Raw genomic sequence first — 111695 nt, 5'->3', positions numbered from 1 at the left:
CTGCCTGATTTCCGGGGTCATCTCGTTCGGAAAAATGATCTCGTAACAGATCAGCGGATAGAATTTCAGGCCATCCGGCATGCTCAGCAATTCCCGTTTGGCGGCCGCTGAAAACCCTCCCGGCAGTTCGATGACATTTTCGATGCCGAGATAGCCGAGGATATGTTCGAAGGGGACGTATTCTCCGAAAGGAACCAGATGGGTCTTGTCGGAGGCCCCGATGATCTGACCTCGCCCATCGATGACGTAAATGGAGTTGTAATAGCGCGGATCCACGCCGGGTCCCATATCTTCGATGCGGACGGCGCCGGTAATCAGGATCTGGTCGTCATCGAGCTGATCGGCGATGCGGGCGAGCGCGTCGCGATTGTCGGTGAGGATGAAGGGCACGGCCGTTTCCGGCCAGACGATGATGTCAGGCCGCTTGCCGCCATTGGCAGGCGGCTGCACCGAAAGTGCCAGGTGCCTGTCGAAGATGGCGGCACGATCGGCGGCGGTGTCCATCTTGGTTTCCTGGTCGATGGAGGGTTGGACGATGCGCACGACAGGCGCCGTCTTCACACCTGCCAATGGCGCCTCCGGCTGGCTCAGTGCATAATAGCCATAGCCGAAATGGGCTGAAACGATGAGAACGGCAAGCCCAAGTCCCGGCACCCGGCCCTGGCGCGTGCCGAGCAATGCCGGTGCCGCGAAGACGAAGACGGCAAGCACGGTGACCCCGAGCACCCCGATCACATGCGCCGACTGCATCATCAGCGGAATGGGCATGGCGCCATAGCCAATGGCATTCCAGGGAAAGCCGGTGAAAAGAAAGCTGCGCAGCCATTCGAGAATGCCGAAGCTGAAGGCAAGCGCGGCGATGCGTCCCATGCCATCGGACCACAGGATGCGGGCAAGCATGGTCGCGACACCGTAGAAGACCGCCAGGAAGGCGGGAAGACCGAGGATCGCGAGCGGCAAGGCCCAGGCGAACTCGTCGGCATCGATCAGCAGCGCGTGGCCGAGCCACCAGAGGCCGGCGACAAAATAACCGAAGCCGAACAGCCAACCGGTGAAGAAAGCCGGCCATAGACGCCCGAGCAGACCGCTATCCGGGCCGGCGGCAACGCCATCCAGCAGCCAGACCAGCAGCGTGAAAGAAATGAACATCGCCGCGAAGAAGCCGAAGGGCGGCAGCGCCAGCACCCCGATGGCTCCAGCAAGGATTGCAAGCAACGCACGTTTGAAACCCCAGACGAGGATCACCTTGCCCGAAAGCCATTCCATGCGCCAGCTCCGTCCAATCGCGAATCAACTGGCGGCAGTCTTTCAAAAAAGCAGCGATTTGTCCCGCTGAAGCGCCATTTATTGGCTGGCGGCATTGCGTTCGGTTGGCATTTCCTCGGCGATCGCTTCGTGGGCCAGCAAGCCGCGTTCAGACGTTCCCGCTTCGCCCTCGAGCTTTGCTGGACGACGCCGGACGGCATGACGCTTGCGTGTGATGCGCACCCGTTTGATGCGGCGCGGATCGGCATCGAGAATATGAAACTCGAAGCCCGGAAGCGCCTGCACCACCTCACCGCGCACCGGAATGCGTCCGAGCGCGGAGAAGATCAGACCACCAAGCGTATCCACCTCGTCCACCTGCTCGGCGATATCGAAATCAGGACCGATCGCAGCGGCGATCTCCTCCAGCTCGACACGGGCGTCGGCGACGAAGACGTCCTCGGAGACGCGCTTGAACATGACTTCTTCATCATCATGCTCGTCGTCGATATCGCCAACGACCATCTCGACGATGTCCTCATGCGAGGCCAGACCGTCCGTGCCGCCATATTCGTCGATGACGAGGGCCATCTGCGTGCGGTTGACCTGCATGCGGCGCAGCAAGTCGGAGGCGAGCATCGAGGGCGGCACGAAGAGGATCTTGCGGATGATGCCGGCCTCAGCCAGCGTCTTCTGCAGATCGACGCGCGAAAGATCGAAATTTGGCTTGGCGGACCGCACCGGCTTTTCGGCCGCAGGTGCTGCCGTTGCGGCGGCCGCCGTCTTAGCACTGCCACTGCGGCGCTTGTTGCGAGCCTGCTTGGCAACATAGGACAGCAGGTCGCGGATATGCACCATGCCACGCGGATCATCCAGCGTATCGGCATAGACGGGCATGCGTGAACGGCCGCTTTCCTCGAAGAGGATCATCAGCTCGCCGATGGTGATATTCTGGTCCACGGCCTCGATATCGGCGCGCGGCACCATGACATCCTCGACGCGCACCTCGCGGAAGCGCAGGATATTGTGCAGCATCGCCCGCTCGTCCGCGGAGAAGGCGTCGTCGCCGGCCGCGTTGGTCATCAGCGCGTCGGCAAGATCCTCGCGCAACCGGGCGGAATCCTGTGCCGGGCGCAAAATGCGCGCGGCACGTGCCCAAAAGGAAGAGTGGGATCGCTTGCCGTTGCTACTACTGCCTACCTCGTCGGAGGAGGCCGCATCGGCTCCGTCTTTGGCCTCGGGGGCCGATCTCGTCGTAAAGTCGCTCATTGTTCCTGGTCAGACAGGGTTCAGATCAAATGGGGTCTTGTCCCGCATAGGGATCAGATAGGCCAAGACTAGCCAAAATGCGAGTCTCCAGCCCCTCCATTCTTTCGGCTTCGCTATTATTCATATGGTCGTAGCCGAAGAGATGCAAGAAACCATGCACCATCAAATGCGTGAGATGGTCGTCAAAACTCTTTTCGAGCTCCACCGCCTCACGCTCCACCGTTTCCCTGGCGATGATGATATCGCCCAGCATGGGGCCGGGCGTGCCACCGGGTTCAAGCGGAAAAGCTGGAAAGGAAAGAACGTTCGTCGCCTTGTCCTGAGAGCGCCATTCCGCATTGATCTCGCGGATCGAGGCATCGTCGGTGAAAACCAGCGACAATTCGGGCGCCATTTTTGGAAATGGCTGCTTCTCGTTTTTCTTGAGATAATTTGCAGCTTCGCCCAGCACGCGCTCGGCAAGCGACTGCAATATTTCTTCGGAGGGCCAATCGCCCTCCTCCACGCTGATCTGTATGTCGAGTTCGGCCATGAGCTTTCGGGCCGCAGATCAAATCTGCGGATCGCTTTCCTCTGCCTTTGCAGCATAGGTGGAATCGTAGGCCCTAACGATGCGCGCCACCAGCGGATGACGGACAACGTCCGTATCCTTGAAGCGGACGATGGTGATGCCCTCGACGCCATTCAGCAGCTCTAGCGCCTCCACCAGGCCGGACTTGACGCCGCGCGGCAAGTCGATCTGGCTTGGGTCGCCCGTCACGATCATCCGCGAATTTTCGCCGAGACGCGTCAGGAACATTTTCATCTGCATGGATGTCGTGTTCTGCGCTTCGTCGAGGATGACGGCGGCATTGGCAAGCGTGCGGCCACGCATGAAAGCGAGCGGCGCGATCTCGATGACGCCTGCCGTTATGGCACGTTCGACCTTGTCGCCAGGCATCATGTCGTAAAGCGCGTCATAGAGCGGGCGTAGATAGGGATCGACCTTTTCCTTCATGTCGCCGGGCAGGAAGCCGAGACGCTCGCCGGCTTCGACGGCCGGGCGCGACAGGATGATCTTTTCCACCGCACCGCGCTCCAGGAGCTGGGCAGCATGCGCGACGGCGAGATAGGTCTTGCCGGTACCGGCAGGGCCGACACCGAGGACGAGCTCGGAGCGCTCCAGTGCCCGCATATAGGCATCCTGCGTCGGCGTGCGCGCAATGATCGTCTTCTTGCGCGTCGAAATCTGCGCCATCGTCAACTTGGCTTTTCTCTCCATGGTCGGCAGCGTCAATTGATCGTCGGCGGCAACCGCCATGCGGATTGCCCCTTCCACATCGGAACGCTCTACATTGCCGCCTTTTTGCAGCTTGTCATAGAGGTAATCGAGCGTGCGGCGCGCCTGATTGGTGGCCAGCACATCGCCTGTTATGACGACGGAATTGCCGCGAGCGCGCGCGTCTATGCCGAGGCGCTCCTCCAGAAGCTTCAGATTCTGATCGAACTGCCCGAAAAGTTCGCTGGCGAACCGATTGTTTTCGAACGTCAGGGTGAAGTGATTGGCGTCGCTCGCGATGCGGGGCTGGCGCGATGAAGAAGAAACCAATTCCTGTCCGTTCAAGCGGTGCGGCTCCTTTGGTCCGTCCGGAACCTAGAGCAATTCAGCGAAAAGGCTGTTGGTGCTGGTTCCGGTGATTCGTACGTTTATAATGTCACCGATTTGCGATGCTTTTGCATCAACATTCACAGATTGCAGCCAAGGGGAGCGTCCAATCAACTGGCCCGGCATCCGGCCCGGCTTTTCCAGAAGGATATCCACTGTTTTGCCGACGCAAGCCTCCGCAAACGCATGCTGCTGCCGCAGGAGCAACGCCTGCAATCGCTCCAGCCGCTCGGTCTTGACCTCTTCGGGCACCTGATCCTTCAGCTCCGCACCGGGCGTGCCCGGCCGCGTCGAATATTTGAACGAGAAGGCCTGGGCATAATTCACCTCCTCGATGAGCTTCAGTGTATCCTCAAAATCCTGGTCTGTCTCCCCCGGGAAGCCGACGATAAAGTCACCAGAAAGGGCGATATCCGGGCGTGCAGTACGGATCTTCTCGATAAGCGTCAGATATTCAGCCGCCGTATGTCGCCGGTTCATCGCCTTCAGGATGCGATCCGAGCCGGCCTGAACCGGAAGATGCAGATAGGGCATCAGCGTCCGCAGGTCGCGATGTGCGCCGATCAGGCGATCGTCCATGTCGCGCGGGTGGCTGGTCGTGTAGCGCAGGCGCGCGAGACCAGGGATTTCCGCCAGGCGATAGAGGAGGTCGCCGAGGCTCCAAGCTTCGCCTTTCGGGCCGATGCCGTGCCATGCATTGACGTTCTGGCCGAGCAGCGTGATCTCGCGAACGCCGCCATCCACCAGCTTCTCGGCCTCCTCGACGACTTGGGAGACCGGGCGGGAGACTTCGGAGCCGCGCGTATAGGGCACGACGCAGAAGGTGCAGAACTTGTCGCAGCCTTCCTGCACCGTCAGGAAGGCAGTGACGCCGCGGGCACGGATCTTCGCCTTCTCTGCGATCGGCAGGTGTTCGAACTTGTCCTCGATCGCATATTCCGTGTCGACGACGCGCTGGCCTTCCTTGGCGCGACGCAGCGCGTCCGGCAGGCGATGATAGGTCTGCGGGCCGATGACGACATCGACGGCAGGCGCGCGGCGAAGAATCTCCTCGCCTTCCGCCTGGGCAACGCAGCCGGTAACGCCAATCATCATCTCACGGCCGTCGGCGGCTTTGCGCTTCTTCATCTCACGCAGGCGGCCAAGCGCGGAATAGACCTTTTCGGCCGCCTTCTCACGGATATGGCAGGTATTCAAAAGGACGAGATCGGCCTCTTCCATGTCCTCGGTCGGCTCGTAGCCGTCACGGGCAAGCGCATCGCTCATCCGCATGGAATCATACACGTTCATCTGGCAGCCGTAGGTCTTGATGAAGACCTTGCGGCTGTTGGAGCCATCGCGGGGGCCGAGCTGCAGAGCGTCGGTCGCCGGGGCGTCGAGGGTCAGGCTGTCCTTGGTCATGGGCCGCTATGTAGTGGCTTTTGCCTTCGGAGAAAATGGAAAAGTTGGAATCACCTGGAAATCAGACGATCTCGCGCCCGAGCAGGCGGCTGGCAAGCATATTGCGGATCCGCTTGGCGATAGTGGCGCTGACTTCCTTGCGATTGGTACCGGCGCGATAATCCACAGCCTCGCCGAAACAGACGTCAACATCGATGGCGCCGCACTGGATAATGCCCTTCAGGTGCGGCACAAGCTCGATATCACCAGGCCATGCCGTTAGCGGGCGATAATAGCGGCCCATCGGCGTTCCATGGACGCGGGTATAGGCGACCGCGACCGGCTGGACATGCACGACAGCATCCGGCGCCTTCGGCAGGGCGGCGGCGGCAGCGCCGAACAGCGATGACTTGACTTGAAGCAGCCGATTGCCATCCGAAGTCGTACCTTCGGGGAAAAGCACCATGATCTCGCCATCGGCCATGCGGTCTGCAATCTCGTTCACTTGATCGCCCGTCTTGCGCTTCTGTTCGCGCTCGACGAAGACGCTCTTCTGCCACCGGGCGAATTGACCAAAGATCGGCCAGTCCCGCACTTCCGACTTGGCGATGAAAGAGACATCGGCGATTGCCGAAAGTACGAGAATATCGAGCCAGGACGAGTGGTTGGACGCCAGCATCAGAGGCCGGCTCGTCTCCATCTTGCCGACCACGTGGATGCGCACGCCAAGCCAATAGCAGACGATGCGATGCCAATAGCGCGGCAGATAGCGCCGAAGCTTCCAGTCAAAGCGCAGGCAGAGGATCTGCAGCGGCAGCATCACCGCGCTGACGACGCCAATGACCACGGCGGCACAGCCGATGCGCAGCCAGGTCATCAAATCGTTCGCTCCTGCATGAAAGCCTTCACGTCAACCTTCGTCCTTCTTCAGCGGGATGCCGTAAAGCTCCAGCCGGTGGTCGACGAGTTTGAAGCCATGTTCACGGGCAATGCGTTCCTGCAAAGCCTCGATCTCCGGCGAATGGAATTCGATTACCGCGCCGCTTTTCAGGTCGATCAGGTGATCGTGATGTTCCTCCGGCACGGTCTCGTAGCGGGAGCGGCCATCGCGAAAATCGTGGCGGGCAAGAAGGCCGGCATCCTCGAACAACTTTACCGTGCGATAGACCGTGGAAATCGAGATTTTCGCATCCACCTCCACCGAGCGTCGATAGAGCTCCTCGACATCCGGGTGATCCTCGGAACTCTCGATGATGCGCGCAATGACCCGGCGTTGGTCCGTCATGCGCATGCCACGCTCGGCGCAAAGCTCCTCCAGGGATTTTACGGCATCATCCATCGATTGCTGTCTTCGGTCTGTTGGGACTGCGACAAGGGACTAGCGAAGAACGCGGCGCATGACAAGCGCCGTCGACCTCTGGCCGTTTTCGCCGACATAGTAAGCCTTGCGCTCACCGACGGTTTCGAAACCGAGTTTGCGATAAAGGCCGAGGGCCGGCAGATTGCTGCCGTCGACTTCGAGAAACATGGTTTCGCCGCCGCGATTGCGGGTTTCACGCAAAGCCGCTTGCATGAGGCGCCAGCCAAGGCCGGAGCGTCCGAGTTTGGCGTTGACGGCGATTGTCAGGATTTCGCCCTCGCCCGCCACATGCCGAGCCAGCACGAAGCCTGGAAGCGCCTTTTTGAGGATGGCGTTGGTCTGGCGGGCAACGAAGCCGAAGGTGGCCTCCTGCGAAAGGAGACCCTGAAATTCAGTCTCGTCCCAAACCCGCGGGAAGCGTTCGCCATGCAGGAGCGCCACTTCGGCGCAATCCTTCAGTTCCATCGGGACGATTTCGTATTCGGCTTTCAAGGTCAGATAAGATTCGAGCATGTCTATTGCCTGGCAACTGCGTATCCGGCCTGCGGTCTGGCATCGGGTCCGCGAAGATAAAGCGGCTTCGGCTTTTCGCCGGCAGGCTTGCCAGCGCCCAGCCGGGCGATGATGGCAATCGGAAATGCGTCTGGCCGCTCCGCAGGCGGCGCGTCGCTCAACCGGGCGACAGCCGTTCCGGTGACGACCCCGTCGAATGCGCCGGCGATTGCCCGCGCTTCGTCGATCGTCACGGCCCGAGCCTCGTCCAGCGGGTTGCCATCGGCACCGAAGCTCTGGAGATAGATCTCCTCGCGCTTGGCATCGATGGCAGCCAGAACCGACTTGCCCGGATTCTGTGCCCTGGCGGTCGCGGCCATGACCTCGAGGGTCGTGATGCCGACTGCTGGAACATTGAGGGAAAGCGCAAATCCACGTGCGGCTGCAACGCCGATGCGGATGCCGGTAAAGGAACCGGGGCCGACGGTCACCACGACACGTTCGATCGCCGAAAGCGCTACGCCGGCTTTCGCCAGCGCTCCGTCGACAACGTGCATCAAATGCTCGGCATGCCCCCGTCCGATCGTTTCCGTGACCTCCCCCATCACAGAATCACTGCCGCTATCATACACAGCGGCAGCGCAATCCACACCTGCCGTGTCGAGCGCCAGTACGATCATGTCAAATTTTCCGAAAAGCCTGAATATTAAACGGCTTCGACTTCCTGAACTTCGGGCACGAAATGGCGCAGCAGGTTCTGCACGCCGTGCTTCAGCGTCGCCGTCGAGGACGGGCAGCCGGCGCAGGAACCCTTCATGTTGAGATAGACCTTGCCGTCACGGAAGCCGCGGAAGGTGATGTCGCCGCCATCCTGGGCAACGGCAGGACGAACACGCGTCTCCAGCAGCTCCTTGATGGTCAGCACGATCGATTCATCGCCTTCATCGAAGAATTCGCCGCCGGCATCCTGCACTTCGGAGAGAACCGACGCCGAGCCCATGACCGGCTTGCCGGACATGAAATGCTCCAGGATCGAACCGAGGATAGCCGGCTTCAGATGTTGCCACTCTTGATTTTCCTTGGAAACGGAAATGAAGTCGTAGCCGAAGTAAACGCCGATGACGCCCGGGATTTCGAAGAGGCGGGCAGCCAGCGGCGAAGCTTCGGCTTCCTCGGCGCTACGGAACTCGGCCGTGCCGCTTTCCATCACCACTTTGCCCGGCAGGAACTTGAGGGTCGCGGGGTTCGGCGTCGCTTCGGTCTGAATGAACATCTTGATCTCCATGCGGCGGGCGAAAACCCTGTCCCGACTTTAGAATATTTCAAAAGAAGATAGGCCTTTTGGCCATTCTATTCAAGAGAATGTTTCTCAAGAAATGGCGTCGATCCATCAGCTCAGCGCGTCGATTTCCTCGTTACTCAGCGTGTCTGGAAGCACCGTCACCGGGATCGGAAAGGCAGCTGCGCGACCGGCGATCGACGACACCAGCGGGCCGGGACCTTCCTTGGCGGAACCGGCGGCAAGCACGAGAAGAGCGATATCCCGGTCATCCTCGATGACGGCATTGATCTGCTCGGCGGCAGCGCCCTCGCGGATGACGATTTCCGCATCGATGCCGATGTTTTCGCGCACGGCCTGCGCCGCCTTTGCGGTTGCTGCCTCAGCCTCCTCGCGCGCTTCCGCCCGCATGATCTCCTCGACGCCAAGCCATTGCTGGAAGTCGCCCTCGGGAATTACATAGAGCAGAACGAGGCCGCCATTGGAGTTCTTGGCGCGCCGGCCGGCATAATGGACGGCACGCTGGCATTCTGGGGTGCCGTCGATGACCGCCATGAACTTGCGGCGATGACCTTCGAGCCGTGAGAGACGTTTTGAAACCATGCGGCGATTCTGACACCCGAAGACGACGTTTTGCAAGCCCCCGATTCAGGCGGCGGCCTGCATGCCGATATCAATAGAGAAAGCCGATAATATCGCGAACCTGCTTCATGGTCACATCAGCGCGAGCGCGGGCGCGGGCGCCGCCATCGCGCAGCACGGCGTCGATATGGCCGGGATCGGCCATCAGGCGGCGCATTTCCGTCGTGATCGGCGAGAGCACATGTACGGCGAGATCGACCAGCGCCGGCTTGAAGACGGAGAACTGCTGGCCGCCGAATTCGGAGAGAACCTCCGCCTTCGACTTGTCGGCAAGGGCTGCGTAGATGCCCACCAGATTGTCGGCTTCCGGACGACCGGCGAGACCGGCGATTTCGCTCGGCAAGCCATCCGGATCTGTCTTGGCCTTGCGGATTTTCTTGGAGATGTTTTCCTCATCATCGAGCAGGTTGATGCGTGAGAGGTCCGAGGCGTCGGATTTCGACATCTTCTTCGTGCCGTCACGTAGCGACATGACGCGCGGCGCCGGGCCATCGATCAGGGGCTCGACCATAGGAAAATAGGCATGCACCGGCTCGTCGCCGACTGATATGTCAATGCCGTATCCCGTACGGCGAATATGCTCCATGTAGTCCAGATTGAACTTCATCGCGATGTCGCGGGTCAGCTCCAGATGCTGCTTCTGGTCGTCGCCGACCGGAACATGAGTGGCGCGATAGAGCAGAATGTCGGCGGCCATCAGGCTCGGATAGGCATAAAGACCGAGCGAGGCCTGCTCGCGATCCTTGCCGGCCTTGTCCTTGAACTGCGTCATGCGGTTCATCCAGCCGATACGGGCGACGCAGTTGAAGATCCAGGCAAGCTCGGCATGGCCGGGCACGGCCGACTGATTGAAGACGATATGCTTTTCCGGGTCGATGCCGGCGGCAAGGAAGGCCGCGGTGATCGAGCGCGTCTGGTTCGGCATGTCCTCATGCACGAGCTGAGCGGTCAGCGCATGCATGTCGACGACGCAATAGATGCAGTCGTTGTTGGCCTGCAGGGCCACGAACTTGCGGATCGCGCCAAGATAGTTACCGAGGTGGAGGTTGCCGGTCGGCTGAACGCCGGAGAATACGAGCGGCTTGAATTCGGTCATGTCGTCCTCAAAAGGCTTGTGGAGGGCCTGGGCGAGCTCACACTCGACCCCTGGTTTCGAGCGGCTTATGCACGCGGGATCGGCGGGGATCAAGAGGCCATGTGACAGAGTTTCACGAAGAATGCTGGATCAGGTCCCAGGTGTTGCCATAGGGATCGGCGAAGACGGCCACCGTGCCATAGACCTCATGGCGCGGCTCCTCCAGAAAACGCACGCCCTTTGCCTTCATCGCGGCATGATCGCGGGCGAAATCATCGGTCTTGAGAAAGAAGCCGACGCGGCCACCGGTCTGATTGCCGATCGCTGCGCGCTGGCTGTCGCTGGCGGCTTGAGCGAGCAATAGCGCGGCGCCCTCGGTGCCTTTCGGCCTGACGACAACCCAGCGCTTACCTTCCGGCTGCACCTCGTCAGCCAAGCACTCGAAGCCAAGGGCATCGCAATAGAAGGCTTTGGCACAGTCGTAATCATCGATGACGAGGGCGACGAGAAAGAGGGATTGGGACATGAGAAAGCTCCTTTCCGGCAAAATCGTTCTCTCACCCCAATTGCTGGAAGGATCGGGGTAAAGGAGTTTGATTACTCGCCATTCACGACTTCCGCGTCCGAAGTGGGCTTCGCCCGCTTGCGCTTCAAATTGCGGCGTACCATGCCCAAATCCACGCCGCCGATCAGGAAGGCCACAATGAAATAAACGGCCATCGCAATCAATATGAGCAGGCCCAGGACGCCGGTCTTGGTGAGCAGCGTCGCGCCGGACCCCAGAAGCGGCTCCCACCGATGAGACAAATATACGATGACGCCGCCCATGACGGCGGAGGAGACGAGCAGCATGACGGTGCGGCGCACCAGCGACCATTCCCAGACAAGATGCCCGCGGCGATAGAGCGTAACGAAGAGCTGCACAGCGTTCAGCCATCCGGCAACCGCCTCGGCGAGCGCAATGCCGCGTTCGGCCAGCACCGGGAAAAGCAGGATGGACAGCGCCGAATTGACGGCGACGGCGACCGCCGTGTAGCGCATCGGCGATTTCGTATCTTCGCGGGCATAAAAGCCGGGCTGCAAGGCCTTGATCAGAACGAAAGCCGGCAGGCCCAGGCCGAAGATGGCAAGGATGGAGCCGACCAGCGTTGTATTGTTCGCGTTAAAGGCGCCGCGCTCGTAAAGCACGCGGATGATGTCGTCGGAGAGCAGCCATAGGGCGACAGCGGCCGGCAGCGTCAGGAACAGCACGAATTCGATCGAGCGGTTCTGGATATTGGCGGCTTCCTTGATATGGCCCGACTTCAGCGAACGCGCCAATTCCGGCAGAAGCACGATTCCGACCGCGACGCCGACGACGCCGAGCGGAAGCTGGTAGATGCGGTCTGCATATTGCAGGGCGGCGATCGCGCCTTCCTTGCCCGAGGCAATTGCCTGGCCGATCACAAGATTGATCTGAGTGACGCCGCCGGTGATGGCCGCTGGAATCGCAAGCAGCAGGAGCCGCTTGACATTGGGCGTGAAGCGCGGAAAGCGCAGGCCGATACTGATGCCCGCATGACGCACGCCGATATAGACGACGGCCAGCTGCAGCACGCCTGCCACCAGTACCGACCAGGACAGGTACCAGGCGGTGGTCAGCGGGTCGGCGCCGAAATAGATCGCGTAGAACAGCGCGCTGATCATCACCAGGTTGAGGAAGATCGGAGCCACGGCCGCGGCGAAGAAATGATGCAGCGAATTCAGCATGCCGCTCATCATCGCCGTCAGCGACATCGACATGAGATAGGGGAACATCACGGCCGCCAACCGGACCGTCAGGTCGAATTTCTCAGCATCGTCGGCAAAACCAGGCGCGATGACCCAGCGCACCAGAAGCGGCATGGCCAGTTCCATGACGATGGTGATCATCAGGAGGACCGAGAAGAGAACGCCGAAGACTTCTTCCGAGAAGCGCTTGGCGCCCTCGATGCCGTGCGCCTCGATCTCCTTTGCAAAGAGCGGCACGAAGGCGGCGTTGAAGGCACCTTCGGCAAATAGCCGGCGGAAGAGGTTCGGAAAGCGGAAGGCGGCGTAGAAGACGTCTGCCATCGGCCCCGTGCCGAGGGCGGCTGCCATCAAGGTTTCGCGGGCGAAGCCGAAGATGCGGCTGCCGAGCGTCGCGCCACCGACGGTGATGAATTTCTTGACTAGGCTCATGCGGCTGAACCGGCTTTCTTCTCGGTGTCTGACTTTTCGACGGCGACGCCGCGCGTGGCGGCGGGCGCGATGATGCCGGAGGGCATGCGCTCGCGCATTTCATCCTCCTCGCCGGCCATGACGGCTTTCAGGCGGGCGGTGATATAGGCCCGCCTGTTCTCGTTGGAAATCTTCTGGCCCACCAGGTCGGCGACATAGAAGGTATCGATGACCTTCTCGCCGAAAGTGGTGATGCGGGCAGACTGGATATCGAGCGACAGGTCCGAAAGAACGGCCGTGATTTCCGACAGCAGGCCGGGGCGGTCGAGGCATTCGACCTCGATGACCGTGAATTTGTTGGAGAGGCTATTGGTGATGATGACAGACGGTGGGATGACGAAAGCCTTGTTCTTGCGGCGGTTCTTCGTCCGCGTTGCGATGACCTCCGGCAGCCGTTTGCGGCCGGCCAGCACATCCTCGATCATCTTGCCGATGGTGGCGGCACGACGCAGTTCGTCGGCGTCGTCGGGAAATTCGCGGCTGACATGGATGGTGTCGAGCGCGCGGCCATCCGATGTCGTGAAGATTTGCGCATCGGCAATATTGGCCCCGGCCGCGGCACAGGCGCCGGCGATCACGGTCAAAAGACGCGGATGGTCGGGCGAGAGCACGGTGATCTCGGTGATCGCGTGGAAGCTGTCGGTGCGCACCATGGTGGCGAGGACCTTGCCCGCCTTGTCGGATTCACGCATGAACTGCGTATGGCGGATCTGATCTTCCAGCGGCACGGACAGCAGATAGGGCTGATAGTGCAGCTTGACGTAGGCCTTGCGCTCCTTCTGGCTCCAATCGGCAAGTGCGTGTTCCAGCGCTTCGGCGGCAGCCTCCGCCCGTTCCTTGCGCGACACTTCGGAGAACCCGCCTGACAGCAGCAGCTCGGTTTCATAATAAAGCGTGCGCAGCAGCTGACCCTTCCAGCCGTTCCAGACGCCAGGGCCGACGGCGCGGATGTCGCAGACGGTCAGGATCAGCAGCATCTTCAGCCGGTCGAGCGACTGCACCCGGTCGGCAAAATCGATGATGGTCTTGCGGTCGGTCAAGTCGCGCGTCTGGGCGACCATCGACATGGTCAGGTGTTCCGCGATCAGCCAGACCACCAGCTCCGTCTGCTTCGGCGAAAGGCCGAAGCGCGGGCAGAGCTTGCGAGCAACTGCGGCACCGGCTTCCGAGTGGTCTTCCTCGCGGCCCTTGGCGATATCGTGCAACAGGACGGCGACGTAGAGCGCATCGCGATCCTCGATATTGGGCATCAGCTTGTTGGTGAGCGGATGAATATCCTCGGCCTTGCCCTTGTCGATCTCCGACAGCACCTCGACGGCGCGGATCAGATGCTCGTCCACCGTATAGTGGTGATACATGTTGAACTGCATCATCGAGACGATCTTGCCGAATTCCGGAATGAAGCGGCCAAGCACGCCGGCCTCGTTCATGCGGCGCAGGATCAGCGCTGGATCGCGCTTCGAGGTAAGGATGGAAAGGAAAAGCCGGTTCGCCTCCTCGTTTTCGCGCAGATCGTTGTCGATCAGGCTCAGCGAGCGGGTGACACGCTTCAACGCATCCGGATGGAATTCGAGGCCGTTGATGTCGGCCACGAAGAAGAGCCGGATGAGACTGACCGGATCGCGCTTGAAGACATCGGGATTGGCAAGCGCGATGCGGCCGCGATCCTCGACGAACTCGACAGTGCCGGGGATCTTGCGCGAACGGTTGGCAAAGCGGCTGATGACGCCGGTGAGGCCCGGAGTTGCCTTCGCCTGCTGGTCCTCCAATGCGGCGCAGAGGATGCGGGTGAGATCGCCGACATCCTTGGCGACAAGGAAATAGTGCTTCATGAACCGCTCGACGGCCGAAAGGCCCGGGCGGGCGTTATAGTCGAGGGCTGCGGCGATATCGCGCTGGATATCGAAGGAAAGCCGCTCCTCCGCCTTGCCGGTCAGGAAATGCATGTGGCAGCGCACGGCCCAGAGGAAATCCTCGGCCTTCTCGAAGAGACGATATTCCTGCTTCGAGAGCACGCCGAGCTTCACCAGCTCGGCGGGATCTCGTACGTGATAATAATATTTCGAGATCCAGAACAGCGTGTGCAGGTCGCGCAGGCCACCCTTGCCTTCCTTGACGTTCGGCTCGACCAGATAGCGGGTGTCGCCGGCCTTGCGGTGGCGCTCGTCGCGTTCGGCGAGCTTGGCGGCGATGAATTCCGGGCCGGTATTGGTGACGATTTCCTTGTCGAAGCGCGCCTGCAGCTCGCGCTCCAGCGCGACATTGCCGCAGATATAGCGGGTTTCGAGGATGGCGGTGCGCACCGTCATGTCGGACTTGGCCTCGCGGATGCACTCCTCGACCGTGCGCGTGGCGTGGCCAACTTTGAAGCCCATGTCCCAAAGCATATAGAGAATGAATTCGACCGCCTTGTGCGTCTCGCTCGCCGGCTTTGGCTGGAAAAGGAAGAGAAGGTCGATATCGGAGCCCGGCGCCAGCGTATCGCGGCCATAACCGCCGACGGCGGTGACGGAAAATGCGCCTGCCTGCTTCGGATAGACGTGGCGGACGGTGAAATCGTAGATGACGGTGATGACCTGGTCCTGCAGCCAGGAAATCCGGTGCGCGCAATTGAGCCCGCTGCCGTCGGCCATCAGCAATCGCCGTGCCTCTTCCCGTCCATCCTGGCTTGCCTTTTTCAACAGCGCCAGCAGCGCGGAGCGCTCATCGTTCTTATCCAGGCCGCGTTTGGCGAGGGCCTCGCACTCCGCCTTCAGCGCGGATACATCGAGAATGGTCGAAAAATCAATATGATGCGTTTCCATGCTCTGCCGATCGGCTTTCTCTTCGCTGACCGCGGCCCGTTGCCGGCGCGCCTGTCTTTTCGTCTGCATGCGCTATAGCCTCTTTGACCCGCGATTAACACAGGCATTCTGGGCCTGGTCTTTCCATGATTTCTACCGGGCCAAAGTTGACGAAGCGTGACGGCGATCGACGCAGAAGCCGGCGGTTTTAGGGCCTTGCCGGCTCGATCGCCCGTCTGAGCTCGTTCAAGCTATATAATATGTTTCGCGACTGGGCGCCGATCTGCGTCACCATTTCGCGCTCGCATTCCCAATAACCGGCCTTGGCGATCTTCGAGCAAATATCGGAAATGCGGCTGCAGGACAGCGTAATATCGAGCAGGCCTCGATCGGAGTCACAATCCGGGGGCTCTCCCTCGCCGCAAATCTTGCCGCGCGCAGCGATCGGAGAGAAGCGCTCACCCAGAATGCGGACTTCGGCGAGAAGAACTTCGAGATACATCATATTGCCCTTGGAATATCGCCTGTGGTCAGCTGCTTCTAGTAAGCGTTTTCTTCAGTTCATAGAGCACGTCCAGAGCGGCGCGCGGCGTCAGATCGTCAAGATCCAGCGCTTTAAGCCTCTCCTCGACCTTGGACGGCTCGCGCCGGCCAACTGCCTCCTCCCGGCGGACGGCCACTTGGAAGAGAGGCAGATCATCGATGAGCTGGCTTGCCGGATTCTTGCGGTCGGCGTCTTCGAGGCGCGTCAGGACATCGCGCGCACGCGCCACCACGGAGGCCGGAAGGCCGGCGAGGCGCGCCACCTGAATGCCATAGGAGCGATCGGCAGCCCCCGGCCCGACCTCATGCAGGAAAATGACGTCGCCATCCCATTCCTTGACGCGCATGGTGGCGTTGGAGAGCCGACCGAGCTTTTCCGACAGCACCGTCAACTCGTGGAAATGCGTGGCGAAAAGGCCGCGGCATCGATTGGCCTCGTGCAGATGCTCGACGGCTGCCCAGGCGATCGAAAGGCCGTCGAAGGTCGCGGTACCACGGCCGATTTCGTCGAGGATGACGAGCGAACGTTCCGTCGCCTGATTGAGGATTGCCGCCGTCTCGACCATCTCGACCATGAAGGTCGAACGGCCGCGGGCCAGATCGTCGGAAGCGCCGACGCGCGAGAACAGCCGATCGACGATGCCGATATGGGCGGAAGCGGCCGGCACGAAAGAGCCCATCTGCGCGAGAATGGCGATCAAAGCATTCTGACGCAGGAAAGTGGACTTACCGCCCATGTTGGGGCCGGTCAGGAGCCAGATGGCGCCATCCTTGCCATCGGCCTTCGGTGAGAGATCGCAATTGTTGGCGACGAACGGACCGCCGGCTTGACGGCGGAGCGCCTGCTCCACCACCGGATGGCGGCCGCCCTCGATGGCGAACATGCGGCTGCCATCGACGATGGGTCGGCAATAGGCCTGCTCCTCGGCAAGGAGCGCGAGGCCGGCTGCGACATCGATCACCGACAGCGCGCGGGCGCCGGCCTTGATCGCCTCGGCAGCAGCCACCACGGCCGCGACCATACGGTCGAAGGCCTCGAGCTCTATGGCGAGTGCCTTGTCGGCGGCATTGGCAATGCGGCTTTCGAGATCGGCAAGTTCGGTCGTGGTGAAACGCATGGCATTCGCCATGGTCTGGCGATGGATGAAGCGCGCCTTGGCTTCGCTTGTATCCGTCATCGGACCAGCATTGCCGGCCGTGACCTCGATGAAATAGCCGAGCACATTGTTATGCTTGATCTTCAGCGACTTGATGCCGGTCTCCTCGGCGTATTGCAGCTGCAGGCCGGCGATGACGCGGCGCGACTGATCGCGGAGTGCCCGCACTTCGTCGAGCTCGGCATTCGCCCCTTCACGCAGGAAACCGCCATCACGCTTCAGCAGGGGCAGCTCGTCGGCAAGTGTCGCGGCGAGCATCGCTTCAAGGTCGGCGGGCAAGGCAACGAGCCCGGCCAATGCAGCCTTCAGCTCTTCCGGCAGAAGTGCAGTTCCGAGCATGCGGGCAACGTCGGTTGCGGCTGCCAAGCCCTGGCGGATCGCCCAGAGATCGCGGGGGCCGCCGCGATCGAGTGCCAGGCGCGACAGGGCGCGCGGCATGTCAGGCACATGCTTCAATGCCGAACGCAAATCGCTGCAGAGCGACGGCTCCTCGGTCAGAAAGCCGATCGAATCCAGACGCTCATTGATACGGACAGGGTCAGTCAGCGGCGACATCAGCCGCTCGGCGAGGAGGCGAGCACCGCCGCCGGTCACGGTGCGATCGATCGCCTTCAGCAGCGAGCCATTGCGGTCGCCGGAAAGCGTGCGCACCAGTTCCAGATTGGCGCGGGTGGCGGGATCGATGAAAAGCGTGGAGGCGCCGCTTTCACGCTCCGGCAATCCCAGCGGCGGCCGCTCGGCAAGCTGGGTCTTTTCGACATAGGCGATCGCGGCGGCGGCGGCTGCCAGTTCGGCGCGGGTGAACGTGCCGAAACCATCGAGCGTCGACACGCCGAAGTAACGGGTGATTCGCCCCTCAGCGCTGGCGCTGTCGAACAGCACGGCCGGCTGCGGGACTGCCGTACGGCCAAGGATGTCGAAAACAGGCTTCAATTCCGGATCGTGGAACATGGTATCCGGCAGGATCAGCTCTCTCGGATCGATGCGCAGGATATCGGCGAGCAGCCTTGACGCCTCCGTCTCGGCAAGGCGGAAAACGCCAGTCGAAATGTCGATCCAGGCGAGCGCCAGCTGCGGCTCGGCACCGCCGCGAATGCGTGTCAGAGCCATCAGATAATTGGATTCCGAAGGCGAAAGCAGCTTCTCTTCGGTGATCGTGCCGGGCGTCACCAGACGCACGACATCGCGCCGAACCACCGACTTGCCGCCGCGCTTCTTGGCTTCCGCCGGATCTTCCACCTGCTCGCAGACGGCGACGCGGAAGCCAAGGGCGATCAGCTTTTGCAGATAATCATCGGCGGCGTGAACAGGCACGCCACACATCGGGATATCCTGTCCCATGTGCTGACCGCGCTTCGTCAGCGTGATCCCAAGCGCACGCGAGGCATCGATGGCGTCTTCGAAGAACAGCTCGTAGAAGTCGCCCATGCGGTAGAACAGCAGCGAACCGGGATTGTTCGCCTTGATCTCGATATATTGCTCCATCATCGGAGTAGCCGAGGCGCGGCTTTCCTCCGAGGCAAGCTCGGCGGCCGAGAAAGCATCGATGCTGGCGTTAATACGTTCGTTCACGGAGGTGCAGTTTTTCCAAAAAAATGAGGTGTCACCCTATCCGCGCGCCGCTATAGAAGACAACAGCTATCGGGCAAGAGGGACCGGTCGCCCACAGGAGGTTTGGAGGAACAATGGCTGAGAGCAAGAGCAAGTCGCGTCCGGGAACGGGGATCACCGATCAGGAAGCATTGGACTTCCACAGGAACGGCCGCCCCGGCAAGCTTGAGATCAACCCGACCAAGCCGATGGCGACACAACGCGATCTTTCCCTTGCCTATTCGCCCGGCGTTGCCGTTCCCGTGAAGGCGATCGCTGCCGATCCGGCCACCGCCTACGACTATACTACGCGCGGCAATATGGTCGCCGTCATCTCCAACGGAACGGCCATTCTCGGCCTCGGCAATCTCGGCGCGCTCGCGTCCAAGCCGGTCATGGAAGGCAAGTCGGTCCTCTTCAAGCGCTTCGCCGACGTCGATTCGATCGATCTCGAGATCGACACCGAGAATGTCGACGAATTCATCAATTGCGTGCGCTATCTCGGCCCCTCCTTCGGCGGCATCAATCTGGAAGACATCAAGGCACCCGACTGCTTCATCATCGAGCAGCGGCTGCGCGAGCTCATGGATATCCCCGTGTTCCATGACGACCAGCACGGCACCGCCATCATCGCCGCCGCCGGCCTCATCAACGCACTGGAGCTGACGGGGCGCGACCTCAAGACCACCAAGCTCGTCTGCAACGGCGCGGGCGCTGCCGCCATCGCCTGCATCGAGCTGATCAAGTCGATGGGCTTCAATCCGGAGAACGTCACCCTTTGCGACACGAAGGGCGTGATCTATCAGGGCCGCAGCGAGGGCATGAACCAGTGGAAGTCGGCTCACGCGGTCAAGACCGACAAGCGCACGCTGGCGGAAGCGATGAAAGGCGCCGACGTCGTGTTCGGCCTGTCGCAGAAGGATGCCTTCTCCGAAGACATGATCCGCTCCATGGCCGACCGGCCGATCATCTTCGCCATGGCCAATCCCGATCCGGAAATCACGCCGGAGGAAGTCGCCCGCATCCGCGACGACGCCATCATGGCGACGGGGCGCTCGGACTATCCGAACCAGGTCAACAACGTCCTCGGCTTCCCCTATATCTTCCGCGGTGCGCTCGACGTGCGCGCCACCACTATCAATGACGAGATGAAGATCGCCGCCGTGAGAGCCTTGGCCAGTCTTGCGCGCGAAGACGTGCCGGACGATGTCGTCGCCGCCTATCAGGGCGCAAGGCCGCGCTTCGGCGCGCAATATATCATCCCCGTGCCCTTCGACCCGCGCCTTATCTCGGCTATCCCGGTCGCCGTCGCAAAAGCCGCGATCGAGAGCGGCGTCGCGCGCCGCGAAATAGCAGACATGGCCGCCTATGCGCGCGAACTTTCGGCCCGGCGCGATCCGATCGCCTCGACGCTGGCGCAGCTCTACGAGCGCGTCCGCCGACATCAGAAGCGCATCGTCTTTGCCGAAGCGGAAGAAGAGCAGGTCATGCGCGCCGCCCTCTCCTACGCCAATCAGGGGCTCGGCACGGCGATCCTTCTCGGCCGCGAGGATCTGATCCAGGCGACCGCCGAACGCGCCGGTATCGATCTCAAACGCCCCGGCCTCGAGATCGTCAATGCTCGCATCTCGAAGCGGGGCGATGCCTATATCGATTATCTCTATGCCCGGCTGCAGCGCCAGGGCTACCTGCATCGTGACGTGACCCGCCTGATCCATAACGACCGCAATCACTTTGCCGCCTGCATGGTCGCATTGGGCGATGCCGACGGCATGGTGACGGGCGTGACCCGCAACTATTCGACCGCGCTCGGCGACGTGCGCCGCTGCATCGACGCCAAGCCGGGCCACCGGGTCATCGGCATATCAATCGTGCTTGCGCGCGGCCGAACCGTCTTCGTCGCCGATACCGCCGTGCATGACATGCCGACCTCGGAAGAACTGGCCGATATCGCCGAGGAAGCTGCCGGCTTCGCACGGCGCATGGGCTATGAGCCGCGCGTCGCCATGCTCGCTTACTCCACCTTCGGACATCCCCCGGGCGAACGCTCCGAGCGGGTGCGCGAAGCGGTGAACATTCTTGACAAGCGCTACGTCAATTTTGAGTTCGACGGCGAAATGGCCGCCGATGTGGCGCTGGACCGCAAGCTCATGGAAAGCCTCTATCCCTTCTCGCGGCTATCCGGACCGGCAAACGTGCTTGTCATGCCCGCTTTCCACTCTGCGGCGATCTCCACCAAGATGCTGCAGGAGCTCGGCGGCTCCACCGTCATCGGCCCGCTGCTCGTCGGCCTCGACAAGCCGGTGCAGATCACATCGATGGGGGCCAAGGATTCCGATATCGTCAATATGGCCGCTATCGCGGCCTATGGTGCAGGGTCGTAGACGCTACCTTATGAAATTGAGCCGGCGACCCAACAAAGGTGATGGGCTCCGGCGTCAATTCGGTGTAAAATAGCGAGATGAGTGAGGCTCAGGTCCTGTTCGGAGTGCTGCGCCATTCAGCGCAGCCTGACATTGTCGATGCTATCGAGCGGCTCGTCCTTGAGGCACCCGACCGCAAGCTTAACCGTGTGAATGCGCTCGCCTTCGCTGCCGACCATAGCTTCGATGAAGAGCAGACTATCAATGCCTTCCTGCATGCGTCGCGCCTTGGCCTGTTCGAGATGTCGTGGAATGTTCTTTGCCCCGGCTGCGGCGGGGTATTGGATGCCAATACCTCGCTGAAAACCGTGCAAAGCGACACCTACAACTGTACGCTTTGCGCAGCCGGCTACGAGCCGACGCTTGATGAGATGGTGGAAGTCACCTTCACCGTCAGTCCGCGCGTGCGCCACATAGAAGCGCACAATCCGCACGACCTGCCGCCCCTTGAATATTTCCGTCAGATCTATTGGGGCTCGGGTATCGACCTTCCCGACGAGGGATATGAAGAAAAAGTCGATCAATTCGTTCTGGAATCGCTCGAGCTGCCGCCCGGCGAGAAAGCGGTGATATCGCTTCAATTGCCGGCGGAATTCACCATCATCTTCGAGCCTGTCACGCATGCAGCGCAATTCCTCGATGTGAAGGGAGAGCCGACGAAGGAACGGCAGACCCTCTCAATCGTTTTCGATCGCATGCACCGGCACAGCGAAGCCATCGAATTGCGGCCCGGTCCCTTGCGCATCCAGATGGAGAACCACACGGACCTTCGCGTGCTACCATCGGTCTGCCTGGCCAACGAGGCTCTTCATACGCTGCTTGGACAACGCCGGCCATTTCTGACCGCCAAGCACCTACTTTCCAACCAGACCTTCCGTGACATCTATCGCACGGATACGATCGACATCGATCAGCGGCTGAAGATCACCAGCCTCACCTTTCTGTTCACCGACCTGCGCGGTTCCACGGAATTATACGAAAGGGTAGGCGATCTCGCTGCCTTCGATTTGGTCAAGACCCATTTCGGCATCCTGCATGAGATCGTGGCGGCGGAGGCGGGTGCCGTCGTCAAGACGATCGGCGATGCGGTCATGGCGACGTTCCCGACGCCGGATCGGGCGCTCACTGCGGCGATGCGGATGCGCGAGGCTATGCTCAGCCTCAACAATGAGCGCGGTAACGACGACCTTCTCCTGAAAATCGGCATCCACGAGGGGCCGTGCATCGCCGTGAGCCTGAACGAACGGCAGGATTATTTCGGGCAGACGGTCAATATCGCATCCCGCGTCCAGCATCTCGCCACATCACGCGAAATCTTCGCCACCAGTTCGGTGCTCGATCATCCTCGCGCTGCCGAACTGATGACAAAACGCGGCCTCACGCCGCAATCGCATCATGTCGCGCTTCGCGGCATCACCGATGCGATCGATATTTTTGCAATCCCCTGAGACCTATCTTGAGATTTTTCAGCTTGCGAAGCGACCCGCATCCGCGCCGTAATAATTGACGTAGCGGTCCGAGATGCTGGCGATCGGCAGTACGATCAGCACATCGGTCGTGTTGAAGGCGTGGTCGACAACGGCGTTGGAACCGACCATGGCACCGAGGCGCAGATATCCCTTGATCAGCGGCGGCATCGCCATCAGCGCTTTCTTCGGATTGACGGCTTCGACCGGCATCAGGTCCATGGTCCGGGCGAGCGACGGCAGAGCACCGACGGCCCAGTCATCCTTGGCGACAACATTGTGATAGAGAAAGGACAAGGCGAGCGCGTGCTGTTCCGGCAGGACACCGGGGAAGGAGGCGCAACCGATCATCGCGCCCATGCCGTGCTTCAGCGCATAGGCCCAATTGCCTTGCCACAGCAATTCCACCGTGCGCTTGTTCCGGTATGCCGGCAACACGCAGGAACGGCCGAGTTCCATGAAACGCTTATCGGGATGACGGGCAAGCAGCGCGTCGATGTCGAATTCCGATGACGAATAGAAGCCGCCATTTGCCATGGCCACTTCCTGGCGCAGCAGGCGGTAGGTGCCGACGATCTGGTCTTCCGGATCGCCTTCGATCGAGCGATCCAGCACCAGAAGATGGTCGCAAATGGCGTCCCAGCTGTCGACGTCGCGTTGACGACGCATGGCGTCAGCCGGAAGTTGCGCGTTCATCTCCTCGACGAAAACGCGGTAGCGTACGGCCTGAGCGGCATCGATTTCGCGCGCCGTGCGGGCAAGGCGCGTTTCGAGATTTCCGATGCGTCCGAGCACATCGCTGGCAACCGGCTCAACCGTTGCCTTTGAAGACTGAACCATTTCGCCCTGAGCTTCGCGATTCAAGATTTCGATGGACATGGCGATTCTCCCCCTACGGGCCGATATAGCGCCATAAACCAAATTCGTGCGACAGGAAAGTGACACGCAGCCTTGCTAAATGCAAGAACCGTGCCCATTGCAATTTTTCGAATAGGCGCGCCGTCCCCAACTTAGCGGCGGCAAATGCCACAAGTTGAACCTTCTCGCCGCCCTCTATCGAACATTGATGAGCTGGCTTTCTTGTTCTTCGCTCGAAGATCGAAAATAATTTTAGGCGCGTTCGAAAACCGATCGGGACAGGCCTTTCAGCACTGTCTTCAGCTTCTCTGGATCGACCGGCTTGACGATGACGGCATCGGCTCCGGCCAGAAGTGCCTGACGGCGGATCGAATCGCGGGTGTCTGCGGTCAGCACGACGATCGGCAGCGAAGGAAGGCCATGCCTGCGTTCATGGGCCCGCAACTGCGCAAGTACAGCCGCGCCCGTGCCGCCCGGCATGTTGAAATCCGTCACCAGCACCTCCGGCCGTGTTTCGGGCTTTTCGATGCGGGCTCGAAGGCCATCGAAATCCTCGACGAGGCGGACCCTGTGGCCAGCCTTGGAGAGCATGGCCCGGACCAGCATCGCGTTGACCGGGTCATCCTCGCCCAACAAAATATCGAGCGCACGATCGTCCTCCGCCTCCGGCGTCGTTATGCCGATCTCGGACACCGCCTCGATCAGTGCCTCGCGCCTTTCCATGCCGCGCATACGGCCCCTCAGCACGTCTATCAGCGATTGTTCGCGCAGCGGACGGATGAGCCACGCATCGAAAAGATCGAGCGGATGGGTGTTACGCTCCTCGGGATTGACGAGAAAGATCTTGCGCAGCCGAGGCACCGCAAGCCCATTTCCCTCGCTGAAATACCAGGGCGCCATACGGTGATCGACGATGAGATCCGTCCACACCCCGCCCTCGCCCATCGGGAAGGATGGCAACAGATCATCCATGTCGCCGGGACCGATCAACCGGCAGCGGCCGCCAAGCGTCTGTATTGTTCGCATGATGGCCGTACTTGCCGCGCCTTCGGGGGCAAGCAGCAGGATACGAGAGCCTCTGAGCATGGTATTGCGCCGGTCGTGTCCGTTCTCTCCGGCAACCAAGCCGACCGGGAAGGAGATGACGAACTCGCTGCCCTTGCCGCGCTCGCTGGCAACGCTGAGCCCGCCGCCGAATTCGCGCAGGATGCGGGCTGAGATGGCAAGGCCGAGACCGGTGCCGGCGCTTCTTTCCACCGTGGTGCCGGCTTGCTCGAACTCGCCGAAGACGCGGGCCTGCTCCTCCTCGGTCATACCGGGACCGCTATCGCGCACGGATATCGTCAAATCCCGGCCATCGAGATCGACGCTGACAAGAACGCCACCGGTCTGGGTGAATTTCACCGCGTTGCCGATGACATTGAACAGGATCTGGCGCAACCGAGCGGGATCGAACTCCAAGTTCTCCGGAACATCGGCCGCAACGCTTGCAGCGATTTCTATGCCCTTTTCATGGGCGCGATGGGCGAGCATCTCGATGACGCCTTCCAGCAGCGGCCGCAAAGCCTCCTGCCGTGGATGCAACTGGAAGCGACCGACTTCGATCGTGGAGAAATCCAGGAGATCCTCGACCAGCTGCACCAGCGCGTGGCCCGACTGGCGAATGCCGGTGAGGTAATTTGCCTGCTCCAGGGTCAACGGCGTCTGGGCGAGCAGATGGTTCATGCCGAGAATGCCAGACAGCGGCGTGCGGATCTCATGGCTGACGGTGGCGAGCAGGCGGGATTTGGCGGCGCTGTTATACTCGGCCTTCAATCGGGCGTCTTCGCGCAGGCGCGCAACCTGCCGCTCCTCCGTCACGTCGCGCGCGATGCTCTGTATGCATAATTGCCCAGTCGTCGCATCGCGGAACATGACATCGTGCCAGGCAAAAATGCGCCGCCCCTCGGGCGTTGCGATTTCCGCATCCTGATGCTTCGCGCCGGTGACGGTACGGAATACGAGGCCGGTCTCTTCCAGCGTCAGGCCCTCCGGATGCGGCCTGCCGGTCAATCGGCTGAATGTGGCATTGGCATGCATAATCCGCCGGTCGATGCTGCGTGTGACGGTGATATCACCGAGCGCATCATGGACGGTGGCAAGGAGATTGGCGCTTTCCCTGTGCTCCCACAAGCGATCATGCTCGCTCTCGTTGGCATCGGCGGCGGCAATCTCAGGCTCGCCTGCAGCGCCTCGGGCTTTGACGATGCCGACAGCGGCAAGCGCAAGGGCCACAAGGCCAAACAGGCCCGCGAGCAGCAGCGGACCTCCGGTAAAGCCAATCACCAGAAAGGCTGCCCCAGCGACAAGACCCCCACCATTCAGCCAATGGCCCAGCAACGACCGGGCCTGCGCGAGCGGTGGCGATTGCTGCCCCGCCTCACGCGGTACTGTCGATTTTACAAGCGACGACTCGTCGGCGGCCGGCCCTTCGCTCGGTCCCGTTTGGTCCTGAACTGCCGCGGCGGCAAGCTTTTCCTGCAGATCTGCCAGAGTGCTCATGCCGTCTGGCTATCATGGGCAGTCTTCCCGATGCCTTCAGGGATTCGATAGAATTTTACGCTTTTGCCTTTTTCGGCATGAGAAGCTCGTCGAGAATGACGCAGCCTGCGCCGACGGTGATGAAGCTGTCGGCAAGATTGAAGACGGCGAAAGACCACGTCTGCGTATGAAAGAGGATGTAATCGATCACGTGGCCGTAGAGAAAGCGGTCGAGCAGATTGCCGAGAGCGCCGGCAATGATCAGGGCAAAGCCCGTATGCGCCAGCCAGCGGTGATCGGGCGTGCGTCGCCAGAGCCACAGCACGAAGGCGACGATGACGAGCCGCATTCCGACGATGAACCAGCCATCCATGCCCGACAGCATCGAGAAGGCGACACCGAGATTGTAGGTGCGATAGAGCGACAACATCGGAATGTAAGGCACAGGCCTATCCACCTGCAGGGGAAGCCAGTTATCGACCATGATCTTGATGGCCTGGTCGAGAACGACAGCAACCACGATGAAGATCAGGATCGGCAGGGGCCGCGAAAACAGGGCTGGCTTTGCAGTCGGCTGTTCGTGGGTCTCGCTATCGGTCATCGGGTCTCGCTCAGGGTCAGGATATGGCGGCGGGCCTCGAACAGCATGACTGCCGTCGCGACCGCCAGATTGAGGCTATCGGCACGGCCGGCCTGCGGGATACGGGCGAGCGCATCGGCCTCTTTCGCCAGGGCATCCGGCAGGCCGGACTGCTCGTTGCCCATCAGGATGACGACGGGCTTCTTCTTGTAATCGATGGTGCGATAGTCCACCGCGCCAGCCAGATGGGTGGCGACCACGGAAACCTCAGCCTTCTTCTTCCAGGCCAAGAACTCTTCCGGCGTTGCCTTGACGACAGGAACGGCAAAGACCGAGCCCATGGTGGCGCGTACGGTTTCCAGCGAAAAGGGATCGGTCGTCTCACCGACGAGGATGACGCCGGAAGCGCCGGCCGCATCGGCGGTGCGGATGATCGTGCCGAGATTGCCGGGATCGCGGACGCGGTCGAGCGCTACCCAGGTTTCGCCGGCCTTCGGCTTGACGTCCCGAAGCTGTTGCCAGCGCTGCTCGAAGACGCCGACTACCATCTGCGGATTGTCGCGGCGCGTGATCGAGCCGATGACCTTTTCGCTGACCTCCAGCACAAGACCGCCGGCCGCCACCGTCTTGGCGGCCACCTGTTCGACGAGAGGCTTGCCCTTGGCGGCCTTGGCATAAACAAGCGTGCGGATCGTCCAGCCGAGTTCGAGCGCGTCGATGACGAGCTTCAGCCCTTCGGCCAGGAAGGCGCCGCTTTCCTCGCGGGACTTCTTGACCGTCAGCGCCTTGATGTCCTTTACGATCGGATTGGCAAGCGAGGTGACCTCCTTGACCTGTCCGACCTTGCGTGGACCGTCATTGCGAAAATCCTGGTTCATTTCGGCACCCAGCGGCTGAAGAGAGAGGTGGAAAGCGCCCTGCCCGGCGTGCGGCCGTCAAGGCCGGCCTCGCGGATGACCAGCTCGCCGGATTCGACCACGCCGCCGGCGCCGCGCATGGTCTCGCGCATCAGCTCATGGATCGAGTAGAAGCTGGCGCGGATGGAATAGGCCGTCAGCACGAGGCCGAGCGCCTTCGGCGACAGGATTTCGCGGCAGATATCGAGCATCAGCGGCAGATGTTCGAATAGATGCCAGACCTCGCCGTTCGGGCCCCGGCCAAATTTCGGCGGGTCGGTGAGGATGATGTCGTATTTATTGCCGCGCCGCTCTTCGCGGAGGATGAACTTCATTGCATCCTCGCAGATCCAGCGGATCGGCAGTTTTTCCATACGGCCCAAGGCCTGGTTTTCCCGCGCCCAGCCGATCGCCTTCTTGGAGGCGTCGACATGGGTCACTTCTGCGCCGGCAGCGGCTGCCACCAGGGAGGCGACGCCGGTATAGCCGAAAAGGTTCAGGACCTTGAGCGGCCTTTTCGCCGCCTCGACCTGCTCCTTCATCCAGGCCCAGTGCACGATCTGCTCCGGAAAGACCCCGACATGTCGGAAGGCGGTGAAGCGGCCGAGGAAATCGACGCCGAGCAATTGCAGCGGCCAGGTCTCGCCGAGCGCTTCGCGCGGAAAGCGCCAGCGGCCCATGCCGTCCTCATCGGTATCGCCGGTGAAGATCGCATCGGCATTGTCCCAGACATGCGCGGCGAGCGATGGCGGCCACAGCGCCTGCGCTTCGGGCCGCACGATGCGATAGGGACCGTATTGTTCGAGCTTGAGGCCATTACCGCTGTCGATCAGGTGGAAATCGCCGGCGCCGAGTGACTCGAGGATCACCGGCACGCGCTCCGTCGGCCTCTCGCCGGTTCGCGCAATCAGCGGACGTTCCGGCGCTGTGGAAGCGGTCGCCGCATCGCGCGGCTCGGTCACCCGCTCGCCATGATCACGCGAAGGCTTGGCTGGCCTCGAAGCATGCGCGGGCTTTGCCGGCGGCTTGCCGGGCATATCACGCCGGGGTTTTGCCCCGAGACCGCCCGCACTTTTCTGGCCGGGCCGGCTTTCCCTATGTTTCACCATACTTGTCTCAAAATTGATATGTGCGTGCAAATAGCATCTGGCCGCCACTTGGCAAAGCGCTTTCCGATCTGCGATGATCCATGCACAAAATGTCACATTGGGAGGATTGCGCATGGACATGACCGGCGAGGAGCGGATCGCAGCACCCAGGGACGCCGTATGGGCGGCACTGAACGATCCGGAGATCCTCAAGCGATGTATCCCGGGATGCCAGAGCCTGGAAATGATCTCGCCGACGGAACTGACCGCGACCGTAAAGCTGAAGATCGGCCCGGTTTCCGCCTCCTTCAACGGCGAGGTCAAGCTTTCCAACATCAACGCACCGGAAAGTTACACGATATCAGGCGAAGGAAAGGGCGGAATTGCCGGTTTCGCCAAGGGCGGCGCAGACGTCGTGCTCAAGGAAGACGGCGACGAGACCATCCTGCAATACGAGGCGAAGGCGCAAGTCGGTGGCAAGATCGCACAGCTCGGTTCGCGGTTGGTCGATTCCAGCGCCAAGAAGCTGGCACAGCAGTTTTTTTCCGATTTCACCGCGGCGATCAATGGCCAGTCCGGCGACTGATTGCCGAGCGCATATTTGGCGCCCATATAGTCGATCATGACATTGCAATCTCAGACATGGGCCATCCGGCCCGCACGCGAACAGGATATGCAGACGCTCGCGGAGATTTACCTCCAGGTCCGCCGCGAGACATTCCGCTGGGTCGACCCCGATCGCTTTACACTGGAAGACTTCGCCACTCACACGAATGGCGAGCGACTGTTCGTCTGCGAAGATGAGCATGGAACGGTCGCCGGCTTCGCCGCGATTTGGGAGCCGGACGACTTCATCCACATGCTCTATATCCTGCCGGCCTTCCAGGGCCGTGGCGCGGGCAAGGCCCTGCTTGCCGCACTGCCGGATTGGCCAGGGCGCCGCTATCGGCTGAAATGCCTGGTCAAAAACATCCGCGCCATGGCGTTCTACAGGATGCTCGGCTTCGAGATCATCGGCGACGGCGCGTCGCCGGAAGGGGATTATAAAGAGATGCGGCTTGGCGATGCCGCTTCACTTTGACGGCAGCTGCCCGGCGATCTCTTCGGCGCGCGTGCGATGCTTGTCCGCTTCAGCCTGCCAGCGTACCGCTTCTCGCGACTGGTTACGCGCGCGCTTGCGATGCTTTCCCTGATTAACCCAAGTGACCGCGGCACCGACGATCATGCCGAGGATCAGCGCCACAAACAACAGCACGAACAGGGGCGCATTCAACGACAGCACCTGATCCTCCGGCCGAAAGGGATTGAGCGCCAAAGTGACGGATTGCCTGTTGGCAACGCAGAATATGATGAGGATGATGCCGAGCGGCAGCAATATCAGCAGATTGACGATCTTCTTGGCCATTGCGCAGCTCCTTTATCCGCGGCCATGAGTGCCACGCACCCAAGCCACCTTCAGCCGCAGAATAGAAAAGAGGCGGCTGAATTCAAGTGCCACCGCGTCGCGGCACAATCATGTCCTACAACTATTTTCGTCGGCGCATTTGGGGAAACTCGGCCGGAACGGCCCGATCAGTTGTCGTCTTCCTCATCGTCGCCGGCGCCCGGATTCAGGCGCTCGCGCAATTCCTTGCCCGTCTTGAAGAAGGGAACCCATTTTTCCTCGACGAAGACGGTATCGCCGGTGCGTGGGTTGCGACCAGAGCGTGAAGGCCGGTTCTTGACGGAAAAGGCACCGAAGCCGCGAAGCTCAACTCGGTTTCCCGCTGCGAGCGCATCGGTGATCTCATCCAAGACAGCATTGACGATATTTTCGACGTCGCGGTGATAGAGATGCGGGTTGCGGGCGGCAACAATCTGCACCAGTTCCGACTTAATCACAGCTATCCCCTTAAATCATTGATTTATCAATTGGCTGCACCCTGCCAAACAGAAAGCAGGCCGTCAAGAAACAACTTATCGGTCATGATTTTCTGGAGGCTCTCTCCTTTGATAAAATCATCATAACCGAGGCGATTTAGCAACCAGGAAGCGGCACCCGGCCAAAAGAAGGACGAAGTTTTGTCTTCCGGCTTCCAATCGACGATCGGCAGGTCCTTCTTGACCTTGCGCGTTTCGAGATAGGCTAGGATTTCTTCCTCGCCGCCGAGCGTGTCGATCAGCTTGTTCTGCAGCGCCTGGCGGCCGGTGAAGATGCTGCCGTCGGCAAGCTTCAGTACTTCGTCGCGCGGCAGTTTGCGGCGCTCGGCAACCAGATCCACGAACCAGGCGTAGCTGTCCATGACCATATTGCGGATCATGTTCTTGGCGTCTTCGCTGGCGGGATGGAAGGGCGACGGCTCGGCCTTCAGCGGCGCCGACTTGATCTCGTCGAGCGAAACGCCGACCTTGTCGAGCAGATCCTTGACCTGCGGGTACTGGAAGATGACGCCGATCGACCCGGTGATGGAGGTATCGCCCGCAACGATATCGTCGCCGGCCGTCGCGATCATGTAGCCAGCCGAGGCTGCGACGGTACGAATGTCCGACACAACCGGCTTCTTGGCGGCGACCGCGCGGATCGCCTTGAAGATACGCTCGCCACCATAGGTCGTTCCGCCCGTCGAGGAGATCGACACGATCAGCGCCTTGACCTGGTCATTGTCGCGGATCTTCTTCAGCCGCTCCAGAAGTTCCGGATCGTCCTGAATGAGCCCGGAAATCTTGACGCGGGCGATCTGCGGACCGCGCGCATCGGGCAGATCGGCAGAGACGAAGCGATAAAACGCAAAGCCCAATGCCACCAGGAGCAAAACGGCAACAATGCGCCAGAAACCAAGCTTGCGGCGCAATTGTCGCCGATCCGCGATTGCAGAACTATCCATCACGCCTTATTTCTCCCCGCAACAAATTGAAAGCGCTACAAACCGGATGTATGACACCTTGAAACGGGCACAATCCTCAGAGAAAAGCGTTTCCCGTTTTCGATGTCGTCGGCGGGACGTCGCTCTGTCGTTCATCAGATAGGACATCGCCCGACCTGATGAAACCGGCCGATGGCATATTTTTCTGCTAAAATTCGCCCATGGCAGGAAAAAATCCATATTGGCAAGCCAGTGCAATAATGCGAAACGATCCGATAGGCTTTTTGGCACAGCCTCGCATAGCGTGAATGCGGTTTTCCGGATCATAGAAGACGGACCAGTTGCATGCTCAATACGATCGAGCCCCCCGGCGAGGCAATGCGCTCGGTGCCGGAACGGAACGCGTATAAAGACGCGATTTTCCACTCTAACCGCGTGAAGCGGCTGAGAGTGCTGTTGCCGCTTGCCGCCGTCGTGGTCTCGCTCCTGTTTATCGTCGTCTCGGTCATCCGTGCCTATCTGCCCGCCGACATCCGGATCGAGGGTGCCAAGATCGAGGATGGCAAGGTGGTCATGGAGCGCCCTGCCATATCCGGCCGCAACAAGGACGGCATCAGCTATTCGCTGCTTGCCGAAAAAGCGCTGCAGGATATCAAGAACCCGAATATGATCACGCTCAAGACCATCAAGGCATCCATGCCGGTCAATACGGATGTGATCGCCCACGTCACGGCCCAAAGCGCAGATTTCGATCGCCAGGCCGATACACTGAAGCTGACCGAACCCTTCACCATCATTATGGACAACGGCCTGCACGCAGAATTCAAGACCGCCTTCCTGGACGTGAAGAAGGGAGACCTTTCTAGCCAGGATCAGGTCGCAATCAGCCGAGGCGGTATGTCGGTTGTTGCGCGTTCGCTCAAGATGACGGATAAGGGGAGCGTAATCGAATTCGACGGGCAGGTTCGGATGAACATCGAACCCGCCACTTCCCATAATTCAGATAGCCAACAGAAGCCGGGCGGTTCATGACAAAGTATTGGCCTAATTCAATTTTCAATTCCGGCTTGCGCAAGGCAGGCCTTCTCTGTGCCTTTGGCGCCGCAGCATTCTTCGCCGCCGCCGAGGCCGGCGCACAGTCGACGACCAGTTCGATGCCGGGCCTTGCCCTTTCCAAGGATCAGCCGATCCAGATCGAAAGCGACAAGCTTGAGATCCACGACCAGGAAAGCCAGGCCGTCTTCACCGGCAACGTCAAGGTCGTGCAGGGCACGACGACCATGCAGGCCGGCAAGATGACGGTCTTCTACAAGAAGAAGCAGGCGGGTGACGCCAAGCAGCCCGACAATCCGGTCGCGAAGGCCGCCAAGGAACAGAACCAGTCGCTGGTGTCTGGCGATGCCAACATCGACCACATTCTGGTCAACGACAAGGTCTACCTCGTTTCCGGAACGCAGACGGCGACGGCGGAGGACGGCTCCTTCGACATGACCAACCAGCTTGCCATCCTCAAGGGCAAGAAAGTGGTTCTGACTGACGGGCCGAACGTTTTCACCGGCTGCCAGCTTACCGTGCACATGGCGACAGGCGAAGCCCAGTTGGATTCCTGTGGCGGCCGCGTCCAGATCCAGCTCGACCCGAAGTCGCAGCAAGTGCAGCAACAACAAAAGAAAAACTGATACCGGTCCCCTCGTGACGACATCGACAACCTCCACCTTGCCCGGCGTGCCCGGGCCGTCTTCTGCGGCATCCGGCGCACCGGCCGCCGACAAAGCACGCTATAAAGGCACGCTGATCGCCCGCGGCCTCACCAAGACCTACGGCAGGCGTCGCGTCGTGAATGGCGTTTCGCTGGTGGTACGGCGTGGCGAGGCTGTTGGCCTGCTGGGGCCGAACGGCGCCGGCAAGACGACCTGCTTCTACATGATCACCGGGCTGGTGCCGGTCGATGAGGGCACGATCGAAATTGACGGCAACAACGTCACGTCGATGCCGATGTACCGCCGTGCGCGGCTCGGCGTCGGCTATCTGCCGCAGGAAGCCTCGATCTTCCGCGGCCTGACCGTGGAAGAAAACATCCGCGCCGTGCTCGAGGTCCATGAAAAGGACAAGACGAAGCGGGAGCGCAAGATCGACGAATTGCTGGAGGAATTCCACATTCGCAATCTGCGCACGGTGCCGGCGATCGCACTTTCGGGCGGCGAACGGCGCCGCCTCGAAATCGCCCGTGCGCTGGCGACCGACCCGACCTTCATGCTGCTCGACGAGCCTTTCGCCGGCGTCGACCCGATTTCGGTCGCGGATATCCAGAACCTTGTGCATCATCTGACTGCACGCGGAATCGGCGTGCTGATCACGGACCACAATGTTCGCGAAACGCTCGGCCTGATCGACCGTGCCTACATCATCCATGCGGGTGAGGTGCTGACCCATGGCAGGGCGAACGATATCGTCAGCAACCCTGAAGTACGCAAGCTGTATCTGGGTGACAATTTCAGCCTCTGATAGGCTGAAATGCCATCTTCCGATCCGCCAATATTAGCGGATGCTACCGCGCGCCGGAAATTTACTTCGGCTTCACAGTTCCGCTTGACCAAATCCAATAAAAAAGCAATTTTTGGGCCAGTTGGAATTTCGCGAGAATTTTAGTGATAAAAGACGCGGATTCCCGAGGAGTTCAAGGGGAGTCCCGCGTCCGCCATGGCATTATCGGCCAATCTTTTCCTGCGCCAAAGCCAGAGCCTGGTGATGACACCGCAACTGATGCAATCCATCCAGTTGCTGCAGATGACGCATTTCGAGCTCACCCAATTCATCGCGCAGGAAGTCGAGAAGAATCCGCTGCTGGAATTTGCGTCAAATGACGAGGATCTAGGCAGTACCAGCGACCGTGAGCCGAAGGACGAACGGTTTGAGACCATGGAGGAAACCCATGGCGAAGATGGCTCCGAACGCAATGCCGGCGACCTTGCGAGCGACTGGTATGAGAGTGACAATACCGGCAATGCCAACCGGCTGAGCGACGAGCTCGACACCAATTTCGGCGATATCTTTCCTGATGACGGTAGCCCGCAGCGCGCCGATGCGCCGGAGCTGCTCAGCCAATGGAAGTCCATGCCAGGGGGGGAAGCCGGTGAGAGCTATGACCTGGACGATTTCGTCGCCGGCCAGGTGTCGCTGCGCGATCATCTGAACGAACAGATCCCATTTTCGCTTCCCGCCATGGCCGATCGGCTGATTGCCCAGCATCTTGTCGACCAGCTCGACGACACCGGCTATCTGCACGCCGAGCTCAACGAAACGGCCGAACGGCTCGGCACCACGCTTGCCGATGTGGAACGGGTTCTGGACACCCTGCAGCAGCTCGATCCTCCCGGTGTCTTTGCCCGCTGCCTCAGCGAATGCCTGGCGATCCAGCTTCGGCAGAAGGATCGCTTCGATCCCGCCATGGAGCGGCTGATCGAAAACCTTGAACTGCTCGCGCGGCGCGATTTTGCGACGTTGAAGCGGGTCTGCGGTGTCGATGAGGAAGATCTGCTCGACATGATGACGGAAATCCGTCAGCTCAACCCCAAGCCGGGCAGCGGTTTCGAGACCGAGATATCGGAGGCGATCATGCCCGATATCGTCGTGCGTCCCTCTGCGGACGGGAGCTGGCTGGTGGAGCTCAATCCCGATGCGCTGCCGCGGGTCTTGGTGAGCCAGTCCTATTTCGCCTCCGTCACCAAGACCAGCCAGGACCACGCCTTCCTATCGGAATGCCTGCAGAACGCCAATTGGCTGACCCGCAGCCTGGACCAGCGCGCCAAGACGATCATGAAGGTGGCAAGCGAGATCGTGCGGCAACAGGACGCGTTCCTGCTGCATGGCGTCGACCATCTGCGGCCGCTCAACCTGAAAACTGTGGCGGACGCCATCAAGATGCATGAATCGACGGTCAGCCGCGTGACCTCGAACAAATACATGCTGACGCCGCGTGGTCTGTTCGAGCTCAAATATTTCTTCACGGTTTCGATCGGCGCCGTCGAAGGCGGCGACAGCCATTCCGCCGAAGCCGTACGTCACAAGATCCGTCTGCTGATCACGAACGAGAGCCCGGATGCGGTTCTGTCCGACGACGATATTGTCGATACGCTGAAGAAGGGCGGGATAGAGCTTGCTCGCCGCACGGTTGCAAAGTACCGGGAAGCCATGAACATCCCCTCCTCCGTGCAACGGCGCCGGGAGAAGCGGGCTTTGGCCAAAGTTTCCGGTTTCTGACGGGCGGCTACCCTCAACCACAGGCTGCCGAACTCCTAACAGTCCGTTAAGACGCAGTTGACTTTCCCATGCGGCAGGGCTAGAAGCCCGCCGCAATCGCTGCAGGACAGCACGACCATGAAACTTATCCCCACCATCCAAAAGGCGGTCGATATACGCAATTTGCCTTTGACTGCGTGAAGTGCTTGGATGAGCTTGAGGCTTGGCGTAAACTGATACGCGCAATAACCACTACAAGAAGGGAAACTCCATGAGTGTGCGTGTCTCCGGTAAACATATGGAAATTGGTGACTCCTTCCGCCAGCGGATAGAAGACCAGATCGGTATGGCCGTGACCAAATACTTCGACGGGGGGTATTCAGGTCAGGTAACTGTACACAAGTCCAGTTCGCGCTTCGCGGCCGATTGCAAGCTTCATCTCGATAGCGGCGTGGTATTGCATGCTGCAGGCGAAGCCATGGACCCGCAGCTTGCTTTCGATGCAGCATCCGAGCGCATCGAAAAGCGCCTGCGCCGTTACAAGCGCAAACTCAAGGACCATCAGGCCGGCAACCATGTGAACGGGCAGGCGGAAGTCGCCTATACGGTCATGGACGGCATTCCAGATGACGATGAGGAAATTCCTGCCGATTTCGCGCCAGCGATCGTCGCAGAAAGTACGAAGCAATTGAAGACCATGTCGGTGGCGACTGCCGTGATGGCACTCGACATGACCGACGAACCGCTGCTGCTCTTCCGCAGCCCCGGCAACGAGCACTTGAACATCGTCTACCGCCGTCAGGACGGCAACATTGGCTGGATCGACGCAGCCAATATCAAAGGCTGAGAATAGAAGATAAGCGGCGGCCGCGCATCATCGCAGCTGGCCGCCGCTTGCCCGTCATCGGTTCTCGGCGACACGAAGGATAAAGAGAATGGCATTGGCAGATTTGCTACAGCAAGATGCGATCATCCCCGCCTTGAAGGCAAATTCCAAAAAACAACTGCTTCAGGAGTTGGCCGCCAAAGCTTCCAAGCTGACCGGATTGCCCGAGCGCGAAATCTTCGACGTCGTACTGCAGCGCGAGCGCCTCGGTTCCACCGGCGTCGGCAACGGTATCGCCATTCCCCACGGCAAGCTTGCCAGCATCAAATCCATCGCCGGCATTTTCGCGCGCCTTGAAGCGCCTGTCGATTTCGAGGCGCTGGACGACCAGCCCGTCGATCTCGTCTTCCTGCTGCTCGCACCCGAAGGGGCCGGCGCAGACCACCTGAAGGCGCTCTCGCGCATCGCCCGCGTTCTGCGGGACCAGGATCTCGTCGCCAAGCTCCGCGCCACCGATTCCGCCTCCGCCATTTACGCGTTCCTCAACGAGGAGCAGGCATCCAACGCCGCCTGACGGCTTGGATCGCATCGGACCAAGGCAAAAATAAGAGCCGGACGATCAGAGATCGTCCGGCTCTTTCTTTTATTGGTGTGCCCGAAAGAGGATCAGGCGTCTTTTTCATCCAGCGGACTGTTGGCGCCCTGCTCGGCATTTTCGACAATCTTCGGGCCACCCTTGGCAACGCCGACCATGGCCGGGCGCAGAACGCGATCGCCAATGGCGAAACCTGCCTGCACGACCTGAACGACCGTGTTGTTCGGCACCTCGGGATTGGGCACTTCGAACATGGCCTGATGGAAATTGGGATCGAACTTCTGTCCGATCGGTTCGAGCTGGCGCACGCCGTGACGCTCGAGAGCCGACAACATCGAACGCTCGGTCATCTCGACGCCTTCGATCAGCGTCTTAAGGCCGGCATCGGCGCCGGCGCGTGCCTCAGCCGGGATGGCATCCAGCGTGCGGCGCAGATTGTCTGCCACCGAGAGCATGTCGCGGGCAAAGCTTGCCACGGAATAGGACTTTGCATCCTTCACATCGCGCTCGGTGCGGCGACGGAGGTTGTCCATCTCGGCAGCCAGGCGAAGATACCGATCGCGCAGTTCGCCGTTTTCGGCCTTCAGCAGCTCAACCGGATCTGGCTGGGACGGCTCGGCCGCATCTACGGTTTCCGCTGCATCCTGCGCGAAATCCGCTGACGTGTCAGCCGCCGTGGCGTCAGGTCCGGTTTTTGTTGTTTCGTCGGTCATGACGGTCTCCGAATTGCTTGGTCTTTGGATGTGCCCGATATCGAGGTTTGCTCGGAAAAAATCAAGGCTTTGTCGAGAAGAACAGCCAATTCACGGCTTTGCGATGACGGCAATACCTCTCCCTGCTCATTGCTGCCGCTTGTGACATCGGCTGTTCAGCCCTCCCTACCAGTGGTATTCTAAAATACATCTCAGCACAGCGAGGTGAGATCAATGTCTAATGGCAAATCCCTTTCAGGCAAGTGTTTCTGTGGCGCGGTGGAAATCGCAGTCGATGGCGAGCCAATGGCGATGGGCTACTGCCATTGCGACTCCTGTCGGGAATGGTCGGCAGGGCCGATCAACGCCTTCTCGCTCTGGCCGCCGGAAGCCGTGCACGTCACCAAAGGCGCGGACAAGATCGGCAGCTACCAGAAGACCGAGAAGAGCGTGCGCAAGTGGTGCACGGTCTGCGGCGGTCATCTTCTGACGGAACATCCGCCGTGGGGCGTGACCGATGTCTACGCGGCCGTCCTGCCCGACCTCGATTTTCAGCCTGGCGTGCATGTCAACTACGAGACGACGGTGCTGCATCTGAAGGACGGGCTGCCGAAGCAGAAGGACTTGCCAGCCGAAATGGGCGGATCGGGAACCTTGCTTCCCGATTGACGGCAGCAGCTAGAGTGGTTCAGTTTTCCACGGAATCCCTGAACCGCTCTATCTCTTTGTTGCCTCGCAATTCCGGACGGAAAACCGCTGCGCACTTTTCCTGGAATTGCTCTAGATCCTCTCCTCAGATTCCAGGTCGCGAAAGCCGCGAGATCAGCTGCGCGGTATAATCGACCATGGGCACGATGCGGGCGTAGTTCAGCCGCGTCGGGCCGATGACACCGACGGCGCCGACGATGCGGTCATCATCATCGCGATAGGGCGCAACGATCAGCGAAGAGCCCGACAGCGAGAAGAGCTTGTTTTCCGAGCCGATGAAGATGCGCACACCCGGTCCGCTTTCGGCGAGATTGAGGATCTCGATCAGGCTGTCCTTCTTCTCCAGATCGTCGAAAAGCAGGCGCAGACGATCCAGATCCTCCGCGCCGCCGATTTCGGCGAGTAGATTGGAATGACCTCGAACGATAAGCTGCGTCGGCTTGCCGTCGTCATCGCCGCCGGACCAGACGGCGATGCCGCGCTCGACCAGCTGATGGGAGAGGCTATCCAGCTCCTGGCGCACGCTTTCCTTGAGAGTTTGCAGCTGCCGCCGCAATTCCGGCATCGTCTGGCCGGTCATATGGGCGTTGAGGAAGTTGGCCGCTTCCGTCAGCTGCGACGATGTGGTGCCGGCCGGCAGCTCGATAATGCGGTTTTCCACCTGATCGTGCTCGCCGACGAGCACGGCGAGTGCCTTGGTCGGCTCCAGCCGGATGAATTCCACATGTTTGAGAACCGGATCGCTCTTGGAGGTGATGACGAGACCGGCGCCGCGCGAGATGCCCGACAGCACCCGGCTTGCCTCCGACATCATCGATTCCACCGGCTGGTCGCGATTGCTGCCGCGCACCTGCCGGTCGATATTGGCGCGGTCCTCGGCCGAGAGATCGCCGACCTGCATGAAAGCATCGACGAAGAAGCGCAGGCCCACCTGGGTCGGCAAGCGCCCGGCGCTCACATGCGGCGAATAGATGAGCCCCAGCTCTTCCAGATCGCTCATGACATTGCGCACAGAAGCCGGCGACAGCGACATGGGCAAGAGGCGCGAGAGATTGCGCGAGCCCAATGGCTCGCCGTTCTCAAGATAGCCTTCGACGATGCGACGGAAGATTTCCTTGGAGCGTTCGTCCAGTGCAGCAATGACATCCGAGACCGACGATGTCGTGAATACCATTTCGCTGTCAGATCCATTCCGTTGAGCCTTGGGCAAAATATAATCATTCAGTTAGCAATGGCAAAAGGTAAAAATGCCGCCATGGCTGCCGAGCGGCTTTGCAGCCTGCTTTTCCTTTGCAAAAGCGACCTGTGGGTCGTAGAAGCGGTCAACGAACTTTCAGGAGAGTGGAATGCGGCCTTCAGGCAGAAAAACCGACCAGATGCGCAAGGTGTCGTTCGAGCGCAATTTTTCCAAGCATGCGGAAGGCTCCTGCCTGGTGAAATTCGGCGATACGCATGTGCTCTGCACGGCAAGCCTGGAGGACAAGACGCCGCCATGGCTGCGCAACAGCGGCAAGGGCTGGGTCACGGCCGAATACGGCATGCTGCCGCGCGCAACCGGCGAGCGCATGAAGCGCGAAGCTGCCGCCGGCAAGCAGGGTGGCCGTACGCAGGAAATCCAGCGCCTCATCGGCCGATCGCTGCGCGCCGTCGTCGATCTCAAGGAACTCGGCGAGCGCCAGATCACCGTCGATTGCGACGTCATCCAGGCCGATGGCGGCACGCGCACGGCCTCGATCACCGGTGGCTGGATCGCGCTTTACGACTGCCTGAAGTGGATGGAAAGCCGCAACATGGTGAAGGTCGAGCGGGTGCTGAAGGATCACATCGCCGCCATCTCCTGCGGCATCTTCGCCGATCAGCCTGTCATCGATCTCGACTATCTTGAGGATTCCTCGGCCGAGACCGACGCCAATTTCGTCATGACGGGCAAGGGCGGCATCGTCGAGATCCAGGGAACGGCTGAGGGTGCCCCCTTCAGCGAAGAGGAATTCGCCACGCTGATGCATCTGGCCAAGAACGGCATTGCCGAACTGGTGGAGCTGCAGAAGCAGGCTATCGCCTGAGGATATTTTGAATGGCTGACCCGGCCCTCGGAGGCGTCCTTGAAACCGCGCTTTATGCGGACGATCTCGATGCAGCCGAGGCCTTTTATGGCGGCATACTCGGATTGCAAAAGATCTCGCGCGGCGGCAACCGTCACGTCTTCTATCGCTGCGGGCCGGGCGTGCTCCTGATCTTCAACAGCGAGGAAACGGTCAAGCCGCATGAGCCGGGTGCCTTGCCCGTGCCGCCGCACGGCACGAAGGGGCAGGGTCATGTCTGCTTCCGCGTCGATGGCAACGAGATCGGCGCCATGGCCGAGAGGCTGAAGGCAGCCGGTGTCGATATCGAAGCCGATTTTCACTGGCCGAATGGCGGCCGTTCGATCTATTTCCGCGATCCGGCCGGCAACAGCCTGGAATGCGCCGAACCCCGCATCTGGGGCCTATGACAGGACAGCACATGCGCAAGCTCGACACCAAGACCATCGTCGTCGCCAGCCACAATGCCGGCAAGATCCAGGAAATCCGCGATCTGATCGGCCCGCTCGGCTTTGCCGCCAAGTCCGCCGCCGATCTCAACTTCATCGAGCCGGACGAGACGGGCACGACTTTCGAGGAAAATGCGACGATCAAGGCGCTCGCCTCCGCCAACGCCTCCGGCTTGCCGGCACTCTCGGACGATTCCGGCCTTGTGATCGATGCGCTCGGCGGCGATCCCGGCGTCTACACCGCCAATTGGGCCGAAACGGCTGACGGCACGCGCGACTTCGCCATGGCCATGCGGAAGGTCGAGACCGCGCTGGAGAAGGCCGGCGCCACCACGCCGGAGAGCCGCACGGCACGCTTCGTCAGCGTGCTTTGCCTCGCCTGGCCGGACGGGCATACCGAGCTTTTCCGCGGCGAAGTCGAAGGCACGGTCGTCTGGCCACCACGCGGCAGCCAAGGCTTCGGCTACGATCCGGTCTTCCAGCCAAAGGGCTACGAGACCACATTCGGCGAAATGAGCGCCGAACAGAAGCATGGCTGGAAGCCCGGCGACGAGCAGGCGCTCTCGCATCGCGCCCGCGCCTTCAAGATCTTTGTCGAAACCTGCCTGGAGGCGTAAGCTAACCCCGTGGAAGTCGTTGATACCGAGGATCTGATGCGCGGGGCGCAATTGCTGCCCGATACCGGCGAACCCGGTTTCGGCGTCTATGTGCATTGGCCTTTCTGCGCAGCCAAATGTCCCTATTGCGATTTCAACAGCCATGTCCGCCATCAGCCTGTCGATCAGGAGCGTTTCGCCGCCGCCTTTCTGAAGGAAATGGCGACGATGCGGACGATCAGCGGCCCGAAGACCGTGACCAGCGTCTTTCTCGGCGGCGGCACACCGTCGCTGATGAAACCGGAAACGGTGGGCGCGATCCTCGATGGCATTGCCGGGACCTGGCATGTGCCTGACGGCATCGAGATCACCATGGAGGCCAATCCGTCGAGCGTCGAGGCAGAGCGCTTTCGAGGCTACCGCGCCGCCGGGGTCAATCGCGTATCGATGGGCGTGCAGGCACTCAACGACCGCGACCTGAAATTTCTCGGCCGGCTGCACAATGTCGAGGATGCGCTGAAGGCAATCAGACTGGCGCGCGAGATTTTTCCGCGCATGTCCTTCGACCTTATCTATGCGCGCCCGAACCAGACCGTCGAGGAATGGGAACGCGAGCTGAAAGAGGCGATCTCCTATGCGGTCGATCATCTCTCGCTCTATCAGCTGACGATCGAGGAAGGCACGCCGTTCTATGGCCTGCACAAGGCCGGCAAGCTGATCGTGCCCGATGGCGATCAATCGGCGCTGCTCTATGAGGCGACGCAGGAGATTACCGAGCGCGAGGGCATGCCGGCCTATGAGGTTTCCAATCACGCGCGTCCCGGCGCCGAAAGCCGGCACAATCTCACCTATTGGCGCTATGGCGACTATGCGGGGATCGGCCCCGGCGCCCATGGCCGCCTGACGCGTGGCCCGCAGAAGCTGGCGACGGCGACCGAACGCAAGCCGGAGAGCTGGCTCGAGATGGTCGAGCGCGACGGCCACGGCATGATTGACCAGGAAATGCTGAGTTTCGACGAACAGGCCGACGAATTGCTGCTGATGGGCCTGCGGCTGAGGGAGGGCGTCGACCTCGCCCGCTGGCAGCAGCTGTCCGGGCGCGATCCCGATCCGCAGCGCGAGGCGTTTTTACTGGAACACGGTTTCATAGAGCGGATCGGCAATTCCCGCCTGCGCTGCACGCCGGCTGGGATGCTGGTTCTCGACTCGGTCGTCGCCGATCTAGCCTGTTAACACCTCCCCTTGAGAGCAGGGGAATCGCATATGGGGCGGATGAGCACCGGAATCTCCTTCTCCCCTTGGGGAGAAGGGGGCGCGGCCGGCAGGTAGGAGTGACCCCGTGTGTACGATGACTCGGTTGTCGACGAGATCACCCCACCCCGGCACTTACGTGCCGACCCTCCACCTTGAGGAGAAGGTGAATAGCCTTCCATCGATTGCCGCCAGACCCACCGCGATCAGCGCCATGCCGATAAAATGCTTCGACTGCAGGCTCTCGCCGAGAACGAGCGCGCCGAGCAGGATGGCGCTGACGGGAATGAGGAAGGTGACCAGCATCAGATTGGTGGCGCCGGCCGTTGCCAGAATGCGGAAGAACAGCACATAGGCGATGGCGGTCGACAGGATTGCCAGGCCGGCGAGCGCCAGCCAGGTCTCGGTGGATGGCATAGCCAGCGTCCAGGGGCGATCGACGAAGAGCGCGATTGGCAGAAGCATTATCGCCGATCCAGTCACCTGGCCGGCGGCGGGAATGATCGGCGCCAGCCCCATGCGGCGGAAACGGCGGCCGAATATGCCGGCCAGCGAGTAGCTGAAGGCGGCACCCAGCACGGCAAGCTGCGCCAGCACGTTGGAGCCGAGGCTTGCAAGCACCGAAGGGCCGATCATCAGGGCGACGCCGGCAAAGCCGACGATGACGCCGATCAGGCGATTGCCGGTCATCTTCTCATCCTCGGTCAGGAAATGGGCGACGACCACGGCAAAGAGCGGTGTGGTGGCGTTGAGGATCGAGGCAAGCCCGCTGGCGATATGGGTCTGCCCCCATACGATCAGCAGGAAGGGAATGACATTATTGAGGAAGCCCATGCCGAAGAAGGCGAGCCAGGTCTGGCGGTCTTTCGGCATCGCATGGCCGGTGGCGCGCACGATGACATGCAAGGCGATGGCGGCGAGCGCGACGCGCGCGGTAACAATAGTGAAGGGCGGCAGTTCGCGCACCAGAATGCCGTTGAACAGGAAGGAGCCGCCCCACAGGATGGATAGCCCCACCAGCATGCTCCATTCGACCGCGCCCATGGATTTCTGTAGCATGAGACTATCTCCAGCATCAGCTGATTGAGTTTTGCTTATCAGTGGCCAATCGTGACATCATTGCCAGCCACCGCTATTGCTGTAATAATCTCGCTATATAGGGGCTCTGACAAGCGAGTCTTTTTCAAATCATGATTTAGCTGAGCTCAATCATCATGGATCAACTGCCATCCCTTTCGGCGCTGCGCGCCTTTGAAGCCTCCGCCCGGCATCTCAGTATGACACTGGCGGCAAATGAGCTGCATGTGACGCCGGGCGCCATCAGCCTGCAGATCCGCGACCTCGAAAGCACCCTCGGCGTGCGGCTTTTCGAGCGGAGAGCCCGGAGCCTGGCGCTGACGAGTGAAGGCGCCGAATATTTTGCGACGATGCGAACGGCATTCCGCCTCATCCGCGAGGCGACAGCGGCTCTTGCAATGCGCTCCAAGGATACGGTGCTGACCCTTACCTGCACAGCCGGCTTCGCCACGCACTGGCTGGTGCCGCGGCTGCGGCGCTTCGAGGAGGCCCATCCCGATATCGACCTGCGCATCAGCGCCTCCTATCGCATGATGGATTTCCAGCGGGATGGGATCGATCTTGCCATCCGCCACGGCCTCGGCGGCTACGAGGGATTGGCAAGCGAGCGATTTCTCGATGACGAATATGTTCCGGTCTGTACGCCGGAAATGGCGGCTGCACTCGGCCCCTCCCCTGCGGTTGACGATCTCGCCACCCTGACGTTGATCCATGATGTCTACCGGCGTGACTGGGAACTCTGGCTGAAGGCCGTCGGGGCAACACGGGTGGATGCCATGCATGGGCCGGTCTTTACCGACGGCATGGGCGCCTACCACGCCATGAAGGCTGGCCTTGGCATCGCCTTGATGCGCCGCTCCTTCGTGGAGCAGGAACTGGCTGACGGCACGCTTGTTGCGCCATTCCCGACGGGATTTGCAAGCGCGCTTGCCTATCACCTTGTCTATCAGCCCGGTGCGCTGGAAAGGCCGGCGATAGCGGCGCTGCGTGCCTGGCTATTTTCTGAGGTCTCACGCACGACGCCATCAGCATAGGCGTATTTCGCCCGCCTGATCGCCCAAAAGAAACGGCCGGCGATGAAGCCGGCCGTAGCTTGTGTGGTGAACGCCGATTCCCGGCCTATTCGTTGATGAGGCGCTTCAGCAGCTCAATCTCATGCGACAGCTTGCTATCGCCGGAAATCAGCTCCTCGATCTTGCGCACGGCATGCAGAACCGTGGTGTGATCGCGACCACCGAAGCGGCGGCCGATTTCCGGGAAGGAACGCGGCGTCAGCGTCTTCGACAGATACATAGCGATCTGGCGCGGCTTAACGATGACGCGCGTGCGGCGGTTCGAAACCAGCTCCTGGCGCGACACGTTGTAGTGACGTGCGACGATACGCTGAATGTCCTCGATGCGGACGCGGCGCGGCTCGCCGGAGCCGACCAGATGCGCCAGTAGTTCGTCGACACGCTCGACCGTCAGGTTCGGTTCGAAGGAGCGACGGAAGATAAGCTGGTTGAAGGCTCCTTCCAGTTCGCGGCCGCTGGCGGTCACGTTGCGCGCGACATGCGAGAGAAGCTCGGCCGGGATTTCCAGCGACGGATCGTCCTGGCGGGCAGCATCGAGACGGCGCTTGAGGATCTCAAGGCGCATTTCATAGTCCGGCGCCTCGACTTCGATCGCCACACCGCCCTGCAGGCGCGAACGCACGCGCGGGTCGAGCGATTCCAGCTCCCAGGGAGCGCGGTCGGCAGCGACAACAACCTGCTTGGCGCTGTCGAGCAGCATGTTCAACAGATGGCAGAACTCGTGCTGGATCATCTTGCCCTGCAGGAACTGCATGTCGTCGATGATGAGCAGATCGATATTGCGCAGCGAATCCTTCAACGTCAGTGCGTCATTGTCGCGGATCGCGGTTGCGAAGCGCCACATGAAATATTCCGCCGTCAGGTACACGACCCGCAGTCCGCGCGGGTTCTGAACTGCTGCATTGGCGATCGCCTGCAGCAGATGCGTCTTGCCGAGACCAACGGTCGCATGGACGAAGAGCGGATTGAAACGCACGGCGCCGGAGCCAGCTTCGGCGATGGTCTTCGCAGCGGCCAAGCTGACACGGTTCGAGCTGCCTTCGACGAATGTATCGAAGGTAAAGCGGGAATCGAGCGGAGAGCCGAACAGCGGCGAACCCGCCATTGCCGGCCGCGCAGCCGCAGCCGCACTCACGGCCTGGGCAACAACCTGACCGGCCGGCTGGGCGACGGCGCGACGGATCGGCGCAACAGCGGCCTGGTCCGGCACCGCCTGCTGCTCATCGGCTGATGGCTTCGCGCCCTGCCGGGTTGCGGTGCGCACCAGAATTTCGACCTTGAGGATCTCGGCATCCTCAGCCTGGAACAGGCTGGTGATGAGATCGAGATAGCGATTGTTGATCCAGGACTTCAGAAATGTTGTCGGGACCGTGAGGCGAACGACGCTCTTCGATACCGAATGAAGCTTAAGCCGCGCAAACCAGCTGGCATAGACATCGGGTCCGACCTGAGCCTTCAAGCGCGCGCTGACGCGCTCGAACAAATTATTTCGCGCCACGTCGCCCTTTTCCCCCGCCGCTTCTAAGCAAACCGCACCGAACGCCTGCGCATTGTCCCCATTTTCCAACGCACCCGTCGCTCTCGTATGTATCTGCATATAGTGCCGCCTTCCAAAGTCTCTTTATAGGGCGGGAGCACATCACTGCCGCCCCTGGTTCTTCGCCATGGCATGACGATCGCGCTCGTTGTCCAAGCTGCGCCGCATACCGGTTCATCAGCCACGCCCGGCCAGCAGGCTTTACAGGAACACTGTGGCGAAAACCGCTCTTTAAAGCAGCATTCGTCTCGGCGTCTGTAACCGGAGCATCAATCGGCCCTCGTATTCCGATTGACCGCTCCAATGGCTGTCAATTTTTCTCCCCTCCCCGCAGCCGCGCCAATAATTTGGGCCGCAAAGGACAGACAAGCTTCCTCGTTCCGCAAGCGTCGCCGCTTCCGGTTCTTACTCGTCAACTGTTTGAAAAAACGGAACTGAACCGCTCCGTCACAAGAGACAAAACCACCTCCACCGCCATACGTAACGGTGTTTGCCGAAGCCGTTTAAGGTGAAATCCGCGCCCCTTGTTGAAATCCATTTAGGCAGGATCGAGGGCAGATATCAACGATGAATTTTACACAAAATTAAGAGGCGGCCATTGACTCAGGAGGCCATTTTTGACTGTCACAAGCCCTTCAAAAAAGAATCGCTGTTGAATCAAAGAGATTCCTGTCGAGCGCGATTCCCACAGCTTTCAAAAGAAAAAAAATAAAATATCCCTTGACTCAGTTGTGAGCCGGCAATGCGTCATGCAGATCACCCAGCGCTGAGATATCCTGCCGTAAGCCATTGTTTTAAAATGTATATTTCTGTCACGTCACTGACATGATCGAGCAGTCAATTTTGGCAATACGGCATTTTTTTGGCTGAATCCAAAAAGCCCGGCGCGAGGGCCGGGCTTAATACTAACGATAGACTCGTTAACGAAAGATTATGCAGTCGGGGCCGAAAGGGCCTTCACACGCTTGGCAAGACGCGAAACCTTGCGGGAAGCGGTGTTGGCGTGAAGCACGCCCTTCTTTGCCGCGCGAGCCAGTTCCGGCTGAGCAGCAATGAAAGCTGTCTTTGCGCGATCCGCATCACCCGATGCGATGGCTTCTTCGACCTGGCGAACGAACGTGCGAACGCGCGAGCGACGAGCCTTGTTGACATCGGTGCGGCGGGCGATCTTACGGGTCGCTTTTTTCGCCGAGGTAGTATTGGCCATGTATGCCTCTCTTAGAATTCGAACAAAACTCCATCGTTGCGGCGTAGGCCCCATGGCCACTTCATCCAGCAATGCGGGAGCAATTGCGGAAAACCAGAGCGGCTTTCCAAACTGTGGCGGGCATATAACCGGAATGAGCCGCGGCGTCAACGCGGATTCTCGCCAAACCCGCGTAATTCCGGAATCTTGGTCCCTACCGGTTCTTGAAGGCTGGCTTGCGCTTCGCGACGAAGGCCGCCATGCCCTCCTTCTGATCCTCTGTGGCGAACAGGCTGTGGAACAGGCGGCGTTCGAAGCGTAGTCCCTCCTCGAGCGTGGTTTCGAAGGCACGGTTGACCGCCTCCTTGGCCATCATCACGGCGGGACCGGAATAAGAAGCGATCTTGGCGGCGGCGGCCAGCGCCTCGTCGAGCAGCTTGTCTGCCGGTACGACGCGCGCCACAAGGCCGGAACGCTCCGCCTCTGCCGCATCCATCATCCGGCCCGTCAATATCAGGTCCATCGCCTTGGCCTTGCCGACCGCACGCGTGAGACGCTGCGAGCCGCCCATGCCAGGGATGACGCCGAGCGTGATTTCCGGCTGGCCGAATTTGGCGGTTTCCGAGGCGATGATGAAATCGCACATCATCGCCACTTCGCAGCCACCGCCGAGCGCAAAGCCGCTGACCGCCGCGATGACAGGCTTGCGGGCATTGGCAATCTCGGCCCAGCCGCTGAAAAAGTCATTCTTATAAGCGTCGACGAAATCGAGCGATTGCATTTCCTTGATGTCGGCGCCGGCAGCAAAGGCCTTTTCCGAACCGGTGAGCACGATCGCACCGATGGCATCGTCAAGATGAAGAGCGGCATAGGCTTGCTTGAGCTCGGAAAGGACCGTTGAATTCAGCGCGTTCAGCGCCTGCGGCCGATTGATCCGGACGAGGCCGACAGCCCCATGAGTTTCGACAATGAGGGTTTCGTAAGCCACTTCTCTCTCCCTTTAAATCAGCTCTGGCCCTTTAAATCACCTTTGGCCCGTCAATCAGCCTTGGCAGGAGGCGCAGTAGAAAGAAGAGCGCCCCGCCTGGACGATGCGACTGACCGTACCGCCGCAGCCGGGCGTACTGCAAGGCTGGCTTTCACGATCATAGACGGAAAAGGAATGCTGGAAATAGCCGAGCGAACCGTCCGTCTGGATATGATCGCGCAGCGACGAGCCGCCTGCGGCTATCGCATCGGCAATGACCTCGCGGATCGCCTCGACCAGCGCCAGCAGCGCTTCGGTCGGTTTGCCGGTATCCATCACCAGCGTGCCGGCGGCGCGCAACGGCGACAGGTGGGAGCGCCACAGCGCCTCGCACACATATATATTGCCGAGACCGGCGATGTTCTTCTGGTCCAGCAGCGCGCTCTTCAGCGGCTGCGCCTTACCGCCAAAGCGCTTAGCCAGATAGTCCGCGCTCAGTTCATTGCCCGTGGGTTCCGGCCCGAGATCACGGAAGAAGGGATGGCTGGCCATCTCGGCCCGCCGGACGAGATCCATGAAACCGAAGCGGCGCGGGTCATTATAGATGACGCGCGCATCGCCGCTTGCACCCGCCAGATGGAAGAGGACGTGATCGTGCTTCTCGTCCTTGGAGCGGGGATGATGGAAGGTTCCCAGCGTCTCGGCCGCAGCACCTTCCTCCACCCGGAACGAGCCGGACATGCCGAGATGCGCGACGATCGTCTTGCCGTCGTCGAGATCGATCAGCAGGTATTTGGCCCGGCGCGACAGCGACGCGATGCCGCGGCCCGCAACGGCCTGCGCGAAATCGGCCGGGAAAGGAAAGCGCAAATCGTTGCGGCGCAGCTCCAACTCCTTCAGAACGGCACCCTCCATGGAAGGCGCAAGGCCCCGTCTGACGGTTTCGACCTCTGGTAATTCCGGCATGGCTATCCATCTTTATGTTTCAACCGCTTATGATCTGAGCTATAGCCCAAGGCATTGCGGCTGGTGATCTGGCTGATGAGATAGCGTGGCAAACGCGATTTCGCTATGGTCCGCCGCTTAATTGTGTAACGGAGTTGAGCCGATGGCAGACAGCCGCACCTCCGCCGATGGCGGCATGGAAACATCCTATGGCTTTCGCGAAGTAGCCGATGGCGAAAAGCAGGGCCTCGTCAACGAGGTGTTCCACAAGGTCGCCAAGCGCTATGACGTCATGAATGACGTCATGTCCATGGGCATGCATCGCGCCTGGAAAGACGCGATGATATCAGCGCTCAACCCGCGCAAGGAGCCTGGTTACAAGGTGCTCGACGTTGCCGGCGGCACGGGCGATATCGCCTTCCGCATCGTGGAAGCCTCGAACCGCCTGGCACATGCAACGGTGCTCGATATCAACGGCTCGATGCTGGCCGTCGGCGCCGAGCGGGCGGAGAAAAAGAAGCTTTCCGACAATCTCACTTTCGTCGAAGCGAATGCCGAGGAACTGCCTTTCGAGCCGAACTCCTTCGACGCCTATACGATCGCTTTCGGTATCCGCAACGTGCCGCACATCGATGTTGCATTGAAGGAGGCCTATCGCGTCCTGAAGCGCGGCGGCCGGCTGCTCGTGCTCGAATTCTCCGAAGTCGATCTGCCGCTGCTCGACCGTGTCTACGACGCCTGGTCCTTCAATGCCATTCCGAAGTTCGGCAAGGCGATCACCGGCGATGCCGAGCCCTATCAATATCTGGTGGAATCAATCCGCAAGTTCCCGAACCAGCAGGACTTCGCGACGATGATTCGCGAGGCCGGCTTCTCGCGCGTGAGCTTCACCAACTACACCGGCGGCATCGCCGCGCTGCACTCCGGCTGGAAGCTCTGAAGCATGATGTCGAGCCACATGACGCGGCCGAAGGTTTCCGCTCGTCAGGACTTTGAGGTGCTATGAGTGCTTTCAGCGCATATTTCGGCCTTGTTCGGGTCGGCTGGGTGCTCGTGCGCGAAGGCGTGGTCATGGCGCTGCCATCGGAAGGGCTGCCCCCCTCCATCAGCCTCGCCAAGTCCTTCGTCAGCATCTTCGCCCGCCGGAAGGCGAAGAGCCAGGCGCGCAGCGACCGGCTTGCCCAAGCGGTCGAGCGGCTCGGCCCTTCCTATGTGAAGATCGGCCAGTTCCTGGCGACGCGCCCCGATGTCGTCGGCGTGGATATGGCGAACGACTTATCGCAGCTTCAGGACCGCATGGCCTTCTTCCCGCATGAAACGGCGACGGCAGCCATCGAGTCTTCGCTCGGCCGGCGGATCGACGATCTCTACGCCAGCTTTGACGCGCCGATCGCCGCCGCGTCGATAGCGCAGGTGCATCCGGCCGAAATCGAGACGGCAGAGGGCCGCAAGCGCGTTGCCGTCAAGGTGGTCCGGCCAGGCGTTCGTCAGCGCTTTTCTAACGATATCAAGGCGATGTATCTGGTTTCACGGCTGCAGGAGCGGTTCATGCCCTCCAGCCGGCGTCTTCGCCCGGTGGAAGTGACCAAGACGCTCGAGCAGACCACCAAGGTCGAGATGGATCTGCGGCTGGAAGCGGCCGCGCTCTCCGAGATCGCCGAAAACACCGAAAAGGATCCGGGCTTCCGCGTTCCGAAAGTCGACTGGGAACGCACCGGCCGCGACGTCATCACCATGGAGTGGATCGACGGCGTGAAGATGTCCGACGTCGAGGGGCTGAAGGCGGCCGGCCACGATCTCAACGCGCTCGCCGATACGCTGATCCAGTCCTTCCTGCGCCATACGCTGCGCGACGGCTTCTTCCACGCCGACATGCACCCCGGCAACCTTTTCGTCGATGCAGCGGGCATGATCGTCGCTGTCGACATGGGGATCGTCGGGCGATTAGGGAAGAAGGAACGCCGTTTCCTGGCCGAAATCCTCTACGGTTTCATCACCCGCGACTATATCCGGGTGGCCGAAGTGCATTTCGAAGCCGGCTATGTACCTGCGCATCACAATACGGAGAGTTTTGCGCAGGCCATCCGCGCGATCGGCGAGCCGATCCATGGCCAGCCGGCCGAAACCATCTCCATGGGCAAGCTTCTGACCTTGCTCTTCGAAGTAACGGAACTCTTCGACATGGAAACGCGGCCCGAGCTGGTGATGCTGCAGAAGACCATGGTCGTGGTCGAGGGCGTATCGCGCATGCTCAATCCACGCTTCAATATGTGGAAGGCCTCGGAACCGGTCGTCGGCGACTGGATTCGCACCAATCTCGGCCCGAAGCGGATCATGACAGATTTGAAGGACGGTTTGAAAGCGGCCGTGAAGCTCGCCGAAGCCGCGCCCGAGATTGCGGCGAAGACCGAGAAATTCCACCACGAACTGCTGCATATGAGCGAAAACGGCCTGCGTTTCGATCCGCAGACCGCCGAAGCGATCGGCAAGGCCGAGGCCAAGCACAGCCGCTCCGGCCGACTCGCGTTGTGGGTGATCGCGCTGGCGCTTCTCTACATCGCCTGGCATCTGAGCTGATCGCCAAGCTTTCTGATGCTTCTTCCTCGCCTTGGCCCAAATAGCTCGGCCGGGGCGGGAAGCCATTTGCGCGCGCAAACATAGAGTTGCGCAACGTACGCACTCGCCTCAAAATCAGTCTGTCTGGCACGGATCAAGGTGTTCGCCATTTGGGATATCCCATTGACGATAAGGCTCGCATAGCCTTGCAAAAAAGGAGAACAGCAGAGATGGAGCGTCAGAGAGCCGGTATCGAGCTCAGCGGACAACCCCTTGGGTTCAGCGATCTGGTGCGGATCGGAGCGGGGACTGTCCTGCCGTCGGCGTCGGAGAGCGGCATGGCTCGCGTACGCTTGGCACGCGGCGTTCTCGAAAGCACCATTCAATCGGGGATGCCGGTTTACGGCTCTACGACCGGTGTCGGAGCCATGAAGGATGTCGAATGGTCTCCTGAAGATCTCGATGCCTTCAATCTCGGCCTCGTGCGCGCCCATCATTTCGGTACGGGCGCGCCCTTTTCCATGTCGGTCGTTCGCAATGCGATGGCGATCCGGGTAAATACCGCTTTGACCGGCAAGGTCGGTTGCTCGCAGGAGCTGATCGAAGCCTATCTGCAGCTGCTCAGCGCGGATGTCATTCCTGTCGTCAGGCGAACGGGCTCGATCGGCTGCGCGGATATCGGCCTGATGGGGCAGATTGGCGCTGTGCTGACCGGTGTTGGCGAGGCCGTCTATCGAGGGCGGCGCATGCAGGCTGCCGACGCTTTCAGCGCCGCCGGCATAGATCCTCTCAGGATGCTGCCGCGCGACAGCCTCGCCTCGCTCAGCGTCAATGCCGTCAGCTTCGCCGCCGCGGCGGAAACCACCCGCAATGCCGCCTCGTCGATTCGCGTACTGCTCGCGACCGGCATGATGGCCGCCGGCGCGCTCGGTGCTTCGCGCGATCCCTGGATTTCCGTGCGCCATGTCGGCACCGCCCGCGAGGCTCTGATCGGCGCCTGGCTCTGCAATGCCTCGGAAGAATGGCCCTGGCCGGTCGCGACCCATGTGCAGGACCCGCTGAGCCTGCGCATGATTGCCCAGGTCTTCGGCGCAGTCATCGAAAACCTTTTGACGGCAGGCCACAAGATTCTCGCCGCCACGGGCCGCTCGGACGATAATCCCGTCATCGTCGACGGCCGCGTCATGACCTCGGGCGGCTCCCTTCCGCTCGATGTCACCATTCTGCTTGAAGCCGCCGTCATCTGCATGGCGCATGCCGCCCGCAACGCATTCAACCGCTGCGTGCTGCTCGGCAACGGCCAGCGGCGCGGCTTGCCGGTCAATCTCGTGCCGGAAGGGAAGATCGCGACCGGCTTCGGCCCCATCATCAAGCTCGCCGGCGAGATCTTCTCACGTGTTCTGTCCATGTCTAATCCGGTCTCGGCCCAGTCGCTCGTCGTGGCGGCTGGGATGGAAGACGAGGCCGCCTTCCTGCCGCTGGTCATCGAACGTTTTGAACGGCAGATGCGCGCGCTGAAGCGCCTGGCGGCCCTGGAAGCCCTGCTCTCGGCCCAGGCGATGGACATTCTCGGCGACAAGCCGGAAGGCGTGGCACGCATGCTCTACGAGGTCGTGCGCAAGCATGCGGATTTCTATGTGATCGACCGGCCGCTTTCGGCCGAGGTCGAGGCGATCGAGGAGGAACTGGCCTCCGAGGCCTTCGTCTCTGAACTGATCGCGCATAAGCCGATCATCGCCTATGATGACTTCTTCGCACTTGGCTCGCTGGAGCGGGTCGAAGAGCGGCTTTATCGCGACACGATTGCCATCTGAAGCAACGACGAGCGGAGGGAACGCACATGGCCGATTTCGATCTTGTTCTGCAGGGCACCGTGGTTCTGCCCGAGCGTATCGTGGAAGCCGGCTATGTCGCCGTGCGCGACGGCAAAATCGCCGAGGTCGGCATTGGCGTGCCGCCGGCAGCGCGTGAGCGGCACCTGCTCGGCAAGGCGCTGATCCTGCCTGGCGCGATCGATGCGCAGGTCCATTCCCTTTCCCAGAAGGACCAGGAGGATTTCATCTGGTCGACGCGCTCTGCAGCGGCCGGCGGCGTCACCACCATCGTCGACATGCCCTATGACGAAGGCAATCTCGTCTGCTCGGCAGCGGCAGTGAAGAAGAAGATCGACCACGCCGCGCCGCAATCGCGCGTCGATTTCGCCCTTTACGGCACGGTCGATCCGGAAGAAGGCCCCGCGCGCATCGCCGAAATGGTTGAGGCTGGCGTTGCCGCCTTCAAATTCTCCACCTTCGGGACCGATCCGAAGCGTTTTCCGCGCATTCCGCCTGCCCTGCTCGATGCCTGCTTTGCCGCGATCGCCCCAACGGGCCTGACCGCCGGCGTCCACAACGAGGACGACGAAGCGGTGCGCACCTACATGGAGCAGGTCAAGGCAAGCGGCGTCACCGACTATCGCGCCCACGGCCTGTCGCGCCCGCCGATCACCGAGCTGCTTGCCATGCACACGATCTTCGAGACCGGCGCGGATACCGGTTGCCCGGCGCATGTCGTGCATTGCTCGCTCGGCCGCGGCTACGACATCGCCCGCGCCTATCGCCGCGACGGCTTTGAAGCGACGGTCGAGTGCTGCATCCATTACCTGACGCTCGACGAGGAAAACGATGTGCGGCGCCTCGGCGGCAAGGCGAAAATTAATCCGCCGATCCGCCCGCGTGCCGAAGTGGAAACCTTGTGGCGCAAGGTGGCGGAAGGCAATGTCTGGCTCGTCTCGACCGACCATGTCAGCTGGTCGGAAAACCGCAAGACAAATCCGGACATGCTGGCGAATGCGTCCGGCGTGCCGGGACTGGAAGTCATGGTGCCGCTCTTCGTCAAGGGTGCTCTGGAACGCGGCGTGCCGCTCACCTGGGCTGCGAAACTGATGGCGGAGAACCCGGCTAAGCATTTCCGTCTCGACCACATCAAGGGCGCGCTGACGCCGGGCAAGGACGCAGATATCGTCGTACTGGAACCGCGCGAAATGGTTTACGACGCGGCGGCAAGCGGCAACAACGTCGTCGGCTGGAGCCCCTATAACGGCATTCGCCTACCCTGGACTGTGTCCGCCGCCTACCTTAGAGGCAAGCAGATCACCGAGGGGCAGAAGGTGCTGGCCGAACCCGGCTCCGGCAGCTTCGTCCGTCCCTTGCCTCGCCAAATTCTTGCCGGAGATGCAGCCTGATGACCGAAACCAAGCGCCACAACCTGCCCGTAAACGCTGATCGTATCGCTGAGGATATCGATGCTCTGGCGAGGATCACCGATCCGGGCCATCCCTGGACGCGCCGCGCCTTCTCCCCGCTCTTCCTGGAAGGGCGTGCCTATATCGAGGCGCGGATGAAAGCGGCAGGACTTGAGACGCGGATCGACGCCGCCGGCAATCTGATCGGCCGGCGCGCTGGTGCCAAACCCGGCCTCGGCACAATCCTTGTCGGCTCACATTCCGACACCGTTCCCGATGGCGGCCGCTTCGACGGCATCGCCGGCACGATTGCCGCGCTTGAAGTGGCGCGCTCCTTGAAGGATCGCGGCATCGAGCTGGACCATGATCTGGAGATTGTCGATTTCCTCGCAGAGGAGGTCAGCATCTTCGGTGTTTCCTGTATCGGCAGCCGCGGCATGACCGGGCAGATCCCAGAGGCGTGGCTCTCCCGCGTGAGCGGCGACCGCACGTTGTCGCAGGGCATTGCCGAAGTCGGCGGCGATCCTTCGGTGCTGCTCTCCCAGAAGCGTCCGGATCTTGCCGGATTCCTGGAGCTGCATATCGAACAGGGTCCGGTGCTGGAAGCCGAGAACAAGGATATCGGCATCGTCACCGCGATCGCCGGCATCACCCGCATCGAAATCACCGTCGAAGGCCGCGCCGACCACGCCGGCACGACGCCGATGGATCGCCGCGCCGACGCGCTGGTGGCCGCTTCGCAGCTCGTACTCGACATCAGGAGCCGCGCGGCTGAACAGGCAAAGACGCCGGGCCATTTCGCCGCGACCGTGGGCGAATTCCGCATCGAGCCGAATGCCGCCAATGTCGTGCCGTCCAAGGTCGTGCTGTTAATTGACGGACGCGCCGAAATCCGCAGCGACATGGAGGATTTCCTGGCCTGGATCGACGGTGAGGTGAAGACCATCGCCGCCGATTATGGTGTCACGATCAACCCGCCGGCGCGCGTCTCCGACAACATGCCGACGCCGGGCGCTCCCGTACTGCTCGAAACGCTGGAGCGCGCCTGCGAGACTGTCGGCGCCAAGCATCGCCGCATGGCCTCAGGCGCCGGCCACGACACGGCCTGGATCGCCAAGGTTGCGCCTGCTGCGATGATCTTCGTGCCCTGCAAGGAAGGCCGCAGCCATTGCGCCGAGGAATGGGCCGAGAATGACGACATCGCCATGGGTGCTGCCGTGCTCTTCGAAGCGGTGCGCGACATGGACAAGAACCTCAAACAGAACCGGGAGTAGCCGATGGGACGCGTACTCGTTGCAAAGGATGTGGAAGCGGCCGTTAAGGGTGGCTCCGTTTATGCCGCGGGCGGTGGCGGCTGGGCCGATCATGGCCGCATGCTCGGCTATGCGGCCGTCAATGTCGGCAAGCCGGAGTTGGTGTCGATCGAGGAATTGAACGACAATGACTGGATCGCCACGGCGGCGGCCATCGGCGCACCGGCCTCCACGACCCCCTGGGAAATGCAGGGCATCGACTACGTGAAAGCCGTGCAGCTCCTGCAGGACGAGCTTGGAGAGAAGCTTTCCGGCCTGATCATCGGCCAGAACGGGCGGTCCTCGACGCTGAACGGCTGGCTGCCGTCGGCGATCCTCGGAACGAAGGTGGTAGACGCGGTGGGCGACATCCGCGCCCATCCGACGGGCGACATGGGCTCGATCGGCATGGCGGGTTCGCCCGAGCAGATGATCCAGACCGCCGTCGGCGGCAACCGCGCCGAGAACCGCTATATCGAGCTCGTCGTGAAGGGTGCGACGGCGAAGATTTCGCCGATCCTGCGCGCCGCATCCGACCAGTCCGGCGGCTTCATCGCGTCCTGCCGCAACCCCTTGCGCGCCTCTTACGTCCGCACGCATGCGGCGCTCGGCGGCATCTCCATGGCGCTTTCGCTCGGCGAAGCGATCATCGAGGCGGAAAAGAAGGGCGGCAGCGCCGTCATAGACGCCATCTGCAAGACGACCGGCGGCCATATCCTGGCGGAAGGTACGATCACCAAGAAAGACGTCGTCTACACGAAGGAAGCCTTCGATATCGGCACCATCACGGTCGGCTCCGGCGAGAAGGCTGTCATCATGCATGTGATGAACGAATACATGGCGGTCGAAGATGCCGGCGGCAAACGGCTCGCGACCTTCCCCTCCGTCATCACCACGCTGTCGCCGGAAGGCGAGCCCTTGAGCGTCGGCCAGCTGCACGAGGGCATGAACGTCTTCATCCTGCATGTGCCGATGGATATCATTCCGCTCTCTGCCAGTGTGCTCGACCCCACGGTCTATCCCTCCGTCGAGAAGGCCATGGGCATCGAGATCGCCAAATACGCCCTGGCCGGCAAGAAAGGCTGAAAAGCACAGGAGGCTTGAATGGCCCGTGATGCCGGTCTCGAGGAATTGCTGAGAGAGGAGCTCGGGCAACGCCCCGGGCTCAGCGAGAAGGCAATGTTCGGCGGCTGGGCCTTTTTGCTCAATGGCCATCTGCTGTGCGGCGCGCGCGAAGACGGGATGCTGATCCGCCTTGGCAAAGGCAACGATGCCTGGGCACTCGAGCAGCCTGATGTCAAACCCATGCTGTCGCGCGGTCGGGAAATGCAGGGATGGGTGCGCGCCGGGCCGGAGGCCTATGGCAACGACATGCTGCGCAAGCGGCTGCTCCTGGCCGCGCTGAATTTTGTCGAGGGCTTGCCGCCGAAATGAATGAGTATTGAAGAGCACTCCTCTTCTCCCCAGCGGGGAGAAGATGTCCGCAGGACAGATGAGGGGGTGAGCGACGAAGGAGCGAACGTCTGAGCGGTAAGCAAAGACGGTATCTGCCGAGCCGCCCCCTCATCCGACCCTTCGGGCCACCTTCTCCCCGAGGGGGAGAAGGGGAGGCATCAAACAAGAGGGAAATCCATGCCGAAAGCCAATCCACGTCACCCGAAATTCCCAATCCCGGGCGGGCCGGAGCTGCGTGCCAAAGGCTGGCGGCAGGAGGCTCTGCTACGCCTGCTCGAAAACGTGCTCTCGGTCGGCGAAGATCCGGACAATCTCGTCGTCTACGCAGCCCTCGGCAAGGCTGCCCGCAACTGGGCAGCGCACAAGGGCATCGTGAAGGCGCTCACCGAAATGGATGAGAACCAGACCCTGCTCATCCAGTCGGGCAAACCGATCGGCCTCATCCGCACGCATGACAAGGCACCGCTTGTCATCATGGCGAATTGCAACATCGTCGGGCAATGGGCGAAGGCGGAGGTCTTCTACGAACTGCAGCGCAAGGGCCTGATCTGTTGGGGCGGACTGACGGCCGGCGCCTGGCAGTATATCGGCAGCCAGGGCGTGATCCAGGGTACCTACGAGATCTTCATGCGCATCGCGGAGCGCCGCTTCGGCGGCGATCTCTTCGGCCGCTTCGTGCTGACGGCCGGTCTCGGTGGCATGGGCGGCGCACAGCCGCTTGCCGGCCGCATGGCGGGCGCTGCCATCCTCTGCGTCGATATCGATGCGGAGCGCGCCAGGAAGCGCCAGGACATCGGCTATCTGCAGGAAATCGCACCCGATCTCGATTCCGCGCTGGCGATGATCGATGCGGCGGTCAAGGAAAAACGGGCGCTGTCGGTCGGCCTCGTCGGGAACGCGGCCGAAATCTATCCGGAAATCGCACGTCGCGGCATCGTGCCTGATATCGTCACCGACCAGACCTCGGCGCACGATCTCGTCTATGGCTACGTGCCGAAGGGCATGAGCCTCGCCCAAGTCAAAGACCTGCGCGATGACGGCCAGGGCCAGCTCATGGCAGCAAGCCGCGCCTCGATCGTCGAGCACGTGAAGGCCATGCTGGACTTCCAGAAGAAGGGCTCCGAGGTCTTCGACAACGGCAACCTCATTCGTACCCAGGCGAAGGAAGGCGGCGTGGCGAATGCCTTTGATATCCCGATCTTTACCGAAGCTTATCTCAGGCCACTCTTCTGCCGCGCTATCGGCCCGTTCCGCTGGATGGCGCTATCAGGCGAGGAAAGCGATATCGCCCGCATCGACGATCTGCTGCTGGAAATGTTCCCGGACAACAAGATCATCACCAACTGGATCAAGCTTGCCCGCCAGCACGTGCCCTTCGAAGGTCTGCCGGCCCGCATCGCGTGGCTCGGCCATGGCGAGCGCACGGCGCTGGCCCGCCGCGTCAACGATCTCGTTGCAAGCGGCGAGCTGAAGGGGCCGATCGCTTTCTCGCGCGACCATCTCGATGCCGGCGCCATGGCGCATCCGAACATCATGACCGAAGGCATGAAGGACGGCTCCGACGCCATCGCCGACTGGCCGCTGATCGACGCCATGATGCTCTGCTCGTCCATGGCCGATCTCGTCGTCGTCCATTCCGGCGGCGGCGGCTATGCCGGCTATATGACCAGCTGCGGCGTCACCGTGGTTGCCGACGGCACGGATGCCGCCGACGAGCGGCTCGACCATGCTCTGACCAACGATACAGCGCTTGGCGTCATGCGCTATGCGGATGCGGGCTATGAGGAAGCGCTGGACGAAGTTGCGAAAAAGGATGTGCCCTATATCCGTTTGGGATAAGCGCGTCTGTTCTTAGCGAGATTGAAGGACTATGGTCCCGGGCAACTTGAGATGAATTGAGAATTGCCCGTGATCCCCTGGACCTTGCTCGACACTGCGAAAATCCCCGGCGGCGGCGAGCTGCGACTGAAGCAGCGCGGCCAGGAATTTTCCATCATGCTCGGCACCAACGAGCTGATGAACAGTCGCCTGAGCGGCTCCGAGCGCGCGCTTGCCACGCTTTCCTGCGAGAAGATCAGAGGCCGGAAGGCACCACACATACTGATCGGCGGCCTCGGCATGGGCTTTACCTTGCGTGCGGCGCTTGGCGAACTAGGTGCGGACGCGAAGGTTACGGTTGCCGAGCTTGTTCCGGCAGTCGTTTCATGGGCGCGCGGGCCGATGGCAACAGTCTTCGACAGCTGCCTCGACGACCCGCGTGTTGCCATTCATGAGGGCGACGTGCGTCCGCTCATCCGCGCAAGCAAGGCAACATACGATGCTATCCTGCTCGATGTCGACAACGGCCCGGATGGCATCACGTCCGAAGCCAATGATGGTCTTTATGACTATCATGGCCTGAAGGCAGCGCGCGATGCGCTGCGGCCCGGCGGCGTACTCGCGGTCTGGTCGTCGGGACCTGACGAGCGCTTCACAAGGCGGCTGCGCGACAGCGGCTTTACCGCCGAAGTGGTCAATACACGCGCAAATGGCAAAACGGGCGCGCGTCATGTCATCTGGCTGGCGACAAAATCGGGATCATAACGCCTCGAATTGAAATAGCGCCTGAGATGCTATATATCAATGTCATATCTCAAAGGAGTTATGGCATGGAAACCGCAAAGATCTTCTGGTCCGGCCGCTCACAGGCCGTGCGCTTGCCGAAGGAATTCCGCCTCGATGGTGAGGAAGTGCGCATCCGCCGGCAGGGAAAAGCAATCATTCTGGAGCCGATCGCCGAAGATTGGGATTGGCTGGAAGCTGTTACGGGGCCGGTTGATCAAGACTTCGCAGAAGCGACCGAAGAAGAGCCCGCTGAGCAGCAACGCCCCGAGCTGGATATCTTCAAGTGAAGTATCTGCTCGACAGCAATGCCGTCATCGCCCTGATGAAAGGACATTCCGGCTTCGTCAGCGAGCTGCGCAGACACAGGCCGCAAGATTTCGCCATTCCGGCCATCGTGGCACACGAATTATTCTACGGCGCCTATAAAGGGCAGCGCGTCGCAGAGAATCTTGCGCGTGTCGATGCATTGCAATTCGAGACATTGGATTTCGATAAGGAGGACGCCCGGATGGCCGGCGAAATTCGCGCGGCTCTTGCTTCCCTTGGTACGCCGATCGGCGCCTATGACGTTTTGATCGCGGGTCAGGCGATCGCCCGCGATCTGATCCTGATAACGCGCAATGTCAGAGAATTCGAGCGCGTTCACAAGCTGCGTTTCGAAGACTGGGAGTCCTTGCCGAGCGGCTAAAGATAGCGCGTTTCCTCCGGCGCGCGATCGAAGCGGTCGTCGCGGCCGTCGAAATAGCCGACCGGAAGCGAGGCGAGCTCTTCATCGGTGGCATCATCCAGGCAGCTGATGCTGATCGCATAGAACTTGCCGCCGAGTGCGGGATTTTCACCCCAGTTGAAGGAGCTGATGCCGCAATTTTTACAGAAGAGGTGATGCAGGATGCGCGGGCCGAACTGATATTCGCCAATGTTGTCTTCGCCTGAGGTCAGGCGGAAATCAGCGGGCGTGGCGACAGCCAGCCAATTGCGCTTCTTCTTGCAGATCGAGCAATTGCATTTAAAGGTGCCGCCCTGCAGGTCGAGATCGGCTTCGTAAGCGACGGCACCGCAATGGCAGCTTCCGTGATAGGTCTTCTTCATCACTCTCATCCTTCCCTTGAGGTGGCTTCTGCGTAAGCGGCGTATTTGTCGAGGGCCTGTTCCCAGCCACCGGTCTGCAATCTGAGCTCGGTATCGTCAGGCAACTCGACCTTGCGGAAGACGAGACGCGTCTTCTCGCCAAGCTCATGAAACTCCACAGTCACCTGCATCGGATGCTCGCGCCTACCCTCCTGGTTTTCCCAGGCGAAGGTGAAGACGAGACGCTCGGGCGCGACGATCTCCAGATAGCGGCCATGGCTCCAATATTCCTTGCCCTCCGGCGTGAGAATGCAGTGCCGCCAGGCGCCCCCTTCCTTGAGATCGACGGAAACGGATGGGGCCGTCATATTTTGCGGTCCCCACCAGCGCATCAGATGTTGCGGTTCCGTCCAGAGGCGAAACAGCAGGGCACGCGGCGCGGCAATCTCGCGGGTCAGCACGATCTCGCGCGGCGGCCGCATGCTGCCGCCCTTAGTTGCTGGGGTCATTCTTTCCTCCCTTTTGCAATAGTGCCGCGTAGTCCTCCAGGCGATCGAGATTGTCGTTCCAGAACTGGCGATAGCTCTCCAGCCAGTCATCGACTTGGCGCAGCGGCTTCGCTTCCAGCCGGCAGGGTCGCCATTGCGCTTCCCTGCCCTTCGAGATCAGGCCGGCTTTTTCCAGCACCTTCAGGTGCTTGGAAACAGCGACCAGCGACATGTCGAAGGGTTCGGCCAGCTCGGACACGGATGCCTCGCCGGTCGTCAGCCGCGCCAGGATTGCCCGGCGGGTGGGATCGGCTAGGGCCGAAAGGGTCGCGCTCAACGTGTCCATTTGATAAACCATATAGTTAATTAACTTATTGGTTTAATATATGCGACCAGCCAGCGATGTCAAGAAGCGCCGGACGGCGCGCAATCTCAGGAAATGATATTGGACACTTCGATCAGATTCTGGTCCGGATCGCGGAAATAGACCGAGAGAATGGGGCCGGTCGCACCGGTGCGTCGGACGGGGCCTTCCTCGATCGTGATGCCCTCGGCTTGCAGGTGAGCGATCACATGATCCAGAGGCGTTATACTGATGAAGCAAAGATCGGCCGAACCCGGTGTCGGCCGTTCGGCGTTGGGCTCGAACTCATGGCCGGCTTGATGCAGATTGATCTTCTGGTTGCCGAAGGTCAGAGCCTTGCGGCCCTCCCCGAAAGTTTCGACACCCATACCGAGGACACGGGTATAGAAATCGCAACTCTCCTCGATGCTCGCAACCGTGAGCACCAGGTGATCGAGATGGTCGATACGGATCATGGTGGCCTCCTGGGCTCAGCGACGCGCCAGCCTGGCAACGGCAAGAGCGCTGGCGAGACAGAGTGCCAGCATGACCAGGATGAAGGCAACCACGGCATTCCAGCCATCGGCAAGCCAGAAATAGCCGCCGACCGAGCCCGCTATACTGGAGCCGAGATAATAGGCGAGCAGGTAGAGCGAGGAGGCGTGCCCCTTGAAGCCATCGGCCAGCCGTCCCACCAGCGCACTGGCGACGGAATGGGCCATGAAGAAGCCAATCGTCACCAGCACGATGCCGAGAATGATCAGCGGCAAGGAGCTTGAAAGCGTCACCGCCGCACCGAGCGCGGCGATTAGAACGCCAATTGGCAGCACGATGAAATGGCCGATGCGATCGCCGAGGGGGCCTGCAGCCCACGAGGCGACGATGCCGAAGAGATAGGCGGTGAAGATCAATCCAAGCTCGGTCTGGTTGAGATCATAGGGATCGGCGACGAGACGGAAGCCGGCATAGTTATAGACCGTTACGAAGGAGCCCATGACGAGAAAGCCGATGGCAAAGAGCAGCGGCAGCGCCGCACTGCCAAAATGACCGCTCCAGGCCTTCACATGGAAGCCGACATCGAAGCCCTTTCGCGGCGTAAAATTGCGCGACGGCGGCAGCAGATAGAGGAAGCCGATGGCGGCGATCAGGCCGAGAATGCCAACCGTTGCCAAAGCCGGCCGCCAGCTCAGATATTCGGCGATCGTGCCGGTCACCACGCGCCCGGCCATGCCGCCAAAGGCGTTGCCGGCGATATAGAGGCCCATCGCACCGCCAAGGCCGCGCGGCTCGATCTCTTCGGCAAGATAAGTCATGGCGACGGCGGGGACGCCGCCCAGAAGGAAACCCTCAAGCGCGCGAACAGCGAGCAGCATGTGCCAGCTCGGAGACACCGCGCAGACGATCGTACAGATGGCCGCGCCGAGCAGCGATATGAACATCAAACTGCGCCGGCCAAGGCTTTCGGAAACGGCAGCGGCGCCGAAAATCGCAAAGGCCAGGAAGCCGGTCGAAAGCGACAGCGACAGTGAACTTGCGGCAGGCGTGACGCCAAAATCCTGAGAAAAGATCGGCATCAGCGGCTGCACGCAATAAAGCAGGGAGAAGGTGGCAAAGCCCGAGAGAAACAGCCCAATGGTCGCGCGGCGAAAGGCGGGCGTGCCGCGCGTCAGGAACTGGCGGGGCTCGGTCGGCGGCTCGTTTCTGATGAGCGTCAATTCGGGGCGGGAGGGAACTTCGGACACAGTGGTTTGCTGCTTGCTTGCGGCGCGAAACATTGGTGGCACCTGACCTTTCTTGCCCAGGAATCTAGCCAGACGAGCTCCATTAGTCCAATATATGGAACAGGCGATCTTGATAGCTTTTGGAGATAGCGATGGAGCTGCGTCATATTCGCTATTTTCTGGCGCTGGCCGAAGCGGGAAACTTCACCCGTGCGGCAGCCAAACTCGGTATCGGCCAGCCGCCGCTCAGCCAGCAGATCCGGGACCTGGAAAACGAAGTGGGTGCGCAGCTGTTCCACCGCGTGCCGCATGGTGCGGAACTGACGGTGGCCGGCGAGGCATTTCTCGCGGAAGCGGAAATGGCGGTCGATGCGGCGGAAAAGGCAAAGCTCGCCGCCCAGCGCGCCAATCGCGGCGAGATCGGCCGCCTGTCGCTCGGCTTCACCGCCTCTTCCGCCTTCAACACCATCGTCACATCAACCATTCGCGAGTTTCGGCGGCACTGGCCGGAAGTGCTGATATCGCTGACCGAGATGAACACCAATGCGCTGATGGAGCGGCTCATGCGCGGCGAGATCGACGCGGCCTTCATTCGCCCGGGCCTGGAAGATCCGCGCGACGTGCGGCTGAAGCGCTTTGCCGATGAGCCGATGCTGATCGCACTGCCGGCCCATCATCCGCTGGCAAGTAAGGAACGCGTGCCGGTTGCGGCGCTCGCGGGCGAACCCTTCATCCTCTTCCCGCGCATGGTGGGGCTGAGCCTCTATGACGATATCGTCGCCGCCTGCCGCGAGGCGGGCTTCGACCTCGTAGTGACACAGGAAGCGCCGCAGATCCCATCCGTCGTCAATCTTGTCGCCGCAAACTTGGGCGTTTCGATCGTTCCGGCTTCGATCGCGCAGATCAAGCTCGACGGCGTCGCCTATCGGCAAATCGATGGGGCGCCGGTCGTGGCGCGGCTCGGCCTTGCCAGCCTCAAGGCGCAGCGATCGCCCGTCATCGCCAACCTCATGAGCTCGATTGGTTAGTTACGTGCTCCGCTCCCAATAGGGCGGATCGCCAAAAGCCTTCTTCAAATGATCGGCCATTGCCCGAAGCTTGGCCGAGGGATTGCGACCTTCGGGATGGGCCATAAAAATGAACTCCGGCTCCGGCCGGTAGCCGACATCGATCTCTACGAGCCTCCCCTCCCTCGCTGAAGGCCCGGCGATGAAGGCGGGCAGCAAGGCAATACCAAGCCCGGCAATCGCGGCATCGTGGAGGACATCGCCATTGTTCACGCCCAGCGCCAGCTTGGCACGGATGACGACAGCGCCCTCTGGCCCCTCGAAGCGCCAGTCGGCGACACCGCGATTGGTGTAAAAGATACCGCGATGACCCTCGAGATCGGAGAGCGAAGCGGGTTTGCCGTTGCGGCTGAGATAATCCGGCGACGCAACGAGAAGGCGGCGGCTGCGGGCAAGCTTCCATGCGACGAGGCGCGAGTCGCCAATCAGGCCGTGGCGAATGATCGCGTCGTAACCGTCCGAGGCGGCATCTACGCGGCGATCGTCGAGATCGAGCGTCAACTCGATCTCCGGATGCGCGGCGAGAAACGGATAGAGAGCCGGCCCCAGATGCAGGCGGCCAAAGGTGACGGGTGCTGCAATGCGCAGCGGTCCCATCAGCGTGCCGCGCCGCTCGGCAAGATCGGCCGCCGCCTCGCGAACTTCCTGTGCGATGCGGGTCGCGCGCTGCAGAAAGGCAGTGCCATCCTCGGTCAGGGTCAGCTTGCGGGTCGTGCGGTGAAGCAAGGTCGCCCCCAACGCCTTTTCCATTTCCGACAGGCGCTCGCTGACGACGGATTTCGACAGACGCAGCCGTCGCGCCGCCTCGCTGATCGAGCGCGCCTCGGCTACAGTCACGAACGTCACGATCCCTTCGATCTTCAACATCGTTCGGCAATTCCGAATTCGAATTCCTCTTTTTGAAGACTAATCCGAACGATCGGAAAAGGCCATCTTCCACGTATCGGACAAACCGAAGACACGTCCTCACACAGGAGATGGAACAATGAACCGCTTGAATGGAAAAGTTGCAATCGTCACCGGCGCCAGCTCCGGCATCGGCCGCACCACGGCAAAACTCTTCGCCGCCGAAGGCGCCAAGGTTGTTGTCGGCGCTCGCCGCGCGGCAGAGCTGGAAAGCCTTGCCGCCGAGATCAAGGCCGCCGGCGGAGAAGCAGCCGTCTTGGCTGGTGACGTACGCTCGGAAGACTACCACAAGGCGCTGGTCGCACTTGCTGTCGAGCGCTACGGCAAGCTCGATATTGCTTTCAACAACGCCGGCACGCTCGGCGAGGCCGGTCCCAGCACCGAGGTTTCGGAGGCAGGTTTTTCCGAAGCGCTGGCGATCAACCTCACCGCATCGTTCCTCGCCGCCAAGCACCAGATAGGCGAAATGATCAGGCATGGCGGCGGTTCTGTGATCTTCACCTCGACCTTCGTCGGCCACACCGTCAGCTTCCCCGGCGTTGCCGCCTATGCCGCCAGCAAGTCCGGCCTGATCGGCCTGACGCAGACGCTGGCCGCCGAATTTGGCCCGCAGAATGTGCGCGTCAACGCTGTCCTACCGGGTGCCGTCGATACCGATATGTATCGCGACATGAACGACACGGTCGAAAAGCAGGCTTTCATAACGAATCTGCATGCGCTGAAGCGCGTCGCCGGCCCGGAAGAGATCGCTCGCTCGGTCCTTTATCTTGCCTCCGATGATGCGAGCTTCGTCAGCGGCACGGCTTCGCTCGTCGATGGCGGCCTGTCGATCACGCGTACCTGACCGAGTGTTTAGCCGACGCAATTGTCGCGTCGGAATGCTTTGAAACGCGGACATGATCCCGTAACATAGGAAACGGTTGCGGGATTATGTCGCTCGAATGCTTTGAATGAGCCGCCGACTCTATTCCCCTTACGGCTTTTCCGTTCAGAACATCGTATTGTTGTTCATGGATTTCTCGGGGATCGGCTGCACCGAATCCCAATGTTCCTGGATCTTGTTGTCCTCGACGCGGAAGATATCGACGATGGCGCTGCCGCGATCGCCCGGCCGGCGAATGGCGTGGACGCGCAGGATCACATAATCGCCATCGACCATCACGCGCTTGATCTCGCTCTTCGACTGCGGAAAGTTCTTCTTCAGATAATCCAGAAAACCGCGCAGGCCTTCGGGGCCATCGGCGGCAAGAGGATTGTGCTGGATGTACTTGCCGAGATACTTTGAAGCCGCATCGAAATCCTTGTCGTTCAGCGCCTTCTGGTAGAAATCCAGAACGATCTCCTTGTTCTTCTGCTCTTGCGGCGAATAAGCACGCTCGGCAAAGGCCGGCATGGCAGCGGCCAGGATTGGCAGGGCGATGACAGCGACTTTCATCAGTTTCAAGACGTTGCTCCTTTGCTCGTTAAGGTGTTCACCTTTGTCGAGGCCAAGGGTCCGCGCAAATGACAAGGGCGTGAGGGCGATGTGATTGTCTGCCGGAATAGCGGGAAAGGACGGCTCACAACCGTAATGAGAGAATGCCGCGATTGCCTATGACACACCAAAGGCTTAGGCTTATCAGCAAAAGAACAGGCGACGGGTTCAGGCATGGTTCTCGCAGGAAAGCGCATCCTCATCATCATCTCCGGCGGCATCGCGGCCTACAAGAGCCTCGATCTCATCCGCCGGCTGCGTGAACGCGGCGCGAGTGTGCGGCCCGTCATGACAGCGGGTGCGCAGGAGTTCATCACGCCGCTTGCCGTCGGCGCGCTGGCCGCCGACCATGTCTTTACCGATCTGTTTTCACGAGAGGATGAGCAGGATGTCGGCCATATCAGGCTGGCGCGTGACTGTGATCTCGTGCTGATCGCGCCGGCGACTGCCGATCTGCTCGCCAAGATGGCAAATGGGCTGGCCGATGATCTCGCCTCGACAATATTGCTCGCCACCGACCGGCCCGTGCTCGCAGCCCCTGCCATGAACCCGAAGATGTGGGCGCATCCGGCGACGAAGCGCAATGTCGAAACGCTACGCAGGGACGGTATTACCTTTGTCGGGCCGATGACCGGTGAAATGGCCGAGAGCGGCGAGGCCGGCGCCGGCCGGATGGCCGAACCGCTTGATATCGTCGGGGCGGCGGAGAGACGGCTGGACGACGGTGCAAAGCCGCTTGCCGGTAAGAAGGCGGTCGTCACCTCCGGGCCGACGCATGAGCCGATCGACCCCGTGCGCTATATCGCCAACCGTTCGTCTGGACGGCAGGGCCATGCGATTGCGGCAGCGCTTGCCGCCCTTGGCGCCGATGTTACCCTCGTCTCCGGTCCGGTCACCATACCCGATCCGGTCGGCCTCAAGGTCGTGCATGTCGAGCGGGCGGATGAGATGCGCGACGCAGTACTTGCGGCCCTTCCCGCCGATATCGCCGTGATGGTGGCGGCGGTCGCGGACTGGCGCGTCGCCTCCGCATCGGACCAGAAGATCAAGAAGCATCCGGGCGAGTCGATCCCGACTTTGGCGCTCACGGAAAACCCCGACATTCTGAAAACGGTCGGCCATCACACGCAGCGGCCGAAACTGGTCATCGGCTTTGCCGCCGAAACACAGGATGTCGAGAGCAATGCCCGCGCGAAGCTGGAGCGCAAGGGCGCCGACTTCATCGTCGCCAACGACGTCTCACCCGCAACCGGCATCATGGGCGGCACAAGAAACAGGGTGAAGATCATCAGCCACACCGGGGTTGAACAGTGGCCCGATCTCGACAAGGATGAAGTGGCGGTGCGACTGGCAGCGCTGATATCGGAACAGTTCAAGCAGAGATAGCAGCCGGCGCCCTGATCTCTCCGGCGGCACGCTCTTCCGGCTGGAAAGGCGTGACATGGACACCGGTATCGTCGATCATGACGGCGCTGCCGTCCGGAATCTCACGCCAGGCATCAACGTCGTCATTCAACGGCTCGGAAACGAGGCAATACCCCAAGCCGACGGGCGAGGCATAGAGTGTCGGCGCCTTGCGGTCGGTGGCATAGCGGATGGCGTAGAGCGACTTGCCGTCGGAGAAGGCCGCGGTGAAGCGCACCAGCACCGAACCGGTCAAATGCAGCGAGAGCCTTTCAACGAAGCCGATGGTCTGAGCGATCGCTGTGATCGGATTCGTCGCCAGGCCAAACTGCATCGCCAGCAGAAACAGAAGCTCGGAATCGGTCGTGCCGTTGCGGGCATGGAAGAGCTTGTCATCGAGCATGGCTTCCATCGGCCGGCGCAGGCGGTCGAAATTGGAAATCTGGCCGTTGTGCTGGAACGACCAGTTTTCGAAGACGAAAGGATGGCAATTGTCGCGGCGCGTGCCGCCGCCGGTGGCCGCACGGACATGGGCGAGGAAGAGCGGCGAGCGGATCTGCCGCGCCAGGCTCTTCAGATTGCAATCGGACCAGGCCGGCAGGATATCGCGGTAACGGCCCGGTTCCGGCCGGTCGCCATACCAGGCGATGCCGAAACCGTCACCATTGGTCGCCGTCTTGGCGCGCGTGGCGCAATGGGATTGTTCGATCAGGGAGTGGGCGGGCGAAGACACCAGCTCCTCCAGATAGAGGGGGTCTCCACGATAGGCTGCCCAGCGACACATGCGTCTCTCACTCCGATTCCTGCTGTCTTCCTGTCCCGCGGGAGAATGGCAAATCTTGGACGATTGTTTATGCGGAATGGGTAATAAAGTCTTAATTTTCCATGCAGTGCGGCGCAAGATGACAGATATTTGACGCTTCGTCCGTTCACGTTTCGCATCGCAACATTTTCGTCGTGAAGGCCGCTACGGCAGGACTCTTGCTCGAGATGCGGCGGGCAACACATTTCACAGCGACAATAAGTGTGAAGCTCCCCAAGACTGTGCCTCTTGCATCAAGTCAAATTTGAGCTACGTTAAGCTTGTCTGAAACGTAACGAAAGGAAGGTGATCCAATGTCTAGTGAGATTTCGGTCTTTGTATACGGCATGGAAATGGTTGTGAACGTTGCGAGGCAGCCCTCGCTCTGACCAACACCTTCCCGAAGCGTTCGCCGCTTCAGGCCAGTTACGGGCCAAAGCTCATGGGGGGTCGCCTAAGGCGACCCCTTTTGATTTTCAGCCGTTCGTTTTTTTCCTTGCCAAACGGGAAGAGCGCCTTAGCTAACCCAGCATGTCTTCTCAGGAACAGCCCGAACAGGGTGAAGCCAAGCCGAGGCCGCTGAACGAGCCGGCCCTTACCGCACTCTCATTGTATCCGCAGGACTGGGCCTTGTTCCTCGATATCGACGGAACCCTGCTCGATCTCGCCGAAAGGCCGGAAGCGATTGTCGTGCCCAACTATCTGCCCGGCACGCTGCATGCGCTCTCCCGCCAGCTCGGCGGCGCACTGGCCTTGGTCACCGGCCGCGCCATCGAATTCGTCGATCCCCTTTTTGCGCCCTTCCGCTTTCCCGTTGCAGGCCTCCATGGCGCAGAACGGCGTGATGCGGCCGGACGGCTGCGCCGTGCGCATATCCCGCCCGCCTTTCAGGCGATGAAGCAAACCATTGCCTACGAGGCCCAAGCCTGGCCGGGCGCCATCGTCGAGGACAAAGGGGCGGCGGTTGCGGTCCACTTCCGCCATGCACCTGCATATGAGTCCGAGATCGGCGAAGCCATGCAGCGCCATCTGGAGGAAGCGGGTCCCGACTGGAACCTTCAACGTGGCAAAATGGTCCTAGAAATCTGCCCTGCCCACGCCAGCAAGGGACATGCCGTCGAGGCGTTTCTGTCAGAAGCGCCCTTCGAAGGACGCCGTCCGGTCGCGATCGGCGACGATGTGACCGACGAGACGATGTTTGCCGCCGCCAATCGTCTCGGCGGCCAATCCGTGCGCATCGGCGACGCGAACGGAAAAACACTGGCACGTGCATCCATTGGCTCACCTGCGCGTTTAAGGGACGTGCTGGGAACGCTCGTCAAGTAATTTTCGATCATGGCGATGTCTCCCAGACTTCTCGAAAGGAAGAATTCGTGAGTCGACTCATCATTGTTTCTAATCGTGTTTCCGTACCCGACCATAAAGGCGCCGCTGCGGCAGGTGGCCTTGCGGTGGCTCTGCAGGCGGCGCTCGCCGAGCGCGGCGGCATCTGGATGGGCTGGTCCGGCAAATCGAGCGGCGACGCGGAGCCTGAGCCGCTGCGGATGACGCAGGACGGCAACATCACCTATGCGCTTACCGATCTGACCCAGACCGATGTAGAGGAATATTATCAGGGCTTTGCCAACCGCGTGCTATGGCCGATCTGTCATTACCGGCTTGATCTCGCCGAATATGCCCGCAAGGAAATGACGGGGTATTTCCGCGTCAACCGCTTCTTTGCCCACCGGCTCGCACCTCTGATCGAACCCGACGATATCATCTGGGTGCATGACTATCATCTCATCCCGCTTGCAGCGGAGCTGCGGCAGATGGGCCTGAAGAACCGCATCGGCTTCTTCCTGCATATTCCCTGGCCACCGGCCGATGTCGTGCTCGCCATGCCGGTGCACGAGGAGATCATGCGGGGCCTTTCCTCCTACGACCTGCTCGGTTTTCAGACGGACCATGATCTTGAGAACTTTGCAGGCTGCCTGAAGCGCGAGGGGATGGGCATCGAGAAAAGTCCGGGCCATTTCAGCGCTCACGGCCATGATTTTCGCGGTGGCGCCTATTCGATCGGCATCGAGACGGCGGGCTTTGCCGAATTCGCCCGCAAAGCAGCGTCGCACAGCATGGTGCAGAAAGTGCGCCAAAGCATCGAAGGCCGCGACCTCATTCTCGGCGTCGACCGGCTCGATTACTCCAAGGGCATCACGCAGCGCATCGATGCCTTCGAACGTTTCATCACCAACAACCCCGCCCACCAGCGCAGCATCACCTATCTGCAGATCACGCCGAAATCTCGCTCGGAAGTCCCCGAATATGAGGCGATGCAGAACGCGGTTGCCGAACAGGCGGGCCGGGTCAATGGCGCGATCGGCACGGTCGACTGGGTGCCGATCCGCTATATCAATCGCTCGATCAGCCGCCCGATCCTGGCAGGCCTTTACCGGATTGCGAAGGTCGGGCTGGTAACTCCCTTGCGCGACGGCATGAACCTGGTCGCCAAGGAATATGTCGCGGCGCAGGACCCGGACAATCCCGGCGTGCTGGTGCTATCGCGCTTTGCCGGCGCGGCGCGCAAGCTGAAGGGCGCTCTGCTGGTCAATCCCTATGATGTCGACGGCACCGCCAATGCGCTGGCGCGCGCCATCAACATGCCGCTGCAGGAGCGGCAGGAGCGTTGGCGCGGCATGATGGACTATCTGCTGGAAAATGACGTGTCGCGTTGGTGCGAGACGTTTCTTGCAGATCTTACGGCGGAATAGAGCATGATGATCATCCGGCGGCGGCGGCGGTGAGCAGCCACTGCGCCAACCGCTCCGCCTCTGGATTCGCGACGGCCGGCGGCAACAGCCAATAGCCGCGCTCCGGCGCCTGCAGCATGGGACCCACCGTCACCAGCGTCCGCGCTGTGAGCAGGGAATCGACAAGGCCCATCCAGCCGATGGCAACGCCCTGCTCGCTGAGGGCCGCCTGCACGACGAGCGAATAGGTATTGAAGCGCAGGTCGCCGCGGCCAGCATAGGCATCACGGGCAATGCCGAAGGCGGCAAGATAGCTCTGCCAGTCGAACCACGGCGACGGCATTTCTGAATCGAGATGAACAAGCGTGGTGCCGGCAAGCTGCGAGGGATCGGTGAATGGACCGTGCCGCTCTGCAAAACCTCTGGTACAGATCGGCACGACCTTCTCCGGCAGAAGTAGCGTTGCGCCCGAACCGAACTCGTTGCGTGTTCCGAAGAAGACGGCGATATCGCCGCTTTCCGGCGCGCCGCGAGACAGCCGCTGCGTGGCGACGATCTGGATATCGACTTCCGGATAGAGGAGCCGGAACGCGTGCATGCGGGGAATGAGCCAGAGAGCGGAAAAGGCATAGTCGGTGCGCAAACGAACGGACGGGCGCTCCGCCTCGACGCGGAAGCTGCGCACCAGATTATCGACGCCGGCAACCGCCTTTTCGACGATTTCGAAGAGGCGCTGCCCCTCGGGCGAGAGTACGACACCGCGATGCTGGCGGTGAAACAGGGACACGCCCATCTGCTCTTCGATGCGGCGGATCTGATAGCTGACGGCTGGTTGCGTCAGGCCAAGCGCTGCAGCGGCAGCGGAGAGGCTGCCGGAGCGGCCCACTTCCAGGAATATCCGCAGCCAGCCGAGATCGACAAGACGTTCAGCCATAAAATTTCCTTTTGGCATCTATCGAAAAATGTCTGCTTCACAGCGGGAACTCTAGTGATGTTCAATAAAATAATCGAATAACAAACAGTGAGCTATCGTCATGTGCACTTCCGCAATGCGTTGGCTCGCAGCCAGCCTTTGATCTCCAAGGAAAACACGCGAATGTCCCGCCCGAATATCCTCATCCTCATGGTCGATCAATTCAACGGCACGCTCTTCCCCGACGGCCCGGCCGATTTCCTACATGCTCCGGTGCTGAAGGCTCTGGCGAAGCGCTCCGTGCGCTTTGCCAACAGCTATACGGCAAGCCCGCTCTGCGCACCGGCCCGCGCGTCCTTCATGTCCGGGCAACTGCCGAGCCGCACGCGCGTCTATGACAATGCCGCCGAATTCTGCTCGGATATACCGACTTTCGCCCACCATCTGCGCGCCGCCGGCTACCAGACGGCGCTCTCGGGCAAGATGCATTTCGTCGGCCCGGATCAGATGCATGGCTTCGAGGAGCGGTTGACGACCGACATCTACCCTGCCGATTTCGGCTGGACGCCTGATTATACGAAGCCGGGCGAGCGCATCGACTGGTGGTATCACAATCTCGGCTCGGTCACCGGCGCGGGCACTGCCGAGATCACCAACCAGATGGAATATGACGACGAGGTTGCCTATCACGCGACCCGCAAACTCTACGATCTCTCGCGAGGGCATGACGTGCGGCCCTGGTGCCTGACCGTCAGCTTCACCCATCCGCACGACCCCTATGTCGCGCGTCGCCGCTTCTGGGATCTTTATGAGGATTGCCCGGCGCTCGACCCGGAAGTCGGCGAAATCCCCTTCGAGCGGCAGGACCCGCATTCGCAGCGGCTGATGAAGGCCTGCGACCACACCGCCTTCGACATCACGCCGGACAAGGTCCGCCGGGCACGCCGCGGCTATTTCGCCAATATCTCCTATGTCGACGAGAAGATCGGCGAGATATTGGAGACGCTCGAGCGCGGCCGTATGGCCGACAACACCATTATCCTCTTCGTCTCGGATCATGGCGACATGCTCGGCGAGCGTGGCCTCTGGTTCAAGATGAACTTCTTCGAAGGTTCGGCCCGCGTGCCGCTGATTATCGCAGCTCCCGACTGGCAGCCGAAGCTTATCGACCAGCCGGTCTCGACGCTAGACGTTACTCCGACGCTGGCAGCCCTTGCCGGGATCGACATCGCATCGCTGCGCCGTTGGACCGATGGCGAGGACCTGACGCCGCTGGCTCGTGGAACCGGAAGCCGCAGCCCCGTGCCGATGGAATATGCCGCAGAAGGCTCGGAAGCGCCGCTCGTAGGCTTACGCGACGGCAATTACAAGCTGACCCTTTGCGAAAAGGACCCGCCGATGCTCTTCGACCTCAGGGAGGATCCGAAGGAGCTAACCAATCTGGCAGGCAACCCGGCCTATGCGGAAACGCTGGATAGACTGACGGCGCAGGCCATGGCGCGCTGGGATCTTTCAAGCTTCGACGCTGCCGTGCGCGAGAGCCAGGCGCGGCGATGGGTGGTCTACACGGCCCTTCGCAACGGCGCCTATTACCCCTGGGACTATCAGCCCTTGCAGAAGGCTTCGGAGCGCTACATGCGCAACCATATGGACCTCAACGTGCTGGAGGAAAATCAGCGCTATCCGCGAGGCGAGTAGGATTTCGATGATGGGCTGACGGCAATAGCTTGGAGCGGTTTCACGAAGCACTCTAAACATCGCGCTTCTGGCAGTAATGCGCCGTCTCGCCGTCGCCGGTCTGGAAGTCTCCGGGCTGCGGCGGCGCGATCGGTTTGAACAGCGTGCGATCCGGCTTCAGATCGAGCAAGGGCGTGCCGTCAAGGCAATCGAGGCCGCGCACCAGCAATACCGCCCCCTCGACCGCTTCCAGCTTGACAATGGATGTGCCGATGGGATTGGGCCGCACCGGCGAGCGCAGCGAAAAGGTGCCGTGTACCTTGCCGCTGTTGGCCGGGCTCTGCAGCACGAGATCCCTGCGCGAACGATCCAGCCAATAGAGAACTTCTAGGCACTCGAAGGCTTCCACGCCCTGTAGCGCCACTACCCAGGGCTCGAAGATTTCGATCCGGCAGATCGGGCCATCATGCCGGCCCTGGCGCGACGTTTCCATGCGCGATGTCCAGGGCGTGGAAATGCGGCCTATGAAGATGAGCCCCGCATCCAAGGCTACCGGCGACTCGACGGCCACTTCGTTTTCGCGAATTTCGTTTTCGCGGACCATGAATGCCTTCCTTACCAGAGCGGTTATTTCATGCCCTTCAACAACGCCGCCAGCTGATTGTCAGTCAGATCGACCTGATAAAACAGCTTGTAGAATTGCTTCACATCGTCGGAAAAATCGCTGCGGAAGAGCTTCGGATAAATGAGCTTCTCCATCCAGCGCACGCCGAGCAGCCTGTTGACGCCAGGCGGGGAATCGAACCAGCCGAAAGGCAGGGACGGTGGCACGAAGATCTTGCCGTCCTTGACGGCCTTGATGCCGGCCCATTGCGGATCGCTTTTCACCGAGGCTGCAAAGTCAGGGTTCTCGGCGATGATGATATCCGGATTCCATCCGGCGACCTGCGGCGGCGTCACTTTGGTCAAGCCACCCTTGCCGGCAGCGGCAGCGACATTCATCGTGCCGACAGCATCGAGGATTTCGAGATTGATCGAGCCGGAAAGCCCGGTTTCCAAGCCATCGGCACCACGGCCATAATAGACGCGCGGGCGCGGGTCGTTCGGCAATGTCGCGAGCTTTTCGTTCAGGTCCTTGATCGCCGTATCGGCATAATCGGCCAGCTTGTTGGCGCGGTCCTCGACGCCGATCAGAGCGCCGACATCGCGCAGCGTATCGGCGGTGCGGGCGAAGCTGCCGTCGATAAGGACATAGGGAATATGCGCGTCGGACTGCACCTTGTCGGCCAGCGCCTTGTAGGTGGGATCGACCGTACCGGCATCGAGGATGATATCAGGCTTGGCGTCGGTGACCGCCTGCGAACTGATCGCGCCATCCTTGCCCGTCAGGCGCCCGATTGTCGGCAATGATCGCACCGACGGCATCAAGTAGGCCTTGGCGGCATCATCGGGCGCATGCACCCAGCCCACCAGCTTCTCCGGCGCCAGCACATAGACCAGGACGGCGGCTGGCGGCCCGGCCACCAGAATGCGGTTGATCTTATCAGGCACAGACACCGTGCGTCCGGCCGCATCGGTGATGATTCGCGCCTCGGCTGCGACCGGCATCAGGCCGACGAAGGCCAGAGCAAGAACCGCAAAAAGTCTCATCATAAAATGCCTGTTCCGATCAAGGAAATCACCCGCGGCACTATGGCATAGCGCTATATCGGATGGAACATCGCGGCGGCACTATTCCAAAATGAAACGCATCCGAACCGATCACGCCGCCTTGACGGCGTGATATTCCTTGATCGCGACCATCTTGATAGCCGGGTAACGTTCCGCCTCGTAGCGCAGCGAGAAGCCGTCCTGGGCGAGGAAGACCGGATCGCCATCGAGATCGCGGGCGATATCGCCGCGGCGCTGGGTGACGAATTTTTCGAGGTCGGCCGGCTGATCGGCCGAGATCCAGCGGCAGACGGAGAAGCGCGACATTTCGAAGGAAACCGGCAGGCCGTATTCGGCCATCAACCGCTCCTTCAAGACGTCGAGCTGTAGGGCGCCGACGACGCCGACGATGGCGGGAGAGCCATCTTCCGGCGAGAAGAGCTGCACGACGCCTTCTTCGGCCATCTGCTGCAGCGCTTCCTTGAGCTTCTTCGCCTTCATCGCGTCTTCAAGACGAACACGGCGCAGGATTTCCGGCGAGAAGTTGGGCACGCCCTGGAAGACGAGAGATTCGCCTTCGGTCAGCGTATCGCCGATGCGCAGCGTTCCATGGTTCGGAATGCCGACGACGTCGCCTGCATAGGCGGTGTCGGCGAGCTGGCGCTGCGAGGCGAAGAAAAATTGCGGCGCGGTGAGGCCAAGCTGCTTGCCGGTGCGCGACAGTCGCGCCTTCATGCCGCGCTCAAGCTTGCCGGAGCAGATACGCGCAAAGGCGATGCGGTCACGATGGTTCGGGTCCATGTTGGCCTGGATCTTGAAGACGAAGGCCGTCATCTTGTCGTCGGTGGCGTGAACCGTTCTGATGTCGGCAACCTGGTCACGTGGCGGCGGCGCGAAGTCGCCGAGCGCGTTGATAAGATCGCGGACACCGAAATTGCGCAGCGCCGAGCCGAAGAAGACCGGCGTCATATGACCTTCCAGGAAGGAGTCCCGATCAAACGGACGGCAGGCCTCGATCGCCAGTTCCGTCTCGTCGATGAAAGCCTGGCGCTCGTTTTCCGGCAACCGGTCGGCGACTGCCTGCGGGCCGTTCACCTTGGTCGCCTCGACCTCGGTATCGGAACCGCGAACGGTATTGTCAGCCAGATGGTAGGAGCCGCAGAAAGTCTTGGAGCGGCCGATCGGCCAGGTGACCGGAGCCGTATCCAGTGCCAGCTTCTCTTCGACTTCATCAAGAATTTCGAAAGGATCGCGGCTTTCGCGGTCCATCTTGTTGATGAAGGTGATGATCGGGATGTCGCGCATGCGGCAGACTTCGAACAGCTTCAGCGTCCGCGGCTCGATACCCTTGGCGGCGTCGATAACCATGACTGCCGCATCGACGGCCGTCAGCGTGCGATAGGTGTCGTCGGCGAAGTCTTCGTGACCGGGCGTATCGAGAATGTTGAAGACGTTGCCTTCATATTCGAAGGTCATGACCGACGTCACGACCGAGATGCCGCGTTCGCGCTCGATCTTCATCCAGTCGGAGCGCGTCTGCATGCGATCCTTCTTGGCCTTGACTTCGCCGGCAAGCTGAATGGCGCCGCCGAACAGCAGCAGCTTTTCGGTGAGCGTCGTCTTGCCCGCGTCCGGGTGAGCGATAATAGCGAATGTGCGGCGGCGGGAGACCGCCTCGGCGAGACTTTCGGCCATGCGTGTGAATCCTGTGAATTGGCGCCGTATCTAGCGACTCAAAGGCCTAAATGCAATTGACCTCCGGCCTTCTCGCGCAAACTAATGCCGCATGACCATCCACACTGATATCAGCCCGACCCTGAAGCTCATCCGCCTGCCGCATGGCGAAGGCCTGGAGCTGCCCGCCTATGAGACCAAGGGTGCAGCCGGCATGGACCTGCGCGCAGCCGTCGAAGAAGGCGCGACGCTGACGATCGCGCCCGGCAAGCGGGCGCTCGTTCCCACAGGCTTCATCTTCGAAGTTCCGGATGGCTTCGAGGCGCAGATCCGCCCGCGCTCCGGCCTCGCCTTCAAGAACGGCATCACCTGCCTGAACTCCCCCGGCACAGTCGACAGCGACTATCGTGGCGAAGTGAAGGTGATTTTGGCCAACCTCGGTGATGAGCCATTCGAAATCACGCGCGGCATGCGCATCGCCCAGATGGTGATCGCGCCGGTGACGCAAGTGCGCGTCGCCGAAATTTCCGAGATCAGCGAAACCGCACGCGGCGCTGGTGGCTTCGGCTCGACCGGCGTGTGATGTCCGAACTGGGACGAGACCACGGATTGACGCTCCGGCAAGATTATTTCGACGATCCCTCCGCCTGGAATGCGCTTGTCGATCTGCTGCAGGATACATTCTCGATCGATGTCAGCATCCTGGACCAATTTGACGGCCCGGACCGGACAAGCATGCCGTTTGGCTATTTCGATGCCGATGGCCGCTGCGTCGCCAATTTCAGCGCCTTCTCCATGCCGATGATCATCAATGGCAGGGTCGTCAAGGCGGCGGGCTATCAATCCGGCGCGGTCCGGCCGGAATGGCGCAAGCGCGGCCTCTATCGCGACCTCATGCAGCGCGCCTTTTCCCACACCGCGACCGAGGGCTACGAACTCGATCTGCTGCTCACCGACAAGCCGGCTCTCTATGAGCGGTATGGCTTTCGCATGCTGCCGCAGCATATCTTCGTTGCGCAGACGCCGACGCTTCAGAAATCTGATTTGTCAGCCCGGCAGCTCTCCCTGGAAGCGCCTGACGATCTGCGCCTCATCAAGACGCTCCTGCAAGACCGTCAGCCGGCCTCCGCCCAATTTGCCGTTGTCAGGCAGATGGAGATGTTTCTGCTGAATGCTTCCTTCAACTCCGCGATCCGCCTGACGGCGCTTGGGGATGACACGGTCGTTGCATGGACGTTCGACGGCGCGAATTTCTGGCTTCTCGACATTGTGGGAACTACCATTCCCTCGCTGGCGACCATCGTCTCAGCGCTCGATATCCAACCCGAGCGCATCGAGATCTGCTTTTCTCCGGACCGCCTGGATTGCCAGGTATTGCTTGAGCCTTACGACGGCTACACCATGCTGATGGTGCGCGGCAAAGCGGCGGCCGATATTGTCGGGCCGCTCATGCTTTCGCCGATGGCGGAATTCTAGAGCCGGTAAGCGGAGGCAGGCGGCGCTTGACCGGCGTCGCCTTGATCATCGACGTGTTCGTCTCGGCCCGCTCGGTGATCTTATCCAATATACCATCGAGTTCACCCATCGAGCGCACCACCAGCCGACCGATAAAGCAATCGTCACCGGTGACCTTGTCGCACTCTATGAATTCCGGCGTTTGCTGAATGATCCGCTCGACGACATGCAACTGGCCGGGCAGAGGCCGGATGCGGACGATCGCCTGCAGGGGATAGCCGATCGCCTCCGGCGCGATATCCACGGTAAAGGTCGAGATGATGCCGCGTTCCTCCAGTCGGCGCAGACGTTCCGCCGCGCTCGGCGACGACAGGCTGGCCGCTTCCGCCAATTCCTTCAGCGATATGCGGGCATTGCGCGCCAGCGCCTCTAGCATCCGCTGATCGATCTCATCGAGACCAAGGCTCGCATTAGGAGTAGTCATCATTCAACCTCATTTACTTAGGTCTTTTGGCTAATTTACCTTACTAAATCTATATCACCAGCGCAGATACCGCAATATGATTGGGGCAGATAGACGGGAGCCAAGGCAATGAACGAGATTAAACGCGGCACGGTGGAAATGACGGCGGCGATGCTGATTTCAGGCACGATCGGCTGGTTCGTATTGATGTCCGGGCAGGCCGTGACCGGTGTGGTTTTCTGGCGCTGCTTCTTCGGCGCGCTGACGCTGCTCGTTATCTGCGGCGCCATGGGCCTGCTGCGCCCAGGCATCCTCAATCTCAGGACATTTTCCATTGCCGTCGGTGGCGGGATCGCCATCGTCCTCAACTGGCTGCTGCTTTTCGCCGCCTATTCCCACGCCTCCATTTCCATCGCCACAACCGTCTATAATACGCAACCTTTCATGCTGCTGGGTCTCGGCGCATTGTTCCTCGGCGAACGGATCACCTTCACCAAGCTCTTCTGGTTAGGCCTCGCCTTCGCCGGCATGGTCGTGATCGTCGAAGGCAAGCCGGCCGAGGCCGCCGGTTCGGGAAGCTATGCGATCGGCATCCTGCTTTCGCTGGGCGCAGCCTTCTTCTATGCGCTGGCAGCGATCGCTGCCAAATGGCTGAAGGGCACGCCGCCGCATCTGATTGCGCTGATCCAGGTGTCCACCGGCATTCTGATGTTGGCACCCTTTACCAATTTTTCCGCCGCACCCCGGGATATCGGGGGATGGTCGATCCTCGCCACCATGGGCATTGTGCATACCGGGTTGATGTATGTGCTGCTCTATGGCGCCATCCAGAAGCTGCCGACGCACCTGACCGGGGCACTCTCCTTCGTCTATCCAATCGCCGCCATCATCGTCGATCGCTTCGCCTTCGGCCATGTGCTTGGCCCGGCGCAGATCCTCGGCGCAGTCATCATTCTCGCGGCTGCTGCCGGCATGAATCTCGGCTGGACGCTCCCCCTGCCCTGGAATAGAAACGGTGGTCTTTCGAAGGGGGCCGCCGAATGATCACTTGCTACCTGCATTATGTCATAGATCCCTATAAGCTTGCCCAGTTCGAGCATTACGCCAGGCTCTGGATCCCGCTGGTCAACCGGCTGGGCGGTACGCATCACGGCTATTTCATGCCGCACGAGGGAGCCAATAACATCGCCTTGGCGCTTTTCAGCTTCCCGAGCCTTGCCGCCTATGAGGAATATCGGCTGAAAATACCCGAGGATGCGGAATGCCAGGCCGCCCTTGCCTATGGCGAGGAAACACGCTGCATCATCAGCTACGAGCGTAGCTTCATGCGGCCGGTGTTCTAAAATTATTTAGCCAGATTCGGACAGACATCGGAGCGACCGTCGAGACCTTCGGCCATTTTCTCGAAGGTCAAGCCTGATCCGGCCTTGCCCCCGCCGATGCGCAGCACATAGAGGCTGTCGAAATCCTTGCCGTGCCATTTCGGCACGGCTTTTTCATCGCCGCCGTTCTCGCTCATCAGCTGACGGGCGAGATCGACGATCTGCTTGTGCTCCCAGGCAACGAAGATCAGCTTGCCGGCATAAGCAGGCTTCTTCAGCTCGCCTTTCAGATCATCGATATCCTCATAGCCGAAGCTGGTATCGACGGGCATTCCAAGGGCGATCGCCGTCGGTTCTATGGTCGCGAGCGGCCGGATATAATCGTAGGAAGTGCCGGAATCGTCCTTTCGCTTCGATGGATCAGGCGCAAAGATCGCCGCCGGCTTGCCGAAGAGCTTTGTCAGCACCGGCGGTAAAGCCAGCGCCCGGTTGAGACCCTGGCAGCTCAATTGGCCAAGACCCGCCTCGGGCTTTTCGCCATGACGCATGAAGACGATCGTCTGCGTTCCCGTCTCCGCCGCCGAAGCAGCGCTCCAGAACGATGCGAGCACCAGAAGGCTGGCGGCGAGCGGCAGCGAAACGCTCCGCATCAACGCTGAGCCTCGAAAGCCATGCGCACGGCGAGCCCGGCCAGCACCGTGCCCATCAGCCAGCGCTGCACTAGGGCAAAGGATGGGCGCTGGGTGAGAAACATCGCGATCCAGCCGGCACTCAGCGCGAAAATGGCATTGAATGTTACGCTGATAATGATCTGCGCGAAGCCGAGAACAATGGATTGCGTGAAAACGCTGCCGGCGGCGGGATCGACGAACTGCGGCAGCAGCGACAGATAGAGGATCGCGACCTTCGGGTTCAGCAGGCTCGTCACCAGCCCCATCGTGAAAAGCCGGCGGGTGCTGTCCTTTGGCAACTCGCGCACCTGAAAGGCCGAGCGGCCGCCGGGCTTCAGCGCATTCCAGGCGAGCCATCCAAGATAGGCCGCACCCGCCAGCCGCAGCGCATCGTAGGCGAAAGGAACGGCAAAGACGAAGGCGGTAATGCCGAGCGCAGCCGAGAACATGTAGAAGAGGAAGCCGCAGGCGACACCGCCAAGGGAGATCAACCCTGCCGCTGGTCCCTGCGAGATCGAGCGCGACACCAGATAGATCATGTTCGGCCCAGGCGTCAGCACCATGCCGAGAGCAATCAGGGCAAAGGTGATCATGCTGGTCAGATGCGGCATAGAGGCTCCGGCGGAGAAAGGGCTTCAGAAGGAGATTTCGGTCGATGCGACCAGCTTGATTTCATGCGGCCCGGCATCGAAACCGTCAAGCAGCATATTGTGATGGGTGACAATGTCTTCGAAACTCAGTTTGCCCATATCCGCCGTGGTGTGTCCGTCTGATATCAGTGAGACGTCGAAGCCCAGCGAAACGGCGCGCCGCACAGTCGTATCCACGCAGAACTGCGTCATGCAGCCGCCAACGATGAGGTGAGTGACACCACGGCCCTTGAGCCGTGCCTCCAGATCCGTCTCGAAGAAGGAATCGCAGCTCGTCTTGTGCACGACGACATCTCCGGCTTCCGGTGCGATCTCCCGGCGCAGCTGCCAGCCTTCGCTACGCTTGGCCAAACGATGGGTCGGGCCGCCGTCATGCTGAACGATGAAGGTGGGAATACCGGCGGCACGGGCGCTGTGTTTCAACGCTGCGAGCTTCGCAACGACCGCCTCCAGCGCGGCATCGATAGCCGGCTGGCGATCCGGCGTGCCGAGGCCCGTCAGGATGGAGTTCTGAAGATCGATCAGGAGCAATGCGGAAGACATGATATCCTTGGGCAAAGCGGTTGCGATGGGCCGTTAACACCTTGGTAATATGTTCGCTGCATCGGCGCAATCGCTTGAAAACGCAAAGGTAGTGCAATAGAGCCGATACCATCTGAGGAGGAAGGCTTCATGACGCTCGCGCCCTACCTGCCTGTTGCGGCACGCTCTTTGTCGCTGCAGCCATGCCGGCCGGGGCCTTGCCGCCACCGCTGCCTTCATCGCCACGTGCCGCCTGAAAAAAACATCCTCAAGGAAGGCCATTGGGAGATTCTTTTCTCACGTGCTTCACGCAGAGAACGAGTGCGCACTCTGGTTTCCGCGCGCGTTTGATCCTATTGTCATTCCATAAATCCAATGTAGGGAGAGCTACCCATGTCCGACACCCGCAAACCCGGCCGCGGCCGCGTCTACGCCTCGATCACCGAGACCATCGGCGATACGCCGATTGTGCGCCTCGACAAGCTGGCGAAGGAGAAGGGCGTCAAGGCCAACATCTTGGCAAAGCTCGAATTCTTCAATCCGATTGCTTCCGTGAAAGATCGCATCGGCGTCGCCATGATCGAGAGCCTGGAAGCCCAGGGCAAGATCGCTCCCGGCCGATCCGTGCTGATCGAGCCGACTTCGGGCAATACGGGTATTGCGCTCGCCTTTGCCGCCGCCGCCAAGGGTTATCGCCTTATCCTCACCATGCCGGAAACCATGTCGATCGAGCGCCGCAAGATGCTGGCGTTGCTCGGCGCCGAGCTGGTGCTTACCGAGGGACCGAAGGGCATGAAGGGCGCGATCGCCAAGGCCGAAGAGCTGGCCGCGTCGCTGCCGGATGCGATCATTCCGCAGCAGTTCGAAAATCCCGCCAACCCGGAAATCCATCGCAAGACGACGGCCGAGGAAATCTGGAACGACACCGAAGGCAAGGTCGATATCTTCGTTTCCGGTATCGGCACCGGCGGCACGATCACCGGTGTCGGCCAGGTGTTGAAGGCGCGCAAGCCCGATATCAAGGTCATTGCCGTCGAGCCGGCGGATTCGCCCGTTCTTTCCGGCGGCAATCCCGGCCCGCATAAGATCCAAGGCATCGGCGCCGGCTTCGCACCGAAGGTGCTCGATACGCATGTCTATGATGAGGTGGTGACCGTCAGCAATGACGACGCGTTCCAGCAGGCGCGGCTCGTCGCCAAGCTCGAAGGCGTGCCGGTCGGCATCTCCTCCGGCGCGGCGCTCACAGCGGCCATCAAGATCGGCCAGCGTCCCGAAAACGAAGGCAAGACCATCGTCGTCATCATCCCGTCCTTCGCCGAGCGCTATCTCTCGACAGCGCTGTTCGAGGGCCTGGGCGGCTGAACTAACGGTAGCAACTGATCGGGAAAGGGGTGCTGCGGCGCCCCTTTTCTATTTGGGCAGGCTGAAGACGGTCAGGCGCTGCCAGAGTCTCGAATTTTCAGGCATGCGCTGCCAGCCGCTCTCCGGCGATGCGATAGGAGATGGCTTCCGCGAGATGGATGCGGCCGACGGTGGGCTTATCATCGAGATCGGCGAGCGTTCGAGCGACCTTGAGGATGCGATGATAGCCGCGGGCGGAGAATTTCATCTTCTCGGCGGCATCGCGCAGCAATTGCAGGCCGGCGGCGTCCGGCTCGGCGATGGTTTCGATCATCGCGGTCGAGCAACGGGCGTTGGTGGTGACGTCCTTCATGCCGGCTCGTTCGAAGCGTTCCCGCTGCCGTTCGCGAGCGCGTGCGACGCGGAGTGCGACATCGGCGCTGCTTTCCGCTGATGTCGGCCGGATGAGGTCAGCAGCGGAGACTGCCGGTACGTCTATGCGGATATCGATGCGATCGAGCAATGGACCGGAAATACGGCCCTGATAATCTGAAGCGCAGCGCGGCCCACGGGCGCAGGTGTGGCCTGGTTCGCCGGCCATGCCGCAGCGGCACGGGTTCATTGCCGCCACGAGCTGGATGCCGGCCGGATAGGAAACCCGGTGATTTGCTCTCGCAATGACGCATTCCCCGGTTTCGAGAGGCTGGCGCAACGCATCGAGCGCCTGCGGCGAAAACTCCGGTAGTTCGTCGAGGAACAGGATGCCGTGATGGGCCAGCGACACCTCGCCAGGCCTCGCACGCAGACCGCCGCCGACGAGCGCCGCCATGGTCGCCGAATGATGCGGCGCGCGATAGGGCCGCCGATCGGAAAGCTTGCCGCCCGAAAGCTGGCCGGCGATCGAATGGATCATCGAGACCTCCAGCAGCTCGTTCGTCGACAGGGGCGGCAGGATCGACGGCAGGCGCGAGGCGAGCATCGACTTGCCGGAGCCGGGCGGCCCGACGAACAGCAGATTGTGGCCGCCGGCGGCGGCCACTTCCAGGGCGCGCTTGGCACTTTCCTGCCCCTTGATATCGGCAAGATCGGGCAGATTGGCAGCGCTGGCGCGAATGGAGGGCTCCGGTCGCGAAAGGACCTGCGTGCCGCGAAAATGATTGGCGAGCGCAATCAGGCTGCGTGGCGCCAGAATATCGATCTCCTTGCCGGCCCAGGCAGCTTCCGGCCCGCTTTCTGCTGGGCAGATCAGCCCCTTGCCCATGGCATTGGCGGCGATCGCTGCGGGAAGAGCGCCGGCAACGGGCGCGATCGTGCCGTCGAGATTGAGTTCGCCAATGACAGTGTAGGAGGACAGGGCATCGGCAGGGATCGCGCCGAGCGCCGCCATCAGACCGAGCGCGATCGCAAGGTCGAAGTGACTGCCCTCCTTGGGCAGATCCGCCGGGGCGAGATTGACGGTGACTTTCTTCGGCGGCAGAGCGAGGCCGGAGGCGTGCAGCGCCGCCTGGACCCGCTCTCGGCTCTCGGCCACAGCTTTGTCCGGCAGACCGACGATGTGCATCAACACCTTGCCGGGCGCAATCATCACTTGCACTTCGACGGGTACGCCCTCAATGCCCTGAAATGCAACCGTACTGACTCGCGCTACCATGCCCTATTCCCCTGTCGTCGAACCCGTTTGCCGTTACGTGCCCCGACCAGCAAACTTCGGGTTGCAATCTGGCATAAGACGAGGAATGAAACAAGAACAATAAACGAACAAAAACTTCACCCAGGCACGTCGAAACTATCGACATGCCCGGGTAAATATGATCGTTCAGTTGGAAGCGTGGGGAAACTGCCGATCAGGCCCGCTTGGCTTCGATCGCATCCCAGAGCAGGCTGGCGATATCGGCGCCGCCGAAGCGCTTGACTTCGCGGATGCCGGTTGGCGACGTCACGTTGATCTCGGTCATATAGTCGCCGATGACATCGATGCCAACGAGCAGGAAGCCGCGCTCCTTCAGGGCCGGTCCGATGCGGGCGCAGATTTCCTTTTCGCGCGCCGTCAGCTCGGTCGCTTCGGCACGGCCGCCGACATGCATGTTGGAGCGGGCATCATGCTCGGCTGGCACGCGGTTGATCGCGCCGACCGCTTCGCCATCGACAAGGATGATGCGCTTGTCGCCCTTGCGAACATCAGGCAGATATTGCTGGGCAATGAAGGGTTCGCGGAAGAGCTGGCCGAACATTTCGAGAAGAGATGAGAGATTGCGGTCGTCGCGGGTCGAATGAAAGACGCCGGCGCCGCCATTGCCATAGAGCGGCTTCAGGATGATGTCGCCCATCTCATCGCGGAAGCGGCGGATTTCAGCCGGATCGCGGGTGATCAGCGTCTTCGGCATGAGATCAGCGAATTCGGTGACGAAGATCTTTTCCGGCGAATTGCGCACCCAGGCAGGGTCGTTGACGACAAGCGTCTTCGGATGGATGCGCTCGAGCAGATGCGTCGAGGTGATATAGGCCATGTCGAAGGGCGGGTCCTGGCGCAGCAGCACCACGTCCATCGTTGAGAGATCGACGCGCTCCGGCTCGCCGAGCTCGAAGTGATCGCCCTTGACGTCGCGGAGGATCATCGGCTCGACGGAGGCATAGATCTTGCCGTCGCGCATACTCAGCCGCTCCGGCGTATAGTGGAAAAGCTTGTAGCCGCGGTTCTGCGCCTCGAGGCTCATGGCGAAGGTCGAGTCGCCCGCAATGTTGATGCTTCGGACATGGTCCATCTGGACCGCAACATTCTTGATACCAGCCATAGTCAGCCCTCGCTCGGATTTGCGGACAGATGTAGGTCGGCCCGCATCCAAACGCAACGGCTATTCAAGGGCTTCCGCCAAGGTGGCCCTGCTTAGGCAGCAAGGCCCTGTGTGTTGCCCTGGCGGACGAGGTTGCGCAGGCGATAGGCCATGGTCAAAGGCTTCGGGAATGGCTTGCGCAAGAAAGCGACTTTGCGCAGGTAGCGATCGATGCGCCATGTCGCCCAGGTGCCCCCGGCGAAGTAGGCGACATCGCCGGCATGCAGCGTGCGCTCGACGCCGTCTTCCGTGGTGATATGCACTTCGCCCTCAAGGATCATGACGGTTTCATCCCAGCCGAAATACCAGCGGAACTCGCCCGCCGTGCAATCCCACAGCGCGGTCATGGCGGCATCGTCTTGCCCGCGCGAATGCTCGGCGATGCGGGCAACGGGATTGCCCGACAAGATCCAGGATGGCTCGATCGGCGACGGCTTCATTTCCATTTCGTTGCTGGCGCCAGCCACGAAGCTTTTCGATCGCGGCAGCGCGAGGACGACTGGCGCGGCACGGGTGGCAAAGGCCGCCATGCTCGCCAACATTAATTTCAAGACCATGCAATCCCCCAAAATTCCATGAGCGTCTGCGATCTCATCGCATGGAACGGGTAACGGCAAAGTTCATGAAACCAAGTGCATTTTAACGATTGCAGCGATCAGGCGGAAAAACCTTCGATTGTGCAAACGACCATATCATGGTCGGAGAGCGGCTTGCCCTCGCCGTTGAGAGAGGACACAAGATGACTCTCGCCGATCTTCAAGCCGCGGGTGATGAACCAGTCGAGCTTCATGGCGCGATCGGGGAAACGTGTGATCAGGCTCGGGCGCGTGCTTGTCTGATCGAGCGGCCCGCCATGGCACTCGAAGCCTCGGCCTTCGGCCATGGCGAACAGCGTATCCGTCGAATAATCGCCGCCGGTGTGGTTGCCGGTGTTGAGATCGCCGCCGATCAGGATCGGCAGACCAGGCGCGAAAGCCTCGACCTCATCAATCAGCGCCGCCAACTGCCGCTCGCGATAGGCAGCAGTGGCAACACTTTCGAGATGAACGGAAACGGCGACCATGGGGCCGGCCTCCGTCGTGACGATGGCGCCGACGGCGCAGCGATCGCCGATGCGCGGCTGCTCGTTGCTATCGTTGAACCAGACGGCCTCACCGGGCAGACGGATCATGAAAGCATCCTTCAGAGCGACGGAGGCCATCAGGGCGTTGCCGTGAAAGCCCTTCTCATTAAAATCGTCGCGGCAGTAGGAGCGCTCGATTTCCGAGCCAAGACTGAGTTCAAGAAACTCGACACCATAGGCATGATTCATGCCGAGTTCGCCGGCGATGATCGCGGTCGGGTCGCGCTGTTCGGTGCGGGCCATGCCCAGATCCATTTCCGACAGCAGGATCAGCGGCGCACCGGTTTCCCGCAGCTTGGCCGCACTTTCCTCCGGAAACAGGCAGCGCTCGAGATTCCAGGCAGCGACAGCAAAAGGGAAGGCCAAAGCCTCGACTTTACCGGCCGCCCCACCGACGCGCACCGTATTCAGGCAGGCGAGCGACGCAAGCTTTTCGGCGTGAACGGCCGGGGTCTTTTCAAGCGAAAGGAAGCTCTTTCGCTCTTCCTGCGATGGTACGGTGAAGGCGGAGACGGTGTTGCGGATCATGATAGAGCCTGTCGAACTGAAATAAGGAGCGCGCGCAGAGAAATCGCAGGTGCTGGTCGCCCGGCAATAGGCTGATTTTGTGACGGTCTTGTAACGCCGCGCTCAAAACGCATCGGGAAAATGCTGCGGCCAGCGACCGGGGAGCATGGCGACGATGTCGTAGCGTTGCGAGAGACGGGCGAAATCCGGTTGCCGCGCGAGCCAGAGATCGCTCGCGGCACGGATGCGGTTTTGCGAAGAGAAGGAAACGGCGTCGATCGCCTCCTGCGCGCCGCGTCTGGATTTGACCTCGACGAAGACGGCGAGATCGCCTTTGCGGGCGACGATATCGATTTCGCCGAGCTTGGTGCGATGGCGGATCGCCAGGATGCGATAGCCCTTGAGCATCAAGAAGGCGGCGGCGAGATATTCGGCAACATGGCCGCGCCGCCATGCCTTTTGCCGCTTCAGCTTCTCGCCGGACCCGGGCTTCGTATCAGCCATGGCGCTCCTTCATGTCGAGCAGGCGCTGGTAAAGCTCCTTGCGCGGCAAGCCGGTCAAGCGCGCAGCCTCCGTTGCCGCCTTGGCGGTCGGCATGGTCTCTGAGAGATCGGCGAGGATGGCATCGACATCGGCCGCCGCCGCGACGTTTTCCGCCGGCGGGCCGACGAGCCAGACGATCTCGCCCTTCACATTGTCGACCGCGTCATAGAATGACGCGAGTTCGGACAGTGTGCCGCGACGGAATTCCTCGAAGGTTTTCGTCAGCTCGCGGCAGACGGCGCCGGCACGCTCGCCCCCCAGCACATCGGCAGCGGCGGCAAGAGTTGCAGCGATGCGATGCGGCGATTCAAAGAAGATGAGGGTTGCGGGGATGCCTGCCAGCTCGGCCAGCCGATCGCGCCGACCCTTGTCCTTGGTGGGCAGGAAACCGGCAAAGAAGAAGGCGTCGTTGGGCAGGCCGGAGCCGACGAGGGCCGCAAGCGGTGCGGAGGCGCCGGGAATGGGAACGACCTTATATCCCGCTTCGATCGCCTGCACTGCGAGACGGTAACCGGGATCGGAGACGAGCGGGGTGCCGGCATCCGATACCAGCGCGACCGATCGGCCAGCTTCCAGAGCTTGCAGCAGCCGGGGGCCTGCCTCATCGGCATTGTATTCGTGATAGGCATAGGGCTTGTTCTGGATGCCATAGCGGTCGAGCAGGACGCGGGTGACACGCGTATCCTCGCACGCCAGCACATCGGCACCGGCCAGCGTCTCCAGCGCCCGCAAAGTGATATCGCCGAGATTGCCGATCGGCGTCGCGACGAGATAGAGCGCCGGTTCAAGGGGGCGGGCCAGGATCTGATTGTTATGCAGGCGGAAACTGCGTGTACCGCCGCCTGATTGCTCTTCGTTCATGCCGGTCCTGAATTCACTTGGGATAAGCAGCCTTTATGGGCGAGACGCGCACGGACGGCAAGAGCGGTGCAATTCCTGTGGAGCATTGCCGACGAAATGGCGAATTGGCGCCCGACAGATCGCCTATGCCTCTTGCATTCGGATGGAGAAGTCTGCCAAGTTGCCTGTCCAATCTTTCGGGCCTTGTCCGAAAACATGTCGCTCGGGCGCCTCGGGCCGCCCGGCAAGTCACGGTCGAAAGCGGTAGCATCCATGCGTATTACAATAGAGCGGTCGAACCTCCTGAAGTCGCTGAACCACGTGCATCGCGTGGTCGAGCGTCGCAACACGATCCCGATCCTGTCCAACGTGCTGCTCAAAGCCGACGGCACGAACCTCGACATGAAGGCGACCGACCTCGATCTCGAAATCACCGAGGCAACGCCCGCCAATGTAGAACAGGCCGGCGCCACCACGGTTCCCGCGCATTTGCTTTACGACATCGTGCGCAAGCTTCCCGATGGTTCGGAAGTGCTTCTCGCCACCAATCCCGACGGCAGCTCGATGACGGTCGCTTCCGGCCGCTCGAAATTCTCGCTGCAGTGCCTGCCGGAATCCGATTTCCCCGATCTCACCGCCGGCAGCTTCAGCCATTCCTTCAAGCTGAAGGCGTCCGATCTGAAGATGCTGATCGACCGCACGCAGTTTGCGATCTCCACCGAAGAGACGCGTTACTACCTCAATGGCATCTTCTTCCACACCATCGAAAGCGGCGGCGACCTGAAGCTCCGGGCTGTCGCCACCGACGGCCATCGTCTGGCGCGCGCCGATGTCAGCGCACCTTCGGGCTCCGAAGGCATGCCTGGGATCATCATCCCGCGCAAGACTGTGGGAGAACTGCAGAAGCTCGTGGACACGCCGGACGCGATGGTCACCGTCGAAGTCTCCGACGCCAAGATCCGCCTGACGATCGGCTCGATCGTCATGACCTCAAAGCTGATCGACGGTACTTTCCCGGACTATCAGCGCGTCATTCCGGCCAACAACGACAAGGAAATGCGGGTCGATTGCGAGACTTTCGCCCAGGCGGTCGACCGCGTATCGACGATCTCTTCGGAGCGTGGCCGCGCCGTGAAGCTGGCACTGTCTGACGGCCAGCTGCTGCTGACCGTCAACAATCCGGATTCGGGAAGTGCGACGGAAGAAGTTGCCGTCGGCTATGAGATGGACCCGATGGAAATCGGCTTCAACGCCAAATACCTGCTCGACATTACCGCACAGCTTTCCGGCGATGCAGCCATATTCCTGCTGGCCGATGCCGGCTCGCCGACGCTCATTCGCGACACGGCCGGCGACGACGCGCTTTATGTGCTGATGCCGATGCGCGTGTAGAGCATGATGCCGAAAAGTGTGAGCGGTTTTCGGACGACATCATGCTCCACTTCTTTGATTTTAGAGCCGGATGTCTCATCCGGCTCTAGGGAAACCAAAGCGCCCTTTCTGCGTTTATCCAATGCAAGGGCGCTTTTATTTGGTCTTTTGTCGATTGCGACATTTTCTCTTGTTATTGCGTCATTCGATTGCAAGATCTAGAGAAGCAATATGTAAGTCGCGACGGTAACATCTGATGGGGGGAGAGCATGGCGCTGCGTCTCAAGGAACGGCTTGGCAAGAAATTCGACGAGGAGATTCGTTTCTTCAAAGGCATGATGCAGGGACCCAAGACCGTGGGGTCGATCGTTCCTACTTCGTCGATTACGGCTCGCAAGATGGCTGGCGTCATCAACACGCAATCAGGGCTGCCCGTGCTGGAGCTTGGGCCGGGAACAGGCGCGATCACCAAGGCGATCCTCGGGCGCGGCGTCGAGCCGCAAAATCTCGTTGCCATCGAATATTCCACCGATTTCTACAATCATCTCGTCCGTCGTTACCCCGGCGTCAACTTCATCAATGGCGACGCCTTCGATCTCGATAAAACGCTGGGCGTGCTTCGCGGCCAGACGTTCGATTCCGTCGTCTCGGGCATTCCCCTCCTCAATTTCCCGATGAAGGCGCGCGTCGCGCTTCTCGAGAGCCTGCTGGATCGCATTCCGCCCGGCCGGCCGGTGGTTCAGATTTCCTACGGCCCGGTCTCGCCGATCATCGCCAAGCCGGATCGCTATCATATCCGACATTACGACTTTATCGTCCGCAACATTCCGCCGGCCCAGCTCTGGGTCTATAGCCGCGGCTGAAGCAATCGCTGAGAAATCCATGTACGCTCTTTATGTTACGCACCCACAGGTGCGGATCGACCCGAATGTGCCGGTGCCGCAATGGGGCTTGTCCGACATTGGCGCCGAGCGGGCGCGAATGGCGGCGGGACGGCCCTGGGCTGGCAAGCTCGGCCTGATCGTTTCCAGCGGCGAGCGCAAGGCAATCGAAACGGCCGAGGCTTTGGCAGCTGCAAGCGGTGCGCCGATCGAGGTCATCGAAGCCATGCATGAAAACGATCGCAGCGCCACAGGTTTTCTGCCGCCGCCGGAGTTCGAAAAAGCGGCGGACTGGTTCTTTGCCAATCCGCATGAGAGCTTCAAGGGCTGGGAACGCGCTATCGATGCGCAGGCGAGGATCGTCTCCAATGTCGAGGCCGTTCTTGCGCGCCACGATCCGAAAGTGCCGATCGCCTTCGTCGGCCATGGCGGCGTCGGCACGCTGCTGAAATGCCATCTGGAGGGGAAGCCGATCGCGCGGCAAGGCGATCAGCCGCCGGGCGGCGGCAATCTTTTCTGTTTCGATCTTGCGAAGCGCGCCGTCTCATGCGACTGGACACCCATGGAAGACTGGATGGGATGGGCTTGATATGACCGCACGCGACCGCTTGATCGTTGGACTGGATGTTCCAAACCTTCAGGAGGCCGAAAAAGTGGTCGGCGCCCTCGGCGATGATATCCTCTATTACAAAATCGGCTATCAGCTCGCCTTCGCCGGCGGCCTGGAATTCGCCCGCGATCTCGCCGCCAGCGGCAAGAAGATCTTCCTCGACATGAAGCTGCTCGACATCGACAATACGGTGGCCTCCGGCGTGGAGAATATCGTCAAGATGGGCATGTCGATGCTGACGCTGCACGCCTATCCGAAAGCGATGAAGGCGGCCGTCGCGGCGGCCAAAGGCTCGGACCTCTGCCTGCTCGGCGTCACCGTGCTGACCTCGATGGACGAAGGCGATCTCATCGCCGCCGGTTATGAATATGATCCGCACACGCTGGTGCTGCGCCGGGCCGAACAGGCGCATCTCGCGGGCATGGGCGGTATCGTTTGTTCGGCGGAAGAGTCCGCCGCGGTCCGCAAGATCATCGGGCCGGATATGGCGCTGGTGACCCCCGGCATCCGGCCGGCCGGCAGCGACAAGGGCGACCAAAAGCGCGTGATGACGCCGGCTGACGCCATCAAGGCCGGATCGAGCCATCTCGTCGTCGCACGACCGATCGTCAAGGCGGCCGATCCAAAGGAGGCCGCTCGCGCCATCCTCGCCGAGATGGACGCCGCACTCTAAGATACAAAAGCAAGCTGGGAGGAAAACATGCCAAAGGGATATTGGATTGCGCGCGTGGATGTTCGCGACCCCGAGCGCTACAAGGATTACGTTGCTGCCGCGAAGCCCGCCTTCGAGAAATACGGCGCGAATTTCCTTGCCCGCGGCGGAGCGTTTACCCCGCTGGAGGGACAGGCACGCGGCCGCAACGTCGTGATCGAGTTTCCGTCGCTGCAGCATGCCGTCGATTGCTACAATTCGCCCGAATATCAGATCGCCGCCAAAATCCGCCAGCAGGTGGCAGACGCTGAAATGGTCGTCGTCGAAGGCGTCTAACTCCCTTGAAAAGCCGACGCTGCAATGCAGCGCGATAGCACTTCACCTCGGCGCGCGGATCGGCTAAGACGAAACCAGATAAGCCCAATCCAAGCCTTTCGAGGAGCCTGCCATGACCCTGTCCAACCTCCCGCCGCTCGTTACCGTGTTCGGAGGATCAGGTTTCATCGGGCGGCACGTCGTGCGTGCGCTCGCCAAGCGCGGCTATCGCATCCGTGTCGCCGTTCGCCGTCCCGACCTTGCCGGCTTCCTGCAGCCGCTCGGCAATCTCGGCCAGATTTCGATCGTTCAGGCCAATGTGCGCTACCGCAATTCCATCGACCGCGCCGTCGAAGGCGCGCAGCATGTCGTCAACTGCGTCGGCATTCTCGCTGAAAGCGGCCGCAATACCTTCGATGCGGTGCAAGAATTTGGTGCCAAGGCGATTGCGGAAGCCGCCCGCGGCGCCGGCGCCTCGCTGACGCATATTTCGGCACTGGGCGCCGACGCCAACTCGCCTTCGGCCTATGCCCGAACCAAGGCTCGCGCCGAAACCGCCATTCTGTCGATCAAGCCGGATGCAATCATCCTGCGCCCTTCGATCGTGTTCGGGCCGGAAGACGAATTCTTCAACAAGTTCGCCGACATGTCGCGCACCGCGCCGTTCCTACCGCTGATCGGCGGCGGCAAGACGAAGTTCCAGCCCGTTTATGTGCAGGATATCGCCGAGACCGTTGCGCGGAGCGTCGACGGCAAGCTGAAGGCCGGTACGACCTATGAGCTCGGCGGCCCCGAAATCCTGTCTTTCCGCGAATGTCTCGAGACCACGCTTGCCGTCATCAATCGGAAGAAGTCATTCGTCTCCATCCCCTTCGGGCTGGCTTCGCTGATCGGCTCGGTCGCGTCGCTGGTGCCGCTCATCAAGCCGCCGATCACCGCCGACCAGGTAACGCTGCTGAAGAGCGACAACGTCGTTTCGAAGCAGGCGGAAGCGGAAGGACGCACTTTGAAGGGCATCGGCCTGCTGCCGACATTGCTTGTCTCCGTGCTGCCGTCTTATCTGGTGCGTTACCGCCCGCAGGGCCAGTTTACCGGCTCGGGCAAAGCCGCCTGACGATTCGGCCGTTCCACGAAATTCACCCGCCGCCCGGCTTTGCCGAGCGGCGTTTTTTATTGCCCCGCGAAGACAGAATCGTACTTTAAGACGCTGGCAGAGCAGCGCCATTCACAGCTTGGCGTTGCTCAAAAGACGCAGTCTGGAAATAGTAGCATTAACGTCAAATTTAATATGAACATTTATTGCTATTGCTCATTCCACTGACTAACACAGCCGCGCGTCTCAGGCTTGGACAATGAACCGGTTCGCGGCGCGCTTCACACTTCTGCGGAAAGGCATTCTTCGATGGGCAAGTCTATCGCGCTTTTGTTTGCGTGCGCGGCACTGGTGATTCTCGCAGGCTCCTTCGTGGCCCGCGGCAGCATCGCCTCGATCAAGGGCGAATGTGCGCCGACCTACGGCGTCGACCCCTGCACGACGGGTTCCATCGACACGTCCTCCCGGAACTGATCGGGTATGAAAAAGGCCGGTTTTGACCGGCCTTCATTTTTCCAGGATATCAGCGCGAACGAGCGGTCTCAGCCGAAATAAAGACCGACAAGACCGATCGTGCCGACAGCAATTCGCCACCATGCGAAGGGGGCATAACCCCGGCGGGATACGAAGTCGAGCAGCGCGCGCACGACGAGCAACGCCGAGATGAAGGCCATGAAGAAGCCGATGACGATCAGCTGACCATCGGCGAAGCTGAGATCATGGCGGCTCTTCCACAAATCCAGAGTGAAAGCGCCGACCATCGTCGGCATGGCGAGGAAGAAGGAAAATTCAGCGGCCGAACGCTTGTCGGCGCCGAGCAGCAGGGCACCGACGATGGTGGAACCGGAGCGCGACGTTCCAGGAATCATGGCCAGGCACTGAAAGAAGCCGATCTTGACCGCCATCGGCCAGGAAAATTCGTAGGCGCTGGTGTATCTCGGCTTGAACTCGATCCTGTCGATGACGAGCAGGACGATGCCGCCGAGGATCAGCGAGATACAGATGACCTTCGGCGAATCGAACAGCACGGTCTTGATGAAATCATGCGCCAGTGCGCCGATGACGGCAGCGGGCAGAAAGCCGAAGAGGACGGCCAGAACGAAGTGACGAGCCTTGACGCTGACGGGCAGCGCCTTGGCGATCTGGACGAGACGATTGAAATAGACAAGCAGAATGGCGAGAATCGCGCCGAGCTGGATCAAAACTTCAAAAGTACCGGCCGATTTGAAGCCGAGAAAATGTCCAAGCAATATCAGATGGCCCGTAGAGGAGACCGGAATGAACTCCGTAAGCCCCTCCACAAGGCCTAAAACCAACGCGATAATAATTTGTTCAGCCATATCGTGTCCTTTGTCTAACGGCAGGGCGGCCCGATTCGCTTGTGCAAACTAGGCCAAGATCCTATAGCTTCAACCGATGACAAATGACTAGGGCCGCAGAATCGCGACCCAAAAGACTTCCGTAGCATCAATCAGAAACACCCGAGTACCAATGCCGACGCTGTATCATCACCCAATGTCATCTTCCTCCCGGTTCGTTCGTCTGATCCTGACGGAATATGGCTATCAGACGGAGCTGATCGAGGAACAGACCTGGGAAAAGCGACGCGATTTCCTGGCACTGAACCCCGCCGGCACCCTGCCTGTCTATGTCGATGACAGCATGCGGGCGCTCTGTGGCGCCTCGGTCATTTCCGAATATCTTGACGAGACACATGGCGTTCTGAAGCGCGACCGCCGGCTTCTGGCCGAAGATCCGTTCCAGCGCGCCGAAATACGCCGGCTGACGGAATGGTTCATGCAGAAGATGGAGCAGGATGTGACGCGGCCGCTGACGCGCGAGCGCGTCTTCAAGCTGCAGATGACCGCCGAGCAAGGCGGTGGCGCGCCCGATTCCAAGGTCATGCGCATGGCGCGCGGTAATATCCGCCAGCATATGAAGTATCTGTCCTGGCTTGCAGGTTCGCGGCAGTGGCTGGCCGGTGAGCGCCTGAGCTATGCCGATCTCGCCGCCGCGGCCTCGGTTTCCGTGCTAGACTATCTGGGTGAGATCGACTGGACGGAATCGCCTGTTGCCAAGGAATGGTATCAGCGGCTGAAATCGCGCCCATCCTTCCGGCCGATCCTGGCGGAGCGCGTGCGTGGAGTCACACCAGTTTCGCACTATGCCGATCTGGATTTCTGACGAGGGCTCGATATGCCCGGTGATCGCGAAGCGGAAAAAGCTGACAAGCGAAGAAACACACTGACCGCTTTCTTGCGAGAGGAAGCGCGTGCCTATGGTTTCGATCTCTGTCGCATTACCAGGCCGGACGCCATACCCGAAGCGGCGGTCCGGCTCGGCCAGTTTCTCGACAAAGGCCATCACGGCACCATGGGGTGGATGGAAGAGACACGCGACCGCCGCGGCGATCCGCGCGTGCTCTGGAGCGAGACCCGCTCCATCGTCGTCTTCGGCCTGAATTATGGTCCCGACGAAGATCCGCGCGGCATTCTGGAAAAGCAGGACAAGGCGGCGATCTCCGTCTATGCCAGAAACCGCGACTATCACGACATCATCAAGGGTAGGCTGAAGGAGATCGCCACCCGCTTCGCGGCGCGCTCGAAGGAGGATGTCAAGGTCTTCGTCGATACGGCGCCTGTCATGGAGAAACCGCTGGCAGAGGCTGCCGGTCTCGGCTGGCAGGGCAAGCACACCAACCTCGTCAGCCGCGCCTTCGGCTCATGGCTCTTTCTGGGCTCGATGTTCACCACGGCCGAACTCGAGCCGGATGAGCCGGAGATCGACCATTGCGGCTCCTGCCGGGCCTGTCTCGATGCCTGCCCGACCGCTGCCTTCCCGGCGCCCTATCAGCTTGATGCACGGCGCTGCATTTCCTATCTGACCATCGAACACAAGGGTCCGATCGATCCTGAGCTTCGGCCGTTGATCGGCAACCGCATCTATGGCTGCGATGACTGCCTTGCCGCCTGCCCCTGGAACAAGTTCGCAAGCGCCGCCTCGGAGATGAAGTTGGTGGCGCGCGAGGATCTCAAGGAACCGTCGATCGCCCTCCTGCTCAATCTGGATGATGCGGCTTTTCGTGCTTTCTTCAGCGGCTCGCCGGTCAAGCGCATCGGCCGGGACCGCTTCATCCGCAATGTACTCATCGCCGCCGGCAATTCGGGCGATCGCTCCTTTATAGAGAAATGTCGCGAACTGGCCGGAGATCCCTCGCCCACCGTGCGCGGCATGGCGGTTTGGGCGCTATCGCGACTGATGACGGCTGGCGAATTCCATGCGTTTGCGGCACAAAGACATGACGAGGCAGACGAAGAAGTTCGCGCCGAATGGAAACTGGCAGGGGTATCGTGATGCATGTGATGATTTTCGGCTGCGGCTATTCCGGAACGGCCATCGCCAAGGCCTTCGCCGGCTCCGGCGTTCGCATCACCGGCACGACCCGCTCCGCCGACAAGGCGGCATTGTTAACGAAGGAAGGCATCGAAGCCTTCGTCTTCGACGGTGAAACGATCGATCCGGCTCTGGCCGAGGCGATGCAAACGGCAACGCATCTGGTGCAATCGATCGCGCCCGGCAAATCGGGCGATCCGCTGTTGCGGCTGGCGCAGCTCAATCTCAAGGCATTGCTGCCAAAGCTGGAATGGATCTGCTATCTCTCGACCGTCGGCGTCTATGGCGACCACAAGGGTGCCTGGGTCAGCGAGCAGACCCCGCTGCACCCCGTCGCGGACCGCTCGGTCGAGCGGGTAGAAGCGGAAGACGGCTGGCTGCGCGTCGGCATCCGGCTCGGCCTTCCCGTCGCTGTACTCCGCCTTTCCGGCATTTACGGCCCCGGCCGCAATGCCTTCTGCAATCTGGAAAAGGGAACCGCCCGGAGGCTCATCAAGGCGAACCAGGTGTTCAACCGCATCCGCGTCGAGGATATCGGCGCTTGCGCCCGCTTCCTGTCCGACCGCAAGCTCGGCGGCATATATAATGTCACCGATGACGAACCTGCGCCGCCGCAGGATGTCATCGTCGAAGCTGCCCGCCTGATGGGCGTCGAACCGCCACCGGAACAGCCTTTCGAAACGGCCGAGCTGACGCCGATGGCACGCTCCTTCTACGGCGAGAACAAGCGCGTTTCGAACGGGAAACTGCGCGCGCTCGGCTTCCAGTTTCGCTACCCAGAGTATCGTATGTCGCTCGCCGAATTATGGTCCTCTGCAACGTGGCGCGGCTGAGAAATCGGTCTCCATGCCAGACGATATCGCATGAAAATTCCTACTTAGCCGGCCGCTCTAGTTCAATTTGCTCCGCATTTATGGTTAACGACCTCTAAAATTGCACAAATGCGGCGACGATTATGGCAAAGTCGGAAAATTATTTTTCCGATTTTTGTGATGACTGACATCACCCGGCACCTTCGAGAAAATTCATTCCATTTTTAACTGATTTTATTGGGTTTTTTCCACGATCAAGCAAATCCGCTGAATAGTCCCAGTATTCCCCCAATATCACGAATGTTACAGTCTGTAATATTCCGTGATTGAAAGTGGCACTTTTTCGCCATTTTTGGCCTGATTTAAGCCCCGCCGCCTACCCAGGGCGCAAGTTCAATAGCTTGAGGGAAAAATCGGTTTGAAGAAAATCGCACGTTCTTTGGCAATCGCCGCAACTATATCCGCCTCCATTGCTGTCGTTTCGACTCCGGCATTTGCATCCGCTGGCTGCGGAGGCGCTTCATGGTACGGGGGAAGCTCCAAGACTGCTTCCGGGGAACGCATGAGTTCCAGAAATCTTACTGCAGCCCACCGCTCGCTTGCCTTCGGCACGCGTCTCAGGGTCACCAACAAGCACAATGGCCGCAGCGTCGTCGTTCGCATCAACGACCGTGGGCCCTTCATTCGCGGACGTGTTCTCGATCTCTCCCGCGCTGCCGCACAGAACATCGGCATGGTCGCTTCGGGTACCGCCAAGGTCTGTTACGAGGTCGTCGCCTCGAAGTAATCGCCGGAAGCCGGAACTACCGGCAAATCGGCATGACGCTTGCTCTCTCGGCCAATCGCGGCTACCACGCGGTTGAGACGTCTCAAAATCCGCCGCCATGGGCATTGTCTGCGCGGATCGGCGAGACGTCAGCGGTTTTGGTAGGGCGCAGATTCCCAAGATGAGCTCCAACGGGTTCCGGGTCATGCGCGAGCAGGAGAGTGTGAATGCGTCTGGGCGGCCGATTGCAGGGGGCCATCGAAGTTCTTGCCGATATCGAAGCGCGCAAGCGACCGGTGGCCGATGCCCTGAAGGATTGGGGCCTTGCCCATCGCTTCGCCGGCTCCGGCGACAGAGCCGCGATCGGCAACATCGTCTATGACGCCCTGCGCATGCGGCTTTCGCATGCCTGGCTGATGGAAGACGACAGTGCGTCCGCGCTTGCCCATGCTGTACTCTTCCGCCAATGGGGCCTGACGCCCGAGGCGCTGGCCGCCGAGCTCGACGGTGATAAATTTGCTCCCGAGGCGCCGAGCGCCGAAACATTGGCCGCTTTTGCGGCCCGCAAGCTCGAAGATGCGCCCCGTCACATCCAGGGCGATATTCCCGAATGGGTCGAGCCCTCCTTCAGCCAAGCCTTCGGCGATGGCTGGCTTTCGGAAGCGCAAGCTCTCGCCGAACGTCCGACGCTCGACCTCCGCGCCAATGCACTGAAGGCCGATCGCGCCAAGGTCGTGAAAGCGCTGGAACGCGCTGGCGGCCAGGCATCGAAAATCGCCCGGTTCGGCATCCGAATTCCGGCCGGCGAAGGTGCGTCACGCCTGCCGAACGTCACGGCCGAGCTCTCCTTCCAGAAAGGCTGGTTCGAGGTGCAGGACGAAGGTTCGCAGATCGTCGCGGATCTGGTTCTGCCTGAAGAAGGCGATCAGGTGCTCGACTATTGCGCCGGCGGTGGCGGCAAGACGCTCGCCATGTCGGCCGCGATGCACAACAAGGGCCAGGTCCATGCCTATGACAGCGACCGGCGGCGGCTGGCGCCGATCATCGAGCGCCTGAAGCGGGCCGGTACCCGCAATGTCCAGGTCCATGACGACCGCAACGGCCTGCTCCAACTGCGCGGCAAGTTCGACAAGGTTCTGGTCGACGCTCCCTGCACCGGGACCGGCACCTGGCGGCGCCGTCCCGATACCAAATGGCGGCTGACGCAGAAGAACCTCGACGAGCGCATCAGCCAGCAACAGGAAGCCTTGGCGCAAGCCGGCGAATTCGTCCGCCCCGGCGGCGCGCTGCTTTACGTCACCTGTTCGGTGCTGCCGGAAGAGAATGAAGCACAGGTAAACCGTTTCGCCGCCCAGAATCCGGACTTCGAAGTCGTGGAGACCCTGAGCTCATGGCGGAAGCTGTTCGGGAAGGATGCCCCAAAGCCCCGCTCCTCGGATGGCAAGACCATTACGCTGACGCCAGCCTCCACCGATACCGACGGCTTCTTCTTCAGCCGTCTGCAACGGAAGATGTGAGCTGGCGGCGATCGACTAGCGATTGTGCTCGGCCGATTGTCCTGTCGTAGCCCTGCTTGCACCGCCCTGCCGACAACCTCTCAAGCGGCCTATGCCTGCCATTTGAAGGCAAATTCATTTCGCTTGTCGCCGTACACCCGAGGTTCCTCGCCTTAAAATCGTTCTAAACTAGAGCGTTTGACACAAGTTTGTTTTTCATACATGAGACAAATTGCCAAGTTTTGACGGTGCCCCCGCTGTCACAGGAGAGGAACATGAAACTAAAGAACAAAATTGGCGCCGCGCTCGCGGTGGCCGTTATCGCGACTGCCGCGTCCACCCTTCCCGCCCTTGCGGCAACTCCCGAACCGGCAGCCGTTCTCAAGCACTACACAGAGCTCGCGCATGCCAAGTACCAGGACTCCCTGACGACGGCGAAAGCACTCGACAAGGCGATCGACGCCCTGCTCGCCAACCCCAGCGACAAGACCCTTAAGGCGGCACGTGCGGCCTGGATCAAGGCTCGCGTTCCCTACGCGCAGACGGAAGTCTATCGCTTCGGCAATCCGGTCGTCGACGACTGGGAAGGCAAGGTGAATTCCTGGCCGCTGGACGAAGGCCTGATCGACTATGTCGACGCCTCCTACGGCACGGAAAGCGATGAGAATGCGCTCTATGTCGCCAATGTCATCGCCAACAAGACGATCAAGATCAACGGCAAGGATATCGACGCATCGCATCTGACGCCGGAATTCCTGTCGGCCACACTGCATCAGGCCGGCGGCATCGAAGCCAATGTCGCGACCGGCTACCACGCCATCGAATTCCTTCTGTGGGGCCAGGACCTGCACGGCACGGATGCCGGTGCGGGCGAGCGTCCGGCAACCGACTACGATCTGAAGAATTGCACGCATGGCAATTGCGACCGCCGCGCCGAATATCTGAAGTCCGCGTCCACGCTGCTGGTTTCGGACCTGCAGGAGATGACGGACAAGTGGGCGCCGGACGGCGAAGCCACCAAGCATGTCGAAGCCGATCCGAAGGCCGGCCTCACCGCTATCCTAACCGGCATGGGCTCGCTTTCCTACGGTGAGCTTGCCGGCGAGCGCATGAAGCTCGGCCTGCTGCTGCACGATCCGGAAGAAGAGCAGGATTGCTTCTCAGACAATACCTATAACGAGCACAATGGCGATGCCGTCGGCATCGCGTCTGCCTACAACGGCAATTACACCCGCGCCGACGGCACCAAGTTGAAGGGTCCGTCACTGCACGATCTTGTCAAGGCCAAGGATCCGGCGCTCGACAAGGAAATGGAAGGCAAGCTCGACGCGACACTTGCTGCCATGAAGGCGCTGGTGCATCGCGGCGAGACGGTTGAAAAATACGATCAGATGATCGGCGAGGGCAACAAGGAAGGCAACGCGACGGTTCAGAAGGCGATTGACGGCCTACTCGACCAGACAAAGAGCATCCAGCGCGTCATCGCTGCTCTCGATCTCGGCACGATCAAGCTCGAAGGTTCGGACAGCCTGGACAATCCGAACTCCGTCTTCAAGAAGAAGTAATAAGGGAGGGTGGCAGCGCGACAAGGCGTTGCCGCCCCGACACCCATGACATGCATTCCGGCCAATCGCGCCTTTTTGCCCGCCATCGCTGCGGCTTTTTTGGTTTTTTCCATCACGCTCGCCGCCGCGGACATCCTCGATTTTCCGAGTAACCGCACCGACCTCTCCGCTGAGGAGTTGAAGCGCGTGCGCGACGTGACCCGCGCGACCAGCAATTTTCTCAAGGCCGAACCCTATGAAACGATGCAGGGCGGCGGCCTGACCTCGATCGACAAGGTCACGCGCGATATCTTCTCCCAACCCTCGGCCAAGCTAGACCAGGCGCAGGGGCAGGACTTTCATCTCGGCAATGCGCTTTTCCGCAAGCTCTGGGTCTCCGCCCCCTCCTCCACCCAGGCCTCCGATGGGCTGGGGCCGCTGTTCAATGCCCGCTCCTGCCAAAGCTGCCATATTCGCGACGGGCGCGGCCATCCGCCGGAGGAAGCGGGCGCGGCCGCGACCTCGATAGTCTTGCGCCTGGCAAGGGCCGCCATCACGCCGGAAGAGGAGCAGGCGGTCAGGGACCATCACATGCTCAATTTCCCGGATTCGACCTATGGGGCACAGCTGCAGGATCTTGCCGTCCCCGGGCTCGCCGCCGAAGGCAAGGTGACTGTGAGTTATGGCGAGGAGACGGTGACGCTTGCCGGCGGCGAGACCGTGACCTTGCGCAAGCCGCATTACGGCGTCAGCGATCTCGCCTACGGGCCGATGGACGTCAACACCACGCTTTCAGCGCGCATCGCGCCGCCGATGATCGGCCTCGGCCTGGTCGAGGCCATCCCGGATGCCGATATTCTCGCCAATGCCGACCCGGACGATAAGAAGGGCACCGGCATTCGCGGCCGCCCCGCCATCGTCCGCGATCATCGCACGGGTCAACTCGCGCTCGGGCGTTTCGGCTGGAAGGCCCAGAATGCAACCGTGCGCGACCAGGTGGCCGACGCCTTTTCCGCCGATATCGGCATTTCGACGCCGGACCGGCCAAACCCCTATGGCGACTGCACCGCCAAAGAACCGCAATGTCTGACCATGCCGACCGGCGTGCAGAAGCGCCTGGGCGACACAGAAGCGCCGGACCCGGTGCTTCCGCTCGTCACCTTCTATTCCGAAAATCTTGCCGTGCCCGCCCGCCGATCGACGAGCCAGCCCGCCGTGCTGCACGGCAAGGACATGTTCTATCGATCCGGCTGTGCCGCCTGCCACACGCCGAAATTCGTGACACGCGACGGCCTGAAAAGCAGCGACGGTAAGGTTTCGCCGCAGGCGTTCCAGCTGATCTGGCCTTACTCCGATTTCCTGCTGCACGACATGGGTGAAGGCTTGTCGGATGGACAGCAGGTCGGCGTGGCATCCGGTCGCGATTGGCGCACGCCGCCGCTCTGGGGTATAGGCCTGACACAGACGGTGAGCGGCCGGCAGGCTTATCTGCATGACGGCCGCGCCCGCACATTGACTGAAGCCATCCTCTGGCATGGAGGAGAGGCGGAAAAAGCCCGCAATGCATTCGCCGATCTTTCGAAGGACGATCGGCAAGCCCTCATCAACTTTCTGGAGTCCCTCTGATGCGCCACTGGAAACGCCCGGAGCATTTCCGCTCTAAACAGAGTCACGCAAATGCTCCGTCCCATTGTTTTCACGCAATTCCAGCAAAACCGCTGGGCACTTTTGCTGGAATTGCTCTGGCCGCAAGCCTACTGCTTACCGCTGCCGCCCTGCCTGCCCACGCCGAGGATGCGACGACCAATGGCGCCGGTCTGAACGAGGCGGCGGTGCCGGCCGTACTGCAGAAAGCGGTGGATGACGTCATCCGCCCCGGCTACCGCGCCATGCACGACTCCGCCTCGAAACTGAATGTCGCGATGAAGGCGCTTTGCGCCGATCCCACGGACGCCACCCTTTCCGGCGCCAAATCGGCTTTCGGTGACACTGTGAAGAGCTGGTCGCGCATCGAGATCGTCGATACCGGCCCTATCATCGAAAAGAACCGCTTCGAGCACATCCTCTTCTATCCCGACCGCAAGGGTGTCGGCCTCAAGCAGGTGCAGGCGCTGATCGCCAAGGCGGACGAGCAGGACACAACCGTCGAGGCCGTCGCCGGCAAGAGCGTGGCGCTGATGAGCATGACGGCACTGGAATATGTACTCTTCGGCAACGGCTCCAATGTCCTCGGGAAGGATAAACAGAGCTTCCGTTGCCGTTATGGCGCGGCTGTCGCCGGCAATATCGAAAACACCGCCAAGGAAATCGCCGACGAATGGGATGCGCCGGACGGCGTGCAGAAATCCTGGAAGTTTCCCGGCAAGGACAGCAATGACTTCATGGACAACAAGGAGGCCGTCACCGCATTGCTTGGCATCCTCGTACATGGCGCGGCCAATGTTCGCGACCAGCGGCTGGAAACCTTCTACAAAGGCGATCCGGCAACGGCGCGGCCGAAGATGGCGATCTACTGGCGCTCGGCCAATACGTGGACCTCGTTCACGGGCAATATCGAGGGCCTGAAGACGCTCTGGGAAAAAGCCGACATGGCAAGCCTGCTGCCGGTGGACAAGCGCGCGGTTGCCACCAAGATCGACGGCCTGCTGAACGAGCTTGCGACGACGGCACCGACGATCAATCCGGATATCGAGGCGGCCATCGGCAACGACGCTGAGCGCGCCAAGATCGACAAGCTGCTCGCCGTCAGCCGCGATCTCGCCACCAGCTTCAGCGATGAGTATGGCGGTGCCATCGGCCTTTCAGCCGGCTTCTCCTTCGCGGACGGAGACTAGACATGATGCGCAGCGGCCTCATCGATCGGAGAGCCTTCGTCAAGGCAGCGGGACTGACCTTCCTTGCGGCACTCAGGCCCGGTGCCTTGATGGCGCTGGAGCGGGCCGATGCGGTCTATGCCTCCGGCATCCGCGCCGCCGACGGCTCCTTTGCAGTGGCGACGGTGACCGAACAGGGGCGCATCATCGACCAGGTCGCGCTGCCCGCACGCGCCCACGGCATGGCCTTTTCGAAGGCGACCGGCAAGACCGTCGCCTTCGCGCGCCGGCCCGGCACCTATGCGATGATTTTCGATCCCTGGAACAAGGCCGAGCCGATCGTCATTTCCGCCAGAGAAGGCCGGCATTTCTACGGGCACGGCACGTTTTCGCCAGACGGCAGGCTGCTCTATGCCAGCGAGAACGATTTCGACAATAATCGCGGTATCATCGGGCTCTATGATGCGGGCAACCGGTTTGCTCGCGTCGGCGAATACGAGACCTATGGCGTCGGCCCGCATGACATGACGGTTTCGGATGACGGCCGGTTCCTGATCGTCGCCAATGGCGGCATCGAGACCCATCCGGATTTCGGCCGCACCAAGCTCAACCTCGACCATATGGAACCGTCGCTGACGCTGATCGACGCCGCCAGCGGCCAGCTGATCGAGAAGCACACACTGCCGTCGCAATATGCCCAGGTCTCGACCCGGCATGTCGATATCGATGCCAGCGGCCGCGTCTGGTTCGCCTGCCAGTATGAGGGCCACCGCAACGACCTGCCGCCGCTTGTCGGCCATTTCGCCAGGGGCGAGGACCTGACCTTCGTTACCCTGCCCGACGACACGACGCGGGCGCTTGGCAATTATGTCGGCGCCATCGCAGTCAACCGTGCCGAGAATCTCGTTGGTGTCACATCGCCGGTCGAAGGGACTTCGGTGACGCTGGATGCGAGAACGGGTAAGGTACTGAAGGTGGAGAGCATCGCCGATGCGGCAGGCATCGCACCGGCTCGGCATGGCTTTGCCGTCTCGTCCTATGACGGTGATTTTCTGGCTGAGCATAGCGATGTCGCATGGGACCAGCACATCGTCCGGATCAAACGGCCTGCAGGCTGATCGAGATAGGTTTTTCTTGTTCATCGGATGGACTTGAGTTTGCAGAGCCTTCGATACGCCTTCCGCGAACTCAGGCCCCAACACCTCATCACCGCCGAGCAAACTCCGCCTGCTCCGTACTGACTGCCACAGCCGTCGCCTTGGCCGCCATACGCAGCCAGTCCGAGCCACGCGCATCTAGATCGGCGAGAATGCCGGGAATGAGCGACGCATCGTTGGCGTGGCAATTGGCGATTTCGAAGCCCATCAGATCCAGCATGTCGGGCGAGAGCAGCACTTCGGCATCGCCGTCGACTTCGATCTTGCGGCTGTTGGGCGACAGGCGCCGTACCAGCAAGCCTCCATCCACCCGATAGCGCGGATCGGGCGAACGCGCCCGTCCGCCGGCGATAAGACCCGTGCGAATTTTCGTGTCCGACGGATCGTGCTTCAGCAACCAGCCGGATTGCAGCAAAGCCTTGACCTCGCGCAACACCGGCCCGCCGCGCCATTCGACATAGGCGACGAAGCGTGGCCGGCCGAGACTGCCCGTGCCGGCGAGACGTGGCTTCGGCTCGAATGCGGTTGCCGGATCGGGAAGAGCCTTCCGCAGCGCCTTGAGATAGCGGTCGGCGACGGGGCCGCTTGCCGGCGGCAGATTGCGATATTTTTCCCAGAAGGCCTTACGCTCGGCATTCGGCAGCAGCACAGCATTGCGCAGCCACTTGTAGTCGCGCTCGAGAATGACGGGCGACGGCTCGCGCAAGCCGCGTCGATAGCCGGCGAGGAGGTTGTCGGCAACCACGCGCGGCGTCGGCCCATCCTCACCGCGCGCCATGACGGCGCTGGTCGCCAGCCGCACGAGATCGAGCGCATAGGGCATGACGGCCGCCTCGTCGAAGTCATTCGCACCCCAGACGAGCCGCCCCTCCTCGTCGCGCCATGTGCCGAAATTTTCGAGATGCGTATCGCCGATCGCCAGCAGCTGCGGCGCGGACTTGAGGTCGGGACAGATGTCGAGGATGGTTTCGGCCCAGCGCCAATAGGTGCCGCGCAGGAAGGAGAAGCTGTCGGCCTTCATCAGCTTGTGTTTCTTATCCAGCGCCACCTCGACCAGATCGGCGCCGAGCTGCGCCCGCATCCAGGTCTCGTAGGCGGTCACTGATTGCCGGATCGTCGTCATCTGCGCCCTCGCGATAGCTACACCGTTTGGGATAGCACGATGATCCGGCCGTGGAAATTTGATGTCGGAAGCACAAGCTGGGACGCTTCCGCTTTTCCACCGGATAACCCTTGTCCAAATGGCCTCTCCATGCCAATTTCGCACCCGCGAAAGAAGGGGACGGCATGACAGGGGCAGATGACACGGGGACCGGCGGCGATTTTCGGACCCGCATCAGAACGAGCTTCGCGCGACAGGCGGCGATGGCAACGATCGGTGCGGAACTGACGCGCGTCGAGCATGGTACGGTCGAAATCGAGCTGCCGTTCGATGTGAAGCTGACACAGCAGCACGGAATCCTACATGCCGGGATCATTGCCGCCGCGCTGGATTCCGCCTGCGGCTTTGCGGCCTACAGCGTCATCGATCCCTCCGCGTCGATCCTCACGATCGAATTCAAGGTCAACCTGATGTCGCCCGGGCGCGGCGAGCGCTTCCTGTTTCGGGGCGATGTCACCAAGCCTGGCACGACGATCATCGTCGCCGACGGCCGCGGCTATGCCATCGGCGACGGACCGGCCAAGCTGATCGCCTCGATGACGGGAACGATGATGGTCATCCGGGGCAGAGAGGGAATTAGCGGATGAAATTCGAACTGAAACGGGTATCGGGCAAATCGATCCTGTTCGTCATGGCGGCCGAGGCCGAATATGGACCCTTCCTACGCTCGCGCATCGATCCGCTGATGACGGGCGTCGGCCCCGTGGAGGCCGCGATTGTGCTCACCCGCGCCTTCGCGCAGCTCGAAGCGCAGGGCGACCTTCCCGATCTCGTGGTGTCGCTCGGCTCAGCCGGCTCCGCCAAGCTGGAGCAGACGGAGGTCTACCAGGTCACCTCGGTTTCCTACCGCGACATGGATGCCTCGCCGCTCGGCTTTGAGAAGGGCCGCACGCCCTTCCTCGATCTGCCTGCAACGATCGAATTGCCACTACGTATCCCTACCATTGCCGAGGGCAGCCTTTCGACGGGCGCCAACATCGTCTCCGGCTCCGAAGCCTATGAACGCATCGGCACCGACATGGTTGACATGGAAACCTTCGCCGTGCTGCGCGCCTGCCAGACCTATGGCCTGCCGCTGATCGGCCTGCGTGGCATTTCCGACGGAAAGGTGGAGCTTCAGCACATTTCCGACTGGACGGAATATCTGCATGTGATCGACCGCAAACTCTCCTACGCGGTCGATGGGCTGTTTACGGCGCTCGAAGACGGCGTATTCTGGTTTTGAGGGACTGGAAACCACCGAAGCAATTCCAGGAAAAGTGCATGGCGGTTTTCCGTCCGGAATTGCGAAGAAGACAGAGAATGTAGGACAATCGGGACAATAAAATCGCCGTTTGCGTGATTTGCCCGATTGCCAGGGAAAGCGCTTTTCATTAAAGGCTCGCCATGACCCAGACAGCACATCCAGATACCGTTCTCATCGTCGATTTTGGCAGCCAGGTGACGCAGCTCATCGCACGGCGCGTGCGCGAAGCGGGCGTCTACTGCGAAATCGTCCCCTTCCAATCCGCCGAAGCCGGCTTCAAGCGGCTGCAGCCGAAGGCCGTGATCCTCTCCGGCAGTCCGGCCTCGACCGTGGACGAAGGCTCGCCGCGGGCGCCGCAGATCATCTTCGACAGCGGCATCCCGGTCTTCGGCATCTGCTACGGCCAGCAGACCATGTGCATGCAGCTCGGCGGCAAGGTCGAGAGCGGTCACCACCGTGAATTCGGCCGCGCCTTCCTGGAAGTCGACAAGGATTGTGCCCTCTTCGAAGGTCTGTGGTCGAACGGTTCGCGCCATCAGGTCTGGATGAGCCACGGCGACCGCGTCACCATGCTGCCGGAAGGTTTCGAAGTCGTCGCCACGTCTTCGAACGCGCCTTATGCCTTCATCGCCGACGAGAAGCGTAGATATTACGGCGTGCAGTTCCATCCGGAAGTCGTGCATACGCCCGATGGCGCCAAGCTGATCGGCAACTTCATCCACAACATCGCCGGCATCAAAGGCGACTGGTCGATGTCGGCCTATCGCGCCAAGGCAGTGCAGGCGATCCGTGATCAGGTGGGCGACAAGCGCGTCATCTGCGCTCTGTCAGGCGGCGTCGATTCCTCCGTCGCCGCGCTTTTGATCCACGAGGCTGTCGGCGATCAGCTGACCTGCATCCTCGTCGACCACGGCCTGATGCGCAAGGACGAGGCGGCAAACGTCGTTGCCATGTTCCGCGAGCACTACAATCTGCATCTGATCCATGTCGATGCTTCCGACCGCTTCATCGGCGAGCTCGAGGGTGTTTCCGATCCCGAGACGAAGCGCAAGATCATCGGCCGGCTCTTCATCGAAACCTTCGAGGATGAAGCCAAGAAGCTTGGCGGCGCCGATTTCCTCGGCCAGGGCACGCTCTATCCCGACGTGATCGAAAGCGTTTCCTTCACCGGCGGCCCTTCGGTCACCATCAAGTCGCACCATAATGTCGGCGGCCTGCCGGAGCGCATGAAGATGCAGCTCGTCGAGCCGCTGCGGGAACTCTTCAAGGATGAAGTGCGCGCGCTCGGCAAGGAGCTCGGCCTGCCCGACAGCTTCATCGGCCGCCACCCCTTCCCCGGCCCCGGCCTCGCCATCCGCTGCCCAGGCGGCATCACCCGCGAGAAGCTGGAAATCCTGCGCGAAGCCGATGCGATCTATCTTGATGAAATCCGCAAGGCCGGCCTCTACGACGCCATCTGGCAGGCATTCGCCGTG

At 61.0% G+C, this 111695-nt stretch carries 112 protein-coding genes and 1 pseudogene (2 of these 113 cut by a window edge); 57 read left to right on the top strand and 56 right to left on the bottom strand.

Features of this window, described 5'->3' with window-relative positions:
* The 17 genes from lnt to mutS form a co-directional block, all read right to left on the bottom strand.
* Positions 1-1266 carry the 5' portion of an apolipoprotein N-acyltransferase gene (lnt, locus tag FHX05_RS09490; protein ID WP_183871393.1) on the bottom strand. It extends 336 nt beyond the left edge of the window, so 1266 of the gene's 1602 nt are visible here — the first part of the coding sequence; the start codon lies at positions 1264-1266; the stop codon falls past the left edge of the window.
* Positions 1267-1344: 78 nt separating this feature from the next.
* Positions 1345-2514, bottom strand: a complete 1170-nt coding sequence (locus tag FHX05_RS09485) for a hemolysin family protein (protein WP_112336669.1) — start codon at positions 2512-2514, stop codon at positions 1345-1347.
* A 25-nt stretch (positions 2515-2539) separates the two neighbouring features.
* The gene (gene ybeY, locus FHX05_RS09480) at positions 2540-3046 is read right to left on the bottom strand and encodes an rRNA maturation RNase YbeY (protein ID WP_112609407.1); all 507 of its coding nucleotides are present in this window, start codon (positions 3044-3046) and stop codon (positions 2540-2542) included.
* A gap of 18 nt (positions 3047-3064) precedes the next feature.
* Complete coding sequence (locus FHX05_RS09475) at positions 3065-4117, bottom strand: PhoH family protein (RefSeq protein WP_015338632.1); 1053 nt, start codon at positions 4115-4117, stop codon at positions 3065-3067.
* A 30-nt stretch (positions 4118-4147) separates the two neighbouring features.
* Entirely contained in the window at positions 4148-5560 is a 1413-nt protein-coding gene (gene miaB, locus FHX05_RS09470; RefSeq protein ID WP_183871392.1) for a tRNA (N6-isopentenyl adenosine(37)-C2)-methylthiotransferase MiaB, read from the bottom strand.
* Between the two features lie 61 nt (positions 5561-5621).
* Positions 5622-6419, bottom strand: a complete 798-nt coding sequence (locus FHX05_RS09465; RefSeq protein ID WP_183871391.1) for a lysophospholipid acyltransferase family protein — start codon at positions 6417-6419, stop codon at positions 5622-5624.
* 30 nt (positions 6420-6449) lie between these two features.
* Complete coding sequence (locus FHX05_RS09460) at positions 6450-6878, bottom strand: Fur family transcriptional regulator (RefSeq protein WP_015338629.1); 429 nt, start codon at positions 6876-6878, stop codon at positions 6450-6452.
* 39 nt (positions 6879-6917) lie between these two features.
* Entirely contained in the window at positions 6918-7412 is a 495-nt protein-coding gene (locus FHX05_RS09455) for an N-acetyltransferase (RefSeq protein ID WP_183871390.1), read from the bottom strand.
* Positions 7413-7414: 2 nt separating this feature from the next.
* Entirely contained in the window at positions 7415-8071 is a 657-nt protein-coding gene (tsaB, locus tag FHX05_RS09450; RefSeq protein ID WP_183871389.1) for a tRNA (adenosine(37)-N6)-threonylcarbamoyltransferase complex dimerization subunit type 1 TsaB, read from the bottom strand.
* Positions 8072-8097: 26 nt separating this feature from the next.
* Positions 8098-8664: a NifU family protein gene (locus tag FHX05_RS09445; RefSeq protein ID WP_183871388.1), complete on the bottom strand. Its 567-nt coding sequence runs from the start codon at positions 8662-8664 to the stop codon at positions 8098-8100.
* Between the two features lie 117 nt (positions 8665-8781).
* Positions 8782-9273 (bottom strand): universal stress protein, encoded by a 492-nt coding sequence (locus tag FHX05_RS09440; protein ID WP_075855409.1) that lies wholly within the window; start codon positions 9271-9273, stop codon positions 8782-8784.
* Between the two features lie 70 nt (positions 9274-9343).
* Positions 9344-10408, bottom strand: coding sequence for a tryptophan--tRNA ligase (gene trpS, locus FHX05_RS09435; RefSeq protein ID WP_112609401.1), 1065 nt, complete (start codon positions 10406-10408; stop codon positions 9344-9346).
* Positions 10409-10520: 112 nt separating this feature from the next.
* Positions 10521-10913, bottom strand: coding sequence for a VOC family protein (locus tag FHX05_RS09430; protein ID WP_183871387.1), 393 nt, complete (start codon positions 10911-10913; stop codon positions 10521-10523).
* 71 nt (positions 10914-10984) lie between these two features.
* A complete protein-coding gene (murJ, locus tag FHX05_RS09425) occupies positions 10985-12586 on the bottom strand; it encodes a murein biosynthesis integral membrane protein MurJ (RefSeq protein WP_183871386.1) in 1602 nt (533 codons plus the stop codon).
* Positions 12583-15498, bottom strand: a complete 2916-nt coding sequence (locus FHX05_RS09420) for a [protein-PII] uridylyltransferase (RefSeq protein ID WP_183871385.1) — start codon at positions 15496-15498, stop codon at positions 12583-12585. The genes murJ and FHX05_RS09420 overlap by 4 nt, the downstream gene beginning before the upstream one ends.
* Positions 15499-15616: 118 nt before the next feature.
* Positions 15617-15913: a hypothetical protein gene (locus FHX05_RS09415; protein ID WP_244441434.1), complete on the bottom strand. Its 297-nt coding sequence runs from the start codon at positions 15911-15913 to the stop codon at positions 15617-15619.
* Between the two features lie 25 nt (positions 15914-15938).
* Positions 15939-18680 (bottom strand): DNA mismatch repair protein MutS, encoded by a 2742-nt coding sequence (mutS, locus tag FHX05_RS09410; RefSeq protein ID WP_183871384.1) that lies wholly within the window; start codon positions 18678-18680, stop codon positions 15939-15941.
* Positions 18681-18793: 113 nt separating this feature from the next.
* On the opposite strand from mutS, the gene FHX05_RS09405 reads away from it, so the two are divergent.
* Both FHX05_RS09405 and FHX05_RS09400 read left to right on the top strand, forming a co-directional pair.
* Complete coding sequence (locus tag FHX05_RS09405; RefSeq protein WP_183871383.1) at positions 18794-21082, top strand: NADP-dependent malic enzyme; 2289 nt, start codon at positions 18794-18796, stop codon at positions 21080-21082.
* Positions 21083-21159: 77 nt separating this feature from the next.
* The gene (locus FHX05_RS09400; RefSeq protein ID WP_183871382.1) at positions 21160-22569 is read left to right on the top strand and encodes an adenylate/guanylate cyclase domain-containing protein; all 1410 of its coding nucleotides are present in this window, start codon (positions 21160-21162) and stop codon (positions 22567-22569) included.
* Between the two features lie 18 nt (positions 22570-22587).
* Here the strand turns inward: FHX05_RS09400 and FHX05_RS09395 are convergent, their stop codons facing one another.
* From FHX05_RS09395 to FHX05_RS09375, 5 genes are all read right to left on the bottom strand, one after another.
* Entirely contained in the window at positions 22588-23466 is an 879-nt protein-coding gene (locus FHX05_RS09395) for a GNAT family N-acetyltransferase (RefSeq protein WP_112336685.1), read from the bottom strand.
* Between the two features lie 231 nt (positions 23467-23697).
* Complete coding sequence (locus FHX05_RS09390) at positions 23698-25986, bottom strand: PAS domain-containing hybrid sensor histidine kinase/response regulator (protein ID WP_183871381.1); 2289 nt, start codon at positions 25984-25986, stop codon at positions 23698-23700.
* Between the two features lie 55 nt (positions 25987-26041).
* Positions 26042-26566, bottom strand: coding sequence for a signal peptidase II (gene lspA, locus FHX05_RS09385; RefSeq protein ID WP_183871380.1), 525 nt, complete (start codon positions 26564-26566; stop codon positions 26042-26044).
* Entirely contained in the window at positions 26563-27423 is an 861-nt protein-coding gene (locus FHX05_RS09380; RefSeq protein WP_112399616.1) for an RNA methyltransferase, read from the bottom strand. The genes lspA and FHX05_RS09380 overlap by 4 nt, the downstream gene beginning before the upstream one ends.
* A complete protein-coding gene (locus FHX05_RS09375; RefSeq protein WP_183871379.1) occupies positions 27420-28550 on the bottom strand; it encodes a class I SAM-dependent methyltransferase in 1131 nt (376 codons plus the stop codon). Before FHX05_RS09375 ends, FHX05_RS09380 begins: the two co-directional genes overlap by 4 nt.
* A gap of 112 nt (positions 28551-28662) precedes the next feature.
* Here FHX05_RS09375 and FHX05_RS09370 point away from each other — a divergent pair, with 112 nt between their 5' ends.
* Both FHX05_RS09370 and FHX05_RS09365 read left to right on the top strand, forming a co-directional pair.
* Positions 28663-29115, top strand: a complete 453-nt coding sequence (locus tag FHX05_RS09370; protein ID WP_183713350.1) for a carbon monoxide dehydrogenase subunit G — start codon at positions 28663-28665, stop codon at positions 29113-29115.
* Positions 29116-29151: 36 nt separating this feature from the next.
* On the top strand, positions 29152-29610 hold the full coding sequence (locus tag FHX05_RS09365) for a GNAT family N-acetyltransferase (RefSeq protein WP_183713352.1): 459 nt from the start codon (positions 29152-29154) through the stop codon (positions 29608-29610).
* Here FHX05_RS09365 and FHX05_RS09360 read toward each other — a convergent pair.
* From FHX05_RS09360 to sppA, 3 genes are all read right to left on the bottom strand, one after another.
* Complete coding sequence (locus FHX05_RS09360; protein ID WP_112336691.1) at positions 29602-29934, bottom strand: LapA family protein; 333 nt, start codon at positions 29932-29934, stop codon at positions 29602-29604. The two genes, FHX05_RS09365 and FHX05_RS09360, sit on opposite strands and share 9 nt — an antisense overlap.
* A 167-nt stretch (positions 29935-30101) precedes the next feature.
* Positions 30102-30410, bottom strand: a complete 309-nt coding sequence (locus FHX05_RS09355) for an integration host factor subunit beta (protein ID WP_015338608.1) — start codon at positions 30408-30410, stop codon at positions 30102-30104.
* A gap of 26 nt (positions 30411-30436) precedes the next feature.
* Positions 30437-31393: a signal peptide peptidase SppA gene (sppA, locus tag FHX05_RS09350; RefSeq protein WP_183713358.1), complete on the bottom strand. Its 957-nt coding sequence runs from the start codon at positions 31391-31393 to the stop codon at positions 30437-30439.
* 324 nt (positions 31394-31717) lie between these two features.
* On the opposite strand from sppA, the gene lptC reads away from it, so the two are divergent.
* The 6 genes from lptC (at position 31718) to ptsN (ending at position 37011) form a co-directional block, all read left to right on the top strand.
* Positions 31718-32404 carry an LPS export ABC transporter periplasmic protein LptC gene (lptC, locus tag FHX05_RS09345; protein WP_112336693.1) on the top strand — a complete coding sequence of 229 codons (687 nt, stop codon included), beginning with the start codon at positions 31718-31720 and terminating at the stop codon, positions 32402-32404.
* Entirely contained in the window at positions 32401-33051 is a 651-nt protein-coding gene (locus FHX05_RS09340) for an LptA/OstA family protein (protein ID WP_112336694.1), read from the top strand. The genes lptC and FHX05_RS09340 overlap by 4 nt, the downstream gene beginning before the upstream one ends.
* 37 nt (positions 33052-33088) lie before the next feature.
* Positions 33089-33877, top strand: a complete 789-nt coding sequence (gene lptB, locus FHX05_RS09335) for an LPS export ABC transporter ATP-binding protein (protein ID WP_041677789.1) — start codon at positions 33089-33091, stop codon at positions 33875-33877.
* 195 nt (positions 33878-34072) lie between these two features.
* Positions 34073-35632, top strand: coding sequence for an RNA polymerase factor sigma-54 (gene rpoN / locus FHX05_RS09330; RefSeq protein WP_112609373.1), 1560 nt, complete (start codon positions 34073-34075; stop codon positions 35630-35632).
* Between the two features lie 250 nt (positions 35633-35882).
* Positions 35883-36458: a ribosome-associated translation inhibitor RaiA gene (gene raiA, locus FHX05_RS09325; protein WP_015338602.1), complete on the top strand. Its 576-nt coding sequence runs from the start codon at positions 35883-35885 to the stop codon at positions 36456-36458.
* Positions 36459-36546: 88 nt separating this feature from the next.
* Positions 36547-37011: a PTS IIA-like nitrogen regulatory protein PtsN gene (gene ptsN, locus FHX05_RS09320; protein ID WP_015338601.1), complete on the top strand. Its 465-nt coding sequence runs from the start codon at positions 36547-36549 to the stop codon at positions 37009-37011.
* A 92-nt stretch (positions 37012-37103) separates the two neighbouring features.
* On the opposite strand, the gene grpE is transcribed toward ptsN, so the two are convergent.
* The gene (gene grpE, locus FHX05_RS09315) at positions 37104-37745 is read right to left on the bottom strand and encodes a nucleotide exchange factor GrpE (RefSeq protein WP_015338600.1); all 642 of its coding nucleotides are present in this window, start codon (positions 37743-37745) and stop codon (positions 37104-37106) included.
* Positions 37746-37958: 213 nt separating this feature from the next.
* On the opposite strand from grpE, the gene FHX05_RS09310 reads away from it, so the two are divergent.
* Complete coding sequence (locus tag FHX05_RS09310; RefSeq protein ID WP_112336697.1) at positions 37959-38393, top strand: GFA family protein; 435 nt, start codon at positions 37959-37961, stop codon at positions 38391-38393.
* 124 nt (positions 38394-38517) lie between these two features.
* Here FHX05_RS09310 and hrcA read toward each other — a convergent pair whose 3' ends face one another.
* Positions 38518-39606: a heat-inducible transcriptional repressor HrcA gene (gene hrcA, locus FHX05_RS09305; RefSeq protein ID WP_015338598.1), complete on the bottom strand. Its 1089-nt coding sequence runs from the start codon at positions 39604-39606 to the stop codon at positions 38518-38520.
* Positions 39607-39778: 172 nt separating this feature from the next.
* Between hrcA and rph the strand changes: the two genes are divergently transcribed.
* The 4 genes from rph to hemW are packed head-to-tail and all read left to right on the top strand — an operon-like array spanning position 39779 to position 42791.
* Entirely contained in the window at positions 39779-40495 is a 717-nt protein-coding gene (rph, locus tag FHX05_RS09300) for a ribonuclease PH (RefSeq protein WP_015338597.1), read from the top strand.
* 11 nt (positions 40496-40506) lie between these two features.
* Complete coding sequence (locus tag FHX05_RS09295) at positions 40507-40923, top strand: VOC family protein (protein WP_112336698.1); 417 nt, start codon at positions 40507-40509, stop codon at positions 40921-40923.
* An 11-nt stretch (positions 40924-40934) separates the two neighbouring features.
* A complete protein-coding gene (gene rdgB, locus FHX05_RS09290; RefSeq protein ID WP_112409901.1) occupies positions 40935-41579 on the top strand; it encodes an RdgB/HAM1 family non-canonical purine NTP pyrophosphatase in 645 nt (214 codons plus the stop codon).
* A gap of 36 nt (positions 41580-41615) precedes the next feature.
* The gene (hemW, locus tag FHX05_RS09285; RefSeq protein WP_183872407.1) at positions 41616-42791 is read left to right on the top strand and encodes a radical SAM family heme chaperone HemW; all 1176 of its coding nucleotides are present in this window, start codon (positions 41616-41618) and stop codon (positions 42789-42791) included.
* Positions 42792-42944: 153 nt separating this feature from the next.
* Here hemW and FHX05_RS09280 read toward each other — a convergent pair whose 3' ends face one another.
* Positions 42945-43868 carry a DMT family transporter gene (locus FHX05_RS09280; protein WP_183871378.1) on the bottom strand — a complete coding sequence of 308 codons (924 nt, stop codon included), beginning with the start codon at positions 43866-43868 and terminating at the stop codon, positions 42945-42947.
* A 155-nt stretch (positions 43869-44023) separates the two neighbouring features.
* Between FHX05_RS09280 and gcvA the strand changes: the two genes are divergently transcribed.
* Positions 44024-44920 (top strand): transcriptional regulator GcvA, encoded by an 897-nt coding sequence (gene gcvA / locus FHX05_RS09275; RefSeq protein ID WP_183871377.1) that lies wholly within the window; start codon positions 44024-44026, stop codon positions 44918-44920.
* Positions 44921-45005: 85 nt separating this feature from the next.
* Here the strand turns inward: gcvA and dnaA are convergent, their stop codons facing one another.
* The 4 genes from dnaA to mutM all read right to left on the bottom strand — a co-directional run bounded on the left by dnaA (position 45006) and on the right by mutM (position 49615).
* Positions 45006-46556 (bottom strand): chromosomal replication initiator protein DnaA, encoded by a 1551-nt coding sequence (gene dnaA, locus FHX05_RS09270; protein ID WP_183871376.1) that lies wholly within the window; start codon positions 46554-46556, stop codon positions 45006-45008.
* An 871-nt stretch (positions 46557-47427) separates the two neighbouring features.
* Entirely contained in the window at positions 47428-47703 is a 276-nt protein-coding gene (gene rpsT / locus FHX05_RS09265) for a 30S ribosomal protein S20 (RefSeq protein ID WP_015338590.1), read from the bottom strand.
* A gap of 193 nt (positions 47704-47896) precedes the next feature.
* The gene (locus tag FHX05_RS09260; RefSeq protein ID WP_112336703.1) at positions 47897-48670 is read right to left on the bottom strand and encodes an enoyl-CoA hydratase; all 774 of its coding nucleotides are present in this window, start codon (positions 48668-48670) and stop codon (positions 47897-47899) included.
* Positions 48671-48724: 54 nt separating this feature from the next.
* Positions 48725-49615 carry a bifunctional DNA-formamidopyrimidine glycosylase/DNA-(apurinic or apyrimidinic site) lyase gene (mutM, locus tag FHX05_RS09255; RefSeq protein ID WP_112609361.1) on the bottom strand — a complete coding sequence of 297 codons (891 nt, stop codon included), beginning with the start codon at positions 49613-49615 and terminating at the stop codon, positions 48725-48727.
* A 142-nt stretch (positions 49616-49757) separates the two neighbouring features.
* On the opposite strand from mutM, the gene ubiE reads away from it, so the two are divergent.
* The 11 genes and pseudogenes from ubiE to FHX05_RS09200 all read left to right on the top strand — a co-directional run bounded on the left by ubiE (position 49758) and on the right by FHX05_RS09200 (position 61412).
* On the top strand, positions 49758-50534 hold the full coding sequence (gene ubiE / locus FHX05_RS09250; RefSeq protein ID WP_112336705.1) for a bifunctional demethylmenaquinone methyltransferase/2-methoxy-6-polyprenyl-1,4-benzoquinol methylase UbiE: 777 nt from the start codon (positions 49758-49760) through the stop codon (positions 50532-50534).
* Positions 50535-50596: 62 nt separating this feature from the next.
* Positions 50597-52171 carry a 2-polyprenylphenol 6-hydroxylase gene (ubiB, locus tag FHX05_RS09245; protein WP_112609357.1) on the top strand — a complete coding sequence of 525 codons (1575 nt, stop codon included), beginning with the start codon at positions 50597-50599 and terminating at the stop codon, positions 52169-52171.
* Positions 52172-52380: 209 nt separating this feature from the next.
* Positions 52381-53964, top strand: coding sequence for an aromatic amino acid lyase (locus tag FHX05_RS09240; protein WP_183871375.1), 1584 nt, complete (start codon positions 52381-52383; stop codon positions 53962-53964).
* 26 nt (positions 53965-53990) lie between these two features.
* Positions 53991-55373 (top strand): amidohydrolase family protein, encoded by a 1383-nt coding sequence (locus tag FHX05_RS09235; RefSeq protein WP_112420097.1) that lies wholly within the window; start codon positions 53991-53993, stop codon positions 55371-55373.
* Positions 55373-56694: pseudogene (locus tag FHX05_RS09230) on the top strand (Zn-dependent hydrolase). The gene FHX05_RS09235 and the pseudogene FHX05_RS09230 overlap by 1 nt, the downstream one beginning before the upstream one ends.
* Positions 56651-57751, top strand: coding sequence for a DUF917 domain-containing protein (locus FHX05_RS09225; protein ID WP_183871373.1), 1101 nt, complete (start codon positions 56651-56653; stop codon positions 57749-57751). The pseudogene FHX05_RS09230 and the gene FHX05_RS09225 overlap by 44 nt, the downstream one beginning before the upstream one ends.
* A gap of 18 nt (positions 57752-57769) precedes the next feature.
* On the top strand, positions 57770-58099 hold the full coding sequence (locus tag FHX05_RS09220) for a TfoX/Sxy family protein (protein ID WP_112336711.1): 330 nt from the start codon (positions 57770-57772) through the stop codon (positions 58097-58099).
* 198 nt (positions 58100-58297) lie between these two features.
* The gene (locus tag FHX05_RS09215) at positions 58298-59959 is read left to right on the top strand and encodes a urocanate hydratase (protein ID WP_183871372.1); all 1662 of its coding nucleotides are present in this window, start codon (positions 58298-58300) and stop codon (positions 59957-59959) included.
* Between the two features lie 69 nt (positions 59960-60028).
* Positions 60029-60703: a hypothetical protein gene (locus FHX05_RS09210; protein ID WP_183871371.1), complete on the top strand. Its 675-nt coding sequence runs from the start codon at positions 60029-60031 to the stop codon at positions 60701-60703.
* Positions 60704-60768: 65 nt separating this feature from the next.
* Positions 60769-61011 (top strand): type II toxin-antitoxin system VapB family antitoxin, encoded by a 243-nt coding sequence (gene vapB / locus FHX05_RS09205; protein ID WP_112336713.1) that lies wholly within the window; start codon positions 60769-60771, stop codon positions 61009-61011.
* Positions 61008-61412: a type II toxin-antitoxin system VapC family toxin gene (locus tag FHX05_RS09200; RefSeq protein ID WP_112399626.1), complete on the top strand. Its 405-nt coding sequence runs from the start codon at positions 61008-61010 to the stop codon at positions 61410-61412. The genes vapB and FHX05_RS09200 overlap by 4 nt, the downstream gene beginning before the upstream one ends.
* On the opposite strand, the gene FHX05_RS09195 is transcribed toward FHX05_RS09200, so the two are convergent.
* From FHX05_RS09195 to FHX05_RS09175, 5 genes are all read right to left on the bottom strand, one after another.
* Positions 61409-61813, bottom strand: a complete 405-nt coding sequence (locus tag FHX05_RS09195; protein WP_183871370.1) for a GFA family protein — start codon at positions 61811-61813, stop codon at positions 61409-61411. The genes FHX05_RS09200 and FHX05_RS09195 overlap by 4 nt on opposite strands.
* A gap of 5 nt (positions 61814-61818) precedes the next feature.
* Entirely contained in the window at positions 61819-62301 is a 483-nt protein-coding gene (locus FHX05_RS09190; RefSeq protein ID WP_183871369.1) for an SRPBCC domain-containing protein, read from the bottom strand.
* On the bottom strand, positions 62285-62626 hold the full coding sequence (locus FHX05_RS09185; protein ID WP_183871368.1) for a metalloregulator ArsR/SmtB family transcription factor: 342 nt from the start codon (positions 62624-62626) through the stop codon (positions 62285-62287). Before FHX05_RS09185 ends, FHX05_RS09190 begins: the two co-directional genes overlap by 17 nt.
* Positions 62627-62712: 86 nt before the next feature.
* Positions 62713-63099, bottom strand: a complete 387-nt coding sequence (locus tag FHX05_RS09180) for a VOC family protein (protein ID WP_183871367.1) — start codon at positions 63097-63099, stop codon at positions 62713-62715.
* 15 nt (positions 63100-63114) lie between these two features.
* On the bottom strand, positions 63115-64398 hold the full coding sequence (locus FHX05_RS09175) for an MFS transporter (protein ID WP_183871366.1): 1284 nt from the start codon (positions 64396-64398) through the stop codon (positions 63115-63117).
* Between the two features lie 98 nt (positions 64399-64496).
* Here FHX05_RS09175 and FHX05_RS09170 point away from each other — a divergent pair, with 98 nt between their 5' ends.
* Positions 64497-65372 carry a LysR family transcriptional regulator gene (locus FHX05_RS09170; protein WP_183871365.1) on the top strand — a complete coding sequence of 292 codons (876 nt, stop codon included), beginning with the start codon at positions 64497-64499 and terminating at the stop codon, positions 65370-65372.
* On the opposite strand, the gene FHX05_RS09165 is transcribed toward FHX05_RS09170, so the two are convergent.
* Positions 65373-66278 (bottom strand): LysR family transcriptional regulator, encoded by a 906-nt coding sequence (locus tag FHX05_RS09165; RefSeq protein WP_183871364.1) that lies wholly within the window; start codon positions 66276-66278, stop codon positions 65373-65375.
* Positions 66279-66396: 118 nt separating this feature from the next.
* Here FHX05_RS09165 and FHX05_RS09160 point away from each other — a divergent pair, with 118 nt between their 5' ends.
* Positions 66397-67161: an SDR family oxidoreductase gene (locus FHX05_RS09160; protein WP_183871363.1), complete on the top strand. Its 765-nt coding sequence runs from the start codon at positions 66397-66399 to the stop codon at positions 67159-67161.
* A gap of 144 nt (positions 67162-67305) precedes the next feature.
* Here the strand turns inward: FHX05_RS09160 and FHX05_RS09155 are convergent, their stop codons facing one another.
* Positions 67306-67752, bottom strand: coding sequence for an ester cyclase (locus FHX05_RS09155; RefSeq protein ID WP_183872405.1), 447 nt, complete (start codon positions 67750-67752; stop codon positions 67306-67308).
* Positions 67753-67965: 213 nt separating this feature from the next.
* On the opposite strand from FHX05_RS09155, the gene coaBC reads away from it, so the two are divergent.
* A complete protein-coding gene (coaBC, locus tag FHX05_RS09150; RefSeq protein ID WP_183871362.1) occupies positions 67966-69177 on the top strand; it encodes a bifunctional phosphopantothenoylcysteine decarboxylase/phosphopantothenate--cysteine ligase CoaBC in 1212 nt (403 codons plus the stop codon).
* On the opposite strand, the gene FHX05_RS09145 is transcribed toward coaBC, so the two are convergent.
* The gene (locus FHX05_RS09145; RefSeq protein WP_183871361.1) at positions 69164-69979 is read right to left on the bottom strand and encodes a class II glutamine amidotransferase; all 816 of its coding nucleotides are present in this window, start codon (positions 69977-69979) and stop codon (positions 69164-69166) included. The genes coaBC and FHX05_RS09145 overlap by 14 nt on opposite strands.
* A gap of 549 nt (positions 69980-70528) precedes the next feature.
* Here FHX05_RS09145 and otsB point away from each other — a divergent pair.
* Both otsB and otsA read left to right on the top strand, forming a co-directional pair.
* Positions 70529-71323, top strand: coding sequence for a trehalose-phosphatase (gene otsB / locus FHX05_RS09140; protein ID WP_112609323.1), 795 nt, complete (start codon positions 70529-70531; stop codon positions 71321-71323).
* A gap of 47 nt (positions 71324-71370) precedes the next feature.
* Positions 71371-72747, top strand: a complete 1377-nt coding sequence (gene otsA / locus FHX05_RS09135; RefSeq protein ID WP_112609321.1) for an alpha,alpha-trehalose-phosphate synthase (UDP-forming) — start codon at positions 71371-71373, stop codon at positions 72745-72747.
* 10 nt (positions 72748-72757) lie between these two features.
* Here otsA and FHX05_RS09130 read toward each other — a convergent pair whose 3' ends face one another.
* Positions 72758-73660 carry a LysR family transcriptional regulator gene (locus tag FHX05_RS09130; protein ID WP_183871360.1) on the bottom strand — a complete coding sequence of 301 codons (903 nt, stop codon included), beginning with the start codon at positions 73658-73660 and terminating at the stop codon, positions 72758-72760.
* A 162-nt stretch (positions 73661-73822) separates the two neighbouring features.
* On the opposite strand from FHX05_RS09130, the gene betC reads away from it, so the two are divergent.
* Complete coding sequence (betC, locus tag FHX05_RS09125; RefSeq protein ID WP_183871359.1) at positions 73823-75337, top strand: choline-sulfatase; 1515 nt, start codon at positions 73823-73825, stop codon at positions 75335-75337.
* Positions 75338-75389: 52 nt separating this feature from the next.
* Here betC and tsaA read toward each other — a convergent pair whose 3' ends face one another.
* The 3 genes from tsaA to FHX05_RS09110 form a co-directional block, all read right to left on the bottom strand.
* Complete coding sequence (gene tsaA, locus FHX05_RS09120; protein ID WP_183871358.1) at positions 75390-75920, bottom strand: tRNA (N6-threonylcarbamoyladenosine(37)-N6)-methyltransferase TrmO; 531 nt, start codon at positions 75918-75920, stop codon at positions 75390-75392.
* Between the two features lie 23 nt (positions 75921-75943).
* The gene (locus tag FHX05_RS09115) at positions 75944-76969 is read right to left on the bottom strand and encodes an iron ABC transporter substrate-binding protein (RefSeq protein ID WP_183871357.1); all 1026 of its coding nucleotides are present in this window, start codon (positions 76967-76969) and stop codon (positions 75944-75946) included.
* Between the two features lie 108 nt (positions 76970-77077).
* Positions 77078-78661 (bottom strand): peptide chain release factor 3, encoded by a 1584-nt coding sequence (locus FHX05_RS09110; protein WP_112336731.1) that lies wholly within the window; start codon positions 78659-78661, stop codon positions 77078-77080.
* A 91-nt stretch (positions 78662-78752) separates the two neighbouring features.
* On the opposite strand from FHX05_RS09110, the gene dut reads away from it, so the two are divergent.
* Together dut and FHX05_RS09100 are read left to right on the top strand one after the other, a co-directional pair.
* A complete protein-coding gene (gene dut, locus FHX05_RS09105) occupies positions 78753-79223 on the top strand; it encodes a dUTP diphosphatase (RefSeq protein WP_015338557.1) in 471 nt (156 codons plus the stop codon).
* Between the two features lie 26 nt (positions 79224-79249).
* Positions 79250-80116 (top strand): GNAT family N-acetyltransferase, encoded by an 867-nt coding sequence (locus FHX05_RS09100; protein ID WP_246698891.1) that lies wholly within the window; start codon positions 79250-79252, stop codon positions 80114-80116.
* Here FHX05_RS09100 and FHX05_RS09095 read toward each other — a convergent pair.
* A complete protein-coding gene (locus FHX05_RS09095) occupies positions 80088-80579 on the bottom strand; it encodes an Lrp/AsnC family transcriptional regulator (protein WP_183872403.1) in 492 nt (163 codons plus the stop codon). The genes FHX05_RS09100 and FHX05_RS09095 overlap by 29 nt on opposite strands.
* 108 nt (positions 80580-80687) lie before the next feature.
* On the opposite strand from FHX05_RS09095, the gene FHX05_RS09090 reads away from it, so the two are divergent.
* Both FHX05_RS09090 and FHX05_RS09085 read left to right on the top strand, forming a co-directional pair.
* On the top strand, positions 80688-81602 hold the full coding sequence (locus FHX05_RS09090) for a DMT family transporter (RefSeq protein ID WP_183871355.1): 915 nt from the start codon (positions 80688-80690) through the stop codon (positions 81600-81602).
* A complete protein-coding gene (locus tag FHX05_RS09085; RefSeq protein WP_183871354.1) occupies positions 81599-81901 on the top strand; it encodes an NIPSNAP family protein in 303 nt (100 codons plus the stop codon). Before FHX05_RS09090 ends, FHX05_RS09085 begins: the two co-directional genes overlap by 4 nt.
* Before the next feature lie 2 nt (positions 81902-81903).
* Here FHX05_RS09085 and FHX05_RS09080 read toward each other — a convergent pair whose 3' ends face one another.
* Genes FHX05_RS09080 through FHX05_RS09070 form a run of 3 tightly spaced genes read right to left on the bottom strand, consistent with a single transcriptional unit; the run spans position 81904 to position 83744 of the window.
* Complete coding sequence (locus FHX05_RS09080; RefSeq protein WP_112609307.1) at positions 81904-82530, bottom strand: hypothetical protein; 627 nt, start codon at positions 82528-82530, stop codon at positions 81904-81906.
* Entirely contained in the window at positions 82530-83162 is a 633-nt protein-coding gene (locus tag FHX05_RS09075; protein WP_112609305.1) for a LysE family translocator, read from the bottom strand. Before FHX05_RS09075 ends, FHX05_RS09080 begins: the two co-directional genes overlap by 1 nt.
* 24 nt (positions 83163-83186) lie before the next feature.
* On the bottom strand, positions 83187-83744 hold the full coding sequence (locus FHX05_RS09070; RefSeq protein WP_183871353.1) for a cysteine hydrolase family protein: 558 nt from the start codon (positions 83742-83744) through the stop codon (positions 83187-83189).
* Between the two features lie 372 nt (positions 83745-84116).
* Between FHX05_RS09070 and cysK the strand changes: the two genes are divergently transcribed.
* Entirely contained in the window at positions 84117-85085 is a 969-nt protein-coding gene (cysK, locus tag FHX05_RS09065; RefSeq protein ID WP_183871352.1) for a cysteine synthase A, read from the top strand.
* Between the two features lie 97 nt (positions 85086-85182).
* Here cysK and FHX05_RS09060 read toward each other — a convergent pair whose 3' ends face one another.
* The 6 genes from FHX05_RS09060 to rsmI all read right to left on the bottom strand — a co-directional run bounded on the left by FHX05_RS09060 (position 85183) and on the right by rsmI (position 90930).
* Entirely contained in the window at positions 85183-86715 is a 1533-nt protein-coding gene (locus FHX05_RS09060; protein WP_183871351.1) for a YifB family Mg chelatase-like AAA ATPase, read from the bottom strand.
* 193 nt (positions 86716-86908) lie between these two features.
* The gene (gene gshB / locus FHX05_RS09055; protein WP_183871350.1) at positions 86909-87856 is read right to left on the bottom strand and encodes a glutathione synthase; all 948 of its coding nucleotides are present in this window, start codon (positions 87854-87856) and stop codon (positions 86909-86911) included.
* Between the two features lie 92 nt (positions 87857-87948).
* Complete coding sequence (locus tag FHX05_RS09050) at positions 87949-88452, bottom strand: cupin domain-containing protein (RefSeq protein WP_112609297.1); 504 nt, start codon at positions 88450-88452, stop codon at positions 87949-87951.
* A 98-nt stretch (positions 88453-88550) separates the two neighbouring features.
* Positions 88551-89546, bottom strand: a complete 996-nt coding sequence (locus FHX05_RS09045) for an endonuclease/exonuclease/phosphatase family protein (RefSeq protein ID WP_183871349.1) — start codon at positions 89544-89546, stop codon at positions 88551-88553.
* A 102-nt stretch (positions 89547-89648) separates the two neighbouring features.
* Complete coding sequence (locus FHX05_RS09040) at positions 89649-90029, bottom strand: YraN family protein (RefSeq protein ID WP_112336742.1); 381 nt, start codon at positions 90027-90029, stop codon at positions 89649-89651.
* The gene (gene rsmI / locus FHX05_RS09035) at positions 90022-90930 is read right to left on the bottom strand and encodes a 16S rRNA (cytidine(1402)-2'-O)-methyltransferase (RefSeq protein WP_183871348.1); all 909 of its coding nucleotides are present in this window, start codon (positions 90928-90930) and stop codon (positions 90022-90024) included. Before rsmI ends, FHX05_RS09040 begins: the two co-directional genes overlap by 8 nt.
* 252 nt (positions 90931-91182) lie before the next feature.
* Here rsmI and dnaN point away from each other — a divergent pair, with 252 nt between their 5' ends.
* The 7 genes from dnaN to FHX05_RS09000 all read left to right on the top strand — a co-directional run bounded on the left by dnaN (position 91183) and on the right by FHX05_RS09000 (position 96305).
* Positions 91183-92301: a DNA polymerase III subunit beta gene (dnaN, locus tag FHX05_RS09030; protein WP_112399709.1), complete on the top strand. Its 1119-nt coding sequence runs from the start codon at positions 91183-91185 to the stop codon at positions 92299-92301.
* 248 nt (positions 92302-92549) lie between these two features.
* Positions 92550-93143, top strand: coding sequence for a phospholipid N-methyltransferase PmtA (gene pmtA / locus FHX05_RS09025; protein WP_015338541.1), 594 nt, complete (start codon positions 92550-92552; stop codon positions 93141-93143).
* A 19-nt stretch (positions 93144-93162) separates the two neighbouring features.
* Positions 93163-93750 carry a histidine phosphatase family protein gene (locus tag FHX05_RS09020; protein WP_183871347.1) on the top strand — a complete coding sequence of 196 codons (588 nt, stop codon included), beginning with the start codon at positions 93163-93165 and terminating at the stop codon, positions 93748-93750.
* A gap of 1 nt (position 93751) precedes the next feature.
* Complete coding sequence (gene pyrF, locus FHX05_RS09015) at positions 93752-94444, top strand: orotidine-5'-phosphate decarboxylase (RefSeq protein ID WP_183871346.1); 693 nt, start codon at positions 93752-93754, stop codon at positions 94442-94444.
* Positions 94445-94471: 27 nt separating this feature from the next.
* Entirely contained in the window at positions 94472-94759 is a 288-nt protein-coding gene (locus FHX05_RS09010) for a DUF1330 domain-containing protein (RefSeq protein WP_075856622.1), read from the top strand.
* Between the two features lie 112 nt (positions 94760-94871).
* A complete protein-coding gene (locus FHX05_RS09005; protein WP_112336747.1) occupies positions 94872-95852 on the top strand; it encodes a complex I NDUFA9 subunit family protein in 981 nt (326 codons plus the stop codon).
* Between the two features lie 288 nt (positions 95853-96140).
* The gene (locus tag FHX05_RS09000; RefSeq protein WP_015338536.1) at positions 96141-96305 is read left to right on the top strand and encodes a hypothetical protein; all 165 of its coding nucleotides are present in this window, start codon (positions 96141-96143) and stop codon (positions 96303-96305) included.
* 68 nt (positions 96306-96373) lie between these two features.
* On the opposite strand, the gene FHX05_RS08995 is transcribed toward FHX05_RS09000, so the two are convergent.
* On the bottom strand, positions 96374-97171 hold the full coding sequence (locus FHX05_RS08995; RefSeq protein WP_183871345.1) for an undecaprenyl-diphosphate phosphatase: 798 nt from the start codon (positions 97169-97171) through the stop codon (positions 96374-96376).
* Positions 97172-97322: 151 nt separating this feature from the next.
* Here FHX05_RS08995 and FHX05_RS08990 point away from each other — a divergent pair, with 151 nt between their 5' ends.
* From FHX05_RS08990 to FHX05_RS08950, 9 genes are all read left to right on the top strand, one after another.
* Positions 97323-98015 carry a glutathione S-transferase family protein gene (locus tag FHX05_RS08990; protein WP_015338534.1) on the top strand — a complete coding sequence of 231 codons (693 nt, stop codon included), beginning with the start codon at positions 97323-97325 and terminating at the stop codon, positions 98013-98015.
* Between the two features lie 12 nt (positions 98016-98027).
* Positions 98028-99185: a tRNA epoxyqueuosine(34) reductase QueG gene (gene queG / locus FHX05_RS08985; protein WP_183871344.1), complete on the top strand. Its 1158-nt coding sequence runs from the start codon at positions 98028-98030 to the stop codon at positions 99183-99185.
* Positions 99185-100057, top strand: a complete 873-nt coding sequence (locus FHX05_RS08980; RefSeq protein WP_183872401.1) for an SDR family oxidoreductase — start codon at positions 99185-99187, stop codon at positions 100055-100057. Before queG ends, FHX05_RS08980 begins: the two co-directional genes overlap by 1 nt.
* Before the next feature lie 397 nt (positions 100058-100454).
* Positions 100455-100823 carry a septal ring lytic transglycosylase RlpA family protein gene (locus FHX05_RS08975; RefSeq protein WP_015338531.1) on the top strand — a complete coding sequence of 123 codons (369 nt, stop codon included), beginning with the start codon at positions 100455-100457 and terminating at the stop codon, positions 100821-100823.
* A 206-nt stretch (positions 100824-101029) separates the two neighbouring features.
* Positions 101030-102319, top strand: a complete 1290-nt coding sequence (locus tag FHX05_RS08970) for an RsmB/NOP family class I SAM-dependent RNA methyltransferase (protein ID WP_183871343.1) — start codon at positions 101030-101032, stop codon at positions 102317-102319.
* Between the two features lie 254 nt (positions 102320-102573).
* On the top strand, positions 102574-103863 hold the full coding sequence (locus tag FHX05_RS08965; protein WP_183871342.1) for an imelysin family protein: 1290 nt from the start codon (positions 102574-102576) through the stop codon (positions 103861-103863).
* Positions 103864-103908: 45 nt separating this feature from the next.
* Positions 103909-105468, top strand: a complete 1560-nt coding sequence (locus FHX05_RS08960) for a di-heme oxidoredictase family protein (RefSeq protein WP_183872399.1) — start codon at positions 103909-103911, stop codon at positions 105466-105468.
* Positions 105468-106676 carry an imelysin family protein gene (locus FHX05_RS08955; protein ID WP_246698890.1) on the top strand — a complete coding sequence of 403 codons (1209 nt, stop codon included), beginning with the start codon at positions 105468-105470 and terminating at the stop codon, positions 106674-106676. Before FHX05_RS08960 ends, FHX05_RS08955 begins: the two co-directional genes overlap by 1 nt.
* 2 nt (positions 106677-106678) lie before the next feature.
* Positions 106679-107773, top strand: coding sequence for a DUF1513 domain-containing protein (locus tag FHX05_RS08950; protein WP_183871341.1), 1095 nt, complete (start codon positions 106679-106681; stop codon positions 107771-107773).
* Positions 107774-107861: 88 nt separating this feature from the next.
* Here the strand turns inward: FHX05_RS08950 and FHX05_RS08945 are convergent, their stop codons facing one another.
* Positions 107862-108935 (bottom strand): DUF2252 family protein, encoded by a 1074-nt coding sequence (locus FHX05_RS08945; protein ID WP_183871340.1) that lies wholly within the window; start codon positions 108933-108935, stop codon positions 107862-107864.
* 164 nt (positions 108936-109099) lie between these two features.
* On the opposite strand from FHX05_RS08945, the gene FHX05_RS08940 reads away from it, so the two are divergent.
* From FHX05_RS08940 to guaA, 3 genes are all read left to right on the top strand, one after another.
* Positions 109100-109561 (top strand): PaaI family thioesterase, encoded by a 462-nt coding sequence (locus FHX05_RS08940; protein ID WP_112336852.1) that lies wholly within the window; start codon positions 109100-109102, stop codon positions 109559-109561.
* Positions 109558-110199, top strand: a complete 642-nt coding sequence (locus tag FHX05_RS08935; RefSeq protein WP_112336756.1) for a 5'-methylthioadenosine/S-adenosylhomocysteine nucleosidase — start codon at positions 109558-109560, stop codon at positions 110197-110199. Before FHX05_RS08940 ends, FHX05_RS08935 begins: the two co-directional genes overlap by 4 nt.
* A gap of 161 nt (positions 110200-110360) precedes the next feature.
* Positions 110361-111695, top strand: the 5' portion of a protein-coding gene (guaA, locus tag FHX05_RS08930; protein WP_112399658.1) for a glutamine-hydrolyzing GMP synthase. 228 nt of this gene lie beyond the right edge of the window; 1335 of the gene's 1563 nt are visible here — the first part of the coding sequence; it begins with the start codon at positions 110361-110363; its stop codon lies beyond the right edge, outside the window.

The sequence above is a fragment of the Rhizobium sp. BK491 genome, assembly GCF_014194925.1.
Taxonomy (GTDB): Bacteria; Pseudomonadota; Alphaproteobacteria; order Rhizobiales; family Rhizobiaceae; genus Rhizobium.
The sequence above is the reverse complement of the archived record's forward strand: the minus strand, read 5'-3'. Positions and strand labels throughout refer to the sequence as shown.

Excerpts from the sequence above, each read along its gene's own strand:
- gcvA (WP_183871377.1), top strand. The coding sequence starts at position 44,024 with ATGGATCAACTGCCATCCCTTTCGGCGCTGCGCGCCTTTGAAGCCTCC.
- lptC (WP_112336693.1), top strand. The coding sequence starts at position 31,718 with ATGCTCAATACGATCGAGCCCCCCGGCGAGGCAATGCGCTCGGTGCCG.
- FHX05_RS09195 (WP_183871370.1), bottom strand. The coding sequence starts at position 61,813 with ATGAAGAAGACCTATCACGGAAGCTGCCATTGCGGTGCCGTCGCTTAC.
- FHX05_RS08960 (WP_183872399.1), top strand. The coding sequence starts at position 103,909 with ATGACATGCATTCCGGCCAATCGCGCCTTTTTGCCCGCCATCGCTGCG.
- FHX05_RS09235 (WP_112420097.1), top strand. The coding sequence starts at position 53,991 with ATGGCCGATTTCGATCTTGTTCTGCAGGGCACCGTGGTTCTGCCCGAG.
- FHX05_RS09455 (WP_183871390.1), bottom strand. The coding sequence starts at position 7,412 with ATGCTCGAATCTTATCTGACCTTGAAAGCCGAATACGAAATCGTCCCG.
- rpsT (WP_015338590.1), bottom strand. The coding sequence starts at position 47,703 with ATGGCCAATACTACCTCGGCGAAAAAAGCGACCCGTAAGATCGCCCGC.
- FHX05_RS09390 (WP_183871381.1), bottom strand. The coding sequence starts at position 25,986 with ATGAGCACTCTGGCAGATCTGCAGGAAAAGCTTGCCGCCGCGGCAGTT.
- FHX05_RS09170 (WP_183871365.1), top strand. The coding sequence starts at position 64,497 with ATGGAGCTGCGTCATATTCGCTATTTTCTGGCGCTGGCCGAAGCGGGA.
- FHX05_RS09145 (WP_183871361.1), bottom strand. The coding sequence starts at position 69,979 with ATGTGTCGCTGGGCAGCCTATCGTGGAGACCCCCTCTATCTGGAGGAG.
- ptsN (WP_015338601.1), top strand. The coding sequence starts at position 36,547 with ATGGCATTGGCAGATTTGCTACAGCAAGATGCGATCATCCCCGCCTTG.
- FHX05_RS09440 (WP_075855409.1), bottom strand. The coding sequence starts at position 9,273 with ATGGTTTCAAAACGTCTCTCACGGCTCGAAGGTCATCGCCGCAAGTTC.
- rph (WP_015338597.1), top strand. The coding sequence starts at position 39,779 with ATGCGGCCTTCAGGCAGAAAAACCGACCAGATGCGCAAGGTGTCGTTC.
- ubiB (WP_112609357.1), top strand. The coding sequence starts at position 50,597 with ATGAGTGCTTTCAGCGCATATTTCGGCCTTGTTCGGGTCGGCTGGGTG.
- queG (WP_183871344.1), top strand. The coding sequence starts at position 98,028 with ATGCCCGGTGATCGCGAAGCGGAAAAAGCTGACAAGCGAAGAAACACA.
- trpS (WP_112609401.1), bottom strand. The coding sequence starts at position 10,408 with ATGACCGAATTCAAGCCGCTCGTATTCTCCGGCGTTCAGCCGACCGGC.
- FHX05_RS09165 (WP_183871364.1), bottom strand. The coding sequence starts at position 66,278 with ATGTTGAAGATCGAAGGGATCGTGACGTTCGTGACTGTAGCCGAGGCG.
- hemW (WP_183872407.1), top strand. The coding sequence starts at position 41,616 with ATGCGCGGGGCGCAATTGCTGCCCGATACCGGCGAACCCGGTTTCGGC.
- ubiE (WP_112336705.1), top strand. The coding sequence starts at position 49,758 with ATGGCAGACAGCCGCACCTCCGCCGATGGCGGCATGGAAACATCCTAT.
- pmtA (WP_015338541.1), top strand. The coding sequence starts at position 92,550 with ATGGCGCTGCGTCTCAAGGAACGGCTTGGCAAGAAATTCGACGAGGAG.
- FHX05_RS09280 (WP_183871378.1), bottom strand. The coding sequence starts at position 43,868 with ATGCTACAGAAATCCATGGGCGCGGTCGAATGGAGCATGCTGGTGGGG.
- dnaA (WP_183871376.1), bottom strand. The coding sequence starts at position 46,556 with ATGCAGATACATACGAGAGCGACGGGTGCGTTGGAAAATGGGGACAAT.
- dnaN (WP_112399709.1), top strand. The coding sequence starts at position 91,183 with ATGCGTATTACAATAGAGCGGTCGAACCTCCTGAAGTCGCTGAACCAC.
- tsaB (WP_183871389.1), bottom strand. The coding sequence starts at position 8,071 with ATGATCGTACTGGCGCTCGACACGGCAGGTGTGGATTGCGCTGCCGCT.
- FHX05_RS09460 (WP_015338629.1), bottom strand. The coding sequence starts at position 6,878 with ATGGATGATGCCGTAAAATCCCTGGAGGAGCTTTGCGCCGAGCGTGGC.
- rpoN (WP_112609373.1), top strand. The coding sequence starts at position 34,073 with ATGGCATTATCGGCCAATCTTTTCCTGCGCCAAAGCCAGAGCCTGGTG.
- FHX05_RS09225 (WP_183871373.1), top strand. The coding sequence starts at position 56,651 with ATGGGACGCGTACTCGTTGCAAAGGATGTGGAAGCGGCCGTTAAGGGT.
- hrcA (WP_015338598.1), bottom strand. The coding sequence starts at position 39,606 with ATGGTATTCACGACATCGTCGGTCTCGGATGTCATTGCTGCACTGGAC.
- grpE (WP_015338600.1), bottom strand. The coding sequence starts at position 37,745 with ATGACCGACGAAACAACAAAAACCGGACCTGACGCCACGGCGGCTGAC.
- FHX05_RS09060 (WP_183871351.1), bottom strand. The coding sequence starts at position 86,715 with ATGGTAGCGCGAGTCAGTACGGTTGCATTTCAGGGCATTGAGGGCGTA.
- FHX05_RS09000 (WP_015338536.1), top strand. The coding sequence starts at position 96,141 with ATGGGCAAGTCTATCGCGCTTTTGTTTGCGTGCGCGGCACTGGTGATT.
- FHX05_RS09160 (WP_183871363.1), top strand. The coding sequence starts at position 66,397 with ATGAACCGCTTGAATGGAAAAGTTGCAATCGTCACCGGCGCCAGCTCC.
- FHX05_RS09340 (WP_112336694.1), top strand. The coding sequence starts at position 32,401 with ATGACAAAGTATTGGCCTAATTCAATTTTCAATTCCGGCTTGCGCAAG.
- lspA (WP_183871380.1), bottom strand. The coding sequence starts at position 26,566 with ATGACCGATAGCGAGACCCACGAACAGCCGACTGCAAAGCCAGCCCTG.
- FHX05_RS09370 (WP_183713350.1), top strand. The coding sequence starts at position 28,663 with ATGGACATGACCGGCGAGGAGCGGATCGCAGCACCCAGGGACGCCGTA.
- FHX05_RS09010 (WP_075856622.1), top strand. The coding sequence starts at position 94,472 with ATGCCAAAGGGATATTGGATTGCGCGCGTGGATGTTCGCGACCCCGAG.
- FHX05_RS09220 (WP_112336711.1), top strand. The coding sequence starts at position 57,770 with ATGGCCCGTGATGCCGGTCTCGAGGAATTGCTGAGAGAGGAGCTCGGG.
- dut (WP_015338557.1), top strand. The coding sequence starts at position 78,753 with ATGACCATCCACACTGATATCAGCCCGACCCTGAAGCTCATCCGCCTG.
- FHX05_RS09185 (WP_183871368.1), bottom strand. The coding sequence starts at position 62,626 with ATGGACACGTTGAGCGCGACCCTTTCGGCCCTAGCCGATCCCACCCGC.
- FHX05_RS09415 (WP_244441434.1), bottom strand. The coding sequence starts at position 15,913 with ATGATGTATCTCGAAGTTCTTCTCGCCGAAGTCCGCATTCTGGGTGAG.
- raiA (WP_015338602.1), top strand. The coding sequence starts at position 35,883 with ATGAGTGTGCGTGTCTCCGGTAAACATATGGAAATTGGTGACTCCTTC.
- FHX05_RS09095 (WP_183872403.1), bottom strand. The coding sequence starts at position 80,579 with ATGACTACTCCTAATGCGAGCCTTGGTCTCGATGAGATCGATCAGCGG.
- FHX05_RS09175 (WP_183871366.1), bottom strand. The coding sequence starts at position 64,398 with ATGTTTCGCGCCGCAAGCAAGCAGCAAACCACTGTGTCCGAAGTTCCC.
- pyrF (WP_183871346.1), top strand. The coding sequence starts at position 93,752 with ATGACCGCACGCGACCGCTTGATCGTTGGACTGGATGTTCCAAACCTT.
- sppA (WP_183713358.1), bottom strand. The coding sequence starts at position 31,393 with ATGGATAGTTCTGCAATCGCGGATCGGCGACAATTGCGCCGCAAGCTT.
- FHX05_RS09240 (WP_183871375.1), top strand. The coding sequence starts at position 52,381 with ATGGAGCGTCAGAGAGCCGGTATCGAGCTCAGCGGACAACCCCTTGGG.
- FHX05_RS09090 (WP_183871355.1), top strand. The coding sequence starts at position 80,688 with ATGAACGAGATTAAACGCGGCACGGTGGAAATGACGGCGGCGATGCTG.
- FHX05_RS09380 (WP_112399616.1), bottom strand. The coding sequence starts at position 27,423 with ATGAACCAGGATTTTCGCAATGACGGTCCACGCAAGGTCGGACAGGTC.
- gshB (WP_183871350.1), bottom strand. The coding sequence starts at position 87,856 with ATGGCTGGTATCAAGAATGTTGCGGTCCAGATGGACCATGTCCGAAGC.
- FHX05_RS09020 (WP_183871347.1), top strand. The coding sequence starts at position 93,163 with ATGTACGCTCTTTATGTTACGCACCCACAGGTGCGGATCGACCCGAAT.
- FHX05_RS08950 (WP_183871341.1), top strand. The coding sequence starts at position 106,679 with ATGATGCGCAGCGGCCTCATCGATCGGAGAGCCTTCGTCAAGGCAGCG.
- FHX05_RS09485 (WP_112336669.1), bottom strand. The coding sequence starts at position 2,514 with ATGAGCGACTTTACGACGAGATCGGCCCCCGAGGCCAAAGACGGAGCC.
- FHX05_RS09375 (WP_183871379.1), bottom strand. The coding sequence starts at position 28,550 with ATGGTGAAACATAGGGAAAGCCGGCCCGGCCAGAAAAGTGCGGGCGGT.
- FHX05_RS09405 (WP_183871383.1), top strand. The coding sequence starts at position 18,794 with ATGGCTGAGAGCAAGAGCAAGTCGCGTCCGGGAACGGGGATCACCGAT.
- tsaA (WP_183871358.1), bottom strand. The coding sequence starts at position 75,920 with ATGGTCCGCGAAAACGAAATTCGCGAAAACGAAGTGGCCGTCGAGTCG.
- vapB (WP_112336713.1), top strand. The coding sequence starts at position 60,769 with ATGGAAACCGCAAAGATCTTCTGGTCCGGCCGCTCACAGGCCGTGCGC.
- FHX05_RS09155 (WP_183872405.1), bottom strand. The coding sequence starts at position 67,752 with ATGAAAGTCGCTGTCATCGCCCTGCCAATCCTGGCCGCTGCCATGCCG.
- ybeY (WP_112609407.1), bottom strand. The coding sequence starts at position 3,046 with ATGGCCGAACTCGACATACAGATCAGCGTGGAGGAGGGCGATTGGCCC.
- FHX05_RS09420 (WP_183871385.1), bottom strand. The coding sequence starts at position 15,498 with ATGCAGACGAAAAGACAGGCGCGCCGGCAACGGGCCGCGGTCAGCGAA.
- FHX05_RS09430 (WP_183871387.1), bottom strand. The coding sequence starts at position 10,913 with ATGTCCCAATCCCTCTTTCTCGTCGCCCTCGTCATCGATGATTACGAC.
- FHX05_RS09360 (WP_112336691.1), bottom strand. The coding sequence starts at position 29,934 with ATGGCCAAGAAGATCGTCAATCTGCTGATATTGCTGCCGCTCGGCATC.
- FHX05_RS09365 (WP_183713352.1), top strand. The coding sequence starts at position 29,152 with ATGACATTGCAATCTCAGACATGGGCCATCCGGCCCGCACGCGAACAG.
- FHX05_RS08935 (WP_112336756.1), top strand. The coding sequence starts at position 109,558 with ATGAAATTCGAACTGAAACGGGTATCGGGCAAATCGATCCTGTTCGTC.
- cysK (WP_183871352.1), top strand. The coding sequence starts at position 84,117 with ATGTCCGACACCCGCAAACCCGGCCGCGGCCGCGTCTACGCCTCGATC.
- FHX05_RS08940 (WP_112336852.1), top strand. The coding sequence starts at position 109,100 with ATGACAGGGGCAGATGACACGGGGACCGGCGGCGATTTTCGGACCCGC.
- FHX05_RS09115 (WP_183871357.1), bottom strand. The coding sequence starts at position 76,969 with ATGATGAGACTTTTTGCGGTTCTTGCTCTGGCCTTCGTCGGCCTGATG.
- FHX05_RS08970 (WP_183871343.1), top strand. The coding sequence starts at position 101,030 with ATGCGTCTGGGCGGCCGATTGCAGGGGGCCATCGAAGTTCTTGCCGAT.
- FHX05_RS09180 (WP_183871367.1), bottom strand. The coding sequence starts at position 63,099 with ATGATCCGTATCGACCATCTCGATCACCTGGTGCTCACGGTTGCGAGC.
- FHX05_RS09040 (WP_112336742.1), bottom strand. The coding sequence starts at position 90,029 with ATGGCTGATACGAAGCCCGGGTCCGGCGAGAAGCTGAAGCGGCAAAAG.
- murJ (WP_183871386.1), bottom strand. The coding sequence starts at position 12,586 with ATGAGCCTAGTCAAGAAATTCATCACCGTCGGTGGCGCGACGCTCGGC.
- FHX05_RS08965 (WP_183871342.1), top strand. The coding sequence starts at position 102,574 with ATGAAACTAAAGAACAAAATTGGCGCCGCGCTCGCGGTGGCCGTTATC.
- FHX05_RS08945 (WP_183871340.1), bottom strand. The coding sequence starts at position 108,935 with ATGACGACGATCCGGCAATCAGTGACCGCCTACGAGACCTGGATGCGG.
- FHX05_RS09050 (WP_112609297.1), bottom strand. The coding sequence starts at position 88,452 with ATGGTCTTGAAATTAATGTTGGCGAGCATGGCGGCCTTTGCCACCCGT.
- FHX05_RS09400 (WP_183871382.1), top strand. The coding sequence starts at position 21,160 with ATGAGTGAGGCTCAGGTCCTGTTCGGAGTGCTGCGCCATTCAGCGCAG.
- miaB (WP_183871392.1), bottom strand. The coding sequence starts at position 5,560 with ATGACCAAGGACAGCCTGACCCTCGACGCCCCGGCGACCGACGCTCTG.
- FHX05_RS09045 (WP_183871349.1), bottom strand. The coding sequence starts at position 89,546 with ATGATCCGCAACACCGTCTCCGCCTTCACCGTACCATCGCAGGAAGAG.
- FHX05_RS09395 (WP_112336685.1), bottom strand. The coding sequence starts at position 23,466 with ATGTCCATCGAAATCTTGAATCGCGAAGCTCAGGGCGAAATGGTTCAG.
- FHX05_RS09110 (WP_112336731.1), bottom strand. The coding sequence starts at position 78,661 with ATGGCCGAAAGTCTCGCCGAGGCGGTCTCCCGCCGCCGCACATTCGCT.
- FHX05_RS08990 (WP_015338534.1), top strand. The coding sequence starts at position 97,323 with ATGCCGACGCTGTATCATCACCCAATGTCATCTTCCTCCCGGTTCGTT.
- mutM (WP_112609361.1), bottom strand. The coding sequence starts at position 49,615 with ATGCCGGAATTACCAGAGGTCGAAACCGTCAGACGGGGCCTTGCGCCT.
- FHX05_RS09130 (WP_183871360.1), bottom strand. The coding sequence starts at position 73,660 with ATGGCTGAACGTCTTGTCGATCTCGGCTGGCTGCGGATATTCCTGGAA.
- FHX05_RS09085 (WP_183871354.1), top strand. The coding sequence starts at position 81,599 with ATGATCACTTGCTACCTGCATTATGTCATAGATCCCTATAAGCTTGCC.
- FHX05_RS09070 (WP_183871353.1), bottom strand. The coding sequence starts at position 83,744 with ATGTCTTCCGCATTGCTCCTGATCGATCTTCAGAACTCCATCCTGACG.
- FHX05_RS09080 (WP_112609307.1), bottom strand. The coding sequence starts at position 82,530 with ATGCGGAGCGTTTCGCTGCCGCTCGCCGCCAGCCTTCTGGTGCTCGCA.
- otsB (WP_112609323.1), top strand. The coding sequence starts at position 70,529 with ATGTCTTCTCAGGAACAGCCCGAACAGGGTGAAGCCAAGCCGAGGCCG.
- coaBC (WP_183871362.1), top strand. The coding sequence starts at position 67,966 with ATGGTTCTCGCAGGAAAGCGCATCCTCATCATCATCTCCGGCGGCATC.
- FHX05_RS09310 (WP_112336697.1), top strand. The coding sequence starts at position 37,959 with ATGTCTAATGGCAAATCCCTTTCAGGCAAGTGTTTCTGTGGCGCGGTG.
- FHX05_RS08995 (WP_183871345.1), bottom strand. The coding sequence starts at position 97,171 with ATGGCTGAACAAATTATTATCGCGTTGGTTTTAGGCCTTGTGGAGGGG.
- betC (WP_183871359.1), top strand. The coding sequence starts at position 73,823 with ATGTCCCGCCCGAATATCCTCATCCTCATGGTCGATCAATTCAACGGC.
- rdgB (WP_112409901.1), top strand. The coding sequence starts at position 40,935 with ATGCGCAAGCTCGACACCAAGACCATCGTCGTCGCCAGCCACAATGCC.
- FHX05_RS09445 (WP_183871388.1), bottom strand. The coding sequence starts at position 8,664 with ATGTTCATTCAGACCGAAGCGACGCCGAACCCCGCGACCCTCAAGTTC.
- FHX05_RS09215 (WP_183871372.1), top strand. The coding sequence starts at position 58,298 with ATGCCGAAAGCCAATCCACGTCACCCGAAATTCCCAATCCCGGGCGGG.
- FHX05_RS08980 (WP_183872401.1), top strand. The coding sequence starts at position 99,185 with ATGCATGTGATGATTTTCGGCTGCGGCTATTCCGGAACGGCCATCGCC.
- FHX05_RS08955 (WP_246698890.1), top strand. The coding sequence starts at position 105,468 with ATGCGCCACTGGAAACGCCCGGAGCATTTCCGCTCTAAACAGAGTCAC.
- FHX05_RS09005 (WP_112336747.1), top strand. The coding sequence starts at position 94,872 with ATGACCCTGTCCAACCTCCCGCCGCTCGTTACCGTGTTCGGAGGATCA.
- FHX05_RS09190 (WP_183871369.1), bottom strand. The coding sequence starts at position 62,301 with ATGACCCCAGCAACTAAGGGCGGCAGCATGCGGCCGCCGCGCGAGATC.
- FHX05_RS09075 (WP_112609305.1), bottom strand. The coding sequence starts at position 83,162 with ATGCCGCATCTGACCAGCATGATCACCTTTGCCCTGATTGCTCTCGGC.
- rsmI (WP_183871348.1), bottom strand. The coding sequence starts at position 90,930 with ATGAACGAAGAGCAATCAGGCGGCGGTACACGCAGTTTCCGCCTGCAT.
- FHX05_RS09295 (WP_112336698.1), top strand. The coding sequence starts at position 40,507 with ATGGCTGACCCGGCCCTCGGAGGCGTCCTTGAAACCGCGCTTTATGCG.